The 93,821-nt window shown below is 67.8% G+C and carries 81 protein-coding genes and 4 tRNA genes (1 of these 85 running past the window's edge); 42 read left to right on the top strand and 43 right to left on the bottom strand.

Annotation, left to right across the window (positions count from 1 at the left end; genetic code table 11):
• Positions 1-191 precede the first annotated feature (191 nt).
• Positions 192-1,400, top strand: coding sequence for a GNAT family N-acetyltransferase (locus ACYVN4_RS18580; RefSeq protein ID WP_460722602.1), 1,209 nt, complete (start codon positions 192-194; stop codon positions 1,398-1,400).
• Positions 1,401-1,421: 21 nt separating this feature from the next.
• Here the strand turns inward: ACYVN4_RS18580 and ACYVN4_RS18575 are convergent, their stop codons facing one another.
• Entirely contained in the window at positions 1,422-3,086 is a 1,665-nt protein-coding gene (locus ACYVN4_RS18575) for a hypothetical protein (protein WP_460722600.1), read from the bottom strand.
• 183 nt (positions 3,087-3,269) lie between these two features.
• Here ACYVN4_RS18575 and ACYVN4_RS18570 point away from each other — a divergent pair, with 183 nt between their 5' ends.
• Entirely contained in the window at positions 3,270-3,677 is a 408-nt protein-coding gene (locus ACYVN4_RS18570) for a YccF domain-containing protein (RefSeq protein WP_460722598.1), read from the top strand.
• Between the two features lie 46 nt (positions 3,678-3,723).
• Here the strand turns inward: ACYVN4_RS18570 and ACYVN4_RS18565 are convergent, their stop codons facing one another.
• Positions 3,724-4,161 carry a MarR family winged helix-turn-helix transcriptional regulator gene (locus ACYVN4_RS18565; RefSeq protein WP_460722596.1) on the bottom strand — a complete coding sequence of 146 codons (438 nt, stop codon included), beginning with the start codon at positions 4,159-4,161 and terminating at the stop codon, positions 3,724-3,726.
• 69 nt (positions 4,162-4,230) lie between these two features.
• Between ACYVN4_RS18565 and ACYVN4_RS18560 the strand changes: the two genes are divergently transcribed.
• Together ACYVN4_RS18560 and ACYVN4_RS18555 are read left to right on the top strand one after the other, a co-directional pair.
• The gene (locus ACYVN4_RS18560) at positions 4,231-4,473 is read left to right on the top strand and encodes a DUF2530 domain-containing protein (RefSeq protein WP_460722594.1); all 243 of its coding nucleotides are present in this window, start codon (positions 4,231-4,233) and stop codon (positions 4,471-4,473) included.
• Positions 4,474-4,641: 168 nt separating this feature from the next.
• Positions 4,642-5,256: a TetR/AcrR family transcriptional regulator gene (locus tag ACYVN4_RS18555; RefSeq protein ID WP_379354200.1), complete on the top strand. Its 615-nt coding sequence runs from the start codon at positions 4,642-4,644 to the stop codon at positions 5,254-5,256.
• Positions 5,257-5,404: 148 nt separating this feature from the next.
• Here ACYVN4_RS18555 and ACYVN4_RS18550 read toward each other — a convergent pair whose 3' ends face one another.
• The gene (locus ACYVN4_RS18550; RefSeq protein WP_460722763.1) at positions 5,405-8,662 is read right to left on the bottom strand and encodes a sacsin N-terminal ATP-binding-like domain-containing protein; all 3,258 of its coding nucleotides are present in this window, start codon (positions 8,660-8,662) and stop codon (positions 5,405-5,407) included.
• Positions 8,663-8,905: 243 nt separating this feature from the next.
• A complete protein-coding gene (locus ACYVN4_RS18545; protein ID WP_460722592.1) occupies positions 8,906-9,919 on the bottom strand; it encodes a DUF3027 domain-containing protein in 1,014 nt (337 codons plus the stop codon).
• A 17-nt stretch (positions 9,920-9,936) separates the two neighbouring features.
• On the opposite strand from ACYVN4_RS18545, the gene ACYVN4_RS18540 reads away from it, so the two are divergent.
• The 3 genes from ACYVN4_RS18540 (at position 9,937) to ACYVN4_RS18530 (ending at position 13,702) form a co-directional block, all read left to right on the top strand.
• Positions 9,937-10,731: a glutaminyl-peptide cyclotransferase gene (locus ACYVN4_RS18540; protein WP_460722590.1), complete on the top strand. Its 795-nt coding sequence runs from the start codon at positions 9,937-9,939 to the stop codon at positions 10,729-10,731.
• A gap of 174 nt (positions 10,732-10,905) precedes the next feature.
• Positions 10,906-13,089: an MFS transporter gene (locus ACYVN4_RS18535; protein WP_460722588.1), complete on the top strand. Its 2,184-nt coding sequence runs from the start codon at positions 10,906-10,908 to the stop codon at positions 13,087-13,089.
• 16 nt (positions 13,090-13,105) lie between these two features.
• Positions 13,106-13,702 (top strand): DUF2771 domain-containing protein, encoded by a 597-nt coding sequence (locus ACYVN4_RS18530; protein ID WP_460722586.1) that lies wholly within the window; start codon positions 13,106-13,108, stop codon positions 13,700-13,702.
• Positions 13,703-13,779: 77 nt separating this feature from the next.
• On the opposite strand, the gene ACYVN4_RS18525 is transcribed toward ACYVN4_RS18530, so the two are convergent.
• On the bottom strand, positions 13,780-14,232 hold the full coding sequence (locus ACYVN4_RS18525; RefSeq protein WP_460722761.1) for a cold-shock protein: 453 nt from the start codon (positions 14,230-14,232) through the stop codon (positions 13,780-13,782).
• A 183-nt stretch (positions 14,233-14,415) separates the two neighbouring features.
• Here ACYVN4_RS18525 and ACYVN4_RS18520 point away from each other — a divergent pair, with 183 nt between their 5' ends.
• The 7 genes from ACYVN4_RS18520 (at position 14,416) to ACYVN4_RS18490 (ending at position 21,550) form a co-directional block, all read left to right on the top strand.
• Positions 14,416-14,646 (top strand): hypothetical protein, encoded by a 231-nt coding sequence (locus tag ACYVN4_RS18520; protein WP_460722584.1) that lies wholly within the window; start codon positions 14,416-14,418, stop codon positions 14,644-14,646.
• A 428-nt stretch (positions 14,647-15,074) separates the two neighbouring features.
• The gene (locus ACYVN4_RS18515; protein ID WP_460722582.1) at positions 15,075-15,707 is read left to right on the top strand and encodes a transglycosylase family protein; all 633 of its coding nucleotides are present in this window, start codon (positions 15,075-15,077) and stop codon (positions 15,705-15,707) included.
• 143 nt (positions 15,708-15,850) lie between these two features.
• The gene (locus ACYVN4_RS18510) at positions 15,851-16,048 is read left to right on the top strand and encodes a hypothetical protein (RefSeq protein WP_460722580.1); all 198 of its coding nucleotides are present in this window, start codon (positions 15,851-15,853) and stop codon (positions 16,046-16,048) included.
• 142 nt (positions 16,049-16,190) lie between these two features.
• On the top strand, positions 16,191-18,509 hold the full coding sequence (locus ACYVN4_RS18505; RefSeq protein WP_460722578.1) for a helicase-associated domain-containing protein: 2,319 nt from the start codon (positions 16,191-16,193) through the stop codon (positions 18,507-18,509).
• Between the two features lie 94 nt (positions 18,510-18,603).
• Entirely contained in the window at positions 18,604-19,791 is a 1,188-nt protein-coding gene (locus tag ACYVN4_RS18500; protein ID WP_460722577.1) for a pyridoxal phosphate-dependent aminotransferase, read from the top strand.
• Positions 19,792-19,885: 94 nt separating this feature from the next.
• The gene (locus tag ACYVN4_RS18495; protein ID WP_460722575.1) at positions 19,886-20,812 is read left to right on the top strand and encodes a zinc-binding dehydrogenase; all 927 of its coding nucleotides are present in this window, start codon (positions 19,886-19,888) and stop codon (positions 20,810-20,812) included.
• Positions 20,813-20,905: 93 nt separating this feature from the next.
• Positions 20,906-21,550, top strand: coding sequence for a LysE family translocator (locus ACYVN4_RS18490; RefSeq protein WP_460722573.1), 645 nt, complete (start codon positions 20,906-20,908; stop codon positions 21,548-21,550).
• A gap of 24 nt (positions 21,551-21,574) precedes the next feature.
• Here ACYVN4_RS18490 and ACYVN4_RS18485 read toward each other — a convergent pair whose 3' ends face one another.
• The 4 genes from ACYVN4_RS18485 to ACYVN4_RS18470 form a co-directional block, all read right to left on the bottom strand.
• On the bottom strand, positions 21,575-22,978 hold the full coding sequence (locus ACYVN4_RS18485) for a M1 family metallopeptidase (RefSeq protein ID WP_460722571.1): 1,404 nt from the start codon (positions 22,976-22,978) through the stop codon (positions 21,575-21,577).
• A gap of 65 nt (positions 22,979-23,043) precedes the next feature.
• The gene (locus ACYVN4_RS18480) at positions 23,044-23,682 is read right to left on the bottom strand and encodes a LysE family translocator (RefSeq protein WP_460722569.1); all 639 of its coding nucleotides are present in this window, start codon (positions 23,680-23,682) and stop codon (positions 23,044-23,046) included.
• Positions 23,683-23,742: 60 nt separating this feature from the next.
• Positions 23,743-24,411, bottom strand: coding sequence for a DUF3239 domain-containing protein (locus ACYVN4_RS18475; RefSeq protein WP_460722567.1), 669 nt, complete (start codon positions 24,409-24,411; stop codon positions 23,743-23,745).
• A gap of 37 nt (positions 24,412-24,448) precedes the next feature.
• Entirely contained in the window at positions 24,449-26,107 is a 1,659-nt protein-coding gene (locus tag ACYVN4_RS18470) for a DNA repair helicase XPB (protein ID WP_460722565.1), read from the bottom strand.
• A 255-nt stretch (positions 26,108-26,362) separates the two neighbouring features.
• Here ACYVN4_RS18470 and ACYVN4_RS18465 point away from each other — a divergent pair, with 255 nt between their 5' ends.
• Together ACYVN4_RS18465 and ACYVN4_RS18460 are read left to right on the top strand one after the other, a co-directional pair.
• Positions 26,363-27,907 (top strand): endoglycoceramidase I, encoded by a 1,545-nt coding sequence (locus ACYVN4_RS18465; protein WP_460722563.1) that lies wholly within the window; start codon positions 26,363-26,365, stop codon positions 27,905-27,907.
• A 357-nt stretch (positions 27,908-28,264) separates the two neighbouring features.
• Positions 28,265-28,762: an LppU/SCO3897 family protein gene (locus ACYVN4_RS18460; RefSeq protein WP_460722561.1), complete on the top strand. Its 498-nt coding sequence runs from the start codon at positions 28,265-28,267 to the stop codon at positions 28,760-28,762.
• A gap of 31 nt (positions 28,763-28,793) precedes the next feature.
• Here the strand turns inward: ACYVN4_RS18460 and sigJ are convergent, their stop codons facing one another.
• Positions 28,794-29,723, bottom strand: a complete 930-nt coding sequence (gene sigJ / locus ACYVN4_RS18455; protein WP_460722559.1) for an RNA polymerase sigma factor SigJ — start codon at positions 29,721-29,723, stop codon at positions 28,794-28,796.
• A 91-nt stretch (positions 29,724-29,814) separates the two neighbouring features.
• Between sigJ and ACYVN4_RS18450 the strand changes: the two genes are divergently transcribed.
• Positions 29,815-30,396 (top strand): GNAT family N-acetyltransferase, encoded by a 582-nt coding sequence (locus ACYVN4_RS18450; RefSeq protein ID WP_460722557.1) that lies wholly within the window; start codon positions 29,815-29,817, stop codon positions 30,394-30,396.
• 149 nt (positions 30,397-30,545) lie between these two features.
• Here ACYVN4_RS18450 and ACYVN4_RS18445 read toward each other — a convergent pair whose 3' ends face one another.
• From ACYVN4_RS18445 to ACYVN4_RS18435, 3 genes are all read right to left on the bottom strand, one after another.
• On the bottom strand, positions 30,546-31,637 hold the full coding sequence (locus ACYVN4_RS18445) for a 3-deoxy-7-phosphoheptulonate synthase (RefSeq protein ID WP_460722555.1): 1,092 nt from the start codon (positions 31,635-31,637) through the stop codon (positions 30,546-30,548).
• Between the two features lie 274 nt (positions 31,638-31,911).
• Positions 31,912-32,274 carry a PH domain-containing protein gene (locus tag ACYVN4_RS18440; protein ID WP_460722553.1) on the bottom strand — a complete coding sequence of 121 codons (363 nt, stop codon included), beginning with the start codon at positions 32,272-32,274 and terminating at the stop codon, positions 31,912-31,914.
• A 16-nt stretch (positions 32,275-32,290) separates the two neighbouring features.
• Positions 32,291-33,172 carry an oxidoreductase gene (locus tag ACYVN4_RS18435; RefSeq protein ID WP_460722551.1) on the bottom strand — a complete coding sequence of 294 codons (882 nt, stop codon included), beginning with the start codon at positions 33,170-33,172 and terminating at the stop codon, positions 32,291-32,293.
• 158 nt (positions 33,173-33,330) lie between these two features.
• On the opposite strand from ACYVN4_RS18435, the gene ACYVN4_RS18430 reads away from it, so the two are divergent.
• Positions 33,331-33,495, top strand: a complete 165-nt coding sequence (locus tag ACYVN4_RS18430; RefSeq protein ID WP_460722549.1) for a DUF5993 family protein — start codon at positions 33,331-33,333, stop codon at positions 33,493-33,495.
• Positions 33,492-34,160, top strand: a complete 669-nt coding sequence (locus ACYVN4_RS18425; RefSeq protein WP_460722547.1) for a disulfide bond formation protein B — start codon at positions 33,492-33,494, stop codon at positions 34,158-34,160. Before ACYVN4_RS18430 ends, ACYVN4_RS18425 begins: the two co-directional genes overlap by 4 nt.
• Positions 34,161-34,215: 55 nt before the next feature.
• Here the strand turns inward: ACYVN4_RS18425 and ACYVN4_RS18420 are convergent, their stop codons facing one another.
• Positions 34,216-37,782, bottom strand: coding sequence for a non-ribosomal peptide synthetase (locus ACYVN4_RS18420; RefSeq protein WP_460722545.1), 3,567 nt, complete (start codon positions 37,780-37,782; stop codon positions 34,216-34,218).
• 122 nt (positions 37,783-37,904) lie between these two features.
• Here ACYVN4_RS18420 and ACYVN4_RS18415 point away from each other — a divergent pair, with 122 nt between their 5' ends.
• Both ACYVN4_RS18415 and ACYVN4_RS18410 read left to right on the top strand, forming a co-directional pair.
• A complete protein-coding gene (locus ACYVN4_RS18415) occupies positions 37,905-39,521 on the top strand; it encodes a (2,3-dihydroxybenzoyl)adenylate synthase (protein WP_460722543.1) in 1,617 nt (538 codons plus the stop codon).
• A 23-nt stretch (positions 39,522-39,544) separates the two neighbouring features.
• A complete protein-coding gene (locus tag ACYVN4_RS18410; protein WP_460722541.1) occupies positions 39,545-40,414 on the top strand; it encodes an oxidoreductase in 870 nt (289 codons plus the stop codon).
• Positions 40,415-40,435: 21 nt separating this feature from the next.
• On the opposite strand, the gene ACYVN4_RS18405 is transcribed toward ACYVN4_RS18410, so the two are convergent.
• A complete protein-coding gene (locus ACYVN4_RS18405) occupies positions 40,436-41,818 on the bottom strand; it encodes a salicylate synthase (protein ID WP_460722539.1) in 1,383 nt (460 codons plus the stop codon).
• A gap of 162 nt (positions 41,819-41,980) precedes the next feature.
• Here ACYVN4_RS18405 and ACYVN4_RS18400 point away from each other — a divergent pair, with 162 nt between their 5' ends.
• A complete protein-coding gene (locus tag ACYVN4_RS18400) occupies positions 41,981-44,368 on the top strand; it encodes a glycerol-3-phosphate 1-O-acyltransferase (RefSeq protein WP_460722537.1) in 2,388 nt (795 codons plus the stop codon).
• Entirely contained in the window at positions 44,365-45,882 is a 1,518-nt protein-coding gene (locus tag ACYVN4_RS18395; RefSeq protein WP_460722535.1) for an HAD-IB family hydrolase, read from the top strand. Before ACYVN4_RS18400 ends, ACYVN4_RS18395 begins: the two co-directional genes overlap by 4 nt.
• 13 nt (positions 45,883-45,895) lie before the next feature.
• On the opposite strand, the gene ACYVN4_RS18390 is transcribed toward ACYVN4_RS18395, so the two are convergent.
• From ACYVN4_RS18390 to ACYVN4_RS18365, 6 genes are all read right to left on the bottom strand, one after another.
• Complete coding sequence (locus ACYVN4_RS18390) at positions 45,896-46,597, bottom strand: polyprenol monophosphomannose synthase (protein WP_379355003.1); 702 nt, start codon at positions 46,595-46,597, stop codon at positions 45,896-45,898.
• 126 nt (positions 46,598-46,723) lie between these two features.
• Positions 46,724-46,891 (bottom strand): hypothetical protein, encoded by a 168-nt coding sequence (locus ACYVN4_RS18385; RefSeq protein WP_460722533.1) that lies wholly within the window; start codon positions 46,889-46,891, stop codon positions 46,724-46,726.
• Between the two features lie 105 nt (positions 46,892-46,996).
• Positions 46,997-47,070, bottom strand: a tRNA-Phe gene (locus ACYVN4_RS18380).
• A gap of 59 nt (positions 47,071-47,129) precedes the next feature.
• Positions 47,130-47,203, bottom strand: a tRNA-Asp gene (locus ACYVN4_RS18375).
• Positions 47,204-47,240: 37 nt separating this feature from the next.
• Positions 47,241-47,313 (bottom strand) — tRNA-Glu (locus ACYVN4_RS18370).
• A gap of 92 nt (positions 47,314-47,405) precedes the next feature.
• Positions 47,406-48,071: a TetR family transcriptional regulator gene (locus tag ACYVN4_RS18365; protein ID WP_379354260.1), complete on the bottom strand. Its 666-nt coding sequence runs from the start codon at positions 48,069-48,071 to the stop codon at positions 47,406-47,408.
• A gap of 1,171 nt (positions 48,072-49,242) precedes the next feature.
• On the opposite strand from ACYVN4_RS18365, the gene ACYVN4_RS18360 reads away from it, so the two are divergent.
• From ACYVN4_RS18360 to phoU, 8 genes are all read left to right on the top strand, one after another.
• Positions 49,243-49,315, top strand: a tRNA-Lys gene (locus ACYVN4_RS18360).
• A 134-nt stretch (positions 49,316-49,449) separates the two neighbouring features.
• Positions 49,450-50,040 carry a DUF937 domain-containing protein gene (locus ACYVN4_RS18355; protein ID WP_460722531.1) on the top strand — a complete coding sequence of 197 codons (591 nt, stop codon included), beginning with the start codon at positions 49,450-49,452 and terminating at the stop codon, positions 50,038-50,040.
• Positions 50,041-50,249: 209 nt separating this feature from the next.
• Positions 50,250-51,233 carry an acyl-ACP desaturase gene (locus ACYVN4_RS18350; RefSeq protein ID WP_460722758.1) on the top strand — a complete coding sequence of 328 codons (984 nt, stop codon included), beginning with the start codon at positions 50,250-50,252 and terminating at the stop codon, positions 51,231-51,233.
• Positions 51,234-51,431: 198 nt separating this feature from the next.
• Positions 51,432-52,205, top strand: coding sequence for an alpha/beta fold hydrolase (locus tag ACYVN4_RS18345; RefSeq protein WP_460722529.1), 774 nt, complete (start codon positions 51,432-51,434; stop codon positions 52,203-52,205).
• 4 nt (positions 52,206-52,209) lie between these two features.
• A complete protein-coding gene (locus ACYVN4_RS18340) occupies positions 52,210-53,034 on the top strand; it encodes a hypothetical protein (protein ID WP_460722527.1) in 825 nt (274 codons plus the stop codon).
• A 72-nt stretch (positions 53,035-53,106) separates the two neighbouring features.
• Complete coding sequence (gene dusB, locus ACYVN4_RS18335; RefSeq protein ID WP_452399380.1) at positions 53,107-54,255, top strand: tRNA dihydrouridine synthase DusB; 1,149 nt, start codon at positions 53,107-53,109, stop codon at positions 54,253-54,255.
• A gap of 199 nt (positions 54,256-54,454) precedes the next feature.
• On the top strand, positions 54,455-56,536 hold the full coding sequence (locus ACYVN4_RS18330) for an LCP family protein (RefSeq protein ID WP_460722525.1): 2,082 nt from the start codon (positions 54,455-54,457) through the stop codon (positions 56,534-56,536).
• Between the two features lie 110 nt (positions 56,537-56,646).
• The gene (gene phoU, locus ACYVN4_RS18325) at positions 56,647-57,318 is read left to right on the top strand and encodes a phosphate signaling complex protein PhoU (protein WP_460722523.1); all 672 of its coding nucleotides are present in this window, start codon (positions 56,647-56,649) and stop codon (positions 57,316-57,318) included.
• 21 nt (positions 57,319-57,339) lie between these two features.
• On the opposite strand, the gene ACYVN4_RS18320 is transcribed toward phoU, so the two are convergent.
• The 7 genes from ACYVN4_RS18320 to ACYVN4_RS18290 all read right to left on the bottom strand — a co-directional run bounded on the left by ACYVN4_RS18320 (position 57,340) and on the right by ACYVN4_RS18290 (position 64,910).
• Positions 57,340-58,956, bottom strand: coding sequence for an MFS transporter (locus tag ACYVN4_RS18320; protein ID WP_460722521.1), 1,617 nt, complete (start codon positions 58,954-58,956; stop codon positions 57,340-57,342).
• Positions 58,957-59,142: 186 nt separating this feature from the next.
• The gene (gene pstB, locus ACYVN4_RS18315; RefSeq protein WP_460722519.1) at positions 59,143-59,919 is read right to left on the bottom strand and encodes a phosphate ABC transporter ATP-binding protein PstB; all 777 of its coding nucleotides are present in this window, start codon (positions 59,917-59,919) and stop codon (positions 59,143-59,145) included.
• Between the two features lie 12 nt (positions 59,920-59,931).
• The gene (gene pstA / locus ACYVN4_RS18310; protein ID WP_460722517.1) at positions 59,932-60,831 is read right to left on the bottom strand and encodes a phosphate ABC transporter permease PstA; all 900 of its coding nucleotides are present in this window, start codon (positions 60,829-60,831) and stop codon (positions 59,932-59,934) included.
• Positions 60,828-61,799, bottom strand: coding sequence for a phosphate ABC transporter permease subunit PstC (pstC, locus tag ACYVN4_RS18305; RefSeq protein ID WP_460722515.1), 972 nt, complete (start codon positions 61,797-61,799; stop codon positions 60,828-60,830). The genes pstA and pstC overlap by 4 nt, the downstream gene beginning before the upstream one ends.
• 114 nt (positions 61,800-61,913) lie before the next feature.
• Complete coding sequence (gene pstS / locus ACYVN4_RS18300) at positions 61,914-63,029, bottom strand: phosphate ABC transporter substrate-binding protein PstS (RefSeq protein ID WP_460722513.1); 1,116 nt, start codon at positions 63,027-63,029, stop codon at positions 61,914-61,916.
• 229 nt (positions 63,030-63,258) lie between these two features.
• Positions 63,259-64,155, bottom strand: a complete 897-nt coding sequence (gene mshD, locus ACYVN4_RS18295; protein WP_460722511.1) for a mycothiol synthase — start codon at positions 64,153-64,155, stop codon at positions 63,259-63,261.
• A complete protein-coding gene (locus ACYVN4_RS18290; protein WP_460722509.1) occupies positions 64,155-64,910 on the bottom strand; it encodes a winged helix-turn-helix transcriptional regulator in 756 nt (251 codons plus the stop codon). The genes mshD and ACYVN4_RS18290 overlap by 1 nt, the downstream gene beginning before the upstream one ends.
• Positions 64,911-65,157: 247 nt before the next feature.
• On the opposite strand from ACYVN4_RS18290, the gene ACYVN4_RS18285 reads away from it, so the two are divergent.
• The 6 genes from ACYVN4_RS18285 to ACYVN4_RS18260 all read left to right on the top strand — a co-directional run bounded on the left by ACYVN4_RS18285 (position 65,158) and on the right by ACYVN4_RS18260 (position 69,352).
• Positions 65,158-66,024, top strand: a complete 867-nt coding sequence (locus tag ACYVN4_RS18285) for an LmeA family phospholipid-binding protein (protein ID WP_460722507.1) — start codon at positions 65,158-65,160, stop codon at positions 66,022-66,024.
• The gene (locus ACYVN4_RS18280; protein ID WP_460722505.1) at positions 66,021-66,491 is read left to right on the top strand and encodes a thioredoxin family protein; all 471 of its coding nucleotides are present in this window, start codon (positions 66,021-66,023) and stop codon (positions 66,489-66,491) included. Before ACYVN4_RS18285 ends, ACYVN4_RS18280 begins: the two co-directional genes overlap by 4 nt.
• Positions 66,492-66,748: 257 nt before the next feature.
• A complete protein-coding gene (locus ACYVN4_RS18275; RefSeq protein ID WP_460722503.1) occupies positions 66,749-67,231 on the top strand; it encodes a DUF4395 domain-containing protein in 483 nt (160 codons plus the stop codon).
• A gap of 54 nt (positions 67,232-67,285) precedes the next feature.
• Positions 67,286-68,119, top strand: coding sequence for a sulfurtransferase (locus tag ACYVN4_RS18270; protein WP_460722501.1), 834 nt, complete (start codon positions 67,286-67,288; stop codon positions 68,117-68,119).
• Between the two features lie 5 nt (positions 68,120-68,124).
• Positions 68,125-68,430, top strand: a complete 306-nt coding sequence (locus tag ACYVN4_RS18265; protein WP_379354294.1) for a DUF1416 domain-containing protein — start codon at positions 68,125-68,127, stop codon at positions 68,428-68,430.
• 244 nt (positions 68,431-68,674) lie between these two features.
• A complete protein-coding gene (locus ACYVN4_RS18260; protein ID WP_460722756.1) occupies positions 68,675-69,352 on the top strand; it encodes a heme-binding beta-barrel domain-containing protein in 678 nt (225 codons plus the stop codon).
• Between the two features lie 349 nt (positions 69,353-69,701).
• On the opposite strand, the gene ACYVN4_RS18255 is transcribed toward ACYVN4_RS18260, so the two are convergent.
• The 5 genes from ACYVN4_RS18255 to ACYVN4_RS18235 all read right to left on the bottom strand — a co-directional run bounded on the left by ACYVN4_RS18255 (position 69,702) and on the right by ACYVN4_RS18235 (position 76,975).
• Complete coding sequence (locus ACYVN4_RS18255; protein ID WP_460722499.1) at positions 69,702-71,357, bottom strand: ATP-binding cassette domain-containing protein; 1,656 nt, start codon at positions 71,355-71,357, stop codon at positions 69,702-69,704.
• Positions 71,354-73,306 carry a thiol reductant ABC exporter subunit CydD gene (gene cydD, locus ACYVN4_RS18250; RefSeq protein WP_460722497.1) on the bottom strand — a complete coding sequence of 651 codons (1,953 nt, stop codon included), beginning with the start codon at positions 73,304-73,306 and terminating at the stop codon, positions 71,354-71,356. The genes ACYVN4_RS18255 and cydD overlap by 4 nt, the downstream gene beginning before the upstream one ends.
• An 86-nt stretch (positions 73,307-73,392) precedes the next feature.
• The gene (cydB, locus tag ACYVN4_RS18245) at positions 73,393-74,442 is read right to left on the bottom strand and encodes a cytochrome d ubiquinol oxidase subunit II (RefSeq protein ID WP_460722495.1); all 1,050 of its coding nucleotides are present in this window, start codon (positions 74,440-74,442) and stop codon (positions 73,393-73,395) included.
• A gap of 9 nt (positions 74,443-74,451) precedes the next feature.
• Positions 74,452-75,924 (bottom strand): cytochrome ubiquinol oxidase subunit I, encoded by a 1,473-nt coding sequence (locus tag ACYVN4_RS18240; RefSeq protein ID WP_460722493.1) that lies wholly within the window; start codon positions 75,922-75,924, stop codon positions 74,452-74,454.
• A gap of 124 nt (positions 75,925-76,048) precedes the next feature.
• Positions 76,049-76,975, bottom strand: coding sequence for an aminodeoxychorismate lyase (locus tag ACYVN4_RS18235; RefSeq protein WP_460722491.1), 927 nt, complete (start codon positions 76,973-76,975; stop codon positions 76,049-76,051).
• Between the two features lie 200 nt (positions 76,976-77,175).
• On the opposite strand from ACYVN4_RS18235, the gene ygfZ reads away from it, so the two are divergent.
• The 4 genes from ygfZ (at position 77,176) to ACYVN4_RS18215 (ending at position 80,333) form a co-directional block, all read left to right on the top strand.
• Positions 77,176-78,291 (top strand): CAF17-like 4Fe-4S cluster assembly/insertion protein YgfZ, encoded by a 1,116-nt coding sequence (ygfZ, locus tag ACYVN4_RS18230; RefSeq protein ID WP_460722489.1) that lies wholly within the window; start codon positions 77,176-77,178, stop codon positions 78,289-78,291.
• The gene (locus ACYVN4_RS18225; RefSeq protein ID WP_460722487.1) at positions 78,288-78,953 is read left to right on the top strand and encodes an MOSC domain-containing protein; all 666 of its coding nucleotides are present in this window, start codon (positions 78,288-78,290) and stop codon (positions 78,951-78,953) included. The genes ygfZ and ACYVN4_RS18225 overlap by 4 nt, the downstream gene beginning before the upstream one ends.
• A gap of 17 nt (positions 78,954-78,970) precedes the next feature.
• Positions 78,971-79,933: an asparaginase gene (locus tag ACYVN4_RS18220; RefSeq protein ID WP_460722485.1), complete on the top strand. Its 963-nt coding sequence runs from the start codon at positions 78,971-78,973 to the stop codon at positions 79,931-79,933.
• A gap of 187 nt (positions 79,934-80,120) precedes the next feature.
• On the top strand, positions 80,121-80,333 hold the full coding sequence (locus ACYVN4_RS18215) for a DUF3073 domain-containing protein (protein WP_460722483.1): 213 nt from the start codon (positions 80,121-80,123) through the stop codon (positions 80,331-80,333).
• 247 nt (positions 80,334-80,580) lie between these two features.
• On the opposite strand, the gene purM is transcribed toward ACYVN4_RS18215, so the two are convergent.
• The 7 genes from purM to purF form a co-directional block, all read right to left on the bottom strand.
• The gene (gene purM, locus ACYVN4_RS18210; RefSeq protein ID WP_379354314.1) at positions 80,581-81,660 is read right to left on the bottom strand and encodes a phosphoribosylformylglycinamidine cyclo-ligase; all 1,080 of its coding nucleotides are present in this window, start codon (positions 81,658-81,660) and stop codon (positions 80,581-80,583) included.
• Positions 81,661-81,759: 99 nt separating this feature from the next.
• On the bottom strand, positions 81,760-83,478 hold the full coding sequence (locus ACYVN4_RS18205; protein WP_460722481.1) for an ABC transporter ATP-binding protein: 1,719 nt from the start codon (positions 83,476-83,478) through the stop codon (positions 81,760-81,762).
• Entirely contained in the window at positions 83,471-84,415 is a 945-nt protein-coding gene (locus tag ACYVN4_RS18200; RefSeq protein ID WP_460722754.1) for an ABC transporter permease, read from the bottom strand. The genes ACYVN4_RS18205 and ACYVN4_RS18200 overlap by 8 nt, the downstream gene beginning before the upstream one ends.
• Before the next feature lie 68 nt (positions 84,416-84,483).
• Positions 84,484-85,524: an ABC transporter permease gene (locus tag ACYVN4_RS18195; protein WP_460722752.1), complete on the bottom strand. Its 1,041-nt coding sequence runs from the start codon at positions 85,522-85,524 to the stop codon at positions 84,484-84,486.
• Positions 85,525-85,580: 56 nt separating this feature from the next.
• Positions 85,581-87,182: an ABC transporter substrate-binding protein gene (locus ACYVN4_RS18190; RefSeq protein WP_460722479.1), complete on the bottom strand. Its 1,602-nt coding sequence runs from the start codon at positions 87,180-87,182 to the stop codon at positions 85,581-85,583.
• A 265-nt stretch (positions 87,183-87,447) separates the two neighbouring features.
• Positions 87,448-89,034 (bottom strand): ABC transporter substrate-binding protein, encoded by a 1,587-nt coding sequence (locus tag ACYVN4_RS18185; RefSeq protein ID WP_460722477.1) that lies wholly within the window; start codon positions 89,032-89,034, stop codon positions 87,448-87,450.
• Between the two features lie 259 nt (positions 89,035-89,293).
• Positions 89,294-90,859: an amidophosphoribosyltransferase gene (purF, locus tag ACYVN4_RS18180; RefSeq protein WP_460722475.1), complete on the bottom strand. Its 1,566-nt coding sequence runs from the start codon at positions 90,857-90,859 to the stop codon at positions 89,294-89,296.
• Positions 90,860-90,973: 114 nt separating this feature from the next.
• Between purF and ACYVN4_RS18175 the strand changes: the two genes are divergently transcribed.
• Positions 90,974-92,350: a YhgE/Pip domain-containing protein gene (locus ACYVN4_RS18175; RefSeq protein WP_460722473.1), complete on the top strand. Its 1,377-nt coding sequence runs from the start codon at positions 90,974-90,976 to the stop codon at positions 92,348-92,350.
• A gap of 14 nt (positions 92,351-92,364) precedes the next feature.
• On the opposite strand, the gene ACYVN4_RS18170 is transcribed toward ACYVN4_RS18175, so the two are convergent.
• The 3 genes from ACYVN4_RS18170 to ACYVN4_RS18160 all read right to left on the bottom strand — a co-directional run.
• The gene (locus tag ACYVN4_RS18170) at positions 92,365-92,748 is read right to left on the bottom strand and encodes a sterol carrier family protein (protein ID WP_460722471.1); all 384 of its coding nucleotides are present in this window, start codon (positions 92,746-92,748) and stop codon (positions 92,365-92,367) included.
• A gap of 102 nt (positions 92,749-92,850) precedes the next feature.
• Positions 92,851-93,498 (bottom strand): CPBP family intramembrane glutamic endopeptidase, encoded by a 648-nt coding sequence (locus ACYVN4_RS18165; protein ID WP_460722469.1) that lies wholly within the window; start codon positions 93,496-93,498, stop codon positions 92,851-92,853.
• Positions 93,495-93,821, bottom strand: the end of a protein-coding gene (locus ACYVN4_RS18160; RefSeq protein ID WP_460722750.1) for an alpha/beta hydrolase. 1,407 nt of this gene lie beyond the right edge of the window; only the last 327 of its 1,734 coding nucleotides appear in the window; its start codon lies beyond the right edge, outside the window; the stop codon is at positions 93,495-93,497. The genes ACYVN4_RS18165 and ACYVN4_RS18160 overlap by 4 nt, the downstream gene beginning before the upstream one ends.

Raw genomic sequence — 93,821 nt, 5'->3', positions numbered from 1 at the left:
GGCAACAAGGGGGGAATCAGGGGGACAGGGATCCGGGGGACGTTCGGGGGAACGGGATCCGAGGGGGGAAACGGGGGCAGGGGGGGGAACGGGGGACCCGAACTCCGGTGTCACCTACCGCGGCGGGGGCGGCAGGTGACACCGGAGAAAATCGGGGTGCGGACACCCGAAATTCGTGGGATGTTCGAGGCATGGCATCGACGAATGGTTCGACCGTGCGTTCGGCGCGCGCAGAGGAGCGGCCGCAGATCATCCGGCTTTCCGAGATCTGCTTCGGAATGCGGGTCGGACCGGCCGATCTGGAATACAGCAATCAGGTTTTTCCCACCGAACGAGCACTGGTCGCCGCCGACGGCGACCGCATTGTCGGCCACGCCAACGACCGCGTCATGACGGTCACGGTTCCGGGCGGGGGCACCGTGCAGGCGTCCGGCATCACCAGCGTCGTGGTCGCTCCGACGCATCGCCGCCGCGGCATCCTGCGTGATCTCTACACCGAGATGCATCGCCGCTCCGAATCCGAGGGCTTGCCGCTCACCATCTTCACCGCGAGTGAGGGCACCATCTACGGCCGTTTCGGCTACGGGCCCACCGTCGTGGTCAACGAGGTCTCGATCCGCGGCCGCAGCGCCGAATTCCGTTCCACCACACCGGACCCCGGTGGCGTACAGGTGGTCTCACTGGAAGAGGCCAAGGTTCGGCTGCCCGAGATCTACGACCGCTGGCGGCGACTCGTCCCGGCCGCGCAGGCCAAGCCCGAAGCCCGTTGGCAGCAGCGGGTTTTCGCGGACGCGGTACAGCAGGAGGAGGGCTCTCCCCTGTTTTTCCTGGTCCACCCCGACGGCTACGCGATTCTGCGCCGTACCTGGAGTGCGGGCGGCAAGAACACCGCGACCGTGCGTGACCTGCGGGCCATCACGCCCGAAGCGCATGTCGCGCTGTGGCGGGTGCTGTTGAGCCTGGATCTGGTGGACACCATCGAGGCGGAGCTTCCCGAGCACGACCCACTCCCCTGGCTGGTGACCAATCCCCGCCTGGTGCGGGTAACCGGCCGCCACGACACGCTGTGGGCCCGCATCATGGATGTCCCCGCCGCTCTCACCGCCCGCACTTACCAGCGGGATCTGGATGTGGTGCTGTCCGTGGACGATCCGTTCCGCAACGCCGGTGGCAGTTTCGCGCTGCGGGTGCGTGACGGTGTCGCCGAATGCGAGCGCACCGATCGCACCCCGGATCTCGAGCTCGGCATCGACGTCCTGGGCAGCCTCTACTTCGGTGCGTACCAGGCCCGGGTCTTCGCCGCCGCCAACCGTATTCAGGCCAAGGACACAGCAAAGCTCCGCGCCTTCGACGAGGCCTTCGCCTCGGATCGGGACGCGGAGCTCGGCTGGTTCTTCTGATTACTGCCCGGAGAGCTCGGCCTACTTGGCGAGCTTGGCGCGGAACGGGCCACCCACACTGTTGAACAGCAGGTCACCGTTCGGGAAGGCTTCGACCAGGGCGTACGCGCCGTTGCCGAGGTTGGACTGGCCGAAGATGGTGCGGTGCACCGTCTCTCCGGTCTTCCAGTCCAGGCCGGTGACCTCCCAGCCGTCGGCCTTGCTGTAGCCGTTCACGAACACCAGGCCGGAGGTGGTGGAGACGGCGGGCACCATGGAGGTGGAGACGACGTCGCCGCGGGTCCATACCGAGTTCCACTTGTGGCCCGCGGTGTCCCACTCGAAGCGCTGCATCCCGTGCGGCGGCTCGGCGACCGGGCCGTTGGCCAGCACATCGACCAGGCGATCCGGTTCCCCACCGCCGCCGATGTTCTGGACCACGAACGCGCCGTAGCCGTTCACCACCACCGACTGCTCGCTCTGGATGAACTCCGGCAGCGGATCGGGCAGCCCGGCCGTCACCCCGATCTGATCGGCGATGCGGTTGGACTTGGTGTCCGGCTTCTGCTGAAAGCCCTCGGGAATCTTGTTGCGCCAGAAGGCGACCAGATGCATGTGGTCGGAACCATCGGTGATGACGACCAGTTCGTCGTTGTCCTTGCCGAAGCCCATCAGGGTCGGGGTGGAGCCGGTGCCGGTGCCGAACTTGACCGCCGGCGGCTGCCGTCCGAAGTCGTAGGGCGAGGACCACGCGCCGTCGGCCTCGTCGGTGGACAGCTTCGATCCGGTCCAGACGACCTTGCGCATGACCCGGTCCGACGCCGCGTAGATGCCGTTGTACTCGTCGATGGCCATCGAGTTCGAGACGGTCTCGTCGTCACCGAAGCGGACCTGTTGCGGTGGATTGCTCATATCCCGATCGAGCACGGCCAGGGATCGCGAGGTGAGCACCGTCAGATGTCCGTCGTAGGTCATGCCGACACCGACGATGTTCTCGGGGATGCCCAGGGAGGTGGTCGCGGTACTCAGGTACGGCTTGAAATCGAACTGCTTGATGATCTCGACGCCGTCCTCCGGCTTGTCCTTGTTCTTCAGCCCGAACTCCACGATCTCGGAGTTCTGGGTGACGAAGTAGACGTGATTGTCCTTGTCAGCCAGGCTGTAGACGCCATTGTTGATGCGCTGCCAGGTCGCGCCGTTCCAGTCGTCGCGAATGGCGGACTCGATCTGCCCGACGTCGGTGAAGCTCTGGTTCAGCACCTTGTCCAGGGCCTCGGGCGGAATCGGTTGCACGCCCGGGGCATCCGCCGAGGCGACCAGCTTGAAACCGTCGTCCGAGGCGTCGACGTAGCGGACGCCCGCGGTGGAGGAGATCCACCAGTGGTTGGGCTGGGTCGAGGCCAGCGTGATGATGTTGACCGGTCCGGTTGGCACGCGGGGCATCTGGCTCGGGTCGACATGGAAGGTACCGCGCGGCACCGGATCCGGCCAGCTGTCGGACTGGCCCGAGTCGACGTGGGTGATGGCGTATTTGTCCGCCGCGAGGTACGGGTTGCAGGGTACACCGGAATCGGTGCCGCCGGTCTTCGCGGTCGTCGTCGATCCCGAGTCGGAGGATTTGTCGTCGCTACTGCAGGCGGCCAGTGCGCCGGACGCCGCCAGGACCAGCGCCAGCGCGCCGATGGATAGTCGCTTTGTCTTGCTCAAGATGCGCTCCCGATTTCTCATGCATGGGAAAACAGAGTTAGAGCTGGGCGAGTCAAGATAGCGAGAGATTAACAGTGAGCCGTTTCACGAAACGGACGATTCTGCCATTTCACCCGATATGGGCGAGACCCCGACGCGTGAAGTCAGGGTTTTCCCGGTGGTGGAGCAGCGGCGGGCGCTGGCATGCTGGGGATTGTGAAACCCATCCAGTTGATACTCAACGTCCTGTGGCTCGTGCTCGTCGGCTTCTGGATGGCCATCGGTTATGTGATCGCCGGACTGATCTGCTGCGTGCTGATCGTGACCATTCCGTGGGGCATCGCGTCGTTCCGGATCGCCAACTTCGTGCTGTGGCCGTTCGGCCGCGAAGCGGTGGAGAAGCCGAGCGCGGGCGTGGGCTCCATGCTCGGCAATATCATCTGGATCATCGTGGCGGGCTGGTGGCTGGCCCTGGGTCACCTGATGACGAGTATCGCGCTCGCGATCACGATCATCGGAATCCCGTTCGCCTGGGCCAATCTCAAGCTGATCCCGGTTTCCCTGTTCCCCTTGGGACGCGAAATCGTAGACAGCGACCGCCGTTTCGGGTGAAAGGGGTTTCAGGGGAAGCCCCTGAGAGTCCCGAGAGTTGGGTCTGCTATTCGGACTCGTCGACGATCTGCTTCATGATGCCGACCGCCTCGGTGAGCACCTTCACCTGGTCGACGCTCAGGTTCGAGAGCTGATCGGTCATCCACGCCTCGCGGGCCTGGTTCTCGTCCTGGATCAGCGCCCGCCCGGCCTCCGACAGCGACACGATGATCTGCCGCCCGTCGGTGGGGTGTGGATTGCGTTCCACCAGATCCAATTCCGACAGCGACGCGATGACCCGGGTCATCGACGGGGGCTGCACCCGCTCCTTGGCCGCGAGCGAGCCCGGGGTCATGGCACCTTCCCGATTCAGCGTCGCGAGCGCGGACAGCTGGGTCAGCGAAATCTGGGCATCGGCCCGCCGGCCCCGCAGATGCCGAGTCAAGCGCACCACCGCCAGCGAAAGTTCACCGGCGAGCGCTCGAATGTCGGAAGGCGTTGTCACAGAGGCAAACGATACGGGACCGTTCGCGTGCGAGTCGGCTGTTCGCGTGCGGCCCACTAGTCTGGTGGGGTGACCACGCCGCCTGTGCCGGAGATTCCCCCGCGCTTCACCGACCCGCGCCCCGTGTTGGCCGTGGGCTCGATCGGTTTCCTGATCGCGACGATCGCGGTGTGGGCGAATGACGCCTGGGCGACCGCGCGTCCGGTATGTCTGATGGGCATGGGGGTCGGGCTGCTCGCCTACACGATCTTCGCCATTCAGCGCCGGGGTGCGCGCCGCGGCGACAAAGGCGCGCAGCTCGGCTTGGACTGACGGGTTTACCGCCCGCGCCGAGTCTTTACAAACTCCGCCTTGGCGTAACGAATGTCGGGAATGCCGGGCAGACCGCCGGTCCAGACCGACTGCGGAAAACGAACTTGCGGAGCGTGCGAATTGACTGCACGCGTCGCGGACGCTTAACTCCCTGGAGTGTCCTCCCGATTGAGCGTCGAAGAACGACGGGCCCACCTTATCGAGGCGGCCATCGGCCTTGCCGAAAAGAAGGGCGTGGCAGGAGTTACCACGCGCGATGTTGCCCAGGCAGCCGGTGTTTCCCTTGGTGTGGTGCATTACTGTTTCGAAAACAAAGATCAGCTGATGACCGAGCTGGTCAAGGCACTCTCGATGGAATTGCGTGATTCCGTCGACGCCAACGAAGCGGTATGGCAGGACGTCGGAACCGGAAAAGAAGCTCTTCAACAATTGGTGCGCGCCGGCCTGGAACTCATGTGGCTCAACATCGAAGCCACCCCGGAACGCCAGCTGCTCACCTACGAAACCACCACCTACGCATTGCGCGAAGGCGAAGCCACCCCGGCGAAACTCGCCATCGCCCGCGAGCAATACACCTTCAACGACTCCACCGTCGCCGATGTCTGCGAGCACGCGCGCGAAGCCACCGGCACCCAGTGGACCGTTCCGGTCGGCACCCTGTCCAGATTCATCCTCAACACCATCGACGGCATCGTGCTGCGGTGGCTGGTGGACAACGACAGCGCCGCCGTCCGTGAGCAATTGGACATCCTCGCCACCACCGTGGCAGCCCACTCGGCCTGACCCGGGCCCCATTCCCCTCCGGCGCGGGCCATCGGAATGCCCGCGCCGGTCCTATTTCAGCCCCACCCGGTCATTCCGGCGTGCCCTTGGCCGGAATCCACTACCGCAGTGTGGATCCCGGCCAAAAGCATGCCGGGATGACGAGCGGTCAGCGACGCGAGAAGTTCTGCGGCTGCGCCTGCACGTGGGTGACTTCGCCCTCTCGCCACCAGGCAACCGCGACGGTTGCCTCGTAGGCGCCCGTCAACCGGACGCGCAACTCGTCGTGCACCTCCAATTCGCCCGACGGCGTGGTGAAATCGAACTGCGTGCGCAGTAGCACGCCCAGCGGTTCGGCCGCCCAGGTGGTCCGGCGGCCGCTGCTCGCCACCTCGGCCGTGACGGCCTCCGAGGCCAGCGGCAGATTCAGCAGTGCCGCAAGGGAATTCGCGGTCGCGAGGTCACCGACCACCAGCCGGTCCACCGGCAGCGCCGGGCCCAGCCACGGGCGGTCCAGCACCAGGGCGTCGGCGGCGGGGATCACCTCGCCGGACAGGGCGCGCACCTGCCCCGGCAACACCAGTTCACCGGCGTCCAGGCGGCCGGATTCCAGGGCCTCCGCCAACAGTGCGTAGGTCTGCGAAATCGACTCGGGCACAGGCAATCTGGCCGGATCTGCGAGCGCGTCGAGGAGTTCCTCGGCGAGGGCGGTGGTGAGCACCTCCGGATCGGCGAGCACGCCGCGCAGCACCGCGAGATCGTTCGCCTCGAAGCCCGGCAGCTGCGGGAGCAGACCCGCGAACAAGGTGTCGTCCGGATGCCGCATCAGGCCCAGCGGAATGCCGTCGATGTGGGCGTGCTGGCGCAGCCACCACGCGGTGTAGCCGTCGCGGTCGGCCAGCAGCGGGCGGGTGGCGGGGTCGGTCAGCAACAGCCGCAAGGCTTCCGGCCATTCCCCGTCGTCCACCAGATCCAGGTCGCGCACGGCGATCAGTTCGGCCGGATCGTCGGTCAGGCCGTCCCACCAGGTTTCCTCGTCGTCGAGGTGATGGTCCGGGCCGGTCGGATCCGATTCGGTGACCAGGGTGAAACCCCAGCCGACACCGATGGCGCGCAAGGCTTCCGGGCCGTAGCGCTCGAGCACGTCGGCGTCGACGGTGGTGAACGGCGAATCCTCCACCAGCACCCGATCCAGGGGCGCGCCGGGCAGCAGCAGCTCGTCGGCGGGCGTCGATTCGCCTGCGACATCGGGCAATTCGAGCAGTCCCAGCCAAGACGGCAGGGTCCCGGGGGCGGCCAGGCTGTGCGCGGCCAGACCCAGCACCGCGTCCACCGTGTCGGGGTCGCTCGGGTCGTCCTCCAGCGCCGCCTGCAGGCCGGGATCGTTGAGCAGATCCTCCGGCGTCGCGGGCCGGGCGCCCAGCCGCCCCAGCAGCTCGTGCGCGGCCTCCGGATGCACCAGCCGCGCCCAGTGCACCGGCACGGCCGACTCCAGCCGGTCGTCCAGCACCACCGTGCGCGGACCGGTGACCAGGCGGCCGTCGGTCAGCGGCACGGCCAGCGCGCCCAACTCCTCCACCGACAGCGGGTCGGTCGCGAACGCATCCAGCCCGTCGTAGAACGAATACCACCACTGCGGTTCCCGTTCCAGGCTGCTCGACAGCTCCGCGATCCGCGCCAGCCCGATGCGATGCACATCCAGAACCGCCAGCGCGTCGGAGTACATCCGCCCGGACAACTCCGGAATCACCAGCGGCCCCACCATATCCGCCAGCAGCTCCGCCAATTCCACGGTCGCACCGGTGAATACGGAAGCTCGCCGCGGCGAGGCCACCGCGCCCCGCGGATCCAGCCGGGCCTCGCTCGGATGCGTGACCACGGCGTCGAATTCGGGCAGCGGCGATTCATCCACAGCCATCCCCAGCCCAGATTCGCCGGTAATCCCCAGCCCCGCGTCCGGTCCGCCGATCTCACCGAGTTGGTGCCGCTCGGCCTCCCGATCGGACTCGGCGGCCGCACCGAATTCGCCTCCCGCGAAGCCCGCGACCACATCGTGCGGCCCGATGGCGTCGTGGGGTTCCACTGCACCGAACGGCAATTCGTCCTGTTCCGGCAGATCCCACAGCGGCAGGGTGTCCTGTTCGACCCGGGCGGAGCGGGGCTTGGCGGCGGCCCCGGCCGGGCCGGGAACCTTCCCGGGGCCGCTCGAGGCCGGATCGGCAAGCCCTTCGGCCGCCGCCTCGTCCGGGGACGCGACGGCCGCATCGACGTCAGCAGCCGCAGCGTGGCTCGCGTCGACGTATCCGAACTCGGCGTCGAAATCGAGCGGGGCGACAACGGTTTCGGGGGCGGCTTCCGGCTGGCCGACCAGCACCGGGAGCCATTCGTTGTCGCGAAGCTCGGCGATCAGCGCCTCACGCAGGGCGCTGTCGGCCTCGCTGCGGGCGAAGCCGGGGAGCGGGACCAGGACCAGGCGGTCGCGGGGCGGCAGGGCACGGGCGAAATCGGCGTAGCCGGTGGCCAGTTCGGTCAGGCGCGCGCCGGGAAGCAGACGGCGGCGGTCCGGCTGCATCGAGATGTCGGCGATGAGCAGGGCGGGGACGGACAGCTCCTCGTCGGAGCGGGTGGGGGCGCGCAGCACGTCCGGGTGGGTGGCGACGGGACGGCCGTCGCGCACCGGGAGCAGCCAACGGGCCCGCTCGGTGCGGAACTGCCACCACACGCGCTCACCGGAATTCGAGTCGGTGATCCGCAGTTCGGTCAAGCCGTGGTCGAGTTCGGTTGTGGCGCTGGAGATCTCGTCGTCACCGATGCTGATGCTCTGCAGCACAGGAAGTTCCAGCAGCAGCTCGGCCGCCTCGGAGCGCATCTCGGCGAGCAGGGCGACGGTGTCCACGTGCTCGTGCAGCCGCAGCACGATCTCGGTGTCGAAACCGGCCGCGGGCCGTTCGGCCAGCGACCAGGCCAGGCGCAGCGCGGGCGGTTCGAAACCGTCCGGCGTCTCGGGGATCTCGATGCCCTGCACACCCAGCAGCGCCCAGGTCTCGGCCCGGGAGAAACGCACCGACCCGGCGGTCGAGCGCACTTCCACCTCCTCGGAGACGGTCAGCACCGCGGTGAAGCCGACACCGAATTTGCCGACGGTCGCACCCTCGGACGGGTCCAGCGTCTTGCCGGACGCACGCAGCGCCGTCAGCGCATGCACACCCGAAACATCCAGCGGTGCACCGGTGTTCGCGACATGCAGGGTCCGGCCGTCCAGCCACACCGCGACCCGGCCCGGCACCTCGGCCTTCAGGGCGGCGTCGGCGGCGTTCTGCGCCAGCTCGGTCAGCAGGCGGTCACGGTAGCCCGACCGCACCAGATCGGCCTCGGTCGCGGCGTCCTCCCGCAGGCGGGTGGGCGATCCGCGCCAGGCGGCCACCACCCCGGCCCGCAACGCCTCGGTCCCGAACGGATCCCCCAGATCGGTCGCGATCACGCCCTACACCCCTTCCCGCACAACGGTTTCATGGCACCCCGAACGGTTTTCAGGCACACCAAAGCCAAGCATCCGGTCATTTCACAGAATTCCGACACAGATCCGCCGGATACACGGCGGCGGGCCGTGATTTCCACCGAGCGCCCGCGCGAATGCACGGACGCCGCGGCAGATTACCGCCGCGGGGCGTCAGCGCGCCTCCGAAGCCCCCGACTCGGGCTCCACCCGCACAGCCGTCACGGCCCAGGCATCGTCGTACACCGAATCCGGATCCGGCACCTCGAACAGCGCGGCGACCCCGTCGTCCACCGACGTCTCGGGCGCAACCACCGGCGCGACCTCGGCAACCTCGCCCGCGATCTCGGCGGCGGTGTCCACGACGACATCGGCGGACTCCGCGCCGGATTCATCCGCAGCAACGGATTCCGGAGCGGGCGTGACGATTTCCGGGCGGAGCTCGGCGATCGGAATCAGGTCCACGGCGGCATCGTCGTAGGCCTCGTACAGCGGCGAGCCATTGCCGCTGGGCAGCTCCACGTCCGAGTGCGCGCCACAGCCGTAGGCGATGTGCACGACGCGACCGTCCGCGCCCATGGCGTTCGCGCAGACGCCGAAGGCGGCGCGCAGGGCACCCGCCAACGGCACGTAGAAGCCGCACAGGCCGCACGTGGACGGTGCGGCGCGGGCCATGTCGGTATCGGGGCCGTATTCGGAGAACCAGCGCTCACCGGCGTCCTCGCGGCCCTCGCGGGAAAGGACTTGGGAGCGGCCGAGACCCAGCTCGAGCGCGACCTCGTCGACGACCGGGTCGCCGCTGGCCAGATAGCCGGGCACCAGCCGCGGATCGCCGAGCGGCGGGGCCAGCAGATCGCCGGGCGCAAGATCGCCGGGGCGGATGCGCTGCTCCCACGGAATGAAATCGGGGGCGACGAGCGCGTCCGGGCCAGGCAGCAGCGCCGACTCGCTCACCGTGGCGACCGTGGCCTCCGGCGGAGCCGCCACCACGACCGCCCACTGCCAGCCGTGATAGCCGGGCAGGGTGGCCTTGAAGTGGTGGGTCGCCGAGGATTCGTCCTCGGCGGTCACGCCCAGATGCGCGCCCACCCCGATCGGCTCCAGATCCAGGAGCGCACGGCGGGCCAGCTCGACCGCCTCCGCCAGGATCGGCCGCACACCGGACTCCGAAACTCCAACCGCGCTCACGTCCTACATTTTGCCGTATGGAGCGCAAACACCGTGCACCGGTAGCGGCCGCCACGATCATCCTGGCCGCTGCCCTGGCACTGGCCGCGGCCGTGACGGCCTGCACCAGCAGCGACAACACGCCGAAGCTGCGCGTGGAAGTCGTCGCCACAAGGCCGCACGATCCGGGCGCGTTCACCGAGGGCTTAGAAATAGACGGCTCGGTCTTGTACGAGAGCACCGGACTGTCCGGACACTCCTGGATCCAGGCCACCGATCTCGCCACCGGGACCGAGCTCGCCCGCGCCGAGCTGCCCGCGCCCCTGTTCGGCGAGGGCATCACCCGGGTCGGCGACCTGCTCTGGCAGCTCACCTACCAGGACGGCATCGCCATCGCGCGAGACCCGGCCACGCTCACCGAGATCCGCCGCACCCGCTTCGACGGCGAGGGCTGGGGACTGTGCGCCCGCGACCATCGCGTGGTCATGAGCAACGGCAGTGCGACGCTCACCTTCCGGGATCCGCAGACCTTCGCGATCACCGGCACGACCGCGCTCACCAGCCACCAGGACGCGAAACTCAACGAACTCGATTGCGCACCGGACGGTTCCGTCTACGCCAATGCCTGGCCCTCGAACACCATCCTGCGCATCAACCCCGACACCGGCGAGGTGCTGGCGAAGATCGATGGCTCCGGGCTGCTCCCCGCCAGCGCCCGCACCCCCGACACCGATGTCCTCAACGGCATCGCCGACATCCCCGGCACCGATCACTTTCTGCTCACCGGCAAAAAATGGCCGACCTCCTACGAAGTCCGTTTCGTTCCGGCCTGACCTGCGCGCACCCGGGGTCCGACCGGCCCGGATACCGGTTCCGAACGGAAGTTGTGGCGGCCCACACCGGCGGTAGTGCAGCCGCCGACCCGCAGCACTGCAAGAATTGGGTGCGTGACTCCTCCCCGTGACCCCGGTGCCGACCCTGGTCGCTGGGGCGACGAGGACTCTCCCATGATCGACAGGCACCCGGGGTACGACCGCTATCCGCCCGCGAACCGCGCCGGCCGGCGACCCGGCCCTGCCTCCGACGAGCCCGAGGTGCCGGAATTCCTCACCCGCCGCACGCCAGCTCCGCAGCCGGGAGCGCACGGCGAACCACCGCACGGCACCGGCAAATCCGGGCGCGGCAGCGGCGAATCCGCACGTAGCGGCTCCGAACCCGCGCGCGGCGGTAACGAATCCCGGCGCGGCGGTGGCGAATCCGCGCGCGACCAGGGTGACGAGTCGGCCGGGCGCACCTCGCGCTGGGCACGCCGCCGCCAGAGCAAGGCCGAGTCCGCCCACCGTGGCGAGCCGCCGACGCAGCCGTACGAGACGCACTCCCCCTCGGGTGCCGCGAGCGAATCGGCAACCTGGCAGCAGCCGAACGACTTCGGCTCCACCCGGCGGGTGCGCTACGACCCGGATTCCGGACACACCCCCGACCCCAAGCACGGGCACCACAACGAGCCGCCGAGCCGTCATGAGACGGGCCGACCCGACTCACAACCCTCGCGCGCGCCGGGCCCCCAGCGGTACGACCCGGACGCCACGACCCGATCCGGGCGTTACGAGCCGGACTCCGCGCCGACCGTCCGTCGCGGGGAGTATCCGACCCGGCCCGACCACGATCGGGACAGCTACACCGATCCGCGATACGCGGAAGGGGCTCATCCTCGAGCGCATTCGGCCGAGCCCGGCGCGGACCCCCACGACAGCGCCGGCCTGAACAAACCGCCGCGCAAGCTGACCGTCACCCGGGTCGCCGCGCGCCGCAGTATCGAGTTGACGCAGAGCGGTTTCGCGACCTTCCAGCGCGCGGCCAAGGCCGACGGCGCGGAGGAGTCGGGTCTCACCGCGCTGATCTACGCCACCATGGCCAACTTCGCGACCGACGCGGCGATCGCGGTGGCCCTGGCCAACACGCTGTTCTTCGCCAGCGCCACGGCCGAATCCAAAACCAAAGTGGCGCTCTATCTCCTGATCACCATCGCGCCGTTCGCGGTGATCGCACCGGTGATCGGCCCGATGCTGGACCGGCTGCAACGCGGTCGCCGGGTGGCGCTGGCCGGGTCGTTCGGGCTGCGGGTGTTCATCGCCATGCTGCTGATCTTCAATATCGACAACTGGGCGCTGTACCCGCTGGCCCTGTGCATGATGATCCTCAGCAAGTCGTTCTCGGTGCTGAAATCCGCGGTCACGCCTCGCGTGCTGCCACCGGGAATGGACTTGGTGCGCACCAATTCCCGGCTCACCGTGTTCGGTCTGGTCGGCGGCACCCTGGGCGCGGGCGGCGTGGCCGCCCTGACCGCCAAGCTGACCGGCTCCACCGGCGCGCTGCTGTTCGCCGCCGCGCTCGCGGCCGCGGGCGCGTTGCTGAGCCTGCGCATCCCGTCCTGGGTCGAGGTCACCGAGGGCGAAGTCCCCGCCACCATCGGCTATCACGGCAACGATGCCCGCACCGAGGTCCTCGACCCGAGCAAGGCCGACCAGGTGCAGCCGAGCAAACGCCGTCAGCCCCTGGGCCGTTCGGTGGTGACGGGGCTGTGGGGCAATGGCACGGTGCGCGTGCTGACCGGCTTCCTCACCTTCTACGGGGCGTTCGTGGCCAAGGCCACCGAGCACCGGCCGGTGCAGCAGATCGCCATGCTGGGCGTGATCGGCGCGGCCGCCACCATCGGCAACTTCACCGGCAATGCCACCGGCGCGCGGATGAAACTCGGCCGCCCGCAACTGATCGTGTTGAGCTGCACCATCGCCTGTGTGGCGGCCGCGATCGTGGCGGCGCTGATGGGCAACCTGCTGGGCGCAGCCCTCGCGACCATGGTCGCGGCGTGCGCGAGTGCGCTGGCCAAGGTTTCGCTGGACGCCTCCATCCAGGACGACCTGCCCCCGGAATCCATCGCGTCCGGCTTCGGCCGCTCGGAGACCGTGCTGCAGCTGGCCTGGGTGATCGGCGGTTCGATGGGCGTCCTGATCACACCCACCTGGTGGATCGGTTTCACGGCCGTCTCGTGTGTCATGGCGCTCGGTTTGATCCAAACCGTGGTCAGCTACCGTGGGCATTCGCTACTGCCCGGTTTGGGCGGTAACCGACCGCAGCACGCCAAGCAGGAGATCCCCGCCACGCACGGCGCGGGCGAACCCACCACATGACGGACAGGACATCCCGGTGAGCCAAACCCGAACCCGCACGATCGTCGCCCTGGTAGGAGCGGCACTGCTGGTTTTCGTGGCGGCCGTGGCCGCCGTGGTCACGATCGCCGTACGCCATGCCGACAAGCCCGAGCCCGCCGTCACCGCCTACGCGCACGGCAAGTCGGTCACGGTGCGGCCGTTCATGTATTGCACGGTGCGCTCGGAGAACAACCAGCTGAAGTTCGACAACTGCGACAACAGCCAGGCCATCTCGGATCTGAACGTGCCGCCGGGCTCCCCGCTGCAGCTGTCGCTGCCCAATGAAATCGTCGATGCGCCATGGCGAATGGCGATCGTGTACGCGCTGCCCAACGGCCAGGCCGCGCAGAGCACCATCTGGTACCGCGACCAGGTCGAGAAGTCCTGCCAGGTGCCCAGCCCGCTGGCGGCCGAACCGGCGAATCCCACGGAGTCGCTGAAGGACTGCCGCGCCATCACCATCGAGACCCCCGCCGACCCGCGCCTGCGGCTGGCCGGTATCGAATTGCAGCTCCCGGTGCCCGCCCGCGACGAGAACGGCCAGGAAGGCTACGTGCCGCACGCCATCTGGTCGATCCGTACGGCGGCGTGAATCGCCTCTCCGCGAACGGAAAAAGGCCCCCGGTGAAAGTTGTTCACCGGGGGCCTTTTTCGTAGTCGTCGTCGACGCTAGTGGTCGAGTTCCCGTGCCACGCCGCGCACCACTTCGGCGATGCGCTGGGACATCTTGCGGTCCGGGTACTTTCCGCGCCGCAGATCCGGCTGGACCTTGGTTTCCAGCAGCGTGATCATGTCCTCGATGAGCCCGTGCAGCTCCTCGGGTTCCTTGCGGTTGAGGGGGGCGTCGTTGCGCCCGCCGCGGCGGTCACCGCGCTCACCCCGGCCGCCGCGCTCGCCACGCTCGTCGCGCAGGGAGGGCGGGGTCTCCAGGAGCTTCAGCGAAAGCGCCTGCGGGCCACGGCGACCCGCGGCCATTCCGAATTCCACTCGTTGTCCCGGCTTGAGCGCCTCGACACCATCGGGCAGCGCCGACGATCGAACATAGACGTCCTCACCCTCATCCTGGGAAAGGAAGCCGAAGCCCTTTTCGACGTCGTACCACTTCACCTTGCCGGTCGGCACTGCGCTCACCCGTTCGTCATTCAAGCCCGGGCGCGCCGGGCACAAGTCGTGGCCACGGGTGTGCGCACCCGCAACCTTTCCGTTTGCGAAAAGAACGCGCCCCACACAGCTATGCAGGACGCGATAGTCCTCGAGTCTACCCCGGTGTGGATAGCCCGAGCACATCAGTTTTACGGTCTGGAGGTGTCCGACACCTCTTCCAAGCAGTCGCCGCGCGGTTCGGCGGGCTGGCTGCTCTATATCGCCTTGGGCCTGTTCACGATTGGATTGCTGGCTGTTGTCGCAATCTTCGGCGTCGCCGGGCTGACCGATTCGAAGCCGGGGCTGTGGCTGTACCTGCTCGCCATGTGCGCGCCGCTCGGGTTCCTGCTCGCGATCGTCTTCGCGCTGCTGTCCGGTCGGCGGTCGCGCTAGCGACGACCCCGCCCGGCAGCGACCGGACGACACCGGGATTGCCCAGTTCGTTACCCGAGCATGCCTGTGATCTTCGTCACATAACGAGAAGGTCACAGAGCGGTGACAGACCCCTATCGGCCGAGACTCGCCGTGACCACCTGCACAGAAGCCATCCGGAACCCCTTGCGCCGGTTAGCGACCCGGACAGACACGACGGTTACCAAATGGAGACTTTTCGCGGCGGTCGCCGTAATGTTCTCCACCAGCCGGGTCAGCCCGGCGCCACCGGCCCGCCGCACCGAACTTCGCCCCGCGGGTACGGACCCCCAACTGGAATCAGGGGCGAAGACGAGGACAGCGCACATCCCGTGCGCCGGGCCGGACGACCTCTCAGTTCGACCCCGGTAGTCATCCTCGAAGGCGCGTACGAGAGGAAAGACCCGAAAATGAGTGGACGCCATCGCAAGCCGACCAACACCGGCCGCACCGTCGCCAAGGTTGCCCTGACGGGCATCGCCCTCGGCGGCGCCGGAGTGGCCATGGCAGGTAACGCCAGCGCGGCACCCGACTCCGACTGGGATCGCCTCGCACAGTGCGAAGCCGGCGGCAACTGGGGTATCAACACCGGCAACGGTTTCCAGGGCGGGCTGCAGTTCTCGCCCGGCACCTGGAACGCGGCCGGCGGCGGCGAATACGCCCCCACCGCCAACCAGGCCAGCCGTGAGCAGCAGATCGCGGTCGCCGAGAAGGTGCTCGCCACGCAGGGTTGGGGCGCCTGGCCCTCCTGCTCCTCGAGCCTCGGCCTCACCAGCGGCTCCACCCCGCGCAGCGCCCCCGCGCCCGCCGCCTCCGAGACCCCGCAGTGGGCCCCGCAGCAGCAGGCCGGCCCCGGCGGCGGCGCCAACGGCAACCAGGAAGTCTTCCAGGCCGTGGACCGCGCCATCGCGGTCGCGCAGTCCCAGGGCATCAACATCCCCCAGCCCGCCCTGGACTTCCTCAACGCCACCAAGGCCAACAACAACCTCGATCCGGCCATCGTGAACTTCTTCGAGGCGAACAAGGGCCTGCTCCCCCAGTAGGCAACCCCACGTTCCCTCCCCATGAATGCCCCGCGTCAACGCCGACGTGGGGCATTCGTGATTTCGGGGTAGCTGGTGGAACGCCGTGCCGGGGGCAAACTTCCGGGTGCCGGAGCGGGCGGTCTTGTAGGGGGCATGCCAGAATGAGCGGCGTGGTGAACAAATCGAACAAGCCCTATGTCGACAATGGCTGGCCGGAGATGGCCAATGGCGATCACGCGGTCACCGAGCTCTCGTCGAGCCGCTCCGGCGGTCTGTCCCCGTACGGCGAGGACACCGAGTTTCCGCTTCCGGTCGATCAGCTGCCCTACGTGCACCCGCACACCGTCGTCAACCGCTGATCCGACGCACGACCGACAACCATGCGGTTAACGGCGCTCGTTTCCGGGCGGCCGCCGCGCCATCGACTCCGGGCCATCCGGCCCGCCTGGTCTCCGCGGCGGTCGCACCACTCTGTGCCCCCGTTGTCATGGATCGGGTGAAGTGACCGAAACCAAAGCCGAGTCGACGGCCGCGCGCACCGATCCGACACTGGCCGAATGGCTTTCCAAGCGCACCGACGAGGATCTCGTCACGCTGCTGGAGCTGCGGCCCGATCTGGCCGTCCCACTGCCCGCCTCGATGGCGGTGCTGGCCGCGCGCACCGAACAGCGCGCCTCGGTGCTGCGCGCGGGGGACGAGCTCGACACCCTCGATCTCGCGATCATCGAAACCCTGGTGGTGCAGGGCGCCGCGGACGGCCGCCACGGCGCGCCGCTGCCCGCCAAGACACTGCGGAAACTGCTGTCGAATCGCGTTCCCGCGGCGACCGTCAATGCCGCGCTCCTGAAACTGCGCACCCGCGCCCTGGTCTGGGGCCCGGACACCGGCCTGCGACTGAGCCCCGCCGCGCAGGAGGCGCTGCCCTGGCCGCTGGGCAGCACCACCGAACTGCCGGACGCGCTCACCGAACCCGAAATCGTCGCCGCGCTGGCCGAATCCACGCCGCAGGAACGGGCACTGCTGGAGAAGCTGGCCACCACCGGCCCGCGCGGCCGCACCCGCGATGCCGCGCCCGGCACCGCCGAGGACCGGCCCGTGCAGCGGCTGCTGGCGCGGCGATTACTGAACTGGATCGACGAGGAGACCGTCGAAATACCGGTGGCGGTGGGCCAGTCGCTGCGCAACGAGCCGGTCACCGATCCGCACGCGCTCACCCCGCCGCGCCCGGACACCACCAAGTTCGCCCCCGCCGATGTCAATGCCGCGGCCGCGGGCGAGGTGGGAGAACTGTTGCGGCACAGCGCCTCCGTGCTCGAGGTGCTGGGCCGGGCGCCCGCCCCGGTGCTGCGGTCGGGCGGCCTCGGGGTGCGGGAACTGCGCCGCGTCGCCAAACAGACCGGTATCGACGAGAACCGGCTGGGCCTGCTGGCCGAAATCCTGGTCGCGGCCCGACTGCTCGACAAGGGCACCCCCGAACCCGCCCCCGAGGGCGACGGCACCGACGACTTCTGGACCCCCACCACCACCTCCGACGCCTGGCTGGCCGTGGTGCCGCCGCGCCGCTGGGTGGTGCTCGCGCAGGCGTGGCTGGAGCTGGACCGCTTCCCGTGGATGATCGGCCTGCGCGACGCCAATGACAAACCCCTGGCCGCGCTCTCGGCGGAACTGCGCACCGTGCACGCCGTCCGCGATCGGCGCGCCCTGCTCGAACTGCTCGCCGAATTCCCGCCCGGCACCAGTGTTCCAGTCGCGGCCGACCTGGGCCGGGTGCTGGCCTGGCGGCAGCCGCGGCGACGGCGGCACTACCGGCTCGAAGCGGTGGAAAGCACGCTGGCGGAAGCCGAAACGCTGGGTGTGGTCGCGCGCGGCGCGATCACCTCGGCGGGCCGCGCACTGCTGCACGGCAGTCCGGAGGACGCCGAGTCCGAGATGGCGATCGCGCTGCCGGAACCCGTGGATCACGTCCTGGTGCAGGCGGATCTGACCGTGATCGCGCCCGGCCCGCTCGTCCCCGAGCTGCGGGATCGCATCGAACTGGTCACCGATATCGAATCGGCCGGTGCGGCAACGGTGTACCGGGTCAGCGAGCTGTCGGTGCGCCGCGCCCTGGACGCCGGAGCCACCGCCGCCGAACTGCACAACCTGTTCCTCACCCATTCCCGCACCCCGGTCCCGCAGTCGCTGTCGTATCTCATCGACGATGTGGCCCGCCGCCACGGCCGCCTGCGCGCGGGCATGGCGCAGAGTTTCGTGCGCAGCGAGGATCCGGCGCTGCTGGCCGAGGTGCTGGCCGCACCGGTGGCCGGGGAACTGGCGCTGCGCGCGGTCGCGCCGACCGTCGCCATCTCGCAGGCGTCCCTGGGCGAAGTGCTGGAACGCCTGCGCGCGGCCGGGTTCAGCCCGGCGGGCGAGGATTCCGCCGGAGCCATCGTGGACCTGCGGCCGCGCGGTGCCCGGCTGCCCGCCCGCCCGCAGCAGCGCTCGGCCTGGCGGCCCAACCCGCCGAGCACCGAGCAGCTGCAATCGCTGGTGGCCGAACTGCGCGCGAGCGAGCGGGCCGCCAATGCCCGCCCCGGGCAGGCGGTTCGGTCGGACGGCTCCCGCACCAGCACCGTCGCCACCCTGAATCTGCTGCAACTCGCCGCCCGCACCCGGCGACCGGTCCACATCGGTTATGTGGACGCGTCGGGTGTGGCCACTCAGCGTGTCGTGGAGCCGCTCAAAGTGGGTGGCGGGCAACTCGATGCGTTGGACCCGGTGACGGGTGCGGTCCGGCATTTCACGCTGCACCGGATCGCCTCGGTCGCGCTCGTCGAATAAGAATCGCCAGGAATCGAACCCGTCACGAGGTCCTGGAGGGGTCACAGCTGTGCCCGTTCGAGACCCGGGCTGCCCGATTCACTATCCTCCGGTCATGCCGTCCCGCATTCCGACCGTCGCCCGCCTGCAGCCGTTCGCCTCGACGATCTTCGCCGAGATGACCGAACTGGCCGTCCGCCACGGTGCGGTCAACCTGGGGCAGGGATTCCCCGACAGCGACGGTCCCGCGGGCATGCTCGAGGTGGCGCGGCAGGCGATCGCCGACGGGTTCAATCAGTACCCACCCGGCCGGGGTGTGCCCGCGCTGCGGCAGGCCATCGCCGCGGACCGCGCCAAGCGCTACGGCACCCACTACGACCCGGACAGCCAGGTGCTGGTGACCGTCGGGGCCACCGAGGCCATCGCGGCCACCATCCTGGGACTCGTCGAGCCCGGGGACGACGTGGTGCTCATCGAGCCCTATTACGACTCCTACGCGGCCGCCATCGCGCTGGCGGGGGCGCAACGGCGCACGGCGCGGCTGGTGGCCGACGGTGACGGGTTCGCCCTCGACCTGGACAGCCTGCGTGCCGCGATCACTCCGAAAACCCGTCTGCTGCTGCTGAATTCACCGCACAATCCGACCGGCACCGTGCTCTCGCGCGCCGACCTCACCGCCATCGCCGAGATCGCCATCGAACACGACCTGTACGTCCTGTCCGACGAGGCGTACGAGCATCTCGCCTTCGACGGGCACGAGCACATCAGCCTGTCCACGCTGCCCGGCATGTTCGAGCGCACCGTCGTGATCTCCAGTGCGGCAAAGACGTTCAGCGTCACCGGCTGGAAGATCGGCTGGGCGTGCGCGCCCGCGCCGCTGCTGGATGCGGTGCTGGCGGCCAAGCAGTTCCTCACCTTCGTCGGCGGCGGCCCCTTCCAGCCCGCCATCGCCCACGCGCTGACCAATGAGCAGCAGTGGGTGGCGGCACTGCGGGACACCCTGGCGGAGAAGCGACTTCGGCTCTCGGCCGCGCTGGCCGAGGCCGGGTTCGGCGTGAAGCGCAGTGACGGCACCTATTTCGTGTGCGCCGATATCACCCCGCTGGGCGCGAGCGACGCCTACGACTTCTGCCGTGAACTCCCCGCACGTCTCGGGGTGGCGGCAGTTCCGGTCAGCGTGTTCGCCGATGACAAGGCCGCGTGGAATCACCTGGTGCGCTTCACATTCTGCAAGAAGGAGGAGACCATTGCCGAGGGTGTCCGCCGCCTGCGCGCCGGGCATGCGGCGGAGGCACTCGGCTGAGGGTTGCCTGCCGGATGCTCCGCGCTGCGGAATGATCGGGCAGGCCGTACGGTTGTGAGCCGTTGTCGCACCACGAGAGACGAACGGACGCACCATGCTCGGCTACATCACCGATCCCGCTGGCCCCGCCGGGCTGCGCCTCGACGCGGAACTGCCCGAGCCGCAGCCGCGGCCGGACGAGGTCATCGTCGAGGTCCGCGCCTTCGCCATCAACCACGACGAACTCAATCTGATTCGGCGGCGACCCGACGGCTGGCGGCCGGGACAGGATGTGGCCGGGGTGGTGGTCGCGGCGGCCGCCGACGGGTCCGGGCCCGCGGTCGGTGCGCGCGTGGTTTGCTACCTGGACTGGGAGGGTTGGGCCGAGCGCATCCCGGTGCCGGTGAAACGCCTTGCGGTACTGCCGGATTCGGTGAGCTTCGAGCAGGCCGCCGCGCTGCCGATCGCGGGCATCACCGCGCTACGGGCCGTCCGGGTCGGCGGGGCGCTGCTCGGCCGCCAGGTCCTGATCACCGGGGCCACCGGTGGTGTCGGCCAATTCGCGGTCCAGTTGGCCGTGGCGGCCGGCGCCACCGTGACCGCCCTGGTCAGCCGCCCGGACCGCATCCCTGACGCGCTCGCGCTGGGCGCCCACCACGCGGTCACCTCCCTGGAGGACCCCGAACTCGGCCCCTTCCACCTGGTCCTGGACGGTATCGGCGGCGACCTGACCGCCCAGGCCGTACGCCGCCTCGCCCCCGGCGGCCATCTCGCCTGGTACGGAAACCTCGGCGGCGCAGCCGAACTCCGCCTCGCCGACTTCTATGCCCAGGGCTGGAACGCCCACATCGTCGGCTTCATCAGCCCGGTTCCCGAGGACACCCTCGGCGAGGACCTGGCCATCCTCGCCAACCTGGTCGCCGGCGGCCGGCTCACCCCCGATATCGGCCTCACCCTGAATTGGACCGAAACCCCGAAGGCCTTCGAAGCCATCGAATCCCGCACCCTGCACGGCAAGGCAGTGCTCACCCTGGTCGATTGACGCCTCACCTCACCCCGCGGCCCTCGCCGGGCGGTCCAGTCGGCGGAAAGTGGCCCGCGACAAAATCCGAAGGCGCGGCCGAAAATTGGACGCGTGATTGAAACGACTGCGGTACTGGGCGTGGCGGCGGCGGAATTGGGGCTGGTGCTGACGCCGGGGCCGAACATGATGTACCTGGTGTCGCGGACCATCTCCCAGGGGCGGCGGGCCGGGCTGGTGTCGCTGGCGGGCGTGGCGGTGGGATTCGGGACGTACATGGTGGCGGCCGCCGTCGGGATCACCGCGGTCTTCGCGATGGTGCCCGCGCTGTATCTGGCGATGAAGGTGGCGGGGGCGGGCTATCTGCTCTATCTGGCGTGGAAGATCTTGCGGCCGGGCGGCGTTTCGCCGTTCGCCCCGATCGAACTGGCCCCGGATTCGACGCGGCGGCTGTTCACCATGGGGCTGGTCACCAACCTGCTGAATCCGAAGATCGCCGTGCTGTACATGGCACTGATTCCGCAGTTCGTGGTGCCCGCGCACGGCCGGGTCTGGTTGCAGAGCCTGATCCTGGGTGGCGTGCAGACCAGCATCGCCGTCGTCATGAACGGGCTCATCGTGCTCAGTGCGGGAGCGATCGCGACATTCCTGGCGCGACGGCCGCTCTGGCTGCGCGCCCAGCGGTTGGTCACCGGGACCGTGCTCGGCGCGATGGCCGCCCTGGTGCTGTCGGACCGCACCCGCCCGCTCCCGGCCTGACGGTCACGCTACTGACCCCACGGGTCAGGAGCGCAGCGAGCCCGGGTAGAGGAATTCGTCGGCGGGCCGGTCGGTCCGGTCCAGCCAGGCGGCGAAGAAACCCGTCAGATCGTGCGGGGTGCGGGTCTGCATGAACTGGCGGAACTCCGGCATCGAGGCGTTCCCGTACTTGTGCCCCATCACGAAATCGCGCACCGCCGGGAAGTAGGCGTCGTCCCCCATGGTGCGGCGCAAGGCGTGCAGGAACAGCGGCCCGCGGTAGTACACCGAGGTGAATTCGCTGCCCTTGCCCGGGTTCTGCAGCGCGATCTCCCAGAACTTCGGATCGTCATGGTATTTCGCGACGGTGTCGCGGTACATGGCGTCGACGTCCTTGCCGTCCTTGCGTTCCGGCCACAGGTAGTCGGCGGTGTAGCTGGCGAAGCACTCGTTCAGGCAGACGTCCGACCACTGCTTCACCGACATGGAATCACCCCACCACTGGTGGGTGATCTCGTGCACCACGGTGTCCAGGTCGGTCCAGGGCGCGTAGATGGGCCGCGACTGGGTCTCCAGCGAGAAGTTCAGGTCGGTGTCGACGAAGATGCCGCCCGCGACATCGAAGGGATAGGGGCCGTAGAGCTCCTCCTGGAAGTCCAGGATCTCCGGCAGCCGCGACTCGATGTCCTTGGCCTTCAACGCGTCCGGCGCGAACGCGCTCAGCAGCTGAGTTCCATTGGCGCGCCGCTGTTCCAGGAATTCGAACTTGTCGATGGCGATGGTGGTCAGATAGCCGATCACCGGCTGCCGCATCTCCCAGGACACGGTGCGGTTGGCGCCCGCCACGGTGTCGGACACCTTGTCACCGCCCGACATCACCTCCCACTCCTGCGGCACGGTGGCGTGCAGCGTGAAAGTCGCCTTGTCCGTGGGGGTGTCGTTGAGCGGATACCAGCTGCTGGCCGAATGCGGTTCGCCCGCAACGAAGGCCCCGCCGCTGGGCGAGAACACCCAGCCCTCGCCGTCGGTGCCGGTCACCGGGCCCGCGTAGTCGACCTGCACGGTGAACGGCAGCCCGGGCAGCAGCGGCAGCATCGGGGTCACGACCAGTTCGTGCTCGCCGGTGCGATCGAACCAGGCGGGCAGGTTGTTGACCGTCACCTTGGAGATCTGCGGGCCGCTGTAATCCAGGTTGAAGGTCCGCAACGCCTGCGTGGCGACCGCGTCGATGCGGGTCGACCCGGTCATCTGGTGCGACGGGGGATCGTAGGAGATGGTGACGTCGTAATGGCTCGCGTTGTAGCCGCCATTGCCGTCCATCGGATAGTACGGATCCCCGGCGCCCGCGGCGCCCGCGAAAGGATCACCCGAATCCGCCTGCGCCGGAGCCGCATTCGCGCCCGCCAGCAGTACCGCCCCCACCACCATGTACCGCCAGTTCGACCTCATGCGTTCCCAGCACCCCTTATCGTCGGCATCACTATCCGTCTCGCCGATGCTAATCGGCGCACATCTCAGCTGGTGCTGCCCGACACGGCCACGCTCGCACCCAGTCCGATGATCATCACACCACCCGCGCCGCCGACCGCCTCCAGCCGCTTGGGCGAGCGCGCGAACCAGTTGCGCGCGGTCCCGGCCAGCAGGGCGTAGACGGAGTCGGAGATGAGCGCGACCACCAGGAAGACCGCCCCGAGCACCAGCATCTGCAGCGGGACCGCACCCGACTTGGGCGCCACGAACTGCGGCAGCACGGCGGAGAAGAAGATGATCGCCTTCGGATTGGTGAGCCCGACCAGCACGGCCTGCCGCATGGCCCGGCGGTTGCTCATCGGCTCGGCCTTGGCCTCGAACGCCTCGCGCAGCGAACCCCGCTCGCGGAAGGCGTGAATGCCCAGGTAGATCAGGTACAGCGCGCCGGCGAGTTTCACTACCGTGAGCGCGATGGCGGAGGCGGCGAGGATGGTGCCGAGCCCGGCGGCCACCAGCCCGAGGATCACGAGAACGCCGATCGAATGGCCGATCACCGACAGCAGCGCCGCGCGCCGCCCGTAGGTGAGGGCCCGCCCGATGACGAAAAGCACACCGGGACCGGGGATTATGACAATGACTATGGAGGCGACGAGGAACGCCAGCAAGTTCGCGGCGGGAATCATCGGATCATTCTATTTCGCGCGGGAATCCCTGTCGCCTGGAATTCTTGTCGCGCGAAACCGTCAGCCGCGCAGCTCTTCCGGCAGCTGCTGCGGGTCCAGCAGCAGCCGCTTGGCGTCGGCCCCGCGCACCTTGTCGGCCAGATCCAGATTGTCGGTCAACAGTTTCCACTCGACCTCGGTGATCGCCCCGCGCGCCTTCTCGATGACGTTGAGGTCCCGCGTCCCCCAGGCGATGGGCATGGCGCTCACCGTCTGCCACAGGTCACCGACCGGTCCGGGCGCGCGATCCACCCGCACGGTCACCGCCGGCACCCGCTCCCCCGCCCGCGCCCGATGCCCCGGTAGCGAACGGACGGTACGGGTCACCAGCGCATAGCGCGGCCCTTGCGCGCTGGGCTTGGCCAGGTCGACCAGGGCCAGCAGGGTGGCCCCGTTGCCGTGCGTCTCCGACACCACCGCCGGCACCAGGTCCCCCGCCGCGTACAGCTTGTCGACCCGCCCGCGATGCGGCATCCAGTACCCGATGAACAGGGCCGTGACCGCGGCCAGCAGGAATGCCACCGCCAGCAGCCACGACCACGGATGGTTCACCCAGACCAGGAACGCGACACCCAGCCCGAGGCCGATGGCCGCGGTGTACGCCCAGATCCGGAGTCGGCGCAGGTATGCGACGACCTCGTTGACCGCTCGGGCATGCTCACGGTCGACCGTGAATTCGAAGCGCCGCACGTGCGTCCCTCCCGCCTTATGGAGGCTCTTCCTCCACTTATCCTATCGTCGGCCCCAGCAGGTCGTCTGCATCGGTGATGCGATAGGCATACCCCTGCTCCGCAAGGAAACGCTGCCGATGCGCAGCATATTCGGCGTCCAGCGTGTCACGCGCGACGACGGAATAGAAGTGAGCTTGCCCGCCATCGTGTTTGGGCCGCAGCAGCCGACCCAAGCGCTGCGCCTCCTCCTGCCGCGAGCCGAAGGTGCCCGAAACCTGCACGGCCACAGATGCTTCCGGCAGATCGATGGAGAAGTTGGCCACCTTCGACACCACCAGCACCGGAATCTCCCCGCGCCGGAAGGCATCGAAGAGCTCCTCGCGTTCCTTGGTGCGGGTGGAGCCCTGAATGACCGGGGCATTGAGATGCTCGCCCAGTTCGTCCAGCTGATCCAGGTAGGCCCCGATCACCAGGGTCGGCGCATTCTTGTGCCGCGCCAGAATCGACTCCACCACCGGCAGTTTGGTGCGCGCGGTGGAGCACAGCTTGTAGCGCTCCTCCGGCTCGGCGGTGGCGTAGGCCATGCGCTCGGCATCGGTCAGGGTGACCCGCACCTCGACACAGTCGGCCGGGGCGATCCAGCCCTGCGCCTCGATGTCCTTCCACGGCGCGTCGTAGCGCTTGGGGCCGATCAGCGAGAACACATCACCCTCGCGGCCGTCCTCACGCACCAGGGTGGCGGTCAGGCCCAGTCGGCGGCGCGACTGCAGGTCCGCGGTCATCCGGAAGACCGGGGCGGGCAGCAGATGCACCTCGTCGTAGACGACCAGACCCCAGTCGCGGCTGTCGAACAGCTCCAGATGCCGGTACTCGCCCTTGGTCTTGCGCGTGACCACCTGATAGGTCGCGATGGTGACCGGCCGAATCTCCTTGCGCTCGCCGGAGTATTCGCCGATCTCGTCCTCGGTCAGCGAGGTGCGGGCCAGCAGTTCACGCCGCCACTGCCGCCCGGCCACGGTATTGGTGACCAGGATCAGCGTGGTCGCCTTGGCCTTGGCCATGGCCGCCGCGCCCACCATGGTCTTGCCCGCGCCACACGGCAGCACCACCACGCCGGACCCGCCCGCCCAGAAGGAGTCGACGGCCATTTCCTGATAGTCGCGCAGATGCCACTCGCTGGACTCGAAGTCCAGGTCGATCTGATGCGCCTCGCCGTCGACATAACCCGCGAGATCCTCGGCTGGCCAGCCCACCTTCAACAGCATCTGCTTGATCCGCCCGCGCTCCGACGGGTGCACGATGATCGTGTCGTCGTCGATGCGCGCGCCCAGCATGGGCTGAATCTTCTTGTGCCGCATGATCTCTTCCAGCACCGCGCGATCCAGGCTGACCAGCACCAGCCCGTGCGCCGGATGCTTCATCAGCTGCAGCCGTCCGTAGCGGGCCATGGTCTCGACGATGTCGACCAGCAGCGGCTGCGGGACCGCGTACCGGCTGAAGTTGACCAGGGCGTCGACCACCTGCTCGGCGTCGTGCCCGGCCGCGCGCGCGTTCCACAGCGCCAGCGGGGTCACCCGATAGGTGTGCACATGCTCGGGCGCACGTTCCAGCTCCGCGAACGGCGCGATGGCTTGCCGAGCGGCATTGGCCGACTCGTGATCGACCTCCAGCAGCAGGGTCTTGTCACTCTGCACGATGAGTGGACCGTCGGTCACGAGCACCTCCTGGCTTGTTCGGCTCGAATGAGCCTGGTCCATTCTCCAGGAACCCACCGACAAGGCCACGTGACCTGCGTCCCCGTTCTCGAAAAGAAGAAAATACAGTGCTGACAGCGGAGGTCCGGGCCGGTCACGGAGGCATTGGATTCGCCGAAAACGGTCAAGACCCGAGTTTCTGTGGCTACGATCACCCAAAACTTGGACGCTTGACCATTTGGACGATTGATCTAATCGAACTGAACAGGGGTGCCGATGCGCAGGAACACAGCCCGGAATCGATGGAAGCTCGCCGCTGTAGTCGCCGCGGTACTCGTGGCCGCGATCGCGACACCCGGTGTCGCGTCGGCCGACCCGAGCATCGAGCGGATCCACACCGACGGGACCGGCTTCGTCGACGACAGCGGCCGAGCCGTGGTGCTGCACGGCGTCAACAATGTCGACAAGGAGCCGCCCTACATCGAGCCCGGCGACGGCTTCACCCTCACCGCGGACGACGCGGCACTGCTGGCGCGGCACGGATTCAACACGGTCCGCCTCGGCGTCTCGTTCGACGGACTGATGCCGACCCAGGGCGTCATCGACACCGCCTACCTCGACCGCATCGCCGGGGTCGTGGATACCTTGGCGCAGTACGGGATTCACACCCTGCTCGACAATCACCAGGACGGCCTGTCGAAAGTGTGGGGCGGCAACGGTTTTCCGGAATGGTCCATCCACGCGCGCCCCGGAGCCGGTGAACCCAATGTCGGGTTCCCGCTGTTCTATCTGATGCCGAGCATGAACCAGGGCTGGGACGAGGTCTGGAACAACACCTACGGAGTCCTCGACTACCTGGGTGAAGCGCTGGGTGCGCTCGCGGCGCGGGTGAGCGGCCACCCGGGCGCACTGGGCATCGAGTTGCTCAACGAGCCGTGGCCGGGTTCGGCGTTCCTGAGCTGCTACCCCAACGGCTGCCCCGGCTTCGACGTGAAATATCAAGCGGCCATGCAGAAGCTGACCGATGCGGTGCGCGGCCGCAACGGCGATCTGATGGTGCTGTGGGAACCCAATGTCACCTGGAACGAGACCATGCCCACCAACTTGGGCAAGAATCCGCCGATCAGCGCGCCCGACATCGCGTTCGCACCGCACGACTACTGCATCCCCAGCCAGTTGACCATCTATTCGGGTCTGCCCGCCTTCCTGCGCGCCCTGTGCCCGCCACAGCAGGGCAAAACCTGGAGCAATATCGACGCCTTCACCGCACGCACCCACCTGCCCACGCTGGTCACCGAATTCGGCGACGGGGACGCGAGCGTGCTGCGCAATACCCTCGTCAATGCCGACAACCGGTTCGTGAGCTGGCAGTACTGGCACTACGCCTCGAGTTTCGGCCCGAGCGGCCCGAAGCCCGACCCGTTCCTCGGTGATGTCGGCAGGCAGTTGGTGCGCACCTATCCGCGGGCCACCGCGGGCACGCCCGGCCGGATGATCTTCGACCCGGACACCGGCGACTTCGCCTACCGCTACACGCCGCGTGCCGGGGTCACCGAGATCTACGTGTCGGATCTGCACTACCCGGACGGGTACACGGTGCGGGTCGACGGCGGCCGGGTCACCTCGGCGCCGAACGCCCGCGTGGTCACGGTGGCGGCGGACGCGTCCACGCTGGTGACCGTCTACATCAATCGGCCGGGCTCCAAGGGCGCGACCGTGCCCAGCGGCCCGATCGGTACGGGCTCCGCGGACAGCGGCTCGGCGAGTGGTTCGGGCACCGGCTCGGCGGACAGCGGTTCGGGGTCCGGTTCGGCCGGGTGATCCGCGAAACCCGTTGACGTGCTTTGTGTAACGAGCCATCGGCGCGAAGCGACACACAGCGAGTGCACAGTTTTGGACGTGCGCCCAAATTATTCCCGATCGAGAGGTACGACAGTGAACACACTCGGCCTGACATTCCTCAGTGTCCTGCCCGTCATCCTCATCAACATGTCGATGCTCGCGATGCACATGGTGCACTGAGGTTTCCGCGGGCTTCGAACCCTATGCGGTACGGCTATAACCCGCACGTCGGATGCGGCTGCGGGTACCGCACAGGTATTCTCACCGCGTTCACAGCCGTGAACTGTTCGGTGAGAAAGGTTTTCGCTAGTGAAGTTCGCAGGAACGAGGACTCTCGTGCGCCTCGTACTCGCCCTCGTGGCGGTGGCCGTGGCCGTACTGGCCGTTTCCGGATGTTCGGCGCTCAAGGATGCCGGTAAATCCGACACCGCCAAGTCCAAGGTGGGTGACTGCATCAACGTCATCGAGGGCTCGGCGTCGGACTCCAAGACCACGCCGATCGACTGCTCGGACGAGAAGGCCGTGTACAAGGTGGCCGCGGTGTACGACACCACGACCACGTGCAAGGAGGGGCAGACTTCCTACGAGGAGAAGTCCGGCAGCACGACGATCGCGTCGCTGTGCCTGACCCCGAACTTCAAGGAAGGCTCCTGCTACAACGAGAACCAGAACACCTACAAGTTCGCCGCGTGCACCGCGCCCGAGGCGTCCTTCAAGGTGATCAAGCGGATCGACGGCCAGGCCGACGAATTCGCCTGCGACACCAGCACCACCATCGCCTTCCGCACCATCCCGGACCCGAAGACCACCTTCTGCCTGGGCAGCCCCAAGTGATGACACCGCTCGGTGCGGCACCCGGATGCCCTCAGTGCGGTACGCGGATACCTTTGAGCTTGGCCGGGTTGACCACGTCGTAGACGCCCCAGACCTGCCCGTCGCGGACGGTGAAGCCGTACACCCGCGGCGGGCTGCCGGGCTGCCCGTCGTGGGAAGCGAATTCGTGGGCCAGGATGCCCCATTGGCCGTTGACGAGGACCGGTTCGAGTGCGCGGGCCGGTCCGACGTAGGCGGGGTCGAAGAGGCCGAACCGCCGCCGCAGGCCCATCCAGAAGCGCGCGTTCTTGTCCACGCCCGCAATCACATTGATCGCGGTGGACACCAATCCGCCGCCGTCCCCGACGGTGCGGATATCCGGATGTAGCGCGGCCACAATGGCATCCACGTTTCCGGCGGCCAGCGCGGCCAGCAGGCGTTGCACGGCGGCGCTGTGCTCGTCGTCGGTGACGGGAGCGGGGGCGGCCGCCACGGCCTTGCGGGCCCGGGTCGCCAGCTGCCGGGCCGCGTCGGCGGAAATGCCGAGGATGTCGGCGATTTCGCCGAACGGCACCGAGAAGCCGTCGTGCAGTACGAAAGCCACGCGCTGCGGCGGAGTCAGGGTGTCCAGCACCACCATTGCGGCGAAACGGAATTCCTGTTTGCGCACCACCGTCGCGAGTGGATCCGGGGTGCTGGAGGGGGTGAGCGCGGTGACGATGGGCTCCGGGAGCCATTGCCCCACATACTTTTCCCGCCGCACCGCCGCGCTGCGCAGCCGATCCAGACAGATGTGGCTGACCACCGTGGTGAGCCAGGCCCGCAGGTCCTCGATCTCGGATTGGCGAGCCACCGACAGGCGTAGCCAACTCTCCTGCACCGCATCCTCGGCGTCGCTGACGCTGCCGGTGAGCCGGTAGGCCACCGAGAGCAGATGCGGCCGATGCGTTTCGAACAAGTCGGCAAGAAGAGCGGCAACCATCGTCCTCGATCCTACGACCGGCGGGTGACACCCTCGCCACCGGGCAGGAAACACCGTGCGCCCCCGCCCGTTTCCGTGACAGCATGACCGCATGGACGCGGAATTCCTCTCCGACGGCGAGGTCTGGCTGTCGCCGCCCGCCGTCTCCGATATCGACGCCATCACCGCCCTGTGCCAGGAGCCGTCCATCGGCGCCTGGACCACCATGCCGGTCCCGTATCACCGGGCCGACGCGGAGAAGTTCATCTACGACATCGTCGGTCCGGGCTGGGCCACCCGCAGCCCCACCTGGGCGTTGCGCCCCGGCGACCGCGGCCCGGTCATCGGCATGATCGGCCTGTCCCCGCTCTATCCCCGCCGCGACGAGAATCTGGCCGAGATCGGCTTCTGGCTCTCCCCCACCGCCCGCGGCCGCGGCCTGATGACCCGCGCCGCCGGGCTGGTCACCGCCGCCGGACTCGATCCAGCCGCGCTGGCCTTCGACCGGGTGGAGTGGCGGGCCTTCACCGGCAATCACGCCTCGGCCGCCGTGGCGCGCCGCAATGGCTTCCACTACGAGGGCCTGATCCGCGGCGGCGGCATGCAGCGCGGCACCCGCCGCGATATCTGGGTCGCCGGCCGCCTGCGCGCCGACCCCGCGACACCCAGCCCGCACTGGCCTCCGGGCGTCTGAGCCACACCGCCCGGACAACGAAAAAGTTCGGCCCACACCCGCCGGACTGGGTGTGGGCCGAACTCAGTGTGCACGCCGGACTCGTTCAGCGCGAGGCGAACTCGCAACGAGCGGGTGCGGGTCCAGGGCCTACCTGCAGGCCGTAGTGGCTAGCCGCGCGCGGTGCGACGTGCGGCGACAGCGTCGGCGAGCCGCTCGAGCTGGGTGGCGGTGGTGTCCCAGTCGATGCAGGCATCGGTGATGGACTGGCCGTAGGTGAGGTCCTCCGAGTGGCCGAGGGTGAGGTCCTGGCGGCCCGCCACGATGAAGGACTCCATCATCAGGCCGACCACCGTGTTCTCGCCCGCAGCGATGCGGTCGGCGATATCGGTGACGACATCCACCTGCTTGTTGTGGTCCTTGTTGGAGTTGCCGTGCGAGGCGTCGACGACCAGGCGCTGCGCCAGCGACGACTTCTCCAGGCGGAGCAGTGCTTCCGCGCAGGAGGCGGCGTCGTAGTTGGTGCCGTTGGAGCCGCCGCGCAGAATGACGTGGCAGTCCGGGTTGCCGGCGGTACGGATGAGCGCGGAACGCCCGTCCAGGTCGGTGCCGGGGAACACGTGCGAGGCGGCCGCGGCGCGCACGCCGTCGACGGCGACCTGCACGTCACCGTCGGTGCCGTTCTTGATGCCGACCGGCATGGACAGCGCCGAGGACAGCTGGCGGTGCACCTGGCTGGCCGCGGTGCGCGCCCCGATCGCGCCGTAGGCGACCAGGTCCGCGATGTACTGCGGGGTGATCGGATCCAGGAACTCGCACGCCACCGGCAGACCCAGCGCGGTGATGTCGACCAGCAGGCGACGGCCCAGGTCCAGGCCGGTGTTGATGTCGAAGCTGCCGTCCAGGTGCGGGTCGTTGATCAGACCCTTCCAGCCCAGCGTGGTGCGCGGCTTCTCGAAGTAGACGCGCATGACGATGTGCAGCCGGTCGTCGAGTTCGGCGGCCTTGGCGGCCAGACGGCGGGCGTAGTCGATGGCGGCCTCGGGATCGTGCACGGAGCACGGGCCGACGATCACCATGAGGCGGTCGTCGTCACCGTTGAGCACGTCCACGGTGGCCTTGCGGCCGGCGCGCACGATGTCGGCGAGGGTGTCGTCGATGGGATGGGCGGCACGAATCTCACGCGGCGAGCTCAGCGGGCTGACGCTGAGCGTGCGCTGATCGTCGAGATCGGCGTGTTTGTCGAGATCGATGCTGGTCATCGGGGGTTCCTGTTCTCAGGCCGACCCGCGGAATCTCGCTTCGAATTCCCTTGGAGCCGGTCTGTTTTCGTCCGGCTCGGGGTGGAGGATGTCAGCGCAGGTCAGCGCCGCGCGACCCACCCGGGGCCGGCTGGCTAAACCAGAAATACACACGCTGCATGGCTCGGACAGTACCAGAGATCCCGATTCGCGCCTGTGGCGTGCGCCACGATCACTGGGAATTTCGTCCCGAATGCTGAGACGCCCCAGCTCAGCACCCTGGGAAATGAGTAGCTCAGCGCAGGATGTAGTGCAGGATCACGTCGTGCACATGGCGCGTCTTCTCGTCGCCGCGGAACTCCACCTCGTAGGTGTGGTGGCCGGTGCTGATCGCAATGTGCCCGGAGGAGAAGAACTGTCCCGCGAACGACTTGTTGGTCAGGATGCTGACGCTCGAGATCCGCGCGTACGGGATGCTCGTGATCGCGATCTTCTTCCCGACGAACGAGTTGTCCTGGATGATGACCCGCCGGTCGGTGAGCCCGAGGAACCCGGTGCCGACCCCGATGGCGTCGTAGACCGCCAGGATCTGCTCGCCGGGCAGCAGCCCCTCGTTGATCTTGTCGTATTGGTCGCGCCGGTCGATCGGAATGCTCATGTCTCCCGGCTCCCGGTTATTTGCGCACGAAGGGGTAGCTGATCTTGGTCAACTGCTCGGAGAGCTCCCACAGCCGCCGCGCGGTCACCTCGTCCTTGGAGGCGGCGGTGGAGGTGCTCGGCCCGGGGTAGCCGCGCATGCCGCGCAGACCCGTCGGCCCGTAGAACCCGCCCGGCTCGACCTCGGCGGTCGCCGCGAACAGGCTTGGCAGCGCGCCCATTTCGGCACTCTGCGCGAAGATCCGGTTGCCGATGGACATCAGCGTGTCGTACAGCGACTCGGTGTGGCCCTGCAGTTCGGTGGCGGCGTACCCGGGATGCGCGGCCACCGACACCTTCGCCGATCCGGCGGCGCTCGAGCGGCGCTGCAGTTCCCGCGCGAACATGAGATTGGCAAGCTTGGACTGCCCGTAGGCGGCCCAACGCTGATACGAGCGCCGCTCCCAGTTCGGATCCTCGAGATCGATCCGGCCGATGGCGTGCATGCCGCTCGACAGCGTGACCACCCGGTCGCGAATCTTGTCCAACAGCAGCCCGGTCAGCGCGAAATGGCCGAGATGGTTTGTGCCGAACTGGGTTTCGAAGCCGTCGGCGGTGCGCTTGAGCGGCACCGCCATCACGCCCGCATTGTTGATCAGCACATCGGCGCCGTCGATGCCGTCGGCGAATTCGCGCACCGAGGCGAGGTCGGCCAGATCCAGCCGCCGCACCTGGGCGTTCGGCCCGATCTCGTCGGCCACCGACCGCGCCTTGACCTCATTGCGGCACGCCATGATCACCTTGGCCCCGGCGCCCGCGAGTGCTCGCGCGGTGACCGCGCCCAGCCCGCTGTTGGCTCCGGTCACGATGATCGTCCGGCCCGCTTGATCGGGGATGTCGGAGATGTCCCAGCCGCTCACGGGGTCGAGTCTAGGGGCGCGGGGGCGCGCCCGTCCGGTGTCGGCGGGAACCGGCCCCGATCCGAACGTTTGCCAATGCTCGATCGGGGTGGTCGGGCGCGGCGTGTCCGCTTCGCCTTCAACCCCTTTGACCTGCACAACCGGTAGCGTCCGCGCCTATGGACACGCTGATACTCGCGGGTTTGCTAGGTGTTCTCTTCCTGATCTGGAAAGACGGATCCCGGCGGCGCGTGCTGGCGGCCTGGTGGATCGTGGTCCTGCTGTGCGCGGGACTGCTGAAGTACCACATCACCAGCAGCCTCGGACTGGGCTACACATGGTGACCGCCACCGAGTCCGAGACCACCGGAACCGGCAGCGGCGGTGGAGTCCTCGGCCAGGTCCAGTACTGGCTCGCCGTCATCTTCATCGTCGGCTGGACCGGTGTCGTCTGCGGCGGCCTCGGCGTGCAGTTCGGCACCTGGGACTACCCGTGCCCGCTGTGCATGCTGCAGCGCTATTTCATGATGCTGGCCGCGCTCGGTGGCGCGTACATCGTGCGCAAGGCCATGACGGGGACCATCGTGCGACGCGACTACATGATGGGCTGGGGGCTGGCCATCGTGGCCTGCTTCGGCGGCGGTTTCACCGCCTGGCGGCAGACCATGCTGCACATCCTGCCCGGCGACAAGGGCTACGGCGGCGCGGTGCTGGGCCTGCACCTGTACGTGTGGGCGTGGGTGCTGTTCGTCGCGGCGATCACGACAATCGGTGTGGTGCTGGCGTTCTCGCACGAGACGGCGTCGGAGACCATTCCGACGACCGGGCCGCATCGCGCCATCGGACTGCTGGCGATCGGCTTCCTCGGACTGGTGATCGTCATCAATCTGGTGGCGACGTTCTTCCTGGAGGGCTTCCACTGGGTGCTGCCCGACGACCCGGCCTGCTACAAGCTGCTGCACGATCTGGGCATTCTGGACGGTGGTTGCGTCCTTCCCGCCGACCACTGAACCTCGGCCTCACCGATCCCCGCGCCCGGCGAAAAGGGCGCGGGGATCATGCTTTTCAGGACAGGGCCAGGATCTCGTCGTCGGACATGGCCGCCACCTCGAGGTAGAGGCGGGCCACCTCGTCGAGGCGCTTTGGCGTGCCCGCGCGGCGCTCCCGTTCCAGTAGCCGCGCGGTCAGTCCCTCGACCGTGCGGGCTGCGAAGAAGTCCGCGACCACGGTGTCCGGGGAGTCCAGCCAGTCCCGCACCCGGGCGACGACGGCGGTCGCGAGCACGGAATCGCCGCCCAGGGCGAAGAAGTCGTCGCTGACACCGACCCGATCCCGGCCGAGCACGGTGGCCACGATGTCGGCCACGGCGCGCTCGACATCGGTTCGGGGCGCGCGGAATTCGCCATCGTTCTCCTCCGCGGCCAGCAGCCCGGCGATGGCCTTGCGATCCGGTTTGCCGTTGCCGGTGAACGGCAGGTCGGCCAGCAGCTCGATGCGGCTCGGAATCATGTAGGCGGGCAAGAGGTTCGCCGCGGCTTCGGCGAGCGCTCCGGCCGCGAGCGTGACGCCCTCCTCGGCGACCACGACGGCCGCGAGTTTGGGTGCCGTCGCACCGATCACCGAGGCGATGGCGTGCCGCACGCCCGGCAGGCCGCGCAGCACGCTCTCCACCTCCCCGAGCTCCACCCGGTAGCCGCGGATCTTGACCTGATGGTCGGCGCGGCCCAGGAATTCCAGGCAGCCGTCCGGCAGGTACCGCGCGAGATCGCCGGTGCGGTACCAGCGCAGGCCCTCGTGGGAGACGAACCGGTCCGCGCTGCGCTCGGCGTCGCCACGGTACCCGGCGGCCACGCCCGGCCCACCGATCCACAGTTCGCCGGTCACCCAGTCCGGGCAGTCCTGCCCCGACGGACCGACCACCCGGCAGCGCACATTCCGCAGCGGGGTGCCGTAGGGCACCGCCGACCATTCTTGCGGCACTTCGGCATTCACCACCTCGCAGATGGTGGAGTGGATGGCGGTCTCGGTGGCGCCGCCCAGGCCGGCGAACCGGCATTCGGGCGCCACCGCCGCGAGCCGCCCCGGCAGCGCCACATCGACCCAGTCGCCGCCGAGAATCACCATCCGCAGGCTGTCCAGCGTCGTCCCGGCCGCGGCCTCCAGCGCCATATCCAGCAGGCTGGGCACACAGTTCAGCACCGAAACCCCGTGCCGCCGCATCATTTCCACCCAGCGGCCCGGTTCGCCGCGCTGTCCCTCATCCAGCGCGACGACCGCGCCACCGGCGCTCAACAGGCCGAAGATGTCGTAGACGGACAGATCGAACTCCAACGCCGACAAGGCAAGCGCACGATCCTCCGCTCCGATCTCGAACCGCTCGTTGAGGTCGTCGATGGTGTTCATGGCCGCCCGATGCGGCACCTCCACACCCTTGGGCTTCCCGGTGGAGCCCGAGGTGAACAGCACGTAGGCGATGGCCTCCGGATCGGGAATCACGGCCCGGGCCAACGGTTCCGGGTGCATTCGGGCCGCGCCCAGCACCACGGTCCGCACCTCGGGCACTTCCGCCCCGGCCGTGAGGGCCGCGACGACATCGCCGGTGCGCAGGATCTCGGCCCGCCGGGCGGCAGGCTGATCGAACCCGATCGGCACATACACCGCACCGGCCGCCAGCACGCCCGCGGTAGCCAGGATCTGATCCGGCCCCTTCGGCAACTGCACGGCGACCGAATCCCCCGGCCGCACCCCCGCGGCCTGCAGCGCACCGGCCACGGCCAGCGCCTCGGCGGCCAACTCCCGGTAGCTGAGCGTCCTGGTTTCCGAGCCGGACTCCCAGATCACGGCGAGCGCTTCGGGATTCGTGGCAGCGTTGTCGAACAGTCCGGTATGCAGGGCACGCCCCGTCACCTCGCCGTCCGTGGCGTTCACGCGAGCGCGAACCACCGCTTGTTCCAAGGGAATCCGCACTGCCGCTTCCGCTTCCCACCCGGCCCGGCTGTCGGACTCGACGCTGCCCGCCAGCCGCAGCACGGCGTCGATGTAGCGGGTGAACATGGTTTCGACCAGGTCGGCGGGGAAGGCGTCGGCGCGCACGTCCCAGTTCAGCAGCAGGCCGCCGCGGACCTCGGTGACCTGGGCGTCCAGGAGAACCTGCGGGCCTTGGGAAATGATCCAGACCGGATCACCGAAGGTCTCCGTGACCTGGTCGGCGAAGAGTTCGCCCAGGTTGATGGCGCTCGTGTAGACGATGGGGGCCAGCACCGGCTCGGCGCGCAGACGGCCGAGATCCCGCAGCACCTCGAGGCCGGAGTAACCGGAATGCGCACCGGCAGCATGCAATTCACGCTGCAACGCACGGGCCCGGTCGGTGACGGTAGCGGGCTCGGTGACGTCCACCTCCAGCAACACCGAGGAGGTGAAGTCGCCGACCACGCCATCCACCTGCGGATGCACCGGTTCCCGGTGGAACAGTGGCAGATTCAGCAGGAACCGGCGCTGCGCCGACCACCCACCGATGGACTCGGCGAACACCGACGCCAGCGCCATGGCCGGGGTGATACCGCGCTCATGCGCGGCAGCGAACATGCGGGCCTTGTCCTCCGGCGACAGCCACCGATGCAGCCGCACGGTCCGGGCGGCCCGATCAGCATGCTGGGCAGCGGTTTCGGAGGCACGCGGCAACTCAGGGGCACCGGGGAGCTCGGGCAGACGGGCCTGCCACCAGTCGCGGTCTGCGTCATGTTCCGGTGCGGGACCGGCGTGTTCGGCCAAGTACCGGCGGAAGGTGTAGGTCTGAGCCGGCAGTTGGTCGCCGTGGTAGAGCCGAGCCAGGTCGGCCACCAGGATGCGGTAGCTCATGGCGTCGGCGGCGAGCATGTCGACGTCCAGGTGCAGGCGGGTACGACCGTCCGGCAGCAGGCTGAGCGCGATGTCGATGACCTGCCCGTCCTCGACCGCCATGAGCTGGTGAGTGCGCTTGTCCCGCAGCTCCTCCAGCGTCCGCTCCACCGACTCCGCGTCGGCCGCCCGCAGGTCGGTGACGCTCCACACCTGACGGCCCGGCCGCTCCAGCGTCTGCTGGGTGCCGTCGGGCAGGAACCGAGTCCGCAGCATCGGATGCCGTCGCACCAGCGCCTCGACGGCCACGCCCAGCCGCTCGGAATCCACGTCGGCCCCGTCGAATTCGACATACAGGTGGGCCGCGACGGCCCCGAGTTGCTGACTGTCGGAGCGGCCGATCCAGTACGCGTGCTGCATGGGTGCGAGCGCGAAAGGCTCACCGTCGTCGGCGATTTCAGTCTCGCCGCTCCTCGTCGCCTCAATAGCGTCGCGGTAGGCCATGTCCGCGCGATGCCCGGTCGCCTCCGCGGCGGAAGCCTGCTCGTCGGTGCCGCCGAGGAGGCGGTGCCAGGCGGCGAGGGTGGGTTCGGCGGCGAGTTGGGCGAAGTTCACGGCGAGGCCACGTTTGCGCCAGGCGCCGGCGAGTTTCATGGTGCGGATGGAGTCCAGGCCGAGCTGGATGAGGTCGTCCTGATCGCCGATGGCGGCCGGGTCGAGCGTGAGGTGTGCCGCGATGGCGGCGCGGATCTCGTCCCGGGCGATGCTCGCCGCTGACCCCTGGGGTGACTCCATTTCCGCTGGTACTCCTTGTTCGAGGGGAGGGCATTCGGATGTGCTTCGACAGCAGCGTAACCCATTGATATAGGGTTGCCTAACCTTTGCAAGGCCACCCTTACTAGCTAGAGGTCAGAGCTGTGACATCGAATGCAACCGCCGCCACGGACCACCGAAACGGGTTCGTCCCGTTCCCCGCCGACCTCGCCGAGCAGTACCGGGAAGCCGGTTACTGGGCGGGAAATCCGCTGGGTGAGCTCCTGCGTGACACGGCCCGCCGGTGGCCCGATCGGCCCGCGCTGCTCGGCGAGGCCGCGACCACCTACGCCGAACTCGATCGCGCCGCGGATCGAATGGCCCACGGCTTCTTGCGCTTCGGCATCCGGCCGGGCGACCGGGTCGTGGTACAGCTCCCGAATGTCGCCGAGTTCATCCCGATGCTGTTCGGGCTGCTGCGCGCCGGAATCATCCCGGTCCTCACCCTCCCCGCCCACCGGCGGGCCGAGATCGAGCATCTGACAAGGCTTTCCGGCGCAGTCGCCTATGTAGCCGCCGACCGCCTCGGCGACTTCGACTACCGCACCCTGGCCGCCGAGGTGAGCGAGCGCGTGCCGACCCTGCGGCACGTGCTGATCCTCGGCGATCCCGGCCCGTTCACCGACCTGAATTCGATTCCCGCCGAGGGTGATTCCCTCCCGATGGTCGATGCCTCCGATATCGCGCTCATGCTGGTCTCCGGCGGCACCACCGGCCTGCCCAAGCTGATCGCCCGCACCCACGACGACTACGCCTACAACGCGCAGGCCAGCGCCGAGGTCTGCGAACTCGGCCCGGACGACGTGTACCTCGCGACACTCCCTGTCGCCCACAACTTCCCGCTGGCCTGCCCCGGCGTACTGGGCACCGTCGCCACCGGCGGGGCGATGGCCTTCGTCACCGATCCCAGCCCGGAGAGCGCCTTCGCCGCCATCGAGCGGCACCGCGTCACCGTCACCGCCGTGGTCCCCCCGCTGGCCCAGTTATGGTGCGCGGCAGTCGAATGGGAGGACGCGGACCTGTCCTCGCTACGCCTGCTGCAGGTGGGCGGCGCGAAGCTGGCGGAGGTGAATGCCCGCGAGGTCGCGCCCGCCCTGGGCGTGCGGCTGCAGCAGGTGTTCGGCATGGCCGAGGGGCTGCTCAACTACACGCGTGCCGAGGACTCCGAAGACCTGGTCTGCGTCACGCAGGGCCGCCCCCTGTCCCCCGCCGACGAGGTCCGGGTGGTCGACGAGGACGGCCGCGACGTCCCGGACGGTGCGGAGGGTGAGCTGCTCACCCGCGGCCCCTACACGCTGCGCGGCTATTACCGTGCCCCCGAGCACAATGCGCGCGCCTTCACCCCCGACGGCTTCTATCGCAGCGGCGACCTGGTCCGCCGCCTGCCCAGCGGTCATCTGATCGTGTCGGGCCGCATCAAGGACGTCATCAATCGCGGCGGCGAGAACATCTCCTGCGACGAGCTCGAGGAGCACCTGCTCGCCTACCCGGGTGTGCGGCACGCCGCCGCCGTCGGCCTGCCCGACCCGGCGCTGGGCGAGAAGGTCGGCGTGGTGCTGGTGACCACCGGCGAGCTCCCGTCGCTACCCGCCGTCAAGACCTTCCTGACCGAGCGCGGGCTGGCCACCTACAAGCTGCCGGATGTGCTGCGGCAGGCCGACTTCCTGCCGGTCACGGCCGTGGGCAAGATCGACAAGAAGGCCCTCGCCGCGCGTATCTGACGCACTCGTCATAGAGTTCATCTATGGGCGGGTGGAGCACAGCGAATATTCCGGATCAGACGGGCCGGATCGTCATCGTCACCGGCGCCACCAGCGGCCTGGGCGAGGCCACCGCGCGGGCGCTGGCCGCCGCCGGGGCGCAGGTGATCATGGCCTGCCGCAATGAGATCAAGGCGCAGGCGGTGGCCCGGACCATGCCCGGGGACGTGCACATCCGGGCACTCGATCTGGCCGATCTGGCCTCGGTGCGCGCCTTCGCCGACACCGTCGAACGGGCCGACGTGCTGATCAACAATGCGGGCGTGATGGCGGTGCCCAAGCGCGCCACCGCCGACGGCTTCGAATTGCAGATCGGCACCAACTATCTCGGCCACTTCGCCCTGACCGGCCTACTGCTGGACCGGATTTCGCAGCGCGTGGTGAACACCTCCAGCATCACCCACTTCATCGGCCGCATCGATCTCGAGGACCTGAACTGGAAGCGGCGCGCCTACTCCCGCTTCGGCGCGTACGCGCAGTCCAAGCTGGCCATGCTGCTGTTCACCTACGAACTGCAGCGGCGGCTGGCGATCACCGGCTCGGACAAGTTGTCGGTGGCTGCGCATCCCGGCTACGCGGCCACCGAGATCAGCGGCGAGACCCAGAACGTGCTGGAACAGATCGTCGGACTGGGCAATCGGCTGATCGCGCAGAGCGCCGAGATGGGCGCGCTGCCAACCCTGTACGCCGCCACCGCCGACGTCGAACCCGGCGGCTACTACGGGCCCGACAAGTTCAACTGGCGCGGGCACCCGGCCCGGGTGGGCTCGAATGCCGCCTCCCACGACGAAAAAACCGCCCGGCAGCTCTGGGAGCTGTCCGAGCGGCTGACCGGCGTGGAATTCCGCGTCTGACCCCACGCCGGGGACTGCGGATCAGGCGCGCACGACGTAAGGCGCTACGCTGCCCAGCTTTTCGCAGGTCTCCTCGAACTCCCGTTCCGGGCGGGACTGGCCGACCACACCGGCACCCGCACGCAGCCACGCGCCCGCGCCGGTCTGATAGACCGCGCGCAGCACCAGCGTCGCCTCCAGCGCACCGTCGGGCGAAACCGTCACCACCGCACCGGAATACAGCCCACGCGGATCGTGATCGAGGCGGAAGACGGCGTCCACGCCCGCGGCCTTCGGGATGCCGGAGGCGGTGACGGAGGGGAACAGCATCTCGAGCGCATCCCACGGGCTGCGGTCCGCCGCCAGGCGGCCACGCACCGTGGAGGCCAGATGCTGCACGCTGCCGCGCTCGCGCACGGCCATGAAGTCGGAGACCGCGGTGGTGTCGGGCTCGGCGACCGCCGCAATCTCGGAGAAAGAGGTCTGCACGGAAATGGCGTGCTCGACAATCTCTTTCGGATCCCGGACCAGCTCGGCACGCGCCGCCATATCGACCGCGTCGCCGCGCCCGAAGGCACGGGTGCCCGCCAGCGGTTCGGTGGTGACCACGCGGTCGCCGTCCACGGCCGCCACCAGTTCCGGGCTGAAGCCCGCGGCCTCGAGGCCACCCAGGCGCAGCAGGAACGAGCGCGCGGGCGTGTTGTGCATGCGACCCAGGCGGTAGGTGGCCGGAATGTTCACCGCGAAGGGCAGTTCCACCTTCCGCGACAGGATCACCTTCTGGTACTTGCCCGCCCCGATCTCGGCGACGCCGGTGGCGACCCGGTCCTGGTAACCGGTGGGATCCACGGTGACGTCCACGGGGTGTGCCTGCGGCAGCGCGCCGCGCTGGGCGGCGGCGATCAGTTCGTGGATGTCGCCGGTCTCGGCGGGAGTCGCGCCCGAGACGCGGACGCCCGAGGAGTCGATGCGCACCTCGATGCGCGGAATCATCAAGTGCGCCAGCGTCGCCCGCGGGTGCACGTGCTCGGTCGCACCCAGCGACCAGGCGCAGAACTCGAATCCGATCCAGCCGTAGGCATTCCGCTCACCCAGCGGCAGCCCGGCCAGCGCCCGGTCGACGGCCTGTGCGGGGCTGCCGGTCCACGGTCCGGCGGTGGTGTGCCCGTCCCAGCTGACCCGCAGTTCGTTGGCGTCGAGTTCGACCCCGCCGATCGGGTCGGCCGCGAACACCCAGGTTCCGGGTCGTTCGTACACCACGTATTCGCCGAAGCGATCCGCCGCCGCCAGCGCGGAGACGGCCGCGACCGGATCGGTGACGTGTTCGCCCCACCGCTGCTCCCCCGCGAGCCGTACCCGTTCGTCAGCGACCGACACCAGACCTCCAAGGTTATGCTTACCTAAGTTGTTGAGTGAGGTTAGCATTACCTTCCTCGATGTGGGGAGGGCTCGATCGCGACCTCGATCACGCGGCACCTCGCACTCGCCCGAAACCCCCGCCCCGACCGGCGAATTGCGCGACCTACCGACCCTCCGCTCGCGTTTGGGATTCAATGGAGATCAGCGGCTCATGCGGAGGTAACGAAGATGCTCGATCATGACAGCCGGCTCCCCGAAGCCGCGCTCACCGCTCCGCATTCCGTGGTCGCACTCGTCGACGCCACCTCGCCGGTGGAACGCGAACTGATCGGACACTGGCTCGCCGAGGGCGGGATCACCCAGGAGTTCGGCACCACCGCGCCCGTCACCCAGATCGACCTGGATCCGGTGGCCGTCACCGACCGGCTGGTCGGACGCCACGACGACCCGCTGGTGGTTCCGGTCCGCGTGCTGTGGCTGCCGCCGGAACGAGACGGCGTGCGACGCACCACCTTCAGCGATCTGGTCACCCTCACCAACCCCCGCAAACCCAACCGGCTCATGCAACGGCGGCTGCTCAGCAAGGCCCCCGACCGGCACCTGGTGCTGACCGGACAGCCCGCCCGGCTCAGCGAGCTGCGCGCCAACAATCCCGGATCCGCCGCCGCCCCCGACACTTTCGGCCGCGCCATCGTGCGCGCGGGCATCGTCGCCCTGGAACGCGCCGAACGCGCCGTCATCGGCGACCGGTACAAGGTGCCGCGGCTGGTGGTCGAGGAGATCCTGGACTCGCCGGAGTTCCTGCGGCGGCTCGACGCCATCGCCGAGGAGACCGGCCTCGCGTCGCGCGAGGTGTACCGGCGCGCAGAGAAGGGGCTGCGCGAACTCGTCGCCGCCCAGTCGCGGCTGGTGTCGGACCTGTTCACCCAGGCCATGCGGCCGGTGCACGCCTCCACCTGGAAGGTCGACTCCGACGAGACCGGGCTGGACCGGCTGCGCACCCTCAACCGGCGCTATCCGCTGGTCTTCCTGCCCTCGCACCGCTCCTACGTGGACGCCTTCGTACTCGGAGACATCCTGGCGCGCAACGACTTCCCACCCAATCACGTGGTCGGCGGGGCCAATCTCAAGTTCTGGCCGATCGGGCCGATCGCGCGCCGCACCGGAACCGTGTTCATCCGCCGCAGTTTCGGCGACGACGAGGTGTACAAGGCCGTCGTCGAGGAGTACTTCGCCTACCTGCTGGCCAAGCGCTTCAACCTGGAGTGGTACTTCGAGGGCGGCCGCACCCGCACCGGCAAGCTCCGTCCGCCCCGCTACGGCCTGCTGAATTACCTTGCGGCCGCACTGCGTTCGAAACGCATCGACGACGTCATGCTGGTGCCGGTCTCCATCACCTACGAGCGGCTCAACGAGATCGGGGCAATCGCCGACGAGCAGACCGGCGGCAGCAAGCAGGCCGAGGGCCTGGCCTGGCTGGCCCGCTACGTCCGCAACCAGCAGCACTCCGCCGGGCACGTGTACATCCGTTTCGGGACCCCGCTCTCGGCGCGGGAACGGCTGGCCGTGCACGGAGATCCGCTGACGGCACACGCGATTCCGGTCACCGACGACAACTCCGAACTCGAGCACCTGGCCGCGCTCGAGCATCGAGCCGTGCAGCAGTTGGCCTTCGAGGTCGCCGTCGGCATCAACGACGTCACCCCCGTCACCGTCAACGCGCTCACCACCCTGGTGCTGCTGGGCGTGCACGAACGCGCCCTCACCCGCCGCGAACTGCGCACCGCCATCGAGCCCGTGCTCGGCTACGTCGAGAACCGCGACCTGCCGCAGGGCGAAATCGCCACGCTGCGTGAGGATCACCGGCTGGCCGTGGTGCTCGAACAGCTGGCCATCGCGAAGGTGGTGACCGTCTACCGCGGCGGGCTGGAACCGGTGTACGCCATCAATCCCGGGGCACACCTGGAAGCCGCGTTCTATCGCAACAGCGCCGTGCACTGGTTCGTCAATCGCGCCATCCTCGAGCTGGCCATTCTCAGCGCCGTCGAAGCGCCCGAGGGCGATCAACTGCGCACCGGCTGGGAGGCCGCCTACCGGCTGCGCGACCTGCTCAAGTTCGAGTTCTTCTTCCCCGAACGCGCCGAGTTCACCAGCCAGCTCACCACCGAGATGCTGCTGGTCGACCCGGAATGGCACCGCCGCACCGCCGCCGGGACCGTCGGCTCCGAAATCCTGGCCAAGCTGGCCGAATCCGGGTTCATGATGGCGCACCGCGTGCTGCGCTCGTTCTTCGACGCACAACTGGTGGTGGCCGAACGCCTCGCCGCCCGCGACCCGGTACTGGAGGTCGACCGCAAGGCGCTCATCGACGAATGCCTGCACGTCGGCAAACAGATGCTGCTGCAACAGCGGCTGCACAGCCCGGAATCGGTGTCCTCCGAATTGTTCGGCAGCGCGGTCAAACTCGCCGACAACCACGGATTGCTCACGCCCACCGACGATCCCGCCGACCTGGCCGCCCGCCGCGCCCGCTTCGCCGCCGAACTGCGGGCCATCGGCGCGCGCATTTCGCGCGCCGCCACCCTCGACCCGTCCAATCGGCTGGAAGCGCTATGACACACCGGGTCCGGGGAATCGGGGCGGGCCGTCCCGCGCTGCCGCTCCGGCCCGGCGTCGGCGTCACCCAGCGGCCCGTCGGGGCGATGACGCTCGATGAAGCGCTCGCGGCGGTGCGCTCCGGACCGCAAGGGCCGCGCATCGCCGCCGTCTTCGACTTCGGCGGGACCGTGGTGAACGGGTTCAACCCGCCGCCGCTGGCGCGACGCCTGTTGCGCCGCAGCAGCACCCAGGGCGCGCTCACCGCCGGACTGCTGGGCAGCATTCGCGGGGCCCGCAGCGAGGGCGAGTACGAACGCTTCCTGCAGAATGTGATGTACGGGTGGGCCGGAGTCGCCGAATCCGATCTGGAAGCCGTCGGCCGGGAGATCTTCGCGCACAGCGTGTACGGGCACATCTACCCCGAGGCCTGGCGGCTGGTGCGCGAGCACGAGGCCGCCGGGCACACCCTGGTGCTGGTCAGTTCGGTCACCCGCTACCAGGTGCAGCCGGTCGCCGACGAGCTCTCGATCCAGCATGTATTGACCACCGCCATGGCCGTGCAGGACGGCGTCCTCACCGGTCATGTGGAGGGGAAACCGCTGTGGCGCAACGGTAAAGCCGACGCGGTCCGCCGCTTCGCCATCGCCCACGATCTCGACCTGACCCAGAGCTGGGCCTACGCCGACAGCGCCGCCGACCTGCCGCTGCTGCACACCGCCGGGCACCCGGTCGCGGTCAACCCCGATCCGCGGGTGGTCCTGGAGGCCGCCGAAAAGGATTGGCCGGTCCTGCATTTCCGGCCCCGGCAGTCGCCCCGGGCCATCGACTACGTCCGCACCGTGGCCGGACTGACCGGGCTGCTCGGCGGGGCCCTGTTCGGGGTCGCCGCCAAGGCGCACACCAAACAGCGCCGCCAGATGGCGGATTCGATGATGACCTATGCCGCAGACTCGACCCTGCGCGGCACCGGGGTGAAGGTCCGTGTCCTCGGGGCCGAGCACACGCGCTCACCGCGCCCGGCGGTGTTCATCTTCAACCACCAGAGCCAATTCGACATCGTGGTGCTCGCCGAGGTGCTGGGCACCGGCTTCACCGGCATCGCCAAGCGGGAGATCACCAAGAACCCGATCTTCGGTCCCCTCATGCGATTCGTCGAGGTGACCTTCATCGACCGCGCGAACACGGTGGCCGCCAAGGCCGCCCTGGAACCGGTCGTCGAAACCCTGCGCGGCGGACTGTCGGTCGTGATCGCGCCGGAGGGCACCCGCTCGCTCACGCCGCGCGTAGGCACCTTCAAGAAGGGCGCGTTCCACATCGCCATCCAGGCGGGCGTGCCGGTCATCCCGGTGGTGATCCGCAATGCCGGTGAAATCGCCTGGCGCAATTCGGCCGTCATCCGCAAGGGCCGGGTGGACGTGGCCGTGCTACCGCCGATCGATGTCGGCGGCTGGGACCCGTCCGATATGGATGCCGATGTGGAGCGTGTCCGTCAATTGTTCGTGGACACGCTGCTCCACTGGCCGAAAGGCTAGCCGGCCCGAAAAGTTAGACGGCCCGGCCGAACAGCAGCTTCCACGGCATGGCCGCGGACTCCAGCTGCACCTTCAGGCTCATCTTGGACGCACCCAGGGTGCGCTCCTCGAAGCGGATCGGCACCTCCGCGATGGCGATGCCCTTCTTGACCGTCCGGTAGTTCATCTCGACCTGGAACGAGTAGCCGTTCGACTTGATCGAGGCCACATCGATGGCGCGCAGCGTATCCGCCTTCCACGCCTTGAATCCGGCGGTCGCGTCCTTGACGCCCAGGCGCAGAATCATGTTCACGTAGAAGTTGGCCCACGCGGAGAGCGCCTTGCGGTACCACTTCCACTCCGCGGCGGTGGAACCACCGGGGACGTAACGGGATCCGAGCACCACGCCCGCGTCCGTCGTCTCCAGCTTCTCCAGCATGGCCGGGATGACCTCGGCCGGGTGCGACAGGTCGGCGTCCATCTGGATGACGACGTCCGCGCCCTCGTCCAGCGCCTTGGTGATGCCCGCGATGTACGCGCGGCCCAGGCCGTCCTTCTCGGTGCGATGCAGCACGCTCACCACGTTCGGCAGGTCGGCGGCCAGTTTGTCGGCCACCTCACCGGTGCCGTCGGGCGAATTGTCGTCCACCACCAGCACGTGCAGGTCGGCCACCGGTAGCGCGGTCAGCCGCTCCACCGCCACCGGCAGGTTCTCCCGCTCGTTGTAGGTCGGCACCACCACGGTGACCTTCAAGGCTTTACCCTCCCGCTTGGTCGTTTTCTGGCTACGAAACCGTACCTGGTCCACCTGAGTGCCTCGTGAGCGCACCGACTCGGCACGCTCACCCCCATCGCTCAGGCGTCAGTCGTTCTCTTGGTCCTCGCGCCTATTTCGTTCTCGCACAATATCCAACGCCCGCTCGGCTGTCGCCTTATCCGGATACGGACCCATCCGCTCCGCGAACCAATGCTGCTTGCCTTGCTCGGCCCGATGATGCTTGAGGCAGAAGTACCACTGATCGTCAGCCATGAATCCAGCATGGCACCAAGATCAGAACGAGACTCCCGAAAACACGCGAAGAACCCCCGGAACGCCGAAAGACCCCCTCCAGTGGAGGGGGTCTCTCAGATCTTGTGGCCAGAGCCGGGATTGAACCGGCGACCTTCCGCTTTTCAGGCGGACGCTCGTACCAACTGAGCTACCTGGCCGAAAGGCACCCGATTCGAATGCCAAACTTTGTACTCACTTCTCGTGATGAGAAGTCTTGCGACCCTGACGGGACTCGAACCCGCGACCTCCGCCGTGACAGGGCGGCGCGCTAACCAACTGCGCCACAGGGCCTTGCTACTGTGCTCCTACAACGGTGTTTCCACCGTTGTACCCCCTACGGGATTCGAACCCGCGCTACCGCCTTGAAAGGGCGGCGTCCTAGGCCGCTAGACGAAGGGGGCCCGCCGGATTTCTCCGGACCGTTTGCTCAACGGCTTCCGTTGGGAGCGGAGATAGCTTATGACAGGCTCCGCGTTATTCCCAAATCAGCTGGTCAGAGTCCCAAGTTGAGATCTTCGAGCTTTGCGGACACCCGCCAGCCGACGCGCCGGAACTCCTCGATCCACTCGGGGGTCGCGGTGGCATCCACGATCACCTCGAGCGCCTCGGCGAACCGGGCACGCAGATCCGCCGGACCCGCCAGCACATCGGCGATATAACGCTGACCCGCCAACGCGGCCGCCAGGGTCCGGGTGAAGCGATCCGGGTCGGCGTCGGCGCGCAATTGCTTGTGCTCCGTGGCCTTCACCGCGAGCTGCCGAATGGCACGCCCCAGAATGCGGCCACCGCCGGCTTGAATATCTCGATAGAACTCGGGCTCGATGATGAGCCGGAACTCGGCTTGGATGATGATGTCGTTCTCCAGCCGCAGCGCGATCTCGTCGATCATGCCGTGCAGCACGTCGAGTGGACCGAGATCGGTTCTGGCGAGCCACCTTTCGGTGGATACCCGATAGCGGTCGACCGCCGCCTCCAGTACCGCGCGTGCCAGATCCTCCTTGGAGTCGAAGTGAAAGTACATGGCCCCCTTGGTCGCCCGGGAACCTTCCAATATGCGGTTGAGCGATGCAGCGGCATAGCCGCTCTTCCCGAACTCAACGGCGGCGGACCTGATGATCGCCGCGCGTGTCCGGCGGGCCCGCTCCTGTTGCCGTGCCATGCTCGAAACGCCTCCGAAGCTAGCTAACCGTCGCCGACCGGTTCCCCGGCCTCGACGCAAAGTTACGTGTCTTTCAAATACTTCAAATGGGGCTTCGCCCCGAATTACCAAACCTTTGGTACGAAAAAGCGCGAAAAACTTGAAACACACCAACTGGTATAGTTTTTCCCGCCCGGGTGCACCGCAGGGGGTGCGCACCCGGGCGATCACGTCGTATCGGTCCGCCTCCCCGCAGCTTCATGTGATGGAGCCGCGATCGGCCTGACCGGTCGCGACCACGTTCGGGCACTTCAACGATAAGCCGAATCCCGTGCCGCCGGGGCAATCCCGGTTCTTCGGGAATTCACCAGTCGGTCACCGTACCCGGTAAGCGCACCCAGCGTGAGGTGTACCGGAGAGTCAGTTAGCCAGCACACCCCCTATCGAAAGCCGCAATTTCCCAGCAATCGTATGGACGTTTGATCCGAAACGACGAATTCGCCCATATCCCACCGGTGTTCGGCAGAACGATCTCTGCGCTACGCGACATCCACACCGACACCGCATCACCGAGCGCCCGCCACCCCTGCGTCCGCGAGGGTTTCGACCTATCCGTACCCCCTGCCCCAAAAAGCTTGCCACACATCACCATTGGATGATATTCACACGCCGAGGCCGCGAAACAAACTGAGTGGCAAGACGATTGCCGGACCCCTCGATACCGGCAAACAGCGCCCGCTTACCCACGGCCGTCGAATCGATCGGGTGCCGGACACCCCTCCGGAAGCGGGCGCGACAGCACCACACCACCTCCGCACCCCACCCACACTCCGCGCCGACCCCTAGCGTCCCCCGGGTCCACCTACTCGCGGTGCCGCACCGACCGGTCCGCACCCTCACAGCGCCACATCGTCCCCCCAAACCCGCCCGCGCGACTCCCCAAGCGAACCCGATCGGCACGACCCGTCACCCCAACGGCACATCGCGTCATCCCCGCGGCGCCCCCCGAACCGGTACCCCACCCCCGCAGGGCACCCGCCCCACCCGCGCCCGTCTCGTCCCGAGTGCGCTCCCGGCGCACCGCACCACTCCGCCGAAACCGGCATGACCTGCGCAAACATCATCTGCCAGAGCACAATCGGATACTCATTTAACAGTTGCGGGGTCGGCACATTAAGCTGACGTACCGCAAGCCCCTATAGCTCAGTTGGTAGAGCTACGGACTTTTAATCCGCAGGTCCCAGGTTCGAGCCCTGGTGGGGGCACTCTGCGCGGGGGGCCCGGAATCATACCGCCGGGCCCCTCGCCACATCCGCGAATCTGTGGCAATCTGTCCGGATTTCACCTACCGTGACCTGAGTAGAGCTTTTCCCGGGATCCATCACCACAGGCGGAGTTCATGACTTCCTTCGATGACCTGCTCTCTCAAGTTCCCGTCGCCCAGATCGCCGAAAAGCTCGGCGTCGACGAGGCGACCGCCAAGACGGCGATCGACGCGGCCGTCCCCGTGCTACTCGGCGGATTCCAGGCACAGGCCGGCAACCCCGAGACCGGCTTGAATCTGGAGAACGAAGTCGCCAACCAGCCGCACGCTCTACTCGACGGCGGGGTCGACATCGATCAGGTGGATACCGCAGGCGGCAATCAGATCGTCGATCAGACCTTCGGCGCCGAGAAGAACACGGTGATCAGCGCGCTCGGCAATGTCGGCGGCAATGCCATCAGCCAGGATCTGATGGGCAAGCTGCTGCCGATGCTGGCGCCGATCGTGCTGGCCTACCTGGGCAAGAAGGCCCTCGGCGGCGGGGGCGGCGGCGCGGCCGCCGAATCCGGCGGCGGCGGCATCGGTGACATTCTCGGTAGCCTGCTCGGTGGAGCTACCGGTGGAAACAAGGGTGGCGGCCTGGGCGACATCCTGGGCAAGGCCATGGGCCAGAACGCCGGCAACGTCCTCGGCAATGTGCTGGGCGGTTTGCTGGGCAAGAAGTGAGCGCACATCGAAGGTGATGTGCGGCTAACGAACTGCGGCCCACAGCGATAGACCCGTCGCTGTGGGCCGTTGTCTTATGACATCTCTCACCAACACCGCAATGCTGCGCATGTGAGTTTCACATCACCCTACGGTCACGTAAGGTATGGGCCGCGGCGGCAGGCCGGCGAGGGTACGACAGCATGACGCACGACACGAAGGGCATGTATATGGCAAAGGATCTGACTCAACTCGAGCTACTGCGGGAGTTGGAGCCGGTTGCCGCGGAGAACGTCAACCGCCACCTCTCCCTGGCCAAGGAATGGCACCCGCACGACTACGTGCCGTGGGACGAAGGCCGCAACTTCGCCGCCATGGGTGGCATCGACTGGGATCCCGAGCAGTCGAAGCTGAGCGAACTGGCCAAGGCGGCCATGATCACCAACCTGCTCACCGAGGACAATCTGCCGTCCTACCACCGTGAGATCGCCGAGAACTTCTCCCAGGACGGCGCCTGGGGAACCTGGGTCGGCCGCTGGACCGCCGAGGAGAACCGGCACGGCATCGTGATGCGCGACTACCTGGTCGTCACCCGCGGCGTCGACCCGGTCGCCCTCGAGCAGGCCCGCATGATCCACATGACCAACGGATTCGCGTCTCCCACAGAGCAGTTGGAGAGCCTGGACAACGCCGGCTTCCTGTTCTCGGTCGCGTACGTGACCTTCCAGGAGCTCGCCACCCGCGTCAGCCACCGCAACACCGGCCGGGTCTGCGACGACCCGATCGCCGACCGCATGCTGCAGCGCATCGCGGCCGACGAGAACCTGCACATGATCTTCTACCGCAACATGTGCAGTGCGGCGCTGGATCTCTCGCCCGACCAGACCCTCGAAGCCATCACCCTCATCCTGGAGAACTTCCAGATGCCCGGCGCCGGAATGCCCAACTTCCGCCGCAACGGTGTGCTGATGGCCAAGCACGGCATCTACGACCTGCGTCAGCACCTCGAAGAGGTGGTGAACCCGGTCCTGAAGAAGTGGCGCATCTTCGAGCGCGACGACTTCACCGCCCGCGGCGAGGAGACTCGCGAACGCCTCGGCCTCTTCCTGGAGAAGCTGGGCAAGGACGTCGTGAAGTTCGAAGAGCAGCGCGACAAGATGCTGGCCCGCGAGGCCGCCAAGCGTGAGAAGGAACTGGCCTCGGCCAACAGCTAGTTGGCTGGGGGCTTCGCCCCCAGACCCCCTGATAGAGGGGGACTCCCGGGGGCTATGCCCCCGGACCCCTATACAAAGACCACGGCCCCTAGGGATTTCGATTCCCAGGGGCCGTCGTCTGCGCCACGGCAGGCGACTCACAGGAACCTCACCGGAGTCCCCCAGTCCTGCCGGTAGTGGTGAAGCGAATATGGAGAGATGAGCCTCGAGACCCGGGTCGGTACCGCGAATGTGGTGCTGCTGCACGGGCAACCGGGTGACCGGTCCGACTGGGATGCGGTCAGTGCCCGGCTGCCCGGTACGGTCACGCCGCTGGCCGTGGATCGGCCGGGGTACGGGGACAATCCGGATCCGGCAGGGTCCATCGAGGACAACGCGCGGTGGCTGCTCGAGCGGTTGGATCGCGACGGCATCGAAGACGCGGTGCTGGTGGGACATTCGTACGGCGGGGCCGTCGCCCTGGCGGTCGCGCTGCTGGCGCCGCAGCGGGTGCGCGGACTGGTGCTGGTCGCCAGCGTCGGGCCCGGCTGCCTGACCGCCTGGGACGAACTGCTCGCCGCGCCCGTCGCGGGCGAGGCCTTCGCGGTGACCGCCTGGTCGGTGCTGCCCTGGCTGGTCCGGAAGGGTTTGGACCACAACCCGTCCCGGCTCTTCACCCCGGCCGCACTGGACCTGCTGGCCGGTGTGCACCACCGGCACGGCCACGTCTGGCGCAGCTTCCTGACCGAACAGCGCGAACTGTTCGACACGCTGGAACGGTGGACGGACCGACTCACCGACATCCGGATTCCCGCCTTGATCCTCGCCGACCCGGCCGATAAGGTCGTCCCGATCTCCACCTCCCGCGCCCTGAGCAGGCAGTTGCCCTGTGCCCGAATCGAACTGCTCAGCGGGGGTGGCCACCATCTTCCGCGACGGCTACCCGACGTCGTGGCCGCTCGGATTGGCGCCTTTGTCGACTCGCTGGAGTGAACCGATGCGCGGCACCCTGGTCGCGGCGCGCGAACGCGCCCTCATCCAGTTCCACACCGAACGCCGCCACCCGGCACCCAAGCCGATCAGCGCGGGAGCGCCGCTGTGGCGGCAGGTCGCGGGCGAGGTGCGGTGGTCGTTCACGCCACCCGCGCTGTGGCTCGAGGGCGTCGGCGCGAATGTGGTGCTGTCCGGGCTGTTTCTGCTCATCTCGCCGCTGACCCTGCACCGGCACGGCTGGGGCGTGCTGGTCGGCGTCTACTTCGCGACCTTCGTGCTGGCCGACGTCACCACCACCAATGTGCTCGGCGTGGACGCCGACCGAACCCGGCTCAGCCTGGCCGCCGGGGTGGGGGTGCATCGGATCCTGCTCATCAAGAACCTCGCGCTGCTGCTCATCGTCGGACTGCCGACGCTGCTGGCCACGGCCGCGCTCACCATGAAGACCAGCGTGCACCCGACCGTGCAGCGGACCGGCGTCTCGGTGGCCGATGTCGCGCTGCCCATCCTGGCCTGGCTCGGGGTCGGCAATATCGTGTCCGTGCTGCTGGCGGTGCGGCCCCGCGCGCTCGGGCAGCGCTGGATCGCGCGGTGGCAGTGGCGCAGCACCGTGCCCTGGCTCACCCATCTGGCCCTGCCCTACGGGCTGTACTACTTCGTCCGGCCGATCGACGGCGAGCAGCGCGCCATCCTCGGCTATCACCTCGGCCGCACCATGTCGGGTGAGATGCGCGGCGCGATCCACCTCGGGGTCGGCCTCGCGGTGTGGCTGCTCGGCACGCTGATCGCGGTCGCCGTCGTGCGCCGACGCGGGCTGCATCTGTGGTGACCCCTGTGACCGGGGGCACTGCGCGGGGTATGCGGCTCTGGGCCCCGCCGCGCGAATGAGAGACTTGACGGCGTGACTGCCTCGCTGGACGCCCCCAAGACCGAGTTGCGGATCGGGCCCTACCCGCTCGACCCGCCCGTGGTGCTGGCTCCCATGGCGGGCATCACCAATGTCGCGTTCCGGACCCTGTGCCGGGAGTTCGGCAGCGACACTTCGCTGTACGTGTGCGAGATGATCACCGCGCGGGCCATCGTCGAGCGCAATGAGAAGACCCTCAACATGATGGCCTTCGGACCCGACGAGTCGCCGCGGTCCATGCAGCTCTACGGCGTCGACCCCAAGACCCTCGGCGAGGCGGTGCGCATCGTGGTGGGCGAGGGCTGGGCCGACCACATCGACATGAACCTGGGCTGCCCGGTGCGCAAGGTGACCCGCCTCGGCGGCGGGTCGGCACTGCCCTACAAGCGGCGGCTGTTCCGGGAGATCGTGCGCGAAATGGTCGCCGCCGCAGGCGATGTCCCGGTCACCTTCAAATTCCGCATCGGCATCGACGACGAGCACCACACCTACCTCGATACCGGGCGCATCGCGGAAGCCGAAGGCGCGGCGGCGGTTTCGCTGCACGCCCGGACCGCCGCGCAGCTCTACTCCGGGCAGGCCGACTGGAGCGCCATCGCCCGGCTCAAGGAAACCGTCACCAGCATCCCGGTGCTCGGCAACGGCGACATCTTCAGCGCCGACGACGCCCTGCGCATGATGGCCGAAACCGGTTGCGACGGTGTCGTCGTCGGCCGCGGCTGCCTCGGCCGCCCCTGGCTGTTCGGCGAATTGAGCGCGGCCCTGCGCGGCGAGCCGATTCCCGCGGGCCCCACCCTCGGCAAGGTCGGCGAGATCCTCTACCGGCACGCCGCCCTGCTCGTGGAGCACGATGGCGAGGACAAGGCGATGCGCGATATCCGCAAGCACATGGCCTGGTATCTGATGGGCTTCCCGGTGGGTTCGGCGCTGCGCCGCCAGTTCGCCACCGTCACCAGCCTGAACCAGATTGGCGATCTGGTTGGGCAACTCGATCCCGACGTGCCGTTCCCGGAGGACGCGCTCGGCCCGCGCGGGCGGCAGGGTTCACCGCAGACCAAGGTGGCGCTGCCCGACGGCTGGCTCGACGATCCCGAGGACGCGACCGTGCCGACCGCCGCCGACGTCATGCACAGCGGCGGCTGATACCACCGCTTCGGCTCTCGATCCGGGCCACGCCCGACTCGATCTCGATAACGCCCGGCGCAGCTCCCGGGCGTAGCGCCGACACCCTGGCACACTTGCGCACAGCTGACCCACCTGCGGTGAACATGCGTTCGAGTGGTTCACCGTGGCGAAATCGTTATCATGGCCCTCGGTATCAAGAGCGAAGTGAGGTTCGTTGGTGGGTGACGATCGGTACGGGCGGACGCCACGCCCCGGAGGTCGCGCCCCCTGGGAGCGCCTCCCCGCAGACACCGACGATCCGGCGAGCACCGGACGCCGCTCCCGGCACACCGACGATTCCGACAGCGCCGCACCGGTATCGGTGCAGGATCTCGTCGATCGAGTCGACAGCGAACGACTGAACCGGCGGCAGAGTCGCGCCGAAGGCGAGGCCACGACAGCACCGGAACCCCTGGCCGCCAACGGATCCCAGACCGCTGAAGGCTCCCCCGCCACCCCGCGGCCCGCCCGCGACACCAGTCACCTGCGCCGCGTCGCCAATGCACCCGGCACCGGCAGCAATCGGACCGTGCGCCCCACCGACCCGAGCGCCGACCCCATCACCGAGGAACTCCCTCAGGTCACCGAGACCACCCCGCCGCCCGCACCGCAGGTGCCGCAGGTGTCGCAGGTGCCACCCGCCCAGCGCGCCAAGGCATTACTCGGGCGCAAGGTCACCTCACCGGCCGACTACCCCACCACCGCACTACCCGCGCCGGTGGGAACCGAACCGGCCAAACGGATCCCACCGGCCCGCCGGCGCCGCCATCGCCGTCTCGCCCTCGCCGGGCGCGCCTGCCTCGCGGTGATCGCCGTCGTCGCGCTCGTCGTCACCGGTGGTGGCTGGAGCTACCTGAAGGCCAAGGACAGTAACTTCCAACAGGTTTCGGCCCTCGACGACAACAACACCGACGTGGTCGACGCCGACGGGCAGACCGGCGACGAGAACTTCCTCATCGTCGGCACCGACACCCGCGCGGGCGCCAACGGCAGCCTCGGCGCCGGCAGCACCGACGACGCCGAGGGCGCCCGCTCCGACACCGTCATGCTGGTGAACATTCCCGCCAACCGGGCCCGCGTGGTCGCCGTCTCCTTCCCCCGCGACCTGGACGTCACCCGCCCCGACTGCGAGGGCTGGGACAACGACAAGGCCGCCTACAACGGATCGAAATACCCTGGCGCCGTGGGCGACAAGCTCAATGCCACCTATGCACTCGGCGGGCCCAAATGCCTGACCAAGGTGATCACCAAGATGTCCGGCCTGAAGATCAACCACTTCGTCGGCATCGACTTCTCCGGCTTCGAATCCATGGTCGACGTGGTCGGCGGCGTCGAGGTGTGCACCACCAAGCCGCTCGTCGACGAGATCCTCGGCACCGTGCTCACCACGCCCGGCAAGCAGGTCGTGAACGGTTCCACCGCACTGGATTACGTGCGCGCCCGGCACGTCTACGGCGAGGAACGCAGCGACTACGACCGGATCAACCGGCAGCAGCGGTTCCTGTCCTCGCTGCTGCGCAGCGCGCTGTCGAGCAAGGTGCTCTTCGATCCGAGCAAGCTCAACGGCTTCATCAACGCCTTCGCCCAGCACTCCTTCATGGACAACGTCACCACCAAAGACCTCCTGACACTGGGCCGTTCGATGCAGAAGATGCAGGCCGGGGCCATCACCTTCCTGACCGTCCCGACCGCGGGCACCACCTCCTACGGCAACGAGATCCCGCGCGAATCCGATATCAAGGCCATCTTCCGGGCCGTCATCGACGATCAGCCGCTGCCCGGCGAGAAGAAGACCGAGGCACCGGCCAGCACCAGCGCGGCCCCCGCCGCCAAACCCAAACTGCTGGCGGTGGATCCGAGCACGGTGTCGCTGCAGGTGTCCAACGGCTCCGGGCAGGCGGGCATCGCGGGCACCACCGCGACCAAGCTGGCCAATCAGGGCTTCCAGATCTACAGCACCGGCAACTACGCCGACGGCACCTCCGCCAAGACCAAGGTCCGCTACTCCACCGGACACGAGGCCGAGGCCGCCACCGTCGCCAGCGCCATCCCCGGCGCGACGCTGGAACCCGCCAGCGGACTCGGCAGCATTGTCGAGGTGGTCGCGGGCGCGGACTTCACGGGCACGGTGAAGGCGCCCATCGGCTTCGGTCAGGCGCTGCCCGACACGCCGACGGACTCCGGCGGACCGAGTGCGGCGCCGGTCACACTCCCGTCCGATCTGGAGCACGTCAATGCCGCCGACGACCTGTGCAAGTAAGGACGAGTCCCACTGAGCGGAACTGCGGTGACCTTGCTGGAACCGACCGGCACCGACGGTTAACCCGCAGTTGGTGACTTGGTCAGCGGTGCGCACTAATGTCTTGACTCATGCGTGTCATCTACAACGAACAAATGGCCGAGCTAGCCGATCTGCTCGGTGGCATGGCCGGGCTCGCCGGATCGGCGATGGAGCGGGCCACCCAGTCCCTGCTCAGTGCCGATCTCGAGCTCGCCGAGCAGGTGATCAGCGAATACGACCGCATCGCCGAGATGATCACCCTCGCCGAGGAGAAGGCGTTCGCGCTGCTGGCCCTGCAGGCACCGGTCGCCGGTGATTTGCGGCAGGTGGTCAGCGCCATCCAGATCGTCGCCGACGTGAACCGGATGGGCGTGCTCTCCCTGCACGTCGCCAAGATGACCCGGCGCCGCTTCCCCGCACACGCCGTGCCGGAAGCCGTCAACAGCTACTTCGCCGAAATGGGCCGCGTCGCCGTCAAGATGGGCGCCACCGCCAAGGAGGTGCTGGAGTCCCGCGATCCCGAGCGGGCCGCCAAGCTCACCGACGACGACGAGGCGATGGACGACCTGCGCAAGCACCTGTTCACGCTGATCATGGACCGCGACTGGCAGTTCGGCGTGGCCGCGGCCGTGGACGTGGCGCTGCTGGGCCGCTACTACGAGCGCTTCGCCGACCACGCCGTCGAGATCGGCCGCCGGGTGATCTTCCTGGTCACCGGCGTGCTGCCGCCCGACCCGGATTCCGAGAAGGAGAGCATCTAGCTCTCCCCCTCGGTGGTGGCGTCAGTCCTCGTCGGACTCGCGCCACCCCATCAGGAACGATTCACCCTTTTCCACCCGCCACGGAAGCGTCGCGGCCACGATGGCCGCGCATACCACCAGGGCACCCACCGCGATGTACGACGCGACCGTGGAACCCTGCATGGCCGCGACCTTCATGGCGTGAATCAGATCCGTCTTCGCCTGCGCGAGCAGCGGATTCACCGGGGCCTTCACGACCCCGATAATGCTGATCGGCGTATTGCTCGCCAATTCCTTCTGCTGTGCGTTCATGATCTGCGCCGGAATCGCGCCGATCCGGTCGGCGATATGGCTGGTGTAGATGGACGTCATCACCGAACCCAGCACCGCCACCCCGAGCGCACCGCCCACCTCACGCGTGGTGTCGTTGACCGCCGAACCCGCGCCCGCCTCTTCCAAAGGCACCGCACCCATGATGGATTCGGTCGCCGGGCCCTGAACGATCGCGAAGCCCAGGCCCATCAGGATCATGGACACCACGACCGGCCCCACATACGGGGTGTCGACGGTGGTCCGGCCCGCGATGTACATCGCCACCGCCAGGATCAGCAGCCCGGACACCACCATCGCCGTCGTACCCACCCGCTGCGCCAGCAGGGTCGCGATGGGCGCGCCGAAGCCGACCGCCACCGCGAAAGGCAGTGAGTGGATGCCGAATTCGAGCGGGGACAGCTCCTTGACGCCCTGGAAGTACTGGGTGATCAGGAACAGGAAACCGAAGGCCGCGAAGTAGGACACCGTGATCGCCAGCGACGGCAGCGCGAAGCGGCGATTGCGGAACAGCCGCATATTCAGCACCGGTGTCGGCGTGCGCAGTTCCCAGCCCACGAACGCGGCCAGCAGCACGATCGAAAGCAGATAGCCCGCAAGGCTTTCGGTGGCCAACCAGCCGTGCTTGGGGGCCTCGATGATGGACCACACCAGCGCGGTCACGCCCGCCAGCGAGAGCACGATGCCGACCCGGTCGAGCCGATCCACGTGCGCCGCACGCGATTCCGGCACCGTCGCCAGCACCGCGGCGATGGCCAGCAGCGCCACCGGCACATTGATCCAGAACACCGAGTGCCAGGAGAAGTACTCCAGCAGCCAGCCGCCGACGGTCGGGCCGATGGCGATCGCCATGCCCGCCATGGCGGTCCACAGCGCAATGGCCGCGGCCCGCTCCCGCCGGGCGGTGAAGATATTGGTGAGCAGCGCCAGCGTGGCCGGGAAGACCACCGCCGCGAACACGCCCATGCCCGCGCGGGCCGCGATGACCTGCCCGAGCCCCGACGACAACGCACCCGCCGCGGACATTACGGCCACACCGCTCAGGCCGATGATCATGAACAGTCGCCGCCCGTACCGGTCGCCGAGGTGTCCCATGGCCAACAGCAGCCCGGAGAAGGCCAGGGTGAACGCGTCCACGATCCACTGCAGGCCGCTCATATCGGCCTGCAACTCGACGGCCATGGACGGCAGGGCCACATTGACCAGCGTGTTGTCCAGGACCACCAGCAGTTCCGCGAGACAGATCGCGACCAGTGCCGCCACCTTGGCCCGCTGCGACAATCCGGCCGCGGTTGTTCCGGATTTCAGGCTCGCCGTTGAGACAGTCATCCGACACCTCCTTACTAAACCGATCGGTTTACCATTGAGGTCAGACTAACTGTGACTTACGGTTGCACACAATCACCGCGTGGCCATATGACGGACGCCACACAGCGCCCGCTTATGCACCACTACCTGCGCAAACGAAACGACCCCTGCCGAATGGCAGGGGTCGTAGACGCCGGAGAGTCTGGGTTATCCGAAGCGACCGGAGATGTAGTCCTCGGTCTGCTTCTGCGACGGGTTCGAGAAGATCTTCTCGGTCTCGTCGATTTCGATGAGCTTGCCGGGCTTGCCCTGCGCCTCCAGGTTGAAGAACGCCGTCTGGTCACTCACACGCGCGGCCTGCTGCATGTTGTGGGTGACGATGACGATGGTGAACTCCTTCTTCAGCTCGGTGATCAGATCCTCGATCGCGAGCGTGGAGATGGGGTCCAGGGCCGAACACGGCTCGTCCATCAGCAGCACGTCGGGCGACACCGCGATGGCACGCGCGATGCACAGACGCTGCTGCTGACCGCCGGAGAGGCCGCCGCCCGGCTTGTCCAGGCGGTCCTTGACCTCGTTCCAGAGGTTGGCACCGCGCAACGACTGCTCGGCCACCTCGTCCAACTGGCCCTTGTTGCGAATGCCCTGCAGCCGCAGCCCGGCCACCACATTGTCGCGAATCGACATGGTGGGGAACGGGTTCGGGCGCTGGAACACCATGCCGATGGTGCGGCGCACGCCGACCGGGTCGACCTGCGCGCCGTAGATGTCCTCGCCGTCGAGCAGCACCGCGCCCTCGACGCGGGCCTCCGGGGTCACCTCGTGCATGCGGTTGAGCGCGCGCAGCACGGTCGACTTGCCACAGCCGGACGGACCGATGAACGCGGTCACGCTGCGCGGCAGCACCGTCAGACCGACATTGGCGACGGCGTGGAACTTGCCGTAGTAGATATTGAGGTCTTTGACGTCAATTCGCTTGGCCATCTGTCTTTCCTTCTATCGGTTCCGCGTCAGCAGCTTGTTGACCAGAGCGGCGGCAGCGTACAGCAGCGCGATGATCAGGATCAGGGTCAGCGCCGCACCCCAGATACGCTCGCGGCCGGCGGCCTCCGGGTTCGACAGCTCTTGGTACATCAGCAGCGGAAGCGAGGCCATATTGCCGTTGAAGACATCGAAGTTGATGGCCTTCGAGTACCCGACCAACACCAGCACCGGCGCGGTCTCACCCATGACACGGGCGACGGCCAGCAGCATGCCGGAAATCATGCCCGGGGCGGCGGTCGGAATGACGATCCGCACAATGGTTTTCCACTTGGGAATGCCGAGAGCGTAAGAGGCCTCACGCAATTCGTCCGGCACCAGTTTGAGCATCTCCTCGGTGGACCGGACCACCACGGGCAGCATCAGCAACACCAGCGCCAGCGACACGGCGAAGGCGCTCTGCTTGAAGCCGAGGGTGGCGATCCACAGCGCAAAGATGAACAGCGCGGCCACGATCGAGGGCACACCGGCCAGGATGTCGACCATGAAGGTGGTGGTCTTGGCCAGCCAGCCGCGCCCGTACTCGACCAGGAAGACCGCGGCCATGATGCCCAACGGCACCGCGATCACGGCCGCGATGCCCGCCTGCACGACGGTGCCGTAGATGGCGTGATAGACGCCGCCCTCGTGCGAATCGGGCAGCACGCCGTTCTGCGACTTGGTGAACCAGCCCGAGCGCGTCAACGCGACGGCGCCCTTCTGGATCACGATGTAGAGGACCCACAGCAGCGGAACCAGGGCGATGGCGAAGCAACCCCAGACCACGCCGGTGGCGACGCTGTTCTTGATCCGGCGGCCGACGCTGACGTGCCGGAAGGTCGGCGCCTTGATCGGCTTGTCGAGTGTGGCGGTCATCCGTTCACCTTCCCGCCCGCGGCGAGCCGAGCCAGTGCGTTGACGACGAACGTCAGAGCGAACAACACGAAACCGGCGGCGATGTAGGCGCCGGTCGGCAGCTTGGAGCTGAATTCCGAAGCGGAGGCCGCGATTCGGGAGGCGAAGGTGTAGCCACCGTCGAACAGCGTCCAGCTCCCCGCCTTCGTCGAGGTGCGCAGGACGATCAGGACCGCGATGGTCTCACCGAGCGCGCGGCCCAGGCCGAGCATGGAACCGGCGATCACACCCGAGCGGCCGAAGGGCAGCACGGTCAACCGCACCACTTCCCACTTGGTCGCGCCCAGCGCCTGCGCCGCCTCGATGTGCGTGCGCGGGGTCAGGCCGAAGACCTCACGGCTGACCGAGGTGATGATCGGCAGGATCATGACCGCGAGAATCACGCCCGCGGTGAAGATATTGCCGCCGCCGGCGATGCTGACATTGCCGTCGGAGAAGAGGAAGAACCAGTTCAGGTGCTTGTTGAGGAAATCCTCGAAGGGGCTCAGCTTCGGAGCCACGACGAGGAATCCCCACAGACCGAACACGATCGACGGCACCGCCGCCAGCAGGTCCACGATGGCCGAGAACGGACGCGCCAGCACCTTCGGCGAATACTGCGTCAGGAACAGCGCGATACCCACACCGATCGGCACCGCGATCGCCAACGCGAACAACGAGCTCAGCACCGTGACCATGAACAGGTCCTTGATGCCGAAGTGCAGGTTGTTGTCGTCCTTGACGTTGAACTCGGTGGTGGTGAAGAAGTTCGACTTGTTCGCCATGATCGAGGGCCATGCCCTGATCAACAGGAACAATGCGATCAGGGCAATGGCGGCGACGATGATCCCGCCGGCGGCCGTGGCCGCCGAACGGAACGCGAACTCCGCGCCGAACTTTTTGGGAGCGCCGCGCCCCGCGGCCGGTTTGGTGCTGGGTTCCGTCGGCATCAGCGCAGTATCCCCCGGCAGTTGGGCACGGTCTTCCCTCGGGTCGGTCGAAACGGACAGACCCGAGGATGCAGCTTCGTCGTGCACGGTCATCGTGGTTTTTCGATCAGGCGATCAGGAAATGGCGTTGATCGCGGTGGTGAGCTTGGTCTTGAATGCGTCCGGCAGCGGCACATAGCCCGCGTCCGCCAGACCGGTCTGACCATTGCCGACGGCCGAGGTCAGGAACGCCTTGACAGCCTTGGCGGTGTCGGCGTCGCCGTACTTCGAGCAGACGATCTCGTAGGTGGCCAGCATGATCGGGTACGCGCCACCGGTGGTGGGCTTGTAGATCGAGGAGTTGTCCAGCACCAGGTCGTTGCCCTGGCCCTTGACCTGCGCCGCGTCGACGGCCTTGGCGGCGGTCTCGGTGGTGAGGTCGACCGGCTTCGGGTCGTTCGAGGTGGCGGTGGTCAGCACGCGCACCGAGGTCAGCTTCTGCGCCTTGGCGAAGGACCACTCGGTGTAGGTGATGGTGAACTTGGTGTTCGCGACCGCGGCCGAGGTGCCATCCGAGCCCTTGACGCCCTCACCGGTGCCACCGTTGAACGCCTTGCCGGCGCCCTTGGTGTAGCCGCCGGCGGCGGTCAGGTACTTCTGGAAGTTGTCGGTGGTGCCCGACTCGTCGGAGCGGAAGATCACGCCGATCTTGTCCGAGGGCAGCTTGTCCGCGTTGTTCGCGTTCAGCGCCTTGATCGCGGTGTCGTTCCAGGTGGTGATGTCACCGGAGAAGATCTTGGCGATGGTCGGCGGGTCGAGAACCAGGTTGTCGATGCCGGGCACGTTGTAAGCGACCGCGATCGGGCCGAAGACGGCCGGCAGGTTCCACGCCGGGCTGGCGCAACGCGCGGCGGCCTTGTCGGTCTCGCCCTTGGTGGCGTCCAGCGGCGAGTCGGAACCCGCGAAATCGGTCTGGTTGCCGATAAAATCGTTCACGCCGGCACCCGAGCCCGAGCCGGTGTAATCCAGCTTGGCACCCGAGCAGTTGGCCTGGTACGCGGCGACGAAACGGTCCATCGCGTTCTTCTGGGCGGTGGAGCCACTGGACTTGAGCGACGTCTTGCCACCACAGGCGACGTCGATCTTGGCGGCACCGTTGGAGCCGTTGTTGTCAGAGCCACACGCGGTCAAGGTAAGGGCACCGGCCGCGGCCAACACACCGAGCAGGGCGCTGCTGCGCTTGAGATTCACCAATTCCTCCGGGGGAATCACGTTGCACGTCCAACCCCTCAACGGTCGGACGGGCGCGAAGGCGGCTGTTCGCTGCGAACTAGCGCACCGGGCAGCGGTTCGCGGCCCACTTGCAACGTAGGGGCGGCTGGTTGACAGTTGGACCTGGGTAGGTGAACGCGAGATGAACACACCGCCCAGATTCCGGCGCACGTCGTGTGATATTAGCCGCACTGTTGCCGGTCGGAATTTACGGCGCGCTGGAGTACGCCACGTCGATGTGGAATCGGGTGAAACCCAGCCGGGTGTAGGTGTGCACGGCCGCGGTGTTGTCGCCCTCGGTGTAGAGCAGTACGGCGTCGAGGCCGCGATCCTTCAGGTAGTGCAGACCCGCCAGGGTGAGCAGGCGGCCGAGACCGCGGCCCTGCGCCTGCGGGTCGATGCCGACCACGTAGACCTCGCCGATCGGCGGGTTCTCGTCGGAATGCACCTTCGTCCAGTGGAATCCGAGGATGTGCTCCGGATCGGCCGGATCGGTGGCGATGAAAAGGCCCTTGGGGTCGAACCAGGATTCGGTCCGGCGCGCGGCGATATCGGCTTCGGTCCAGCCGCCCTGTTCGGGATGCCAGGAGAAGGCCGCACCGTTCACGCGCAGCAGTTCGGCGTCGTCGGAAGGCCCCGCGTAGGTGCGCAATTCCAGACCGTCCGGCACGATCAGCTCTGGTAGCTCAGAGTTCGCCAGTTCCCGTCGCATTTGCCACAATTCACGCGAAACGGACAGGCCCAGACGGGTCGCGACGGCCTGCGCGGGCGGCAGATCACCGTGTGCCCAGACCCGGGCGTCCGGGCCGCCGGCCGCCAGCGCGGCAGCCACCAGACCAGCGCCGATTCCGTTTCCGCGGGCCGCCGGATCGACCGCGACCTCCGCCATCGCCGGGTGCTCCCCGTGCGCGGGAACGAGATTCGCGTATCCGGCCACCACGCCGTCGCGGATGTCCACCAGATGGCGTGCGGGAGAATCGTTTCCGAGCGACAGCACCGCCTGCTCCGAGACCGGGGCGACCCCGTCGGCCGCCGTGGCCCGCTCCAGCACCGCCCGCACCGCCTCGGCTGTCTCGGAGGGCAGCCGGTCGGTCCAGGAAGTCATCAGATGGTGCCGTTCGCCGTCGTCAGTTCGGAGTCGTCGCCTTCGGAGTCCGGGAAGGCGACCGCCTCACCACCCTTGCTCGCGGTCCGCGCCGGGCGCACCGCCTTGTAGCCGACGTTGCGGACCGTGCCGATCAGCGATTCGTATTCGCTGCCCAGCTTGGCGCGCAGGCGTCGCACGTGCACGTCCACCGTGCGGGTGCCGCCGAAGAAGTCGTAGCCCCAGACCTCCTGCAGCAGTTGGGCGCGGGTGAAGACCCGGCCCGCGTGCTGCGCGAGGTACTTGAGCAGCTCGAATTCCTTGTAGGTCAGGTCGAGTGGGCGACCGCGCAGACGGGCGGTGTAGGTGCCCTCGTCGATCACCAGCTCACCCAGGGTGATCTTGCCGGTGTTCTCCGGACTGGCGACGCCGCCGTTGCGGGCCACCAGCAGGCGCAGCCGGGCGTCCAGCTCGGCGGGTCCGGTGCCGGGCAACAGAATGTCGTCCAGCCCCCAGTCCGCGTTCACCGCGACCAGACCGCCTTCGGTCAGCACCGCCACCACCGGTACCGAGGAACCCGTGCTCCCCAGCAAACGGCACAGGCCGCGCGCGGCGGCCAGATCGGTGCGGGCATCCACCAGCGCGACGTCGGCGGAACCGGCCTCGAGCAGGGACGCCACCTCGGTCGGCGCGGGCCGCACGTGGTGTGGCAGCAACGCCAGCGACGGCAGCACCGCCTCGGGGTTGGGGTCGGAGGTCAGCAGGAGCAGCTCCATGGGGGCCCTCCATCCCATCTGGCATGTGTGTGGCTACCGCACTGTCGGCCACTACCCCATGCAGGTCATCACAGGTAATCGCTGCCTACATTAGCGTGTCGGGACCGACAGGCTCGTATCTGCGGCCCGTGAGGCAACCGACTGGTCCGGTCCACTCCCCCTTCATTTCCATTTCACCGGTCCGCGACCTGCCCGTGTCGTACCGCGACCACCGGTAACAACCCTCCTCCCTATTAGGGTGCAGGCTATGCGTTTCCGGAGGCTCCTCATCGGATTGCTCTGCTTGGCAGGGCTGGCCGTGCTGCTCGATTTCGGGGTCGCGGCCTACTCCGAATACCGGGTGTCGCGACTGCTGCGAACCGGCTCGGACCTGAGTGCCGACCCGGAGATCACCTTCCACGAGTCGATCGGGAATCCGTTCGTCCTGCAGGCGCTGGACGGCGTGTATAGCAGCGTGGACGTCCGCGCCCGCGTGTTGCGGCCGGACATCCCGGGTCAGATCACCGTCGAGGCGAATCTGCGGGGCAGCCACGTCTCGATGCGAAACCTGATCGACGGCAATGTGAGCCGGGTGCCGGTGGACGAGGTGCTCTCCCGGGTCCGCATCGAACCGGCCGAACTGGGCCGCATGTTCAATATTCAGGGCCTGCAGGTCTTCGGCCCGCCGACCGACAAGTCCGACGGCTCGGGCGGTTCCGGCGGCACCGGCGTGACGACCACGGGCGCGGTCATCCTCGAGGGCATCGTGCCGGTCACCCCCGACGCCGACCCGGCACTGTCGCTGCAGATTCCCGACTCGCGCGGCGACGGCGGGGAGAAGATCACCACCAAGAAGGTCCACGTGCTGGCCGAGCTGAAGCTCGAAGGCAATCAGGTGCAGGTCACCGCGACCGCCATCTCCGGGCGGGATCTGCAGGGCGACCCCGATGCCGAGCCCACGATCATCCCCGAGCAGGACCGGGCCGCGGTGCTGGCCCGTTTCACCCACACGATCGACATCAAGAACATGCCCTTCGGCATCATGCCCACCAAGGTCGAGGCCATCGGCGGGCAGATCGTGGTGGAGGGCGTCGCCCGCAATGTGACCGTCGATCTGGATCGGCTGCAGTCGTGATCGCCCTGGCCATCGGGGCGGGCGTGCTGGTGGTCGCCACCGTGGTGGGGATGCTGGTGCGCCGCAACGAGGGCCGGGTGCGCGCCACCGGGCGAAGCGGTTCCGAGGTCGCCGCACCCGCACCCGAATCCACCCGGACCGAACTGCTGGCCGCGGCGGGCGTGCTGCCCGGGCGACCGACCGTGCTGCATTTCTCCGCCGACTGGTGCGGTCCGTGCGCGGCGGTGCGGCGGGTGGTCGCGGCGGTGGTGGCCGACCTGGCCGATACCCCGGCCCCGCCGCTGGATCTCGAGGTCGACATCGATGCGAATCCGGAGCTGGCCCGGGAGCTGAATGTGCTCTCGCTGCCCACCACTTTCGTATTGGATTCTCGAGGATTGGAACGCTTCCGGATCTCCGGCGTCCCGAAGGCGGCGGATTTGCGCACGTCATTGACCTCTTTGTCGGTTTCCGACGCCGCTGAGTGACCAGCATTACGAACCCCGGGTCCAATTTCCCCCGAAAATTGGGTAAACTCCCTCTCGTGCAATCCAACCGCGAGCTGATGCTCACCCGACGCCGCACGGTAGACCTGTGCCGGCTCGGTGGTTGTTGCTGCCTGTGCCGCTAGCCGGTCGGCCTTTCGTATTCCTCTGTCGCCGACCGGAGTTGTCCCCGCTGTCGAGAGATCGTTCCCGATCCTCCGGCGATCTGGCCAATACACCTTCAGCGCAGGAGTACTCCCATGTCGAACCCCTTACCGACCGCCTTACCCACCGGGCAGGTCGATGTCCGCGGCCCGCGTTTCGCCGCCTGGATCACCACCGCGGTGCTGGCCCTCGTCCTGATCGTCGCCGTCTTCTCCGTCCCCGCCGCCACCGTGCTGCTGGCCCTGCAGGCCGTCGTGTTCGGCCTGAGCGCCGCCTACGGCCCGCGGCGTAGCCCGTACGGGCGGATCTATGCCGCCGCGGTGTTGCCGCGCATCGGCGCGCCGACCGAGCTGGAACCCGTTGCGCCGCTGCGGTTCGCGCAGCTGGTGGGGCTGGCCTTCGCAGTGCTGGGCGTGCTCGGGTTCGCGGCGGGCAGTGTCGTGGCGGGTGCGGTCTTCACCGGCTTCGCCCTGTTCGCGGCCTTCCTGAACGCGGCCTTCGGAATCTGCCTGGGCTGCAAGATCTATCCGCTCGTCGCGCGGTTCCGTACCCCGTCGACCTCGAACTCCTCCGTATAACCCTCAACCAACGAACGCAACGCCTTCCCACGGCACCGCATCGAAAGGAACAACATGGCTCGCTCCGATGTCCTGGTCTCCGCAGACTGGGTCGAAGAGAACCTGAACACTCCGGGCGTCGTCCTCGTCGAGGTCGACGAGGACACCTCGGCCTACGACCTGGGCCACATCGAGGGCGCCGTGCGTCTCGACTGGAAGAAGGACCTGCAGGACCAGGTTCGCCGTGACTTCGTCAACCAGGAGCAGTTCTCCGCGCTGCTGTCGGAGCGTGGCATCGCCAACGACGACACCGTGGTGCTGTACGGCGGCAACAACAACTGGTTCGCGGCCTACGCCTACTGGTACTTCAAGCTCTACGGCCACCAGGACGTGAAGCTGCTCGACGGTGGCCGCAAGAAGTGGGAGCTCGACGGCCGCCCGCTGGTCAAGGACGTGAATGTCCGTCCGGCCGCCGAGTACAAGGCGTCCGCGCAGGATCTGTCCATCCGCGCGTTCCGTGACGAGGTCATCGACGCCATCGGCGCCAAGAACCTGGTCGACGTGCGCTCGCCCGACGAGTTCTCCGGCAAGATCCTGGCCCCGGCCCACCTGCCGCAGGAGCAGTCGCAGCGTCCGGGCCACATCCCGACCGCCATCAACGTGCCGTGGTCCAAGGCCGCGAACGAGGACGGCACCTTCAAGAGCGACGCCGAGCTGGCGGAGATCTACAAGGAGGCCGGTCTGGACGGCGACAAGCTGACCATCGCCTACTGCCGCATCGGCGAGCGTTCCTCGCACACCTGGTTCGTGCTGCAGGAGCTGCTGGGCCACCAGAACGTCAAGAACTACGACGGGTCCTGGACCGAATACGGTTCCCTCGTCGGTGCACCGATCGAGTTGGGAGCGTAATCAATATGTGTGCTGCACCTACCCAGGGACAGGCCATCCCCGCCGGCGTCGATGTGGAGAAGGAGACGGTCATCACCGGCCGCGTCCTGTCCGCTGACGGCAACACCGTGGGCGGCGCGTTCGTGCGCCTGCTCGACGGCAACGGCGACTTCACCGCCGAGGTCGTGGCCTCGGGCACCGGCGACTTCCGCTTCTTCGCCGCGCCGGGCTCGTGGACCATCCGCGCGCTGTCGGCGTCCGGCAACGGCACCGTCGAGGTGTCGCCGGAGGGCAACGGCATCCACAACGTGGACGTCACCGTCGCCAAGTAGGCGAAACATCAAGAACGGCCCCGGGATTCATGATCCCGGGGCCGTTCTCGTATTCGCACAAGATTTTCCCGGGGTCGTTTTCACCTGATCTCGGTGGTGGGATTAGACTCCGAGACGTGGTGCTTACCTTCGAGATTCTGCTGGTTCTCGTCTCCGTGCTGATCGCCTGGTTCGGTCTGTACGTCCTCTACCGGCTGTTCACCGAGTCGTGACAGAACCGGCCCACGAGAACATCGAAAACGGAGTGGCCAACGGATCGTCGTCGTCAACGACGCCGATCGTTCGCCATGAGGACGGCTCGAGGCGCAGCGGTGACCAGGCGGTCGCCGAGGCGGCCGAGCGTGCCAAGTCGACCGGAGCGATGAATGTTCCGACGCTCCCGGGTCTTCCGTTGCCCGTGGACACGGCGAACCTGCGGCTGGGCCCCGATCTGAGTTCCTCCATGCTCGCGCTGCTACCCCTGGTCGGGGTGTGGCGTGGCGAGGGTGAGGGCAACGAGCCCGATACCGGTGACTACCGCTTCGGTCAGCAGATCATCGTCGCCCACGACGGTGGCGACTACCTGACCTGGGAGTCGCGCTCCTGGAAGCTGGATGCCAAGGGCGAGTACGCGGGTCCGGATCTGCGCGAGAGCGGTTTCTGGCGGGTCGGCATCGATGGTGACGACGAGGTGCTGGAGCTGCTGCTCACGCATTCCACCGGCATTGTCGAGCTGTTCTACGGTCAGGCGCTCACCCAGTCCTCCTGGGAGCTGGCCACCGACGTGGTGATCCGCAGCCAGTCCGGCATCGTGGTGGGCGGCGCGAAGCGGCTCTACGGCATTGTCGAGGGCGGCGATCTCGGCTACGTCGAGGAGCGCATTGCCGCGGACGGCGCACTGGAGCCCCGGCTCTCGGCGCGGCTGCAGCGCTACATCGGCTAGAAGATTCAACGAAGCCCCGTCGACCTGTTGGTCGTACGGGGCTTTTTCATGTCCGGGGCTTCTCGAGTCCGAGGCCCTGAAACGGGTACGGCCCCCGAGTCATACTCGCGGAGATGCAACTCTCACGCGGGTCCGGTCAGGACAGACCGTAACTCGGGGGCCGGGTGACTGCCGTGGATTCGCGAGGGCTCGCGCGATCAGGAATCCGATTGCAGCGGTAGCGCCTAGCTGGCAGCCACCTCACGCGTCCTAGAAATCATTCTCGAACCACCTCCTTCCTGTGTAAGAACGAAGTTAGTCGGATGAGTCAGACGCGGCAACGCATTTTCTCGGACTGCGAAAAGGCAGGTCAGACAGGCGTTGTGGGAATAAAGGTGTCGATCGTGATCGTTGAGTTCGGCTCGACGCGAACGATGGTGTCGGGCTTGGCGTCCGGCGGCAGTTGATGGGTGACCACCACCACGGTGCGGTCGCGATCTATCAGTCCGCTGGATTCGTCGAGCAGGTTTCGCAGTAGTTCAGCCCCGGCCTCGGCCTCCAGATGCTCGGTGGGCTCGTCCAGCAGCAGCACGCGCGCCGGGGAGAGCAGCGCGCGGGCCAGCAGGAGGCGGCGGCGCTGACCGCCCGACACGGCGGCGGCCCCGCCGATCAGATCGGTGTCGACGCCGTCGGGCAGCGAGTCGAGCCACTCACCCGCTCCGACTGCGCGCAAGGCTGATTCGGCCTCGGCGGCGGTGATATCGCCGCGCGCCACGCGGAGGTTCTCGAGCACGGTGGTGCCGAAGAGGTGCGCGTCCTCGGCGAAGAAGGTGACGCCCGGCCGGGGTGTGTCGAAGAGTCCGGCCCAGGCCATCAGCAGGGTGGTCTTTCCGGCCCCGCTCGGCCCGACCACCGCGATGCGGCGACCCGGCGGCAGGGCCGGGAGATCGGGTGTGACGGTCTCGGATTCGTCGCGCTCCAGCCGATCGAGCCGGTGCAGTGCCGCGCGTCCGTTGGTGAGCGCCTGGGCGGCGGCCGGGAGGACGGCGACGGCTTCGAAGGCCGACAGCGGGACCAGTACCAGCACCGCGAACGCCATCGGCGTGATGCCGCCAGGCGCGACTGTCTGGAAACCGGCTGTGGGGATGGGAGTCCCGCTGCCGTACAGCACGATTCCGATGAGCAGCGACCCCAGCACGCTCGCCCCGATGGACAGCGGCAGCACGGCGGCCGCCCACGCACTGCGCGCCGCCGCCCGATCCTCCGCGACCACGGCCCGCTGCCCGGCGGCGGTCGCCGCGTCGACGGCCTGCGAAAGCCTGCCCGCCACCCGCAGTTCGGGCGCGTGATCCAGCACGGTGAGCGCCTCGGCCGTGAACTCGGTGCGATCCGCCCGCACCGCCAGCTCGGCGTCACGGGCCGCCCGCGCCGACAACCAGGGCGCGAGGATCCCCGAAACACCCAGGGCCACCGCCAGAATCACCGCGGCAAGCAGTGAGATGCTCGCCAGCAGCCCGATGGCCAACGCCGACAGGATCACCGCGACCGCGATCGGCACGAAGGCCCGCACCACCACGGCCCCGAGATCGTCGATATCGTTCATCACCCGGCCCAGCAGCTCACCCCGCCGCAGCTGCGTCGGATCCCCCTGCCGCGCTTCCTCTTCCGGCCCGGCGACCGCCCCGGTCCGCCGCGGCCGCCAGATATCCGCTCCCGCCAGCGCCCGATAGGTGCTGGTCCGCGCCGTACTCATGGCCCGCAAAGCCACATCGTGGGTGGCCAGCCGCTCCAGATACCGGCACAGTCCCCGCGAAATCCCCAGCGCCCGAACGGTCACCACGGCAATGCTCAAATCCAATACCGGCGGCATCTGCCAAGCCCGCGCAATCAGCCACGCCGCCAACGCCGCCAGCCCCAGCCCACTGCCGAGCGCCAGCACCCCCCACCCCACCGACAACGCCATCCGCCCCCGCGACAACTCGAGCAGTTCCCGAATCCGCCGAAAATCGGCCAGTACCGCTTTCATCGCGCGCTCACCCCAATCGGATCAACCGACCCACTCGTCTGCTCAGCCGTTCCACTCGCGTCTCGGCCGTCCGCGGCCGTCCCACTCGTCATCCCGGCGTGCATTTGGCCGGGATCCACACCGCCGCGTTGGATTCCGGCCGAAAGCACGCCGGAATGACGGGGTGGGTCTCCGACCGGGTGATCGGCCGAACCGGTCGCGGCCGGGCCATCTGCGGCCGAGCTGGCGCTGGCATGGACCTCCACCACGTGGTCGGCGATGGCCAAGACGCTGGGGCGGTGGGCCACCACCACGACTGTGGCTCCGGCGCGGGCGCGCTCGACGAGAGCCGCGAGAACTGTTGCCTCGCTGGCGTCGTCGAGGTGGGCGGTGGGTTCGTCGAGGAGCAGGATGGAGCGGGGGGCCGCCAGGGTGCGAGTCAGGGCCAGGCGTTGGCGTTGGCCGAGGGAGAGGCCGGTGCCGCCGGTGCCGAGGACGGTGGACCAGCCGTCGGGGAGGTCGGCGAGGACGGTGTCGAAGCCTGTTGCGGTGCAGGCGGCTTCGAGGTGGGCTGGTCCGGCGGGTGGGCCGAGGAGGTCGAGGTTGTCGCGCAGGGTGCCGGGGAGAAGGACCGGGCGTTGGGGCAGCCAGGCGATGTAGGACCACCAGTCGTCGGGGTCGAGGTCGGGGACCGGGGTGCCGTCGATCAGTACTTCACCGGCGGTCGGGGTGATCAGGCCCAGGATCGCTTGCAGGGCGGTGGATTTTCCGCAGCCGTTGGGGCCGGTCAGGACCGTGACCGCGCCGGGGCGGATCGTGGCAGAGAGGGCGTCGGGGGCGAAGCCGTCGCGGGCGGCGACCGTCAGGTCGTGGATGTCTATGTGCCCGTGCAGGTTCGGCATCGGGATGCGTGCGGTCTCCGGGTGGGCATCCTCGGGTTCGGCGCCCGGATCTGTGTCGATGACCGCGAAAGCCTTTTCCGCCGCGGCCATTCCGTCCTGGGCGGCGTGGAAGCGTTCGCCGACTGCGCGCAACGGAAGGTAGACCTCCGGGGCGAGGATTAGCGCCAGCAGTCCGGCGTGCAATCCCATGTGGCCGAATACCAGTCGCATGCCGATGGAAACCGCGACCAGGGCCACGCAGAGGGTGGCGAGCAGTTCCAGCACCATGGAGGACAGGAAGGCCAGACGTAGCGCCGACATGGTGCGCTTGTGCAGGGCGTCGCCTAACTCGCGGACCCGGCCCGCCATGCTGCGCGGCGAATCATCCTTTGCCGCCGTGCTATCCGCTGTCCCCACACTGCTGGTGCGGCCGGTCTCGCGGCCGAGAGCACGCAGGGTGGGCATGCCGGCGAAGAGATCCAGGAGTTGATCCGACAGCCGCGTGGTCGCCGCCAACGTGTCGGCGGACTTGCCCTGGGTGAGCAGCCCGATCAGGATCATGAAGACCGGGATCAGGGGCAGCGTAATCAGAATGATGACGCCCGAGACCCAGTCGTGGACCGCGATCACCGCCAGCACGATGGGTGGCACCAGCATGGTCAGGATGAGGGCGGGCAGGTAGCCCGCGAGGTAGGCGCGCAGCCCGCTGAGTCCGGAGCCGACCACCACCGCGAGTTCGGTGCGGCGACTTTCCAATTCGCGGGGTGGCAGGTGGGCTCCGGCGTCGAGGGCGGCGGTCTCGAGTTCGGCGACGACCTGCGCGCCTGCCCGGTGGGCGAGGCGGGACTGCCACCAGGTGGCGGTGACCCGGCACAGCACGGCGACCACGAAGATCACCAGTTCGACCGTCCAGGAACCGATCCGGCGTTGATCCGGTTGCGTGATGACCCCGGCCAGCACCCGGGCCAACGCGAGCGCCGCCACCACGATGCCGCCGGTGGTGACCAGCGACAGTCCCACACTCACCCCGAGATACCTGCGTGCGGAGCGGGCGTGCCGCCACAGTCGCGGGTCCACCGGTCGTGCCATGGTCGATCTCCTCTGCGAAAGAACGGGCGTACCGGGTGTCACGCCGGTACGCCCGTTCTCGTTCAGCCCTGCCTGTTTCGTTCGGTTCAGTTCTTCGCGGATTCCATGGGCAGCCCGATCGGCGCGGGGATCTGCTCCATGGTGAGCCGCTTGCGGAACACCCAGTACGTCCAGGCCTGGTAGCACAGCACGACCGGGACCATGGCGACCGCGACCCAGCTCATCACCACCAGCGTGTAATGCGTGGAGGATGCCGACTTGGTGCCGTTCCGCCCGTCCACGGTGAGGCTGTACGCGTCATTGATGGTGGAGGGCAGCACGTTCGGGAACAGCGCACCGAACAGCAGCACGGTGGCCGCCGCGATGGTGAGCGCGGTCCCGGCGAAGGCCCAGCCGTCGCGACCCTGGGTGGCCGCGAAGCCCGCGATCAGCAGTCCGACCACGGCCAGCACCAACGGAATCCAGGTCCAGCCGTGCCCGTAGGCGAGCTGCGTCCAGATCCCGAACGCGGCCACCACGACCGCGGTGGGCACGAACAGCATCCGGATCAGCCGCTGTGCGTCGTCGCGCACCTCGTTGCCGGTCTTGAGGGCGATGAACACCGCGCCGTGCAGCATGAACAGCAGCAGCGTGGTCAGCCCGCCCAGCAGCGCGTACGGGTTGAGCAGGTCGAAGAGATTGCCGTCGATCTGCTTGTGCGCGTTGAGTTTCACGCCGCGCACGATGTTCGCGAACGCCAGACCCCAGGCCAGCGCCGGGATCCAGGACCCGAGCCCGATGCCGATATCGCACCAGACCCGCCAGCGCGGATCGTTGATCTTGCCACGCCATTCGATGGCGCAGGCCCGCGCGATCAACCCGACCAGGATGAGCAGCAACGCCAGGTAAAACCCGGAGAACAGGCTGGCGTACCACTCGGGGAAGGCCGCGAACATGGCGCCACCACCGGTGAGCAGCCACACCTCGTTGCCGTCCCAGACCGGCCCGATGGTGTTGAGCACCACGCGCTTCTTCGTCTCGTCGCCGCGCCCGAGGATCGGCATCAGCATGCCGACCCCGAAGTCGAAGCCCTCCAGCACGAAGTAGCCGGTGAACAGGACCGCGATCAGTAGAAACCAGAATTCAGGGAGACTCATCCTCGGCTCCTAGTAGGCGAAGGAAAGCTTCTCGACGGGCTCCCCGGTCATCTTCGGGGTGTCGTCGGTGGACGGCTGTTCCGGTCCCGCGATCACGTAGCGGCGCATCAGGTAGAACCAGCCGATGGCCAGCAGGCCGTACAAGAGCGTGAACACGATCAGCGAGGTGAGGATGGTGCCCGGCGAGACGCCGGAGACGCCCTGCTGCACCGTCATTCGAATGTGCTGATCACCGGTCGGGTTGGGTGCCACCACCCAGGGCTGACGCCCCATCTCGGTGAAGATCCAGCCGGAGATATTGCCCAGGAACGGCGTGGCGATGGCGATCAGCGACAGCCAGCTGAACCAGGTCTGATCCGGGACGCGGCCGCGGCGGGTGACCCAGAATCCGGCCAGCGCCAACAGGATCGAGCCGGCCATCCAGGTGATCATGGCGCGGAAGGACCAGTAGGTGACGAACAGGTTGGGCCGGTAGTCGCCGATGCCGTACTTCTCGTTGTATTCGACCTGTAGGTCCTTGACGCCCTTGAGCGTGACGTCGCTGAACTTGCCCTCGGCCAGGAACGGCAGCACGTACGGCACCTTGATGACGTGGTCGACGCTGTCGCAGTTGTTGTGAGTACCGATGGTCAGCACCGAGAAATCGGGATCGGTTTCGGTGTGGCACAACGATTCCGCCGAGGCCATCTTCATGGGCTGCTGCTTGAACATCAGCTTGCCCTGGGTGTCACCGGTGATGATGAGGGCGACGGAGGCGACGAGCACCACGTACAGGCCCATGCGTGCTGCGGGCCGCCACATGGTGCGGGCGTCCGTGAGCGGCGCTTCGCTGCCCTCGGCCTTGGCCTTGCGGGCGTTGCGCACCATCCACCAGCCGCCGATGCCGGCGACGAAAGTGCCTGCGGTGAGGAAGGATCCGGCCACCACGTGTGGGAAGGCGGCGAGGGTGGTGTTGTTGCTGAGCACTGCCCAGATGCTGTGCAGTTCCGCGCGCCCGGTCTCGGGGTTGTATTCCGCACCGACCGGGTGCTGCATGAACGAGTTGGCCGCGACGATGAAGTACGCGGACGCGTTGACGCCGATGGCGACCAGCCAGATGCAGGCCAGGTGCACCTTCTGCGGCAGCTTGGTCCAGCCGAAGATCCACAGGCCCAGGAACGTCGACTCCATGAAGAAGGCGACCAGCGCCTCCATGGCCAGCGGTGCGCCGAAGACGTCACCGACGAAGCGGGAGTATTCGCTCCAGCCCATGCCGAACTGGAATTCCTGCACGATGCCGGTGGCGACGCCGAGCGCGAAGTTGATCAGGAACAGCTTGCCGAAAAACTTGGTGAGCCGCAGCCACTGTTCCTTGCCGGTGATCACCCAGGCGGTCTGCATGCCCGCGACGAGCGGTGCGAGGCCGATGGTGAGTGGCACCAGGATGAAGTGATAGACGGTGGTGATTCCAAACTGCCATCGCGCCAGATCTACGACGCTCATCCGACCTCCCTGCCTGTCTACGACATGACGTAGTAACAGACAGTACGCCTGCGGGAGCTCAGATCAACGTATGCCTCGCCACAGCGTGCCAGATATTTGCCGGAATGTGACGGACACGCCGGACTCACCAGTCGGCGAGACTCCCGGGCAGTGCGATACCCCGATTCACCATCTCGATGATCTCGCCAGCGTTCTCCGGCGCGGACATGCGCAACCCGTCGAGCGAATTGACCCGCGCCGCCAGCGTCACCGACGACAGCAGCCACACCGCATCGGCAGTGATCAGGTCGGCAACGAACAGCGGCTCGTAGCGGCAGTCCCAGCCCGCCTTCTCCGCCTGCGTGTACAGCGCGCGCTGAGTCGTGCCCGGCAGCACGCCATTTCGCGCGGGCGGGGTGATGAGCTGGTTGTCGCGCTGCACCACGACCGTCGAGCGCGGCCCCTCCAGCACGCGATGCTCGGTGCTGGTGAAGATGACGTCGTCGGCACCCATCCGTTGGGCGAAGCGCAGCGCCGACATATTGGTCGCGTAGGACAGCGTCTTCGCGCCCAGCAGCAGCCACGGCGCGTTCTGCGCGAGATCCACCGAGATGCCCCGCGACAACGTGATCACCGAAACACCCTCGGCACGAGCCTTTTCCACGCGTTCCTGCACCGGAACCACCAAAACGTAACCGGTAGTGGCGGGTTCGGCCCCGGCCAGGTCCCCGCTCTGGTTTGCCGATCGTTCGCTAGCCGAGCCGTGATCGCTGTCACGCCCCCGGGTGACGATCATGCGCAGCGCCCCCTCGCGCGCCTTGCCCCACTCCTCGGCCGCCATCTCCACCGCGAACCGCCACGCCTCGAGATCGGGGGCGGGCAACTCCAGCGCCTCCGCGGACCGCCGCAGCCGGGCCAGATGCAACTCCAGCGCACAGGGCACGCCGTCGCGCACCAGCACGGTCTCGAAGATGCCATCACCCCGCAGGGCACCGATATCGTCCGCATACAACAACGGCGCGTCCGGATCCCGGATCGCGCCGTCAAGAGTCACCAGAACCCGTTCCACCATGCGATCGACCCTATGACAGATGGCCCGTCGCGGTGGGTTCAACCGCGCCGCCAACCTCGTCAAGCCACCTGGCAACCGACCGCCCACCCCGCCCCCGACGCACAAGAGCCAACCGGCGCGGCAGCGACACCGAGTGCCGCCGCGCACAGGTCCCGTAGAGGCGGACGAGCCGATCGTGCGGGTTGGCATAGGGTGGGGGTGTGTCCTCCTCGGTAACGCCCAGTCCGATTCTGCAAGTTCCAGGGGCTGTCGCGGGGCTGCCGGGATCACCCGACGCCACGGTCGCGTGGCACTACGGCGATCCGTTCGGCGAGCAGCGCGCGGCGGTAGAGCGGGTCGCGGTGGTGGATCGCTCCCACCGGTTCGTGCTCGCCATCACCGGCAAGGAACGCCTGACCTGGTTGCACACCATCTCCAGTCAGGCCGTCGCGGATCTGCGAGACGGGGATTCCGCGGAGGATCTGGACCTGGATCTCAACGGCCGGGTGCTCAACCACTTCGTGCTGACCGACCTCGACGGCACCGAATGGATCGACACCGAGGCCGAGCGCGGCCCCGATCTGCTGAGCTTCCTGCAGAAGATGGTCTTCTGGGCCGACGCCAAGCCCGTCGCCGCCAATGATCATGCGGTGCTGAGCCTCCTGGGCCCCGGCGCGGCCGGGCTCATCGAAACCCTGGGCATCCCAGCCCTTCCCGAGACCTACCGCGCGGTGCCGCTGCCCGGCGGCGGCTTCCTGCGCCGCATGCCCTGGCCCACCGCCGACTCCTTCGACCTGCTCGTCCCCCGCGATCAGCTGGCCACCTGGTGGACGAAGCTGCGGGATGCGGGCGCGGCGGCCGCGGGCATGTGGGCCTTCGAGGCGCTGCGGGCAGCCGCGCTGCGTCCCCGCCTCGGCCTCGACACCGACGACCGCACCATCCCGCACGAGGTGAACTGGATCGGTGGCCCCGCCGAACACGGTGCCGTGCACCTGAACAAGGGCTGCTACCGCGGCCAGGAGACAGTGGCCCGGGTCCACAATCTCGGCAAGCCGCCCCGGCATCTGGTGCTGCTGCACCTGGACGGTTCCGCCGATTCCCGTCCGGCGACCGGTGATCCGGTGACCGCCGGCGGGCGCGCGGTGGGCGTGCTGGGCACGGTGATCGACCACTACGAGCTCGGCCCGATCGCGCTGGCGCTGATCAAGCGCAATATCCCGGTCGACACCGAACTCAGCGCGGGCCCGTGCGCGGCGGCCATCGACCCGGATTCGGTGCCCTCCCACGACGAACCGCAGGCGGGCCGCCTGGCCGTCGAGAAGCTCCGCGGACGATGAGCACGGCCATCGGCCGGGTGCTGGCCGTGTGTGTCCTGCATGCCGAGCTCGAGGTGCCGGCCAAATCCAGCAAGGTGGGCCGCACCGCCATCGACAAACGTCCGGTGCCGCACCGGGTTCCGGTCCGCACCCTCGGCCTGGACGGCGACCACGTGTGCGACACCGAGCATCATGGCGGCTCCCATCAGGCCGTCTACGCCTACGCCGAGGAGGACGCCGCCCGCTGGGCCGGTGAACTCGGCCGCGAGCTGGCGCCGGGCTGGTTCGGCGAGAACCTGCGCCTGTCCGGCCTTCGCGTCAGTGACGCCGTGCTCGGTGAGCGCTGGACCATCGGCGACACCCTGCTCGAGGTCTCCGCCCCGCGCGTCCCCTGCGCCACCTTTCAGTGGCGCACCGGCGAGCCGCAGTGGGTGAAACGCTTCACCGTGCAAGCGGATACGGGCGCTTACCTGCGGGTGCTGACCGAGGGCGCGATCGCCGCCGGCGACGAGGTGCGGGTGGTGCACGTGCCCGCGCACGGCGTCACCGTCCGCGACCTGTTCACCGGCACGGACCCGGAGCGGCTGGACACGCTGTTGGCCGCCGAACCCACCATCTCCGATGACGTGCGCATGCAGATCGACCGCCACCGTCGCCGCCACACCGCGGCGGCCGACCGATGACCGAAGGGAACGCGGCAATGAGTGTCGATCTCGTCGAGGTAGTGCGTTCCGGGTTCCGGGAGTGCGTGCATCGCGGATCGGCGGTGATCCTGCGGCCGGACGGTGACCCGCTGGTGGAGGTGGGCGCGGTGCACGGCCCGATCTTCCCGCGCTCGACCAACAAGCCCATGCAGGCGCTCACCTTGCTGCGCAACGGTTTCGAACCGCTCGACGACGCCGAGCTGGCCATCTCGACCGCCTCGCACTTCGGTGAGCCGGACCATGTGGAGCTGGTGACGCGACTGCTGGATCGTTTCGGTTTCACCGAGGACGATCTGGAGTGCCCGCCGGATCTGCCGTTCGAGGAGCAGGCCCGCGCCCAGGTGCTGGCCGGTCACGACCGCGGCAAGGCTGCCCGCCGCGTCTACATGAACTGCTCCGGCAAACATGCCGCCATGCTGGCCACCTGCAAGATCAACGACTGGCCCACCCGCGGCTACCTGGAGGTCGGACATCCGCTGCAGCAGGCCGTGCTGGAGACGGTCGCCGATGTGACCGGGGAGCCGGAGACCGATCTCGGCATCGACGGCTGTGGCCTCCCGATCGTCCCGGTCTCGCTGGTGAATCTGGCGCGCGCCTACGCGAGCTTCGCCACGGGTGCGGAAGGTAGCCCGGAACGTCGTGTCGCGGACGCGATTCGCGCGCATCCGCGAGTGATTTCCGGCACGGACGGACCAGATTTTCGAGTCATGACCGCGACCCCGGGACTGGTCTGCAAGATCGGCGCGGACGGCGTGCACGCCGGCGCGCTGCCCGACGGTTCGGCCTTCGCCTACAAGATCGATGACGGCGCGGATCGCGCGCGACTTCCGCTGACCCTGGCGATTCTCCAGCGTATGGGCGTGCCGTGGACCGACGAGCATGCGGAGCTGGCAACGCCCGCGGTGCTCGGCGGCGGAGCTCGGGTGGGCATCATCCGGGCCATTCCCGGCGTCCTGTAGTCCCCGGTCGGCGGGCTTTTCCACACCCGGCGCACTGCCGTGCGCCGGGCCTCGCGACGTTTATCCCCCACTCCTGGAAGCGCGACGCCCAGACACACGCTAAAGTGTTCGTCAGGAAGAGTATTAATTCGAACGGGGCCGCCAAACCCACCCCAGGCCGCCCCGCAGTGACGCGAGGGGGTCAGCCATGGGCCGTGGCCGGGCTAAGGCAAAGCAGACCAAGGTTGCACGGGAGCTCAAGTACAGCTCGCCGTCGACCGACTTCACCAGTCTTCAGCGCGAGCTGTCGGCGCCCTCCGACACGCAACGGAGTGGTGTGCTTTCCGAAGAGCATGACGCGAGCGAATCGCGGTCGACGAGCTGGGAAGAAGAAGACAGCTACGACGACTGGCGTCGCTGACTCGGATTTCGACGTATTGCAGGGGGAGGCCAGCGGGCTTCCCCCTTTAGCACGTCGCCTCGAGCCAAGAAGCACAGCGATGCTGAAGGTTTAGCCAGCAGCACTGAGCGTTCCGTCCTCACCATCGGACGGGACGTTCATTTGTGTCTCCCTGGTGCGCGGGATGGGCCGCGCCACACCATGTTTCGGACATACAGAACGGCCCCGGTCACTCCTGGAGTGACCGGGGCCGAGTGCTGTGTGCGCCCTAGAAGCGCGGGTGGTCTCCGACGAGGACCGTGCGGGCCGAGTCGATGTCCTTGGCCTTCTTCACCGTGCCGAGGGTCCAGCAGTCGATGTGGCGGGCGGTGAGGACGGCCAGCGCGCGGTCGGCGTCCTCGGGGGCGACGACGGCGACCATGCCGACGCCCATGTTGAAGGTCTTCTCCATCTCGGCGCGCTCGACGCGGCCGCGCTGGGCGATCATCTTGAAGACCGGGGCCGGGTTCCAGGTGCCACGGTCCAGCTCGGCGACGAGGCCGGCCGGGAGCACGCGGGCCAGGTTGGCAGCCAGGCCGCCGCCCGTCACGTGGCAGAAGGTGCGCACGTCGGTTTCGGCGATCAGCGCCAGGCAGTCCTTGGCGTAGATCTTGGTGGGCTCCAGGAGTTCCTCGCCGAGGGTGCGGCCGAATTCCTCCACGTGCCCGGTGAGGGACATGCGGTCGATGTCGAGCAGCACCTTGCGGGCCAGCGAGTAGCCGTTGGAGTGCAGGCCCGAGGAGCCCATGCCGATGACGACGTCGCCGGGGCGGACCCGGTCGGGGCCGAGCACCGCGTCGGCCTCGACCACGCCGACGCCGGTGGCCGACAGGTCGTAGTCGTCGGCGCCCATCAGGCCCGGGTGCTCGGCGGTCTCGCCACCGAGCAGGGCGCAACCGGCGATGACGCAACCCTCGGCGATGCCGGAGACGATCTGCGCGACCCGTTCCGGGACCACCTTGCCGACGGCGATGTAGTCCTGCAGGAACAGCGGTTCGGCACCGCACACGACCAGATCGTCGACGACCATGGCGACCAGGTCGAGGCCGACGGTGTCGTGCTTGTCGAGGGCCTGCGCGACGGCGATCTTGGTGCCGACGCCGTCGGTGGAGGCCGCGAGCAGGGGCTCCTTGTAGCCACCCTTCAATGCGAACAGGCCTGCGAAGCCGCCGAGTCCGCCCTGAACCTCGGGGCGGCTGGCCTTCTTCGCCAGCGGCGCGAACAACTCGACTGCGCGGTCACCGGCCTCGATATCGACACCTGCCGCCGCATAGGAGGCACCTGCACCGCTGGGGGTCTGTTCAGTCATTGTCGGGGAGAGCTCCAAGCCGAATCGGGTGGATAGATGCCTGATCACGGTACCCGAACCGGATAACGAGCCCGCACCCGCTACGGTGCCTGACCGGTGTCATACCGTGCCGACCTCCGCAAACAGGGCGGCCGTTTCGGTGCGGCGGCGGCGCTGCTCGACCGGGTCGGGGACCGGGACGGCCGCCACCAGGCGACGCGTGTACTCCTCGCGGGGGCGGCGAAGTATGTCGTCATTGTCGCCCTGTTCGACGACGGTCCCGTTGCGCAGCACCACGATCCGATCCGCGAGCTGATCCACCACGGCGAGGTCGTGACTGATGAACAAGCACGCCCAGCCGCACTCGCGCTGGAGTTCGGCGAACAGCTCGAGCACCCGCGCCTGGACCGAGACATCCAGGGCGCTGGTGGGTTCGTCGGCGACCAACAGGTCCGGATTCAGCACCAGGGCCCGCGCCAGGCTGACGCGCTGACGCTGCCCGCCCGAGAGCTCGTGCGGGTAGCGGTTTTCCACCCCGGCCGGGAGCTGCACGTCGTCGAGGAGGTGGCGGACGCGGTCGCGCGCGGCCTGGCCCTTGGCCTCCTTGTGGACGAGCAGCGGTTCGGCCACGCACTCACCGATGGTGAGGCGCGGATTCAGGGAGGTGGCCGGGTCCTGGAAGACGAAGCCGAAGCGGCGGCGCAGCGGTCGCAGCTTGCGTTCGGACAGGCCCGCGATATCGGTGCCGAGCACCCGCACGCTGCCCGCGGTGGGCCGCTGCAGGGCGGCCACGCAGCGGCCGATGGTGGATTTGCCGGACCCGGATTCGCCGACCAGGCCGAGGGTTTCACCGCGGCGCAGGCTCAGGGTGACGTCGTTCACCGCCCGGAAGGTGGGGCGGCCGAGCGGGGCCGGGAATTCCACCGTCAGGTTGGAGATCTCGAGGACGGTCTCGGCATCGGCCGGGACCGGTTCGCGCACGATGGTTTTCGCCAGGGCCGCACCGGCCACACTGCCGGTCGCGCCGTCGCCTTCCCAGTTGTCCGGCAGCACACGCAGTTTCGGCACGGCCGCCAGCAGGGCACGGGTGTATTCGTGCTGGGGATCGCTGAAGAGCTTGTCCACCTTCGCCTCTTCGACGATGCGGCCCTCGCGCATCACCACCACGCGATCGGCGAGGTCGGCGACGACGCCCATGTTGTGGGTGATGAGGACGATGGCCGCGCCGATGCGATCGCGCAGATCCCGCAACAGTTCCAGGATTTCGGCCTGCACGGTGACGTCGAGGGCGGTGGTGGGCTCGTCGGCGATGATCACCTTGGGTTCGCAGGCGATGGCGATGGCGATCACCACGCGCTGCTTCTGGCCGCCGGAGAGCTGGTGTGGGTAGTAGTCCACCCGCGCCTCCGGATCGGGCAGCCCGACCGCGCGCAGCAGCTCGATTGCCTTGTCGCGCGCGGCTTTCCGCTTCATGCCGGAGTGCGCGCGTAGCGCCTCGCCGATCTGGAAGCCGACGGTGAACAGCGGGTCCAGGGCCGCGCCGGGCTCCTGGAACACCATGGAAATGGCCCCACCGCGCAGGGCGGTGAGTTCCCGCTCGCTCATCTTGGTGACGGCCTTGGTGCCGAGCACGACGGTGCCGTTCACGCTGGCGGTGGGCGGCAGCAGGCCCATGGCGGTGCGGGAGCTCACCGATTTGCCGGAGCCGGATTCACCGACCACGGCCAGCACTTCACCCGGATACACCTGGTAGGACACGTCATTGACGGCCGTGACCGATCCGGCGTCGGTGGCGAAACAGACGGTGAGTCCCTCGAAGGACAGGACGGGATCAGGCATTGTCGGCCTCCTTCGGGGATTCGGTGGGATCGGCTTCCACTGCCGCGGGCGCGGTGGCGGCACGGCGGGTGCGCAGCAGCGGGTTGAGTACCTCGTTGAGGCTCTCGCCGACGAGGGTCATGCCGAGCACCACCAGCACGATGGCGACACCCGGCCAGACGCCGGTCCACCAGATGCCGTTGGAGACATCCGACAGCGCCTTGTTGAGGTCGTAGCCCCATTCGGCGGCCTGCGTGGGTTCGATGCCGAAGCCGAGGAAGCCCAGGCCCGCCAGCGTCAGAATCGCTTCCGCACCGTTGAGCGTGATGAGCACCGGCAGCGACTGGGTGACATTGGCGAGGATGTGCCGGAACAGGATTCGCGTGGTGGACGCGCCGGTGACGCGCGCGGCGTCCACGTACGGCTCCTGTTTCACCGAGATGGTGGCATTGCGCACCACCCGGAAGTACTGCGGCACAAAGATGACCGTGATGGCGATCGCCGCCGACAGGATGCCGCCGAAGCTCGACGACTGCCCGCCCGACACCACGATCGACACCACGATGGCCAGCAGCAGCGACGGGAACGCGTACATGGCGTCCATGAACAGCACCAGGATGCGGTCCACCCAGCTGCCGAGGTAGCCGGACACCAGGCCCAGCGGGACGCCGACGAACAGCGACAGCACCAGCGAGACCGCGATCACCGAAAGTGCCGTGCGCGCACCGAAGATGACGCGGGAGAACACGTCCTCGCCGCGCACCGAGGTGCCGAACCAGTGCGCCGCGGACGGTGCCTGCTGACGCACGAAATCCACGCCGTCGGCGGTGCTCTGGGCGAACCCGTAGGGCGCGATGAGCGGCGCGAAGATGGCGACCAGGATGAAGCCCGCCACCAGTGCGAGCCCCAGCAGCAATGTGAACCGCTGCAACCCGTAGGTCATGCGCACCAACCCCATTCCGGGGATGTGCCACTTGTTGCGGGTGGGCGGGACGGGCGCCTCGACGCCCGTTTCGATGACCGTCATCAGAACCTCACCCTCGGGTCGATCATCGCGACGATCAGGTCCACCAGGAAGCTCATGACCGCCACCACGATCGCGATGAACGCCACGATGCCCTGCACCGCGATGAAGTCGCGGGCTTGCAGGTAGCTGGCCAGCTGGTAGCCCAATCCCTTCCACTCGAAGGTGGTTTCGGTGAGCACCGCACCGCCGAGCATCATGGCGATCTGCATGCCCATCACGGTGACGACCGGGATGAGCGCATTGCGGAAGGCGTGCCGCCCGGTGACGACGCGATCGGAAAGTCCACGCGCACGGGCGGCTTCGACGTACCCGGACCGCAGCGTCTGGATCAGGTTGATGCGCACCAGTCGCAGGAACACGCCCGCGGTGAGCAGGCCCAGTGCGATGGCAGGCAGCACAGCGTGTTTCAGCACATCCACGATGTACCCGGTGTCCCCGTAGAGAATCGCGTCGACGATCATGATGTTCGTCTTGGGCGACACGTGCTGCAGCTGCAACTCGACATTGGTGCTGGCCCGTCCGGCAACGGGCAGCCAACCGAGTTTGACCGAGAAGATCAGCTTGAGCAGCAGGCCGACGAAGAACACGGGTGCGGCGTACACCAGGATGGCGAACAGCCGGAGGCTCACGTCGCGGGCCGAATCTCGTTTGGTGGCCGCGTATCTGCCCAGCGGCACGCCGACCGCGAAGGCCACGATGAGCGACCAGAACACGAGTTCCAGGGTGGCCGCGCCGTAGGTGACGATGACGTCGCTGATGGCCCGATTGTCCTGGGAGCGGCCGAAATCGCCGCGCAGCAGCCCCGAGAGGTACTCCCAGTACTGGGTGAGGATGGGCCGGTTGAGCCCGGCCGCCTCCTTGCGCTCCTGGATCTGCGCGGGGCTCAGGCGGCCGCCCATGGCGGCGCTGATCGGGTCACCGATCACCCGCATCAGGAAGAACACCAGGGTCACCAGGATCCAGGTGGTCGGGATGATGAGCAGAGCTCGCACCCCGAGGTAACGCAGCAGCGCACTGTAGCGGGAACTGCTGCCGCGCAAACGCTTTCCCGCCGGGCGGGTCGACTCGGTCGGCCCGCCCGTCTCCTCGATGGCCGTCACTTGCTCAGCACACCGAAACGGAACTTGAAGGTGGGATCCAGGGTGTCGGCGACGCCCTGAATGTTCTTGCCCGCGACCGCGATATTGGTTCCGGCCAGCAGCGGCAGCATCGGCAGGTGGTCATTGGCGAGCGAGAACTGCAGCTTCTTCAGGATGTCGGCGCGCTTGGCGGCGTCGGGCTCGGTGGTTTCCGCGGTGAGCAGCGCGTTGATCTGCGGATCCTCGAAGTGGTTCTGCAGCGTGTTGTTCGGCGCGAAGAACGGGGTCAGGTAGTTGTCGGCGTCCGGGAAGTCCGGGAACCAGCCGAACTGGTAGAGCGGGTAGGAGTCCTTCACCCGTTCATCCTGATACGAAACCCATTCGGTGGACTGCAGATTCACCTTGAACAGCCCGGTGGCTTCGAGCTGGTTCTTGATGGCCGCGTACTCCTCGGAGGAGGAGCCGCCGTAGTGGTCGGAGTTGTACTGCAAGTTCAGCGTGACCGGGGCGGCGACCCCGGCGTCGGCCAGGAACTTGGCGGCCGCGTCCTTGTTCGGCTTGGCGCCGTAGATGTCCTTGTACGGCTCGGTCGCGCCGGTGGCGCCCGGCACGACCGAGGAGTACGCCGGCTTGTAGGTGCCCTTGTAGACACCGGTGGCCAGGGCATCGCGATCCACGCTCGAGGCAACGGCCTTGCGCACGGCCAGCTTCTGGGCCGGGGTGCCGCCGGGCATGGTGTTCATGTTGAAGACGATGTAGCGCAGCTCGCCACCGGGCCCCTCATGCACGGTGACCTTGCTGTCGTTGCGGAGCGAGTCGATGTCGGTCGGGGTCAGGCTCCGGTAGGCGACATCGATATTGCCGTTCTGCACATCGAGCTTCAGGTTGGCGGCCTCGGCGTAGTACTTGACCGAGACGCTGTCGTTCTTGGGCTTGCCGAACAGGCCGTCGTAGCCCGGGTTGGCCTTGTACTCGACCAGCTTGTTCTTCTCGTAGCTGGTGATGGTGTACGGGCCGGAGAAGGCGTTGGTCTTGACCACGTCCTCGTCGGCGAGCACCTTGTCGGCCGGGAAGCTCTTCTCGTCCACGATGATTCCGGCCTGGCTCGGCAGCACCGAGGCGAAGGTCTGATCGTTGGCGACCTTGAGCGTGAAGTTGACCGTCTGCGCGTCCGGCGCGTCGGTGTGGTCCAGATTGCCCAAAAGCGAAGCGGGACCGTTGGGATCGTTGATCTTCAGGATGCGGTCGAAGGAGAACTTCACGCTCGCGGCGGTGAGCGGGTTCCCGTTCGCGAACTTCAGGCCCGGCTTGACCGTGCAGCTGTACACGGTCGGCGAGGTGAATCCGCACTTCTGCGCGGCGTCCGGTTCGGGGACCGTCTTGCCGGGCGCGAAGTTCAACAGGGTCTGGTAGATCTGCGTCTCGGCCTGCAGGGAGCCGTTGTCGTAGGCCAGGGCCGGATCCAGCGAGAAGATCTTGTCCGTGGTGCCGACCGTGATTCCCGCGCCGCCGCCGGTGGAGTCTCCGGTGCGTCCGGAGCCGCAGCCCGCGGCGACGAGTGCGATGCCTGCCATGCCGACCGCGGCGAAGGTCCTCGCCCGGTTCGTCTTCGAACCCATAGTGCTCATCTCTCGAAACTCGGGCGGTGCCGGTCCGGATCGCGGACGTCACACCGCCATAGCGTGATGTGTCTCGGCGCACCGTAGTAACGGTTTGTTGCCTCTGTGTTGCCGGGGTACAGATGTATAAAACGAGAGCTCTTAAAACTGGTTATAACCAGCCGAAACTACGGTGAACATCTTTCAGAACTGGATAGTTTCCAGCCGCACTGCATAACTACCAACCGAAGGGCCCGCCCAGCGCACTCGACGGGCCCACCGCCGGTTATTTGCTCAGCACACCGAAACGGAACTTCGAGGATGGGTCCAGCGTCGAATCCACGCCCTGCACATCCTTGCCCGCCACCGCGATCTGGTTACCGGTCAGCAACGGCACGATGGGCAGGTAATCCGCCATCAGGTCGTGCTGCAGGGTGGCCAGCACGGCGGCCCGCTTGGCCGGATCCCCTTCGGTCAGTTCGGCATTCAGCTCGGCGGTGATCTTGGGATCACCGAAGTGGTTGCGCAGGAAGTTGTCCTCGGTGAAGAACGGACGCAGGTAGTCGTCGGCGTCCGGGTAGTCTGGGAACCAGCCGAACTGGAACACCGGGTAGCCGTCGGAGGAACGCGCCTTCTGATACGCGACCCACTCGGTGGACTGCAGGTTCACCTTGAACAGCCCGGTGGCCTCGAGCTGGTTCTTGATCGCCGCGTACTCCTCCGAGCTGGCGGAGCCGTAATGCTCGGTGGTGTATTGCAGGTTCAGTTCGACCGGTGTGGCCATCCCCGAGTCGGCGAGGAACTTGGCGGCCGCGTCCTTGTTCGGCTTCGCCCCGTAGATATCCTTCAGTGCCTCGGTCGCACCCGGAACACCCTTCGGGACAGGCGAATACAGCGGCGACCAAGTGCCCTTGAAGACGCTGGCGGCCAGCGCGTCACGGTCGATCGCGGTGGCCACGGCCTTGCGCACGGCCAGCTTCTGCGCGGGGTTGCCGCCGGGCTGGGTGTTGAGGTTGAACACGATGTAGCGGGTGTCGCCGCCCGGCGACTGATGCACGGTCACCTTGCTGTCATTGCGCAGCGAGTCCAGGTCCGTCGGGGACAGCGTGTGCCAGACGACATCGATATTGCCCTGCTGCACATCGAGTTTCATGTTCGATGCCTCGGCGTAGTACTTCACCGTGACGGTGTCGGACTTGGGCTTGCCGAACAGGCCGTTGTAGTCCGGATTCGACTTGTACTCCACCAGCTTGTTCTTGTCGTAGCTGGAGATCGTGTACGGGCCGGAGAAGGGCTTGGCCTTCACGATGTCCTCGTCGGCCATGACCTTGTCGGCCGGGAACACCTTCTCGTCCACGATGGCCGCCGCCTGGGTGGGCAGGATGGCCGGGAAGGTCTGGTCGTTGGCCTGCTTGAGGGTGAAGTTGACGGTCTTGTCGTCGGGGGCGTCGGTGCTGGCCAGGTTGTCCAGCAATGCCTTCGGGCCCTGCGGGTCGTCGATCTTGACCATGCGGTCGAAGGAGAACTTCACGCTCTTGGCGGTGAGCGGGTCACCGTTGACGAACTTCAGGCCCGGCTTCAGGGTGCAGCTGTAGACGGTCGGGGAGGTGAACCCGCACTTGTCGGCCGCATCGGGTTTCGGGGTGGCGTCGCCCGCCGGGAAGTTCATCAGGAACTGGTAGACCTGGGTTTCGGCCAGCAGCGAACCATTGTCGTAGGCCTTGGCCGGATCGAGTGAGGTGACCTTGTCGGTGGTGCCGACCAGGATGCCGGCGCTGCCCCCGCCGCCACCCGTCTTCCCGGAACCACACCCGGCTATCGCAAACACGGCCAGGCCGGCGAAGCCGACCGCCGCAACTTTTTTCGCGCGCATGTACTGCCCTTGCTCTCGAACACGCAGCGCCGGCGGCCGGGTCACGGGCCCGCCGCGCTGCGGTGGACATCTCTTGGCTGGGCACAGTATCGACCGGTTATAACCGGAGTGTTGCGTTTCTGGACAATCGGTACATAAATTGCGCCATCCGCGCGCACACGCCGATGGCGCAACTGCGCCACCGGATTTCCCTGTTCAGAGCGGGAAAAGCACAGTGCCCGCCCGCGATTACGCGGACGGGCACTGAAAAGCGCTGGTACTACGGGCGGCTCAGGGCCGAGGCGTTGGCGTTGTCGGCCAGCAGCTCCGACTCGGTAGCGCCCGACAGCATCCCTTCGAGCACGTTCTTGCCGATGGCCGATTCGACCGGCAGCGCGATCGGGTAGTCACCGTCGAAGCACGCCGAGCACAGGCGCGAGCGGGGCTGCTCGGTGGCGGCGATCATGCTGTCGATGGAGATGTAGCCGAGGGTGTCCGCGCCGATGGAGCGACGCACCCCGTCCACCATGTCGTCGAGGCTCTCCCCCGCGATGCCGTCCGGGCCCGCGCCATTGGCGATCAACTCCGCGCGGGAGGCGAAGTCGATGCCGTAGAAGCACGGCCACTTGACCGGCGGCGAGGCGATCCGCACGTGGATCTCCAACGCGCCCGCCTCGCGCAGCATGCGAATCAAGGCCCGCTGGGTGTTGCCGCGCACGATGGAGTCGTCCACCACGATGAGCCGCTTGCCGCGGATGACCTCGCGAAGCGGGTTGAGCTTCAACCGGATTCCGAGCTGGCGGATGGTCTGGCTGGGCTGGATGAAGGTGCGGCCCACATAGGCGTTCTTCATCAGGCCCTGCCCGTAGGGCACACCCGAGCCCTGCGCGTAGCCGACGGCCGCGGGGGTGCCGGACTCCGGCACCGGGATGACCAGGTCGGCCTCGATGGGATGCTCGGCGGCCAGGCGGCGGCCGATGTCCACGCGGGTGGCGTGCACCGAGCGACCGGAGATGGTCGAGTCGGGCCGGGCCAGGTAGACGAATTCGAAGACGCAACCCTTGGGGGTCGGGTTGGCGAAGCGCAGCGAGCGCACCCCGTCCGCGTCGATGGCGAGCAGTTCGCCCGGCTCGATGTCACGGACGAAGGACGCGCCGACGATGTCGAGGGCCGCCGTCTCGCTGGCAACTACCCAGCCACGATCGAGGCGGCCCAAACATAGTGGGCGCACGCCGTGCGGATCACGCGCGGCGTAGAGCGTGTGCTCATCCATGAAGGTGAGGCAGAAGGCGCCCTGCAGCGTCGGCAGCAACTCCATGGCTGCCTGCTCGATGCTCTTGTCGGCCGCCGCGTGCGCGAGCAGCGCGGTGACCACGTCCGAGTCCGAGGTGGCGGCGATGGTGCCCGCCAGACGGCCGGTGACCAGGCCGAGTTCCCGTGCACGCGCGCTCAATTCCGCGGTGTTGACGAGATTTCCGTTGTGGCCCAGGGCGATTCCCGTGCCGACCGCGGTGGTGCGGAAGATCGGCTGGGCGTTCTCCCAGGTGGTGGATCCGGTGGTGGAGTAACGGCAGTGGCCGACGGCCACATGGCCGGGCATGGCTGCCAGCGTTTGTTCGTCGAAGACCTGGCTCACCAGGCCGAGATCCTTGAAGACCAGCACCTGCGAACCGTCGGCGACAGCGATACCCGCCGCCTCCTGACCCCGGTGCTGCAATGCGTAAAGTCCGTAATACGTGAGCTTTGCCACATCTTCGCCCGGCGCCCAGACTCCGAACACGCCGCACTCTTCGCGCGGTTCGTTCTCGTCCTGGTCGGGGGTGGTGGCAGCGGGGGGGAGAGACACCAGTTTGCTCCCTGTTCGGCGGGCTGGGGGCGTGAGCCATTCTACGGGTAACCGCAAGGCAACCCACCGTTGGGATAACCGAGATGGCACGAGGTTTGCTGTTAGCGTTCGACCGTGACGAGCACCGAGACCACCGGGGGCACGGAACCCGCCGCCCCGCGCCGGCATTTGAGCCCGATCAGGTGGGCATTCCCCATCGTCGTCGTGACCCTGCTGGCCTCGCTGCTGGGTGTGATGTACCTCGATTACGTGGTCGATCCGGAGAAGAATCTGCACGACTTCCCGATCGCACTGGTGAATCAGGATGTCGGTGACGATATCGGTGGCAAGCATGTGAACTTCGGCGATCAGGTCGCCGATGGTTTGCAGAAAGCGGTGCCGTCGGATCAGATCAATCTGCAGGTGCTCGGCATCACCGAGGCGCAGTTGCGCATGCAGTCGGCGCGGGTCTACGGCACCATCATCATTCCCTCGGACTTCACCAAGCGACTCGGCATTCTCGGGGTCGGCAGCGTGGTGCCCGGCGACATCTCCAAGCCGGAGCTCGTCCTCCAGACCAATCCGCGCACCGGCGCTTTCGCCACCGCGGTGGTGCAGAAGTTCGGCGAGCAGGCCTTGACCCAGGTGAACGCGCTGGTCGGCAAGCAGCTGACCGAGCAGGTGAAGGCGCAGTTGGCGCCGCCGCCGGGGGCACCTCCCACCGAATTGACCGCCGCCACCCGGCTGGTCTTGGCACAGCCGCTGAATGTCGTGGTCAACCAATTCTGGCCGCTGCCCGGCGGTTCCGGGGAGGGCCTGACCGCGTTCTTCTACAGTCTGCTACTCCTGCTGGTCGGCATGGTCGGGGCGATGATCATCCACCAGCTCATCGATTCGGCGCTCGGGTTCCTGCCGACCGAATGGGGTCCGTGGTACGTGCACTATCCGCGGGCGTCGATCTCGCGGTTCAAGACGCTGCTGATCAAGTGGTCGGCGGTGGTGGTGATGTCGATCGTGGTGTCGGGCGCGCTGATGGGGATCGCGGACGCGCTCGGCATGCCCATCGACCGGCCGCTGCTGTTGTTCCTCTACGGCGTCCTGGTGATGTGCGCGGTCGGCTTCACCTGCACCTCGATGCTGGCCGCGGTCGGCACCTCCGGCCTGATCATCAACCTGATCATCTTCATCATCCTGGGCCTGCCCTCCTCGGGCGGCACCATCCCGATCGAGGCCACCCCCAAGTACTTCGGCTGGCTGGCCAAGTTCGAGCCCATGCACCAGGTCTTCCTGGGCACTCGCTCGATCCTCTACTTCTACGGCGACGGCCAGGCCGGACTCACCCGCGGCGCCTGGATGGCGGTCCTGGGCCTGGCCATCGGCATCTTCGGCGGCCTGTTCATCACCCGCTTCTACGATCGAAAGGGCTTGGACCGCAAGCCCGTCGACCTCACCAACGCAGGCGGCGGCACCGAGACCGGCGGCGGCCGCCACGCGAAGCCCGCCGACGCCTGACCTGACGGACCCGGCTAGACCGGCACGATCGGCAGCCAGCGGGCGACCTCGCCCGCCCGGCTGCCGGACGCGCTCAACGCCCCCGATTCCAGCGCGTCCTCGAACGCCAGCAGCCCGGTGGCCAGCAACAGCCAAGTCCGAGCATCGGTTTCGACCACATTCGGCGGCGTCCCCCGCGTATGTCGCGGCCCCTCGATGCACTGCACCGCCACGAACGGCGGCACCCGCACCTCCACCGAATGCCCCGGCGCATCCCCCGCCAACGACCGAGCCGTCCCCCGCACCGCCGCCGCGATCTCGGCCCGCCCCGGGGGCGGGGCAGAGTCATCCCGCAGCCACTCCCCCACCGCTGCTACCGCCGCCCGCACCTGAGCCGGATCCACCGCACCTCGCGCCATCCCGCGAGGCTACCCACCTCGTCATTCCGGCGTGCTTTTGGCCGGAATCCACACTGCCCGCGTTGGATCCCAGCCAAAAGCACGCTGGGATGACGAGAGCCGTCAGCGCCGCTCGCGCGACAGTCGGCGGGCCAGCTTCGGTGCGAGCGCGCCGCCCGCGTTCAGGGCCAGGTGCAGCAGAGCCGGGGCGGTCGCACTGCCGGTCGCGCTGCGCAGCCGGTCGAAAACCAGTCCCGCCGCGGTCGTGAGCGCAATGGTGGCGGGTACCGAATCGCCCGCGCCACGGGCCGGTCGGATATGTGCGAGGCCGAAAACCAGTGCGCCGAGCCCGGTTCCGACCCTGTCGCTTCCGGCGCGCGCGGTGGCCTGCTCCAACAGCGGGGTGAGTGTCGCGCGGTAGACGAGTTCTTCGGTGAGGACGGTGCCGCCGGGAATGTGCAGCGCGGTCCATTCGACGGTGTGGACGGCCGGGCCGCGATCGTCGAGCCCGGCCAGGTGGCGGCGGGTGGCCGGAACGGCCAGGGCCGCGGCATATCCCGAGAGCACCAGTCCGCCCGTGATCGCACCGACGCGAAAACCACGTGGTGACAGCCAGTTCGGCGCGCCCTGGAAGGCGGCCGTATACGCGAACGCGAACATTGTGTTGGCGGCGGTGCGGCCGCGAATCTCCAGACCCAGCGCGGGCAGCACCCGATTGCTCCACAGCAGTGGAAGGGCGGCCGCGACAAGAGCTTTGGCGCGCAAGGTCATTTGACCGCGCGTTCGTAGGCTTCCGCCAGTTCGATCTGGACCCGGATGCGTTCGCCGAGTTCGGGGGTCCAGTCCGGGGGTGCGGCGATGGCGGCCCAGCCGTCGAGGACGAGGGAGCCGTAGCGGTGGCCGTGGCCGTCGCTGACGCCCTGGGCATTGATGAGGTCGGCGACCACCTGCCAGAAGGTGACGAAGGGCCACCAGCGCATTTGGGAGGAGACGTCGTTGCCGCGGGGTTCGGAGAGCCAATCCGGTTGGGAGAAGATGAGATCCGAGGACCACCAGACGATGGGGTCCGACGGATGTTGCAGGTAGGCGATGCG

The sequence above is a fragment of the Nocardia heshunensis genome (genome assembly GCF_054782115.1).
This window is presented reverse-complemented; position numbering and strand designations above follow the sequence as displayed.

Excerpts from the sequence above, each read along its gene's own strand:
- ACYVN4_RS18580 (WP_460722602.1), top strand. The coding sequence starts at position 192 with ATGGCATCGACGAATGGTTCGACCGTGCGTTCGGCGCGCGCAGAGGAG.
- ACYVN4_RS18570 (WP_460722598.1), top strand. The coding sequence starts at position 3,270 with ATGCTGGGGATTGTGAAACCCATCCAGTTGATACTCAACGTCCTGTGG.
- ACYVN4_RS18540 (WP_460722590.1), top strand. The coding sequence starts at position 9,937 with ATGGAGCGCAAACACCGTGCACCGGTAGCGGCCGCCACGATCATCCTG.
- ACYVN4_RS18535 (WP_460722588.1), top strand. The coding sequence starts at position 10,906 with ATGATCGACAGGCACCCGGGGTACGACCGCTATCCGCCCGCGAACCGC.
- ACYVN4_RS18515 (WP_460722582.1), top strand. The coding sequence starts at position 15,075 with ATGAGTGGACGCCATCGCAAGCCGACCAACACCGGCCGCACCGTCGCC.
- ACYVN4_RS18510 (WP_460722580.1), top strand. The coding sequence starts at position 15,851 with ATGAGCGGCGTGGTGAACAAATCGAACAAGCCCTATGTCGACAATGGC.
- ACYVN4_RS18500 (WP_460722577.1), top strand. The coding sequence starts at position 18,604 with ATGCCGTCCCGCATTCCGACCGTCGCCCGCCTGCAGCCGTTCGCCTCG.
- ACYVN4_RS18495 (WP_460722575.1), top strand. The coding sequence starts at position 19,886 with ATGCTCGGCTACATCACCGATCCCGCTGGCCCCGCCGGGCTGCGCCTC.
- ACYVN4_RS18485 (WP_460722571.1), bottom strand. The coding sequence starts at position 22,978 with ATGAGGTCGAACTGGCGGTACATGGTGGTGGGGGCGGTACTGCTGGCG.
- ACYVN4_RS18480 (WP_460722569.1), bottom strand. The coding sequence starts at position 23,682 with ATGATTCCCGCCGCGAACTTGCTGGCGTTCCTCGTCGCCTCCATAGTC.
- ACYVN4_RS18465 (WP_460722563.1), top strand. The coding sequence starts at position 26,363 with ATGCGCAGGAACACAGCCCGGAATCGATGGAAGCTCGCCGCTGTAGTC.
- sigJ (WP_460722559.1), bottom strand. The coding sequence starts at position 29,723 with ATGGTTGCCGCTCTTCTTGCCGACTTGTTCGAAACGCATCGGCCGCAT.
- ACYVN4_RS18450 (WP_460722557.1), top strand. The coding sequence starts at position 29,815 with ATGGACGCGGAATTCCTCTCCGACGGCGAGGTCTGGCTGTCGCCGCCC.
- ACYVN4_RS18445 (WP_460722555.1), bottom strand. The coding sequence starts at position 31,637 with ATGACCAGCATCGATCTCGACAAACACGCCGATCTCGACGATCAGCGC.
- ACYVN4_RS18440 (WP_460722553.1), bottom strand. The coding sequence starts at position 32,274 with ATGAGCATTCCGATCGACCGGCGCGACCAATACGACAAGATCAACGAG.
- ACYVN4_RS18430 (WP_460722549.1), top strand. The coding sequence starts at position 33,331 with ATGGACACGCTGATACTCGCGGGTTTGCTAGGTGTTCTCTTCCTGATC.
- ACYVN4_RS18420 (WP_460722545.1), bottom strand. The coding sequence starts at position 37,782 with ATGGAGTCACCCCAGGGGTCAGCGGCGAGCATCGCCCGGGACGAGATC.
- ACYVN4_RS18410 (WP_460722541.1), top strand. The coding sequence starts at position 39,545 with ATGGGCGGGTGGAGCACAGCGAATATTCCGGATCAGACGGGCCGGATC.
- ACYVN4_RS18405 (WP_460722539.1), bottom strand. The coding sequence starts at position 41,818 with ATGCTAACCTCACTCAACAACTTAGGTAAGCATAACCTTGGAGGTCTG.
- ACYVN4_RS18400 (WP_460722537.1), top strand. The coding sequence starts at position 41,981 with ATGCTCGATCATGACAGCCGGCTCCCCGAAGCCGCGCTCACCGCTCCG.
- ACYVN4_RS18395 (WP_460722535.1), top strand. The coding sequence starts at position 44,365 with ATGACACACCGGGTCCGGGGAATCGGGGCGGGCCGTCCCGCGCTGCCG.
- ACYVN4_RS18385 (WP_460722533.1), bottom strand. The coding sequence starts at position 46,891 with ATGGCTGACGATCAGTGGTACTTCTGCCTCAAGCATCATCGGGCCGAG.
- ACYVN4_RS18365 (WP_379354260.1), bottom strand. The coding sequence starts at position 48,071 with ATGGCACGGCAACAGGAGCGGGCCCGCCGGACACGCGCGGCGATCATC.
- ACYVN4_RS18355 (WP_460722531.1), top strand. The coding sequence starts at position 49,450 with ATGACTTCCTTCGATGACCTGCTCTCTCAAGTTCCCGTCGCCCAGATC.
- ACYVN4_RS18350 (WP_460722758.1), top strand. The coding sequence starts at position 50,250 with ATGGCAAAGGATCTGACTCAACTCGAGCTACTGCGGGAGTTGGAGCCG.
- ACYVN4_RS18345 (WP_460722529.1), top strand. The coding sequence starts at position 51,432 with ATGAGCCTCGAGACCCGGGTCGGTACCGCGAATGTGGTGCTGCTGCAC.
- ACYVN4_RS18340 (WP_460722527.1), top strand. The coding sequence starts at position 52,210 with ATGCGCGGCACCCTGGTCGCGGCGCGCGAACGCGCCCTCATCCAGTTC.
- phoU (WP_460722523.1), top strand. The coding sequence starts at position 56,647 with ATGCGTGTCATCTACAACGAACAAATGGCCGAGCTAGCCGATCTGCTC.
- ACYVN4_RS18320 (WP_460722521.1), bottom strand. The coding sequence starts at position 58,956 with ATGACTGTCTCAACGGCGAGCCTGAAATCCGGAACAACCGCGGCCGGA.
- pstB (WP_460722519.1), bottom strand. The coding sequence starts at position 59,919 with ATGGCCAAGCGAATTGACGTCAAAGACCTCAATATCTACTACGGCAAG.
- pstA (WP_460722517.1), bottom strand. The coding sequence starts at position 60,831 with ATGACCGCCACACTCGACAAGCCGATCAAGGCGCCGACCTTCCGGCAC.
- pstC (WP_460722515.1), bottom strand. The coding sequence starts at position 61,799 with ATGCCGACGGAACCCAGCACCAAACCGGCCGCGGGGCGCGGCGCTCCC.
- mshD (WP_460722511.1), bottom strand. The coding sequence starts at position 64,155 with ATGACTTCCTGGACCGACCGGCTGCCCTCCGAGACAGCCGAGGCGGTG.
- ACYVN4_RS18290 (WP_460722509.1), bottom strand. The coding sequence starts at position 64,910 with ATGGAGCTGCTCCTGCTGACCTCCGACCCCAACCCCGAGGCGGTGCTG.
- ACYVN4_RS18285 (WP_460722507.1), top strand. The coding sequence starts at position 65,158 with ATGCGTTTCCGGAGGCTCCTCATCGGATTGCTCTGCTTGGCAGGGCTG.
- ACYVN4_RS18275 (WP_460722503.1), top strand. The coding sequence starts at position 66,749 with ATGTCGAACCCCTTACCGACCGCCTTACCCACCGGGCAGGTCGATGTC.
- ACYVN4_RS18270 (WP_460722501.1), top strand. The coding sequence starts at position 67,286 with ATGGCTCGCTCCGATGTCCTGGTCTCCGCAGACTGGGTCGAAGAGAAC.
- ACYVN4_RS18265 (WP_379354294.1), top strand. The coding sequence starts at position 68,125 with ATGTGTGCTGCACCTACCCAGGGACAGGCCATCCCCGCCGGCGTCGAT.
- ACYVN4_RS18255 (WP_460722499.1), bottom strand. The coding sequence starts at position 71,357 with ATGAAAGCGGTACTGGCCGATTTTCGGCGGATTCGGGAACTGCTCGAG.
- cydD (WP_460722497.1), bottom strand. The coding sequence starts at position 73,306 with ATGGCACGACCGGTGGACCCGCGACTGTGGCGGCACGCCCGCTCCGCA.
- cydB (WP_460722495.1), bottom strand. The coding sequence starts at position 74,442 with ATGAGTCTCCCTGAATTCTGGTTTCTACTGATCGCGGTCCTGTTCACC.
- ACYVN4_RS18240 (WP_460722493.1), bottom strand. The coding sequence starts at position 75,924 with ATGAGCGTCGTAGATCTGGCGCGATGGCAGTTTGGAATCACCACCGTC.
- ACYVN4_RS18235 (WP_460722491.1), bottom strand. The coding sequence starts at position 76,975 with ATGGTGGAACGGGTTCTGGTGACTCTTGACGGCGCGATCCGGGATCCG.
- ACYVN4_RS18225 (WP_460722487.1), top strand. The coding sequence starts at position 78,288 with ATGAGCACGGCCATCGGCCGGGTGCTGGCCGTGTGTGTCCTGCATGCC.
- ACYVN4_RS18220 (WP_460722485.1), top strand. The coding sequence starts at position 78,971 with ATGAGTGTCGATCTCGTCGAGGTAGTGCGTTCCGGGTTCCGGGAGTGC.
- ACYVN4_RS18215 (WP_460722483.1), top strand. The coding sequence starts at position 80,121 with ATGGGCCGTGGCCGGGCTAAGGCAAAGCAGACCAAGGTTGCACGGGAG.
- purM (WP_379354314.1), bottom strand. The coding sequence starts at position 81,660 with ATGACTGAACAGACCCCCAGCGGTGCAGGTGCCTCCTATGCGGCGGCA.
- ACYVN4_RS18205 (WP_460722481.1), bottom strand. The coding sequence starts at position 83,478 with ATGCCTGATCCCGTCCTGTCCTTCGAGGGACTCACCGTCTGTTTCGCC.
- ACYVN4_RS18200 (WP_460722754.1), bottom strand. The coding sequence starts at position 84,415 with ATGGGGTTGGTGCGCATGACCTACGGGTTGCAGCGGTTCACATTGCTG.
- ACYVN4_RS18190 (WP_460722479.1), bottom strand. The coding sequence starts at position 87,182 with ATGGGTTCGAAGACGAACCGGGCGAGGACCTTCGCCGCGGTCGGCATG.
- ACYVN4_RS18185 (WP_460722477.1), bottom strand. The coding sequence starts at position 89,034 with ATGCGCGCGAAAAAAGTTGCGGCGGTCGGCTTCGCCGGCCTGGCCGTG.
- ACYVN4_RS18170 (WP_460722471.1), bottom strand. The coding sequence starts at position 92,748 with ATGGCGCGAGGTGCGGTGGATCCGGCTCAGGTGCGGGCGGCGGTAGCA.
- ACYVN4_RS18165 (WP_460722469.1), bottom strand. The coding sequence starts at position 93,498 with ATGACCTTGCGCGCCAAAGCTCTTGTCGCGGCCGCCCTTCCACTGCTG.